The organism is Pseudomonas sp. FSL W7-0098 (genome assembly GCF_005930585.1).
Lineage (GTDB): Bacteria > Pseudomonadota > Gammaproteobacteria > Pseudomonadales > Pseudomonadaceae > Aquipseudomonas > Aquipseudomonas bubulae.
The window spans coordinates 1-113,260 of record NZ_RXHW01000004.1; the positions used below are offsets into that span (position 1 = coordinate 1).

Annotated in this window: 105 protein-coding genes (1 of these 105 cut by a window edge); 60 read left to right on the plus strand and 45 right to left on the minus strand. The window is 59.6% G+C overall.

The window, feature by feature from the left end; all coding sequences use genetic code 11:
• Nucleotides 1-339 precede the first annotated feature (339 nt).
• From FHL07_RS08075 to pilG, 6 genes are read right to left on the minus strand one after another with little or no spacing between them, the layout of a single operon-like run.
• Complete coding sequence (locus FHL07_RS08075) at nucleotides 340-792, minus strand: chemotaxis protein CheW (protein ID WP_094999869.1); 453 nt, start codon at nucleotides 790-792, stop codon at nucleotides 340-342.
• Nucleotides 785-6,661 carry an Hpt domain-containing protein gene (locus tag FHL07_RS08080; RefSeq protein ID WP_138738358.1) on the minus strand — a complete coding sequence of 1,959 codons (5,877 nt, stop codon included), beginning with the start codon at nucleotides 6,659-6,661 and terminating at the stop codon, nucleotides 785-787. The genes FHL07_RS08075 and FHL07_RS08080 overlap by 8 nt, the downstream gene beginning before the upstream one ends.
• Before the next feature lie 27 nt (nucleotides 6,662-6,688).
• Nucleotides 6,689-8,746 (minus strand): methyl-accepting chemotaxis protein, encoded by a 2,058-nt coding sequence (locus FHL07_RS08085; protein ID WP_094999867.1) that lies wholly within the window; start codon nucleotides 8,744-8,746, stop codon nucleotides 6,689-6,691.
• Nucleotides 8,747-8,787: 41 nt separating this feature from the next.
• Nucleotides 8,788-9,327 carry a chemotaxis protein CheW gene (locus tag FHL07_RS08090; protein WP_094999866.1) on the minus strand — a complete coding sequence of 180 codons (540 nt, stop codon included), beginning with the start codon at nucleotides 9,325-9,327 and terminating at the stop codon, nucleotides 8,788-8,790.
• Nucleotides 9,328-9,337: 10 nt separating this feature from the next.
• Nucleotides 9,338-9,715, minus strand: a complete 378-nt coding sequence (gene pilH / locus FHL07_RS08095) for a twitching motility response regulator PilH (RefSeq protein ID WP_094999865.1) — start codon at nucleotides 9,713-9,715, stop codon at nucleotides 9,338-9,340.
• A 41-nt stretch (nucleotides 9,716-9,756) separates the two neighbouring features.
• On the minus strand, nucleotides 9,757-10,164 hold the full coding sequence (gene pilG, locus FHL07_RS08100; protein ID WP_095019610.1) for a twitching motility response regulator PilG: 408 nt from the start codon (nucleotides 10,162-10,164) through the stop codon (nucleotides 9,757-9,759).
• 247 nt (nucleotides 10,165-10,411) lie between these two features.
• On the opposite strand from pilG, the gene gshB reads away from it, so the two are divergent.
• The 7 genes from gshB (at nucleotide 10,412) to FHL07_RS08135 (ending at nucleotide 16,383) form a co-directional block, all read left to right on the plus strand.
• Entirely contained in the window at nucleotides 10,412-11,365 is a 954-nt protein-coding gene (gene gshB, locus FHL07_RS08105; protein WP_138738359.1) for a glutathione synthase, read from the plus strand.
• A gap of 76 nt (nucleotides 11,366-11,441) precedes the next feature.
• On the plus strand, nucleotides 11,442-12,341 hold the full coding sequence (locus tag FHL07_RS08110) for an energy transducer TonB (RefSeq protein WP_133144071.1): 900 nt from the start codon (nucleotides 11,442-11,444) through the stop codon (nucleotides 12,339-12,341).
• Between the two features lie 154 nt (nucleotides 12,342-12,495).
• Entirely contained in the window at nucleotides 12,496-13,068 is a 573-nt protein-coding gene (locus tag FHL07_RS08115) for a YqgE/AlgH family protein (RefSeq protein WP_094999861.1), read from the plus strand.
• Entirely contained in the window at nucleotides 13,068-13,508 is a 441-nt protein-coding gene (ruvX, locus tag FHL07_RS08120) for a Holliday junction resolvase RuvX (RefSeq protein WP_088378774.1), read from the plus strand. The genes FHL07_RS08115 and ruvX overlap by 1 nt, the downstream gene beginning before the upstream one ends.
• 83 nt (nucleotides 13,509-13,591) lie before the next feature.
• The gene (gene pyrR, locus FHL07_RS08125) at nucleotides 13,592-14,098 is read left to right on the plus strand and encodes a bifunctional pyr operon transcriptional regulator/uracil phosphoribosyltransferase PyrR (protein WP_095023228.1); all 507 of its coding nucleotides are present in this window, start codon (nucleotides 13,592-13,594) and stop codon (nucleotides 14,096-14,098) included.
• Between the two features lie 12 nt (nucleotides 14,099-14,110).
• On the plus strand, nucleotides 14,111-15,115 hold the full coding sequence (locus FHL07_RS08130) for an aspartate carbamoyltransferase catalytic subunit (RefSeq protein WP_094999859.1): 1,005 nt from the start codon (nucleotides 14,111-14,113) through the stop codon (nucleotides 15,113-15,115).
• Nucleotides 15,112-16,383: a dihydroorotase gene (locus FHL07_RS08135; RefSeq protein WP_094999858.1), complete on the plus strand. Its 1,272-nt coding sequence runs from the start codon at nucleotides 15,112-15,114 to the stop codon at nucleotides 16,381-16,383. The genes FHL07_RS08130 and FHL07_RS08135 overlap by 4 nt, the downstream gene beginning before the upstream one ends.
• A 92-nt stretch (nucleotides 16,384-16,475) precedes the next feature.
• Here FHL07_RS08135 and FHL07_RS08140 read toward each other — a convergent pair whose 3' ends face one another.
• Nucleotides 16,476-16,892 carry an NINE protein gene (locus FHL07_RS08140; RefSeq protein ID WP_094999857.1) on the minus strand — a complete coding sequence of 139 codons (417 nt, stop codon included), beginning with the start codon at nucleotides 16,890-16,892 and terminating at the stop codon, nucleotides 16,476-16,478.
• A gap of 252 nt (nucleotides 16,893-17,144) precedes the next feature.
• Between FHL07_RS08140 and FHL07_RS08150 the strand changes: the two genes are divergently transcribed.
• The 11 genes from FHL07_RS08150 to FHL07_RS08200 all read left to right on the plus strand — a co-directional run bounded on the left by FHL07_RS08150 (nucleotide 17,145) and on the right by FHL07_RS08200 (nucleotide 24,895).
• On the plus strand, nucleotides 17,145-17,792 hold the full coding sequence (locus FHL07_RS08150) for a C40 family peptidase (protein ID WP_094999855.1): 648 nt from the start codon (nucleotides 17,145-17,147) through the stop codon (nucleotides 17,790-17,792).
• Between the two features lie 119 nt (nucleotides 17,793-17,911).
• Entirely contained in the window at nucleotides 17,912-18,598 is a 687-nt protein-coding gene (locus FHL07_RS08155; RefSeq protein WP_095019608.1) for a YggS family pyridoxal phosphate-dependent enzyme, read from the plus strand.
• Between the two features lie 33 nt (nucleotides 18,599-18,631).
• Nucleotides 18,632-19,450 (plus strand): pyrroline-5-carboxylate reductase, encoded by an 819-nt coding sequence (gene proC / locus FHL07_RS08160; protein ID WP_094999853.1) that lies wholly within the window; start codon nucleotides 18,632-18,634, stop codon nucleotides 19,448-19,450.
• 11 nt (nucleotides 19,451-19,461) lie between these two features.
• Nucleotides 19,462-20,049, plus strand: a complete 588-nt coding sequence (locus FHL07_RS08165; RefSeq protein WP_094999852.1) for a YggT family protein — start codon at nucleotides 19,462-19,464, stop codon at nucleotides 20,047-20,049.
• Nucleotides 20,049-20,339: a DUF167 domain-containing protein gene (locus FHL07_RS08170; RefSeq protein WP_095019607.1), complete on the plus strand. Its 291-nt coding sequence runs from the start codon at nucleotides 20,049-20,051 to the stop codon at nucleotides 20,337-20,339. Before FHL07_RS08165 ends, FHL07_RS08170 begins: the two co-directional genes overlap by 1 nt.
• A gap of 187 nt (nucleotides 20,340-20,526) precedes the next feature.
• Complete coding sequence (gene metX, locus FHL07_RS08175; protein ID WP_094999850.1) at nucleotides 20,527-21,666, plus strand: homoserine O-succinyltransferase MetX; 1,140 nt, start codon at nucleotides 20,527-20,529, stop codon at nucleotides 21,664-21,666.
• A 7-nt stretch (nucleotides 21,667-21,673) separates the two neighbouring features.
• Nucleotides 21,674-22,294 (plus strand): methionine biosynthesis protein MetW, encoded by a 621-nt coding sequence (gene metW, locus FHL07_RS08180; protein ID WP_016782543.1) that lies wholly within the window; start codon nucleotides 21,674-21,676, stop codon nucleotides 22,292-22,294.
• Nucleotides 22,295-22,320: 26 nt separating this feature from the next.
• Nucleotides 22,321-22,758, plus strand: a complete 438-nt coding sequence (locus FHL07_RS08185; protein WP_094999849.1) for a DUF4426 domain-containing protein — start codon at nucleotides 22,321-22,323, stop codon at nucleotides 22,756-22,758.
• The gene (rdgB, locus tag FHL07_RS08190) at nucleotides 22,755-23,351 is read left to right on the plus strand and encodes an RdgB/HAM1 family non-canonical purine NTP pyrophosphatase (protein WP_138738360.1); all 597 of its coding nucleotides are present in this window, start codon (nucleotides 22,755-22,757) and stop codon (nucleotides 23,349-23,351) included. Before FHL07_RS08185 ends, rdgB begins: the two co-directional genes overlap by 4 nt.
• Nucleotides 23,348-24,562 carry a radical SAM family heme chaperone HemW gene (gene hemW / locus FHL07_RS08195; protein WP_094999847.1) on the plus strand — a complete coding sequence of 405 codons (1,215 nt, stop codon included), beginning with the start codon at nucleotides 23,348-23,350 and terminating at the stop codon, nucleotides 24,560-24,562. Before rdgB ends, hemW begins: the two co-directional genes overlap by 4 nt.
• Nucleotides 24,563-24,571: 9 nt before the next feature.
• Entirely contained in the window at nucleotides 24,572-24,895 is a 324-nt protein-coding gene (locus tag FHL07_RS08200) for a DUF3392 domain-containing protein (protein ID WP_016782547.1), read from the plus strand.
• Between the two features lie 164 nt (nucleotides 24,896-25,059).
• On the opposite strand, the gene trmB is transcribed toward FHL07_RS08200, so the two are convergent.
• From trmB to FHL07_RS08225, 4 genes are all read right to left on the minus strand, one after another.
• Nucleotides 25,060-25,782, minus strand: coding sequence for a tRNA (guanosine(46)-N7)-methyltransferase TrmB (trmB, locus tag FHL07_RS08210; protein ID WP_094999846.1), 723 nt, complete (start codon nucleotides 25,780-25,782; stop codon nucleotides 25,060-25,062).
• A gap of 9 nt (nucleotides 25,783-25,791) precedes the next feature.
• On the minus strand, nucleotides 25,792-26,586 hold the full coding sequence (locus tag FHL07_RS08215; RefSeq protein WP_019828053.1) for a thiazole synthase: 795 nt from the start codon (nucleotides 26,584-26,586) through the stop codon (nucleotides 25,792-25,794).
• 59 nt (nucleotides 26,587-26,645) lie between these two features.
• Nucleotides 26,646-26,846, minus strand: coding sequence for a sulfur carrier protein ThiS (gene thiS, locus FHL07_RS08220; protein WP_016782550.1), 201 nt, complete (start codon nucleotides 26,844-26,846; stop codon nucleotides 26,646-26,648).
• Nucleotides 26,847-26,926: 80 nt separating this feature from the next.
• Nucleotides 26,927-27,298, minus strand: coding sequence for a DUF423 domain-containing protein (locus FHL07_RS08225; protein ID WP_094999845.1), 372 nt, complete (start codon nucleotides 27,296-27,298; stop codon nucleotides 26,927-26,929).
• A gap of 45 nt (nucleotides 27,299-27,343) precedes the next feature.
• Between FHL07_RS08225 and mtgA the strand changes: the two genes are divergently transcribed.
• A complete protein-coding gene (gene mtgA, locus FHL07_RS08230) occupies nucleotides 27,344-28,099 on the plus strand; it encodes a monofunctional biosynthetic peptidoglycan transglycosylase (protein ID WP_370688633.1) in 756 nt (251 codons plus the stop codon).
• A 122-nt stretch (nucleotides 28,100-28,221) separates the two neighbouring features.
• On the opposite strand, the gene rloA2 is transcribed toward mtgA, so the two are convergent.
• Nucleotides 28,222-28,722, minus strand: a complete 501-nt coding sequence (rloA2, locus tag FHL07_RS08235) for a retropepsin-like aspartic peptidase RloA2 (RefSeq protein WP_095019604.1) — start codon at nucleotides 28,720-28,722, stop codon at nucleotides 28,222-28,224.
• Nucleotides 28,723-28,885: 163 nt separating this feature from the next.
• Here rloA2 and FHL07_RS08240 point away from each other — a divergent pair, with 163 nt between their 5' ends.
• Complete coding sequence (locus FHL07_RS08240; protein ID WP_138738362.1) at nucleotides 28,886-29,773, plus strand: acyltransferase; 888 nt, start codon at nucleotides 28,886-28,888, stop codon at nucleotides 29,771-29,773.
• A gap of 3 nt (nucleotides 29,774-29,776) precedes the next feature.
• Here FHL07_RS08240 and FHL07_RS08245 read toward each other — a convergent pair whose 3' ends face one another.
• Nucleotides 29,777-30,334 (minus strand): DUF2780 domain-containing protein, encoded by a 558-nt coding sequence (locus tag FHL07_RS08245; protein WP_094999842.1) that lies wholly within the window; start codon nucleotides 30,332-30,334, stop codon nucleotides 29,777-29,779.
• A 182-nt stretch (nucleotides 30,335-30,516) separates the two neighbouring features.
• Here FHL07_RS08245 and FHL07_RS08250 point away from each other — a divergent pair, with 182 nt between their 5' ends.
• Together FHL07_RS08250 and FHL07_RS08255 are read left to right on the plus strand one after the other, a co-directional pair.
• A complete protein-coding gene (locus FHL07_RS08250) occupies nucleotides 30,517-31,149 on the plus strand; it encodes a sigma-70 family RNA polymerase sigma factor (protein WP_232527652.1) in 633 nt (210 codons plus the stop codon).
• Nucleotides 31,146-31,820, plus strand: coding sequence for an anti-sigma factor (locus FHL07_RS08255; RefSeq protein WP_095019602.1), 675 nt, complete (start codon nucleotides 31,146-31,148; stop codon nucleotides 31,818-31,820). Before FHL07_RS08250 ends, FHL07_RS08255 begins: the two co-directional genes overlap by 4 nt.
• Before the next feature lie 119 nt (nucleotides 31,821-31,939).
• Here FHL07_RS08255 and fdhA read toward each other — a convergent pair whose 3' ends face one another.
• The 7 genes from fdhA to glyA all read right to left on the minus strand — a co-directional run bounded on the left by fdhA (nucleotide 31,940) and on the right by glyA (nucleotide 40,742).
• A complete protein-coding gene (gene fdhA / locus FHL07_RS08260) occupies nucleotides 31,940-33,139 on the minus strand; it encodes a formaldehyde dehydrogenase, glutathione-independent (RefSeq protein WP_094999840.1) in 1,200 nt (399 codons plus the stop codon).
• A 67-nt stretch (nucleotides 33,140-33,206) separates the two neighbouring features.
• Nucleotides 33,207-34,064 (minus strand): formyltetrahydrofolate deformylase, encoded by an 858-nt coding sequence (gene purU / locus FHL07_RS08265; protein WP_016782559.1) that lies wholly within the window; start codon nucleotides 34,062-34,064, stop codon nucleotides 33,207-33,209.
• A gap of 145 nt (nucleotides 34,065-34,209) precedes the next feature.
• On the minus strand, nucleotides 34,210-34,842 hold the full coding sequence (locus FHL07_RS08275) for a sarcosine oxidase subunit gamma (protein WP_138738363.1): 633 nt from the start codon (nucleotides 34,840-34,842) through the stop codon (nucleotides 34,210-34,212).
• 12 nt (nucleotides 34,843-34,854) lie between these two features.
• Nucleotides 34,855-37,872: a sarcosine oxidase subunit alpha gene (locus tag FHL07_RS08280; protein WP_138738364.1), complete on the minus strand. Its 3,018-nt coding sequence runs from the start codon at nucleotides 37,870-37,872 to the stop codon at nucleotides 34,855-34,857.
• Nucleotides 37,869-38,201 carry a sarcosine oxidase subunit delta gene (locus FHL07_RS08285; RefSeq protein WP_094999838.1) on the minus strand — a complete coding sequence of 111 codons (333 nt, stop codon included), beginning with the start codon at nucleotides 38,199-38,201 and terminating at the stop codon, nucleotides 37,869-37,871. Before FHL07_RS08285 ends, FHL07_RS08280 begins: the two co-directional genes overlap by 4 nt.
• A 14-nt stretch (nucleotides 38,202-38,215) precedes the next feature.
• Nucleotides 38,216-39,466: a sarcosine oxidase subunit beta family protein gene (locus tag FHL07_RS08290; protein ID WP_016782563.1), complete on the minus strand. Its 1,251-nt coding sequence runs from the start codon at nucleotides 39,464-39,466 to the stop codon at nucleotides 38,216-38,218.
• A gap of 22 nt (nucleotides 39,467-39,488) precedes the next feature.
• Nucleotides 39,489-40,742, minus strand: coding sequence for a serine hydroxymethyltransferase (glyA, locus tag FHL07_RS08295; protein ID WP_094999837.1), 1,254 nt, complete (start codon nucleotides 40,740-40,742; stop codon nucleotides 39,489-39,491).
• A gap of 348 nt (nucleotides 40,743-41,090) precedes the next feature.
• Here glyA and FHL07_RS08300 point away from each other — a divergent pair, with 348 nt between their 5' ends.
• Nucleotides 41,091-42,131 carry a threonine aldolase family protein gene (locus FHL07_RS08300; protein ID WP_094999835.1) on the plus strand — a complete coding sequence of 347 codons (1,041 nt, stop codon included), beginning with the start codon at nucleotides 41,091-41,093 and terminating at the stop codon, nucleotides 42,129-42,131.
• A 133-nt stretch (nucleotides 42,132-42,264) separates the two neighbouring features.
• Here FHL07_RS08300 and FHL07_RS08305 read toward each other — a convergent pair whose 3' ends face one another.
• The 3 genes from FHL07_RS08305 to gbcB all read right to left on the minus strand — a co-directional run bounded on the left by FHL07_RS08305 (nucleotide 42,265) and on the right by gbcB (nucleotide 44,034).
• Nucleotides 42,265-42,567: a cell division protein ZapA gene (locus FHL07_RS08305; RefSeq protein ID WP_094999834.1), complete on the minus strand. Its 303-nt coding sequence runs from the start codon at nucleotides 42,565-42,567 to the stop codon at nucleotides 42,265-42,267.
• Nucleotides 42,564-42,788, minus strand: a complete 225-nt coding sequence (locus FHL07_RS08310) for a hypothetical protein (protein ID WP_138738365.1) — start codon at nucleotides 42,786-42,788, stop codon at nucleotides 42,564-42,566. Before FHL07_RS08310 ends, FHL07_RS08305 begins: the two co-directional genes overlap by 4 nt.
• Before the next feature lie 145 nt (nucleotides 42,789-42,933).
• Nucleotides 42,934-44,034 (minus strand): glycine-betaine demethylase subunit GbcB, encoded by a 1,101-nt coding sequence (gene gbcB, locus FHL07_RS08315; RefSeq protein ID WP_095020470.1) that lies wholly within the window; start codon nucleotides 44,032-44,034, stop codon nucleotides 42,934-42,936.
• A 281-nt stretch (nucleotides 44,035-44,315) separates the two neighbouring features.
• Here gbcB and gbcA point away from each other — a divergent pair, with 281 nt between their 5' ends.
• Nucleotides 44,316-45,608 (plus strand): glycine-betaine demethylase subunit GbcA, encoded by a 1,293-nt coding sequence (gene gbcA / locus FHL07_RS08320; RefSeq protein WP_094999832.1) that lies wholly within the window; start codon nucleotides 44,316-44,318, stop codon nucleotides 45,606-45,608.
• A 23-nt stretch (nucleotides 45,609-45,631) separates the two neighbouring features.
• Here gbcA and FHL07_RS08325 read toward each other — a convergent pair whose 3' ends face one another.
• Nucleotides 45,632-46,207: a GNAT family N-acetyltransferase gene (locus FHL07_RS08325; protein ID WP_094999831.1), complete on the minus strand. Its 576-nt coding sequence runs from the start codon at nucleotides 46,205-46,207 to the stop codon at nucleotides 45,632-45,634.
• Between the two features lie 1,092 nt (nucleotides 46,208-47,299).
• On the opposite strand from FHL07_RS08325, the gene FHL07_RS08330 reads away from it, so the two are divergent.
• Nucleotides 47,300-47,962 carry a transglycosylase SLT domain-containing protein gene (locus FHL07_RS08330; RefSeq protein WP_342354459.1) on the plus strand — a complete coding sequence of 221 codons (663 nt, stop codon included), beginning with the start codon at nucleotides 47,300-47,302 and terminating at the stop codon, nucleotides 47,960-47,962.
• Nucleotides 47,963-47,992: 30 nt separating this feature from the next.
• Here FHL07_RS08330 and etfB read toward each other — a convergent pair whose 3' ends face one another.
• From etfB to FHL07_RS08360, 6 genes are all read right to left on the minus strand, one after another.
• Complete coding sequence (etfB, locus tag FHL07_RS08335; RefSeq protein WP_138738366.1) at nucleotides 47,993-48,763, minus strand: electron transfer flavoprotein subunit beta; 771 nt, start codon at nucleotides 48,761-48,763, stop codon at nucleotides 47,993-47,995.
• A 69-nt stretch (nucleotides 48,764-48,832) separates the two neighbouring features.
• Nucleotides 48,833-50,074: an electron transfer flavoprotein subunit alpha gene (etfA, locus tag FHL07_RS08340; protein WP_138738367.1), complete on the minus strand. Its 1,242-nt coding sequence runs from the start codon at nucleotides 50,072-50,074 to the stop codon at nucleotides 48,833-48,835.
• Nucleotides 50,071-52,011: a dimethylglycine demethylation protein DgcB gene (gene dgcB, locus FHL07_RS08345; protein WP_094999827.1), complete on the minus strand. Its 1,941-nt coding sequence runs from the start codon at nucleotides 52,009-52,011 to the stop codon at nucleotides 50,071-50,073. The genes etfA and dgcB overlap by 4 nt, the downstream gene beginning before the upstream one ends.
• A gap of 135 nt (nucleotides 52,012-52,146) precedes the next feature.
• Nucleotides 52,147-54,207 carry a dimethylglycine demethylation protein DgcA gene (gene dgcA / locus FHL07_RS08350; RefSeq protein ID WP_138738368.1) on the minus strand — a complete coding sequence of 687 codons (2,061 nt, stop codon included), beginning with the start codon at nucleotides 54,205-54,207 and terminating at the stop codon, nucleotides 52,147-52,149.
• 15 nt (nucleotides 54,208-54,222) lie between these two features.
• Nucleotides 54,223-54,753 (minus strand): 4-vinyl reductase, encoded by a 531-nt coding sequence (locus FHL07_RS08355; RefSeq protein ID WP_138738369.1) that lies wholly within the window; start codon nucleotides 54,751-54,753, stop codon nucleotides 54,223-54,225.
• A 178-nt stretch (nucleotides 54,754-54,931) separates the two neighbouring features.
• A complete protein-coding gene (locus FHL07_RS08360; protein ID WP_094999824.1) occupies nucleotides 54,932-55,909 on the minus strand; it encodes a dipeptidase in 978 nt (325 codons plus the stop codon).
• A 220-nt stretch (nucleotides 55,910-56,129) separates the two neighbouring features.
• On the opposite strand from FHL07_RS08360, the gene FHL07_RS08370 reads away from it, so the two are divergent.
• Both FHL07_RS08370 and FHL07_RS08375 read left to right on the plus strand, forming a co-directional pair.
• Entirely contained in the window at nucleotides 56,130-56,531 is a 402-nt protein-coding gene (locus tag FHL07_RS08370; RefSeq protein ID WP_094999823.1) for a lysozyme inhibitor LprI family protein, read from the plus strand.
• A gap of 28 nt (nucleotides 56,532-56,559) precedes the next feature.
• Nucleotides 56,560-56,976, plus strand: a complete 417-nt coding sequence (locus FHL07_RS08375) for a DUF3010 family protein (protein WP_094999822.1) — start codon at nucleotides 56,560-56,562, stop codon at nucleotides 56,974-56,976.
• On the opposite strand, the gene FHL07_RS08380 is transcribed toward FHL07_RS08375, so the two are convergent.
• Nucleotides 56,966-57,913, minus strand: a complete 948-nt coding sequence (locus FHL07_RS08380; RefSeq protein ID WP_095026631.1) for a GlxA family transcriptional regulator — start codon at nucleotides 57,911-57,913, stop codon at nucleotides 56,966-56,968. The two genes, FHL07_RS08375 and FHL07_RS08380, sit on opposite strands and share 11 nt — an antisense overlap.
• A 165-nt stretch (nucleotides 57,914-58,078) precedes the next feature.
• Between FHL07_RS08380 and choX the strand changes: the two genes are divergently transcribed.
• The 5 genes from choX to FHL07_RS08405 all read left to right on the plus strand — a co-directional run bounded on the left by choX (nucleotide 58,079) and on the right by FHL07_RS08405 (nucleotide 61,946).
• Complete coding sequence (gene choX / locus FHL07_RS08385) at nucleotides 58,079-59,005, plus strand: choline ABC transporter substrate-binding protein (protein WP_094999820.1); 927 nt, start codon at nucleotides 58,079-58,081, stop codon at nucleotides 59,003-59,005.
• 73 nt (nucleotides 59,006-59,078) lie between these two features.
• Nucleotides 59,079-59,966 (plus strand): 3-keto-5-aminohexanoate cleavage protein, encoded by an 888-nt coding sequence (locus tag FHL07_RS08390; RefSeq protein ID WP_094999819.1) that lies wholly within the window; start codon nucleotides 59,079-59,081, stop codon nucleotides 59,964-59,966.
• A gap of 153 nt (nucleotides 59,967-60,119) precedes the next feature.
• On the plus strand, nucleotides 60,120-61,085 hold the full coding sequence (locus FHL07_RS08395) for an L-carnitine dehydrogenase (RefSeq protein ID WP_094999818.1): 966 nt from the start codon (nucleotides 60,120-60,122) through the stop codon (nucleotides 61,083-61,085).
• Nucleotides 61,086-61,104: 19 nt separating this feature from the next.
• Nucleotides 61,105-61,578, plus strand: a complete 474-nt coding sequence (locus FHL07_RS08400) for a thioesterase family protein (RefSeq protein ID WP_138738370.1) — start codon at nucleotides 61,105-61,107, stop codon at nucleotides 61,576-61,578.
• Between the two features lie 110 nt (nucleotides 61,579-61,688).
• Nucleotides 61,689-61,946, plus strand: coding sequence for a hypothetical protein (locus FHL07_RS08405; RefSeq protein ID WP_094999816.1), 258 nt, complete (start codon nucleotides 61,689-61,691; stop codon nucleotides 61,944-61,946).
• A 120-nt stretch (nucleotides 61,947-62,066) separates the two neighbouring features.
• Here the strand turns inward: FHL07_RS08405 and gbdR are convergent, their stop codons facing one another.
• Entirely contained in the window at nucleotides 62,067-63,170 is a 1,104-nt protein-coding gene (gene gbdR / locus FHL07_RS08410; protein ID WP_088378748.1) for a choline metabolism transcriptional regulator GbdR, read from the minus strand.
• Between the two features lie 363 nt (nucleotides 63,171-63,533).
• Nucleotides 63,534-64,910, minus strand: coding sequence for an L-serine ammonia-lyase (locus FHL07_RS08415; protein ID WP_095019591.1), 1,377 nt, complete (start codon nucleotides 64,908-64,910; stop codon nucleotides 63,534-63,536).
• 359 nt (nucleotides 64,911-65,269) lie between these two features.
• Here FHL07_RS08415 and FHL07_RS08420 point away from each other — a divergent pair, with 359 nt between their 5' ends.
• The 3 genes from FHL07_RS08420 (at nucleotide 65,270) to choV (ending at nucleotide 68,306) form a co-directional block, all read left to right on the plus strand.
• Entirely contained in the window at nucleotides 65,270-66,217 is a 948-nt protein-coding gene (locus tag FHL07_RS08420) for a choline ABC transporter substrate-binding protein (protein ID WP_095019590.1), read from the plus strand.
• Nucleotides 66,218-66,285: 68 nt separating this feature from the next.
• The gene (choW, locus tag FHL07_RS08425) at nucleotides 66,286-67,131 is read left to right on the plus strand and encodes a choline ABC transporter permease subunit (protein WP_094999813.1); all 846 of its coding nucleotides are present in this window, start codon (nucleotides 66,286-66,288) and stop codon (nucleotides 67,129-67,131) included.
• Nucleotides 67,128-68,306: a choline ABC transporter ATP-binding protein gene (gene choV / locus FHL07_RS08430; protein WP_094999812.1), complete on the plus strand. Its 1,179-nt coding sequence runs from the start codon at nucleotides 67,128-67,130 to the stop codon at nucleotides 68,304-68,306. The genes choW and choV overlap by 4 nt, the downstream gene beginning before the upstream one ends.
• Nucleotides 68,307-68,431: 125 nt before the next feature.
• On the opposite strand, the gene FHL07_RS08435 is transcribed toward choV, so the two are convergent.
• A complete protein-coding gene (locus FHL07_RS08435) occupies nucleotides 68,432-70,369 on the minus strand; it encodes a BCCT family transporter (protein WP_238705530.1) in 1,938 nt (645 codons plus the stop codon).
• Nucleotides 70,370-70,845: 476 nt separating this feature from the next.
• On the opposite strand from FHL07_RS08435, the gene betI reads away from it, so the two are divergent.
• The 11 genes from betI (at nucleotide 70,846) to FHL07_RS08490 (ending at nucleotide 85,940) form a co-directional block, all read left to right on the plus strand.
• A complete protein-coding gene (gene betI / locus FHL07_RS08440; RefSeq protein WP_094999810.1) occupies nucleotides 70,846-71,439 on the plus strand; it encodes a transcriptional regulator BetI in 594 nt (197 codons plus the stop codon).
• A gap of 109 nt (nucleotides 71,440-71,548) precedes the next feature.
• Nucleotides 71,549-73,021 carry a betaine-aldehyde dehydrogenase gene (gene betB / locus FHL07_RS08445; protein ID WP_094999809.1) on the plus strand — a complete coding sequence of 491 codons (1,473 nt, stop codon included), beginning with the start codon at nucleotides 71,549-71,551 and terminating at the stop codon, nucleotides 73,019-73,021.
• 141 nt (nucleotides 73,022-73,162) lie between these two features.
• Nucleotides 73,163-74,866 carry a choline dehydrogenase gene (gene betA, locus FHL07_RS08450; protein WP_094999808.1) on the plus strand — a complete coding sequence of 568 codons (1,704 nt, stop codon included), beginning with the start codon at nucleotides 73,163-73,165 and terminating at the stop codon, nucleotides 74,864-74,866.
• Between the two features lie 292 nt (nucleotides 74,867-75,158).
• Nucleotides 75,159-75,854 (plus strand): RraA family protein, encoded by a 696-nt coding sequence (locus FHL07_RS08455; protein WP_094999807.1) that lies wholly within the window; start codon nucleotides 75,159-75,161, stop codon nucleotides 75,852-75,854.
• Nucleotides 75,855-75,986: 132 nt separating this feature from the next.
• Nucleotides 75,987-77,429, plus strand: coding sequence for a TldD/PmbA family protein (locus FHL07_RS08460; RefSeq protein WP_138738371.1), 1,443 nt, complete (start codon nucleotides 75,987-75,989; stop codon nucleotides 77,427-77,429).
• Nucleotides 77,429-78,766 (plus strand): TldD/PmbA family protein, encoded by a 1,338-nt coding sequence (locus FHL07_RS08465; protein ID WP_138738372.1) that lies wholly within the window; start codon nucleotides 77,429-77,431, stop codon nucleotides 78,764-78,766. Before FHL07_RS08460 ends, FHL07_RS08465 begins: the two co-directional genes overlap by 1 nt.
• Before the next feature lie 125 nt (nucleotides 78,767-78,891).
• A complete protein-coding gene (gene mdtD / locus FHL07_RS08470) occupies nucleotides 78,892-80,322 on the plus strand; it encodes a multidrug transporter subunit MdtD (RefSeq protein ID WP_095017825.1) in 1,431 nt (476 codons plus the stop codon).
• A gap of 150 nt (nucleotides 80,323-80,472) precedes the next feature.
• Complete coding sequence (gene dbpA / locus FHL07_RS08475; RefSeq protein WP_228795946.1) at nucleotides 80,473-81,810, plus strand: ATP-dependent RNA helicase DbpA; 1,338 nt, start codon at nucleotides 80,473-80,475, stop codon at nucleotides 81,808-81,810.
• 144 nt (nucleotides 81,811-81,954) lie between these two features.
• Nucleotides 81,955-83,133, plus strand: coding sequence for an NAD(P)/FAD-dependent oxidoreductase (locus FHL07_RS08480; RefSeq protein WP_138738435.1), 1,179 nt, complete (start codon nucleotides 81,955-81,957; stop codon nucleotides 83,131-83,133).
• Between the two features lie 106 nt (nucleotides 83,134-83,239).
• A complete protein-coding gene (gene yccS / locus FHL07_RS08485; RefSeq protein WP_138738373.1) occupies nucleotides 83,240-85,414 on the plus strand; it encodes a YccS family putative transporter in 2,175 nt (724 codons plus the stop codon).
• 64 nt (nucleotides 85,415-85,478) lie between these two features.
• Nucleotides 85,479-85,940: a GNAT family N-acetyltransferase gene (locus FHL07_RS08490; RefSeq protein WP_094999802.1), complete on the plus strand. Its 462-nt coding sequence runs from the start codon at nucleotides 85,479-85,481 to the stop codon at nucleotides 85,938-85,940.
• Here FHL07_RS08490 and FHL07_RS08495 read toward each other — a convergent pair.
• Nucleotides 85,931-86,227 carry a winged helix-turn-helix domain-containing protein gene (locus tag FHL07_RS08495; RefSeq protein WP_094999801.1) on the minus strand — a complete coding sequence of 99 codons (297 nt, stop codon included), beginning with the start codon at nucleotides 86,225-86,227 and terminating at the stop codon, nucleotides 85,931-85,933. The genes FHL07_RS08490 and FHL07_RS08495 overlap by 10 nt on opposite strands.
• A 51-nt stretch (nucleotides 86,228-86,278) precedes the next feature.
• Entirely contained in the window at nucleotides 86,279-86,779 is a 501-nt protein-coding gene (locus tag FHL07_RS08500) for a YgjP-like metallopeptidase domain-containing protein (RefSeq protein WP_095017827.1), read from the minus strand.
• A gap of 189 nt (nucleotides 86,780-86,968) precedes the next feature.
• On the opposite strand from FHL07_RS08500, the gene FHL07_RS08505 reads away from it, so the two are divergent.
• Nucleotides 86,969-87,403 (plus strand): hypothetical protein, encoded by a 435-nt coding sequence (locus FHL07_RS08505; RefSeq protein ID WP_095032579.1) that lies wholly within the window; start codon nucleotides 86,969-86,971, stop codon nucleotides 87,401-87,403.
• Between the two features lie 54 nt (nucleotides 87,404-87,457).
• On the opposite strand, the gene rpoH is transcribed toward FHL07_RS08505, so the two are convergent.
• From rpoH to ftsY, 4 genes are all read right to left on the minus strand, one after another.
• The gene (gene rpoH / locus FHL07_RS08510) at nucleotides 87,458-88,312 is read right to left on the minus strand and encodes an RNA polymerase sigma factor RpoH (RefSeq protein ID WP_004419731.1); all 855 of its coding nucleotides are present in this window, start codon (nucleotides 88,310-88,312) and stop codon (nucleotides 87,458-87,460) included.
• Nucleotides 88,313-88,426: 114 nt separating this feature from the next.
• On the minus strand, nucleotides 88,427-89,449 hold the full coding sequence (ftsX, locus tag FHL07_RS08515) for a permease-like cell division protein FtsX (protein ID WP_094999798.1): 1,023 nt from the start codon (nucleotides 89,447-89,449) through the stop codon (nucleotides 88,427-88,429).
• Complete coding sequence (gene ftsE / locus FHL07_RS08520) at nucleotides 89,446-90,117, minus strand: cell division ATP-binding protein FtsE (RefSeq protein ID WP_016782600.1); 672 nt, start codon at nucleotides 90,115-90,117, stop codon at nucleotides 89,446-89,448. Before ftsE ends, ftsX begins: the two co-directional genes overlap by 4 nt.
• Nucleotides 90,114-91,553: a signal recognition particle-docking protein FtsY gene (gene ftsY, locus FHL07_RS08525; protein WP_138738374.1), complete on the minus strand. Its 1,440-nt coding sequence runs from the start codon at nucleotides 91,551-91,553 to the stop codon at nucleotides 90,114-90,116. The genes ftsE and ftsY overlap by 4 nt, the downstream gene beginning before the upstream one ends.
• A gap of 356 nt (nucleotides 91,554-91,909) precedes the next feature.
• Between ftsY and FHL07_RS08530 the strand changes: the two genes are divergently transcribed.
• The 7 genes from FHL07_RS08530 (at nucleotide 91,910) to FHL07_RS08560 (ending at nucleotide 100,285) form a co-directional block, all read left to right on the plus strand.
• Nucleotides 91,910-93,262: a M16 family metallopeptidase gene (locus tag FHL07_RS08530; protein ID WP_094999796.1), complete on the plus strand. Its 1,353-nt coding sequence runs from the start codon at nucleotides 91,910-91,912 to the stop codon at nucleotides 93,260-93,262.
• Nucleotides 93,255-94,745 (plus strand): M16 family metallopeptidase, encoded by a 1,491-nt coding sequence (locus FHL07_RS08535; RefSeq protein WP_095020482.1) that lies wholly within the window; start codon nucleotides 93,255-93,257, stop codon nucleotides 94,743-94,745. The genes FHL07_RS08530 and FHL07_RS08535 overlap by 8 nt, the downstream gene beginning before the upstream one ends.
• Entirely contained in the window at nucleotides 94,745-95,341 is a 597-nt protein-coding gene (gene rsmD, locus FHL07_RS08540) for a 16S rRNA (guanine(966)-N(2))-methyltransferase RsmD (protein WP_094999794.1), read from the plus strand. Before FHL07_RS08535 ends, rsmD begins: the two co-directional genes overlap by 1 nt.
• 194 nt (nucleotides 95,342-95,535) lie before the next feature.
• Entirely contained in the window at nucleotides 95,536-96,882 is a 1,347-nt protein-coding gene (locus tag FHL07_RS08545) for a M16 family metallopeptidase (protein ID WP_138738375.1), read from the plus strand.
• Nucleotides 96,875-98,329, plus strand: coding sequence for a M16 family metallopeptidase (locus FHL07_RS08550; protein WP_178084385.1), 1,455 nt, complete (start codon nucleotides 96,875-96,877; stop codon nucleotides 98,327-98,329). The genes FHL07_RS08545 and FHL07_RS08550 overlap by 8 nt, the downstream gene beginning before the upstream one ends.
• Nucleotides 98,330-98,405: 76 nt before the next feature.
• Nucleotides 98,406-99,449: a hydrolase gene (locus tag FHL07_RS08555; RefSeq protein ID WP_094999791.1), complete on the plus strand. Its 1,044-nt coding sequence runs from the start codon at nucleotides 98,406-98,408 to the stop codon at nucleotides 99,447-99,449.
• Nucleotides 99,449-100,285, plus strand: a complete 837-nt coding sequence (locus FHL07_RS08560; protein ID WP_095020485.1) for an AraC family transcriptional regulator — start codon at nucleotides 99,449-99,451, stop codon at nucleotides 100,283-100,285. Before FHL07_RS08555 ends, FHL07_RS08560 begins: the two co-directional genes overlap by 1 nt.
• A 10-nt stretch (nucleotides 100,286-100,295) precedes the next feature.
• Here the strand turns inward: FHL07_RS08560 and FHL07_RS08565 are convergent, their stop codons facing one another.
• Entirely contained in the window at nucleotides 100,296-101,150 is an 855-nt protein-coding gene (locus FHL07_RS08565) for a sulfurtransferase (RefSeq protein WP_095017833.1), read from the minus strand.
• Between the two features lie 30 nt (nucleotides 101,151-101,180).
• Nucleotides 101,181-101,849 carry a TetR/AcrR family transcriptional regulator gene (locus tag FHL07_RS08570; protein ID WP_094999788.1) on the minus strand — a complete coding sequence of 223 codons (669 nt, stop codon included), beginning with the start codon at nucleotides 101,847-101,849 and terminating at the stop codon, nucleotides 101,181-101,183.
• A gap of 158 nt (nucleotides 101,850-102,007) precedes the next feature.
• Here FHL07_RS08570 and FHL07_RS08575 point away from each other — a divergent pair, with 158 nt between their 5' ends.
• The 3 genes from FHL07_RS08575 (at nucleotide 102,008) to FHL07_RS08585 (ending at nucleotide 104,443) form a co-directional block, all read left to right on the plus strand.
• Nucleotides 102,008-103,438 carry a coniferyl aldehyde dehydrogenase gene (locus FHL07_RS08575; protein WP_138738377.1) on the plus strand — a complete coding sequence of 477 codons (1,431 nt, stop codon included), beginning with the start codon at nucleotides 102,008-102,010 and terminating at the stop codon, nucleotides 103,436-103,438.
• Between the two features lie 171 nt (nucleotides 103,439-103,609).
• Nucleotides 103,610-104,092: a pantetheine-phosphate adenylyltransferase gene (gene coaD, locus FHL07_RS08580; protein WP_004419754.1), complete on the plus strand. Its 483-nt coding sequence runs from the start codon at nucleotides 103,610-103,612 to the stop codon at nucleotides 104,090-104,092.
• 99 nt (nucleotides 104,093-104,191) lie between these two features.
• Nucleotides 104,192-104,443: a YfhL family 4Fe-4S dicluster ferredoxin gene (locus FHL07_RS08585; RefSeq protein ID WP_016782613.1), complete on the plus strand. Its 252-nt coding sequence runs from the start codon at nucleotides 104,192-104,194 to the stop codon at nucleotides 104,441-104,443.
• A gap of 130 nt (nucleotides 104,444-104,573) precedes the next feature.
• On the opposite strand, the gene mutM is transcribed toward FHL07_RS08585, so the two are convergent.
• Complete coding sequence (mutM, locus tag FHL07_RS08590; protein WP_095017834.1) at nucleotides 104,574-105,386, minus strand: bifunctional DNA-formamidopyrimidine glycosylase/DNA-(apurinic or apyrimidinic site) lyase; 813 nt, start codon at nucleotides 105,384-105,386, stop codon at nucleotides 104,574-104,576.
• A gap of 150 nt (nucleotides 105,387-105,536) precedes the next feature.
• On the opposite strand from mutM, the gene FHL07_RS08595 reads away from it, so the two are divergent.
• On the plus strand, nucleotides 105,537-106,733 hold the full coding sequence (locus FHL07_RS08595; protein ID WP_094999786.1) for a class I SAM-dependent rRNA methyltransferase: 1,197 nt from the start codon (nucleotides 105,537-105,539) through the stop codon (nucleotides 106,731-106,733).
• A 167-nt stretch (nucleotides 106,734-106,900) separates the two neighbouring features.
• On the opposite strand, the gene FHL07_RS08600 is transcribed toward FHL07_RS08595, so the two are convergent.
• Complete coding sequence (locus FHL07_RS08600; protein ID WP_094999785.1) at nucleotides 106,901-108,592, minus strand: DUF4153 domain-containing protein; 1,692 nt, start codon at nucleotides 108,590-108,592, stop codon at nucleotides 106,901-106,903.
• Nucleotides 108,593-108,973: 381 nt separating this feature from the next.
• On the opposite strand from FHL07_RS08600, the gene ilvD reads away from it, so the two are divergent.
• Nucleotides 108,974-110,821, plus strand: a complete 1,848-nt coding sequence (gene ilvD / locus FHL07_RS08605) for a dihydroxy-acid dehydratase (RefSeq protein WP_138738378.1) — start codon at nucleotides 108,974-108,976, stop codon at nucleotides 110,819-110,821.
• Nucleotides 110,822-111,032: 211 nt separating this feature from the next.
• Here ilvD and FHL07_RS08610 read toward each other — a convergent pair whose 3' ends face one another.
• Nucleotides 111,033-112,088, minus strand: coding sequence for a phosphorylcholine phosphatase (locus FHL07_RS08610; RefSeq protein ID WP_095017836.1), 1,056 nt, complete (start codon nucleotides 112,086-112,088; stop codon nucleotides 111,033-111,035).
• A 219-nt stretch (nucleotides 112,089-112,307) separates the two neighbouring features.
• On the opposite strand from FHL07_RS08610, the gene FHL07_RS08615 reads away from it, so the two are divergent.
• Nucleotides 112,308-113,260 carry the 5' portion of an L-cystine transporter gene (locus FHL07_RS08615; protein ID WP_083369724.1) on the plus strand. Its footprint extends 439 nt past the window's final position, so the window shows 953 of its 1,392 coding nt (coding positions 1-953); the start codon lies at nucleotides 112,308-112,310; its stop codon lies off the right edge, out of view.

Consider the following 113,260-nt stretch of genomic DNA (forward strand, 5'->3'; position numbering starts at 1 on the left):
GCTCGCGATAGCAGCACCGCGGTTTATCTGACTGAGCGCATCGCCTGCATCGCAGGCAAGCCAGCTCCCACAGGTTTTGCAGTGTTCCCAGAATTCGGGGCCTGCCACTGAACTCTGTGGGAGCGGGCTTGCTCGCGATAGCAGCACCGCGGTTTATCTGACTGAGCGCATCGCCTGCATCGCAGGCAAGCCAGCTCCCACAGGTTTTGCAGTGTTCACCGAATTCGGGGCCTGCCACGAAACTCTGTGGGAGCGAGCTTGCTCGCGATAGCAGCACCGCGGTTTATCTGACTGAGCGCATCGCCTGCTCGCGAGCAAGCCAGCTCCCACACGTGCTGCTTAATCCGCGCTGCCCCGCACCAACCGTTCCAGCGCCAGCAAGTCCGGGATTTTCGCCACATGATCGCCCACCTGTACCGCCGCGCGCTCCAGCGGGCACAGCGGCACGTCGACAAAGCTCAACTGGCTGTCGACCTTGTAGGAGCGCGGGATGCCCTGAATCACCATGGCCATGAATTTGAAATCCGGGTCACCACCCAGCGTGTTGAGGATGACGATCCGCGCCCGCTCACCGATCACCAGTGGCCCGCCGCATGCCGCTTCAAAGCTGATCAACGGCAGTTGGTGGTCGCGCCAGGTAATCTGGCGCAGGTGCCAGGGCGGGGAGTCGCTGCTGGGCTCGCCGCGCTGCCAGCCGATAAGCTCGGCAATGGCCACATTGGGCAGCAACAGATAGCGATCTGCTAGCGGCAGCAGCAAGCCGGTCAAGCTGCCCACGCGATGGTCAAGCATGGAAGTTGCTCCAGTAGGCAATGCGCTCCAGCAGCACGGACTCTTGATAAGGTTTGCCCAGGTAGTCGTTGACGCCAATGGCCATCGCCCGGTTCTGGTGTTTTTGCCCGGTGCGCGAAGTGATCATGATGATCGGCAGGTCCTTGAGGCGCGGGTCGTTACGCACGCGGGTAGCCACTTCGAAGCCGTCCATGCGCGGCATTTCAATGTCCAGCAGCATCAGGTCAGGGGTGTGCTCTTCCAGTACGCTCATGGCGTCGACCCCGTCCTTGGCCGTGATGACGTTCATGCCGTTGCGCTCCAGCAGGCGGCTGGTGACTTTGCGCACGGTGACCGAGTCGTCCACCACCAGTACCAGCGGCGGGCGCACGGCCGGGGTGAATTCCAGGGCGCCCACCGCCTCGTGCTGCGCCCGCTGCAACGGCTGACGCGCCTGATGGGCACGGATATAGGCCGGCAGGTCGAGGATCAGCACCACCCGCCCGTCCCCCAGAATGGTCGCGCCCGACAGGCCCTGTACCCCGGTAAATTGCGGGCCGAGGCTCTTGACCACAATCTCCCGCGAACCCAACAGCGCATCCACCTGCAACGCCACGCGCTGGTCCTGGCAATGCACCAGCAGCACCGGCAGCGAATGGCTTTCGCCCACCAGCTTGGGTTTGCCCACGGTTTGCAGCAACTCGCCCAGGTAACGCAGCTCGTAGGTTTGCCCACCGTAGTGATAAAGCGGCGGGTTGAGCTGGTAGTAGCCTTCCAGCTCGTTGGGCATGACGCGCACCACACCTTCAACGGTGTCGAGGGCAATGGCGTATTGTTCGTCTGCGCACTGCACCATCAAAGCCCGGTTGAGCGACACGCTGAAGGGCAGGCGAATCTGAAAATGCACGCCCTGGCCCGCCACCGAATCGATGGTCATGCTGCCGCCCAACTGGCGCACCTCTTCATGTACCACGTCCATGCCGACGCCACGCCCGGAGATCTGGGTGATTTTTTCGGCCGTGGAAAACCCGGGCTGCAGGATGAACTGCAGCACCTCACGGTCGCTGATGCTTGCTTCAGGGTTCAGCAAGCCACGCAGGATGGCTTTGCGGCGCACGGCTTCCAGCGGCACTCCCGCGCCATCGTCGTGCATGTCGAATACTACGTCGCCGCCTTCATAGGACAGTTCCAGGCTGATCAGCCCCTGCTCCGGCTTGCCGCTGGCATGGCGCACGTCGGCCGGTTCCAGGCCATGGTCGACGGCATTGCGCAGCATATGCTCCAGGGGCGCAACCATGCGTTCCAGAACGTTGCGATCGATCTCGGCTTCGGCATTGATCACGCTGAATTCAACCTGCTTGCCCAGCTCGCTGGCAACCTGGCGCACCACCCGCTTGAGGCGCGACAATACGCGCTCGAACGGCACCATGCGCGTGCCCATCAGGCCCTCTTGCAATTGCGTGTTCACCCGCGCCTGTTTTTGCAGCAGCCCGTGAGCGTCCTGGTAGCGGGCCGTCAGGGTCGCCTTGAGGTCGAGCAGATCGGAAGCTGATTCGAACAGGGCTCGGGACAGCTGCTGCAGCAGGGAATGGCGGTCCATTTCCAGCGGGTCGAATTCGTCGTAGGCCACGCCATCGGCTTCGGTGTGCGCGCGGTTGTGCAGGCGACCCTGGGTTTCGATGTCGAGGCGCCGCAGTTGATCCTGCATCCGCTCAAGGGTGGTCTGCATCTCGTTGAGGGCGACCTGACCGTCGTTGACCTGCTGTTCCACACGCCCCCGAATGATCGAGGCTTCACCCGCCAGGTTAACCAGGTCTTCGAGCAGCTCGGCCGGAACCTTGAGGGTGTCCAGCCCGGTGCGCTCACCTTCGGGCACCGGTGCAGGCGCAGGCTCGGGCTTGACCGGGGTGGCAGGTGTCGGCCGGGCGTTACGCTCAATCTGGCGGATTTTCTCGATCAGCACCTGGGGCGAAGGCAGCGCCTGACCACTGCGCAGCGCGTCAAGCATTTGCGCAAGCTGGTCGTGGCAACGCTGCAGCAACACAAAGAGCCCATCACTGGGCGTGATGGCACCTACCGAAATATCCTCGAAAAGGGTTTCAAGCTCATGGGAAAAATCGCCAATCGCGGCGACCTCCACCATCCGCGCCCCGCCCTTGAGGGTATGCAGGTCGCGCAGCAGGTTTTCCACTTCAAGGTGGCTTTGCGGCTCGGCTTGCCAACGCGCCAGGGCCGCACCCGAGCTTTCGAGAATATCGAAGGCTTCTTCGAGGAAGATTTCCTGTAACTGCGGATCTTCATTGCTCGGTGGCGCTTGCGGGGCAACGCTGCCAGCATCAGGCAGGGCTGCACTGTAAAGACGAAAGCCGCGAATCGCCTCGATCAGTTCATAAGGCTCGCTCAACGTTTGCTTGTGCAGCAATTTTTCAAGCATCAGCGCCAGTTGCTCGTGGCTGCGCTCCAGCAGGCGAGCCAGTGCCGGACTGTCACTCAGGCGCCGGTCCAGCAAGCCTTCATACAAGTGTTCAAGCTCATGGGCCAGTTCAGCGATCGGTTCAATACCGGCCATGCGCGCCCCACCCTTGAGGGTGTGCAAATCGCGCTGCAAGGACGACAGCGACGCCAGGCTGTCGGGTGCACTGAGCCAGCGCTGCAAGGCCTGCGCGGCACTCTCGAGGATGTCCACCGCCTCTTCGAGAAAAATCTCGACGATTTCATCATCGATGTCCTCGTCCTGGCCTCCACCCAATTGCCTGGTGGCGGCCCCCAGCTCGGTAACCCGCCCGCCATCACCGCGAATCAGCCCTGTGGCGTCAGGCGCGAGCCCTTCGTGCAGCAGCGCGTGCAGGGTCTGGACCAACTGCGGCTGCGGGGTGATTTCCTGCCCTGCCGCCAACTGGTCGAGCATGTTGATCAGGGCTTCCTGGGCATCATCGGCCGCTTCGAAAAAACGCTCGCTGGGTGCCAGGCTGCTTTCTTCGACCGCGCCATAGAGGTCAAGCAGGGCTTCGCACAGCGCATCCATGGGCTGCAAGTCCAGCAGGTGGGCAGACTCGCCCAGGGTGGTCAGCTGATCCAGCAGGCTGTCCAGGCCATCGCGTTCATGGGGGTTCTGGTGCCAGGTTTTAAGCAGCTCCTGGGCATCGAACAGAATGTCCATGCTCTCGGCCAGAAACTCGGCAATGCGCTGCGGGTCACGCCTGGCCACCCAACTGCTTGCAGGGCTATTGAGCAGGGTATCCAGGCGGCTGGCGATCAGTTGCTCGGTGCGCTCGATCAGTGAGCGCGCACCCTGGATCTCGGCCAGCGGGTCGCTATCCAGTTGCTTGAGCCCCGCATGCAGCAGGGTGTCAGCTTCCAGCAGCAGGTCGATTTCATCCTCTCCCAGGGCAAGCGTGTGCGCCTTGTATTCACGCACCAGATGGTCCAACGGCGCGGCCAGTTCAGCCATGGGCATCACGCCTGCCATATGTGCGCTGCCTTTGAGGGTGTGCACGGCCAGTTGCAAATCGTCACTGGCCTGCAGCGGCATGTGTGCACGGGCCTGGTCCAGAAAACGGTCAAGGCGCTCAAGGTGGGCTTGTGCTTCCTGACGGAAGATATCCAGCAACTGTGGATCGAAATTGCCGGCGTCCTGGGCAATCAACAGTGGTTGCGGCTCGCCTTGGGCCAGGTGCTGCGCGCGTGCGGCCAGTTGGTCGACGTCTTCGCGTTGACGCTGGCTTTGTTCGGCAAAGGCCTGAATCAGTTCGGGCAGCATGGCCATAACGTCTTCAAGCAGTTGGAAGATCTGCGCAGACGGCGCCACGCTACGCTCAATCACCCGGTTGAGCAGGTTTTCGACCGCCCACGCCAGCTCTGCCAGCACCAGCGCACGCACCATGCGCCCGCTGCCCTTGAGGGTATGGAAGCCGCGCCGCAACTCGGCCAGCGCAACACTGTCCGCCGGGTCGGCGACCCATTGCGGCAGGCTGTCGTGCAGGCTGATCAGGACTTCGTCCGTTTCTTCGAGAAAGACTTCCAGCAGTTCTTCGTCCAGCGGCGCTTCATCCACGGGTGGCGGTAGCAAACTGGCAGGCATGTGTTGCGCCGGAGGATTGAGCGCCGACAGCGGGCTGGCCAGTACATCGGCCAGGCCAGGCGCCTGCAGGTCCGGCATCAGCGATTGCTCTTGGCCGCCAGGCCTATCATCGGACAATGGCACGGGATGCGTCGCCGGCGCGTAACCCAGTGCAGCCAGGCTGTTTTCGGCTCGATCCAGCACCTGCTCGCTCGAAGCACCAGGGTCCTGGGCCAGGCGTTCCAGGTAATACTCAATGCTGATCAACGCATCGGCCAAGTGATCAAGTTGCTCGTGCGCGGGGTGATCAGACCCTTGCAGCACGCGCTCACGCAAATATTCATTGCAGGCTTGCAGCAAACTGGCCGCGCGATTCAGGGGAATCATCGCCAGCGCCCCGCGGATTTGCGTCAACAGCGCAGGCACGGACTGCAAGTGCTGGCGGTCGTACTCGGCCGCCAGATAATCGCCGATCAGGTCTTTGACTTCTTCAAGGCCGATGTGGGCTTCCTTGATCACCAACTGGTGAATCTGCATCAGGTCAGTGGTGGGCAACCGGCTTTCTTCACGCAGCGAGGGCTCGACGCTGCCGACCATACCGGCCAGGGTGGCCTCGACATAAAGCAGGGCCGAGGCCACATCCATCAACACCGCATCGGTGGGTTCGCGCTGGCCCTGGGCCAGGCTTTGCAACACCGCCAGTTGATCAATGATGACTTTACGCGGTTGCCCGAACCCCAGTACGGCCAGGGTGTCAGCGATCTGACGCAGTGGCGCCATCAGGCTGCTCAGTTCCGAGACATGCAGGCGATCACTGCGTACAAACAGGTCGAGGCGTTCCTTGACCCGCACCAGTTCTTCGCACAACGCCGCCACCACCGAGCGCATGGCATCCCGGTCAGGGCCGGCCAACCGCGCCCGCTCCTCGTCGACCATCGCCGCATCGGGCATGGCCTGATCCAGTTCGTAGTGGTTTTTCAGCGCGAGCATTTTCGTGGTCGGATGCTCGGCCTTGGCAATATAAAACAGCAGGCTGGTCAGCAGGTCTTCGGGGGCAGGATGGTTGATGGCCTCGATGCCCTGTGCCAGCAGGCGCTTGAGTTCCTTGTCGGATTTTTTCAGCAGGCTGCGCAGGGCCGGGCTGTTGGGTACCCGACCTTTAAGCATGCCGTCGATCAGTGCAGCGGCAATTTTCCACAAGGCGTTGAGCGGTGCTCCCTGGCAAATGCCTTGCAGTTGCGCGAACACCGCGGCCATTTTTTCCAGGTTGGCCTGCACCGCTTCACCGCGGCGCAAAGCCAGGAACGCGGCCTGCAGGGTGTGGCGCATCACGCGCAGCTGGCTCGGCAAGTCAGCAGGTGCCAGCCGGGCCAGGGCGGCCTCATCCAGGGCGGGCAACACCTGCAAGGGCGGGCTGAACAGGCTGGTTTCCGAGAGCAGGGCCTGGCCACGGGCGCTGCGCAAATCGTTGAGCAACGGCAACACCACCAGGGGCCAGTCGCGCCGGGCACTGTGGACGCGGTCCAGATACAACGGCAATTGGCTGAACGCTTGCTGCAGCAGGCGCAGGGCTTCATCGAGCTGGCTGACGCGGCCCTCCTGCAGGGCAATCACCAGTTGCTCCATCTCTTCGGCCAGCAAAGCCGCGCCATAGAATTCCACCATCAGCAAACTGCCATGCACCTGATGAATGCAATCCAGGCACTGTTCCAGCACGTCGGCGGCTGGCCGCTGGGCATAGGCGTCCAGCGCCACTCGGGCCTGTTTCAGGGTATGGGCAATTTCGCCTTTGACCCATTCAAGGGCCACATAGTCGTGCCGGTCAACCATAACGACTCCAGTCAGAATTGCAGCGCATTACTGTGGCTCATGGTCTTTGGACGGAGCAGGCAAAGTAAAACCGGACACCGAGCGCCGCAGCTGGCTGGCCATTTTGGCCAGATTGCCGATGCTTTCGGCGGTCGCCGTGGAGCCGGACGAGGTCTGATTGGTGATTTGCTGAATGACACTCATGGTCAGGGAAATCTGCGCCGCCGAAGTGGTCTGCTTTTGTGCGGCATTGGAGATACTTTGAATCAGGTCTGCCAGGTTTTGCGACACCCCTTCGATCTCTTCCAGCGCCACGCCAGCGTCATGGGCCAGACGGGCACCGCGCACCACTTCGGTAGTGGTTTGCTCCATCGAAATCACGGCCTCGTTGGTATCGGCCTGAATGGCCCGCACCAGGGTTTCGATTTGCCGCGTCGCCGCCGATGAGCGCTCGGCCAGGCGCTGCACTTCGTCGGCCACCACGGCAAAGCCGCGCCCGGCATCACCGGCCATCGAGGCCTGAATGGCAGCGTTGAGCGCCAAAATATTGGTCTGATCGGCAATATCATCAATCAGGCTGACGATATCGCCGATTTCCTGTGAGGACTCGCCAAGACGCTTGATTCGCTTGGCGGTGTCCTGGATCTGATCGCGAATATTGTCCATGCCGCGGATGGTGTTATGAACCACTTCATTGCCCTTGTTGGCAATCGCTACGGAACGCTCGGCAACCGCCGAAGATTCGGAAGCGTTGGCCGATACCTCGTCGATCGAATGGGCCATTTCCTGGATCGCCCCGGAGGCCTCGGCAATCTGCTGGGCCTGATGCTCGGAAGCTTCGGCCAGCTGCATGGCGGTGGCCTGGGTTTCCTGTACCGCTGCCGCGACCTGGCCTGCTGTCAGGTTGATGGTGGCCACCAGTTCACGCAGCTGGTCGATGGAGTAATTGATCGAGTCGGCGATGGCACCGGTGAAATCTTCGGTCACCGAGGCGGTCACCGTCAGGTCGCCGTCCGCCAGATCGGCAATCTCGTCAAGCAAGCGCATGATCGCGTTCTGGTTTCGCTCGTTCTTTTCCGCCGTCTCGCGCAATTGGCGATTGGTTTCGCGCACCATCACCAGGCCGATCAAGATAATCGATGCCAGTGCCAGCAAGCCCAGAACATAACCGCCGATGATATCCAGCGAGCGCCCGCTGGCGAGGTTTTCAAAACCATTGGCCAGGGTCGAGGCTTCATCGAGGAGGGTTTGCGACAGGCTGAAAATGTTGTTTGCCGCTTCGCGCACATGGAACAGTTGCGGCGAGGTTTCAAGGATTTCATCCACCGTACCGGACACAAACTGGAACAGCTCGGAAATCTCCTGCAAGCGGGCGCGGGCATCCTTGTCTTCAACCTGGGTAATTCTCATCCCTTCATTGCCTTCGAGCATGCCGTTGAGCACCAGCCCGAAGCGGTTGGCATCACGGCCAAAGGCACCGGCGGCCTGGGCAGCGTTTTCGTCACCGGCCAGCACGGTATTGACCGCACCCAGAATACGCTCGGCCAACAAGGACTGGCGCTGGGCCAGAGCTACCTGGCTGGCAGGGGCGCCTCGCTGCAAAAGGATTTCGACGACTTTTTCGTATTCAACCTGCAACTGCGGCACGGTCTCGGCCAGGGTTGCAGCCACCTGATGCAGCGACAGCACGGTTTGTTCGCTGGCCAGAATGGCGTTGACGTTGTTGAGCAGCAGCTCCCAGTCACGTTGCACCGCCTGCATTTCTTTATGTACGGCTGCAGGAGCAGGAGGCAGGCCGGTGGCCGGGTCGCCTTTTCTCAGATAACCCCAGCGCTGGCTGAAATCATTGCGCGCATCAATCAGCAACTTGAATGCGGCGGCTTTGCCGGCAGCGGCCTCGGTGGCGTTTTTGGCGATACGCTGGGACAGCACCCGCAACTCACCTGCGTGGCTGATGTACTGCTTGTCGTAGTTGGACTGGGTATTGAGGTAAGCAAAGTTGGCGAATAACAGCATGATGAACACGATCAGGGCGATAAAAAGCACGATGATCTGCGAACGACTGCGCGACCCTTCCAGTGGTTTAGCGGTATTGGCTGTGGTCATCGATCAGGTCCCGAAATCCCGTTTTAAAGCTGAAAGCCTGCTCATACGGCCACCGCCCAGAACTGTGGCGCCCGGGCCAGGGCAAACGGGCTGAACACCCACCACAGGTGCTCAGCGGCAAAGTGCCCTTGCACATAAGGTGCAAATACCGGGTGGGGCAAGGTTTGCGTATCCGTATTGAGGTCGGCATGGGCGAAGTGCTGCATGCCCTGCACTTCATCGACCTGCAAGCCGACAAACACGTCTTTGTATTCCAGCACCAATACACGGCGCTGTTTACGCAAGGGTGACAGCTCGACCCCGAAAAAACCGCACAAATCCATGATCGGCAGCAGTTGCCCACGCAAATTGGCCACGCCCTTGACCCAGGGTTTTACCCCGGGCAGCAGGGTGAACCGTGGTTCATGCAGGATCTCGGCAATTTCGCCCATCGGCGCCACAAAACAATGCTCGCCGATGCGAAAACCAATACCGCTCCAGGTGTCGAGCTGCGCCTGTGCAGGCGCCAGACCCGCCGCCAGCGAGCGACAACGCTGGTCGATCTCAAGCAGCAGTTCGAAGGCTGTCAGTGCGCCGGGCATAGGATGACCGTCATTTAGGAGGGTTTTCTTCCAGGATTTGTTTCACCTTGAGGATCAGTTGCTCTTCATCCACCGGTTTGGTCAGGTAGCCCTTGGCACCCTGGCGCTGGGCCCAGACCATGTCGGTTTCCTGATCCTTGGTCGTCACGACGATCACCGGGATCTTGCCGGTTTCCGGATCTTTTGTGAGCTGACGCGTCGCCTGAAAGCCGTTGAGGCCCGGCATCACAATGTCCATCAAGACCACATCGGGCTTTTCCTGACGCGCCAGGGCAACACCGTCTGCGCCGTTTTCGGCCTTGAGCACTACATGGCCGTGCTTTTCGAGCATGCCGGTCAATTTGTACATTTCAGTCGGCGAATCATCGACGATCAGAATGCGAGCCATGGTGTTCCCCATTTATCAGGTGGTTGGCCGGCTGGCCGGTGTTATTGGGCACTTTGGGTGATAGTGAAGGCTGGCACATGTGCCTTGATTGCGCTCAGCAGTTCGTCGCGACTGAAGGGCTTGGTCAAAAATTGATCAGAGCCAACAATCCGCCCCTTGGCCTTGTCGAACAGACCGTCCTTGGACGACAACATGATCACCGGGATCGACTTGAAAGCCCGGTTGCTCTTGATCAGGGCGCAGGTCTGATAGCCATCCAGGCGCGGCATCATGATGTCGACAAAGATAATGTGCGGGTGGTGGTCGACAATCTTGGCCAGCGCATCAAAGCCATCGATGGCGGTAATCACCTCGCAGCCCACGTTTTTCAAGAGTGTTTCGGCGGTGCGGCGAATGGTTTTCGAATCGTCGATCACCATCACCTTCAAGGCGCTGGAATGCTTTTCCATATCTGCTCTACCATCGCCAAGGCGACCCGTTTTGTTACAACTGTACGGCCTGAAACCCCAACTCCTTGATGGACAAGGGCTGCAAGCACTGTGCGAGCCTTTTTAGCACAGTCACGACCTTCAATCTATCGAAGGGCTGCGGGCTGACTGGAGCAGGCGGTTTTTCCTTGACCGGGGCCACACTCAGCGCCACTCTGGCGCCACTTTTCAAAGCCTTTGCGCCCACTATTTATTTGAGGAATTTGCCATGAGCGTTCGAGTCGGGATTGTCATGGACCCCATTGCGGGCATCTCCTATAAAAAGGACAGCTCGCTGGCCATGTTGCTGGCAGCCCAGGACCGTGGCTGGACCCTGTTCTACATGGAGCAGCAAGACCTTTACCTGAATGAAGGCAAGGCCCGGGCCCGCATGAAGCCGCTGAAGGTGTTCGCCAACCCGCAAAACTGGTTTGAGCTGGACGCCGAGACCGACACGGCCCTGAGCGATCTGGACGTGATCCTGATGCGCAAGGACCCGCCCTTCGACATGGAGTTTGTGTACTCCACCTACCTGCTGGAACAGGCCGAGCGCGATGGCGTACTGATCGTCAACAAACCGCAGAGCCTGCGCGACTGTAACGAAAAACTGTTCGCCACCCAGTTCACCCAATGCACGCCGCCAACCGTGGTCAGCCGCCGCGCCGACGTGCTGCGTGAATTTGCTGCCTTGCACGGTGACGTGATCCTCAAACCGCTGGACGGCATGGGCGGCACCTCGATTTTCCGCCACCGAGTGGGCGACCCGAACCTGTCGGTGATTCTCGAAACCCTGACCAACAACGGCACTCAGCAGATCATGGCGCAGGGCTATTTGCCGGCGATCAAGGATGGCGACAAACGCATCCTGATGATTGACGGCGAGCCGGTAGATTACTGCCTGGCGCGTATTCCGGCGCAAGGTGAGACCCGCGGCAACCTCGCCGCAGGCGGTCGTGGCGAAGCCCGCCCGTTGAGCGAAAAGGACCGCTGGATTGCAGCTCAGGTCGGCCCGACGCTGCGTGAAAAGGGTCTGCTATTTGTAGGTCTGGACGTAATCGGTGAGCACCTGACTGAAATCAACGTTACCAGCCCGACCTGCATCCGCGAGATCGATAATGCGTTCGGCACCAATATCGGCGCCCTGTTGATGGATGCGATCGAGCGCAAGCTCGCTGCACGCTGATCTGCAAGCCCTATAAAAGACCAACATTGCGCTATCATGGGCACCCCGTGAAACCCGCGATGTTGGTCTTTTTGCCATGACACTTCCCAACGACCTGCCCCCCGAGCTCGGCCATAAAGGCGTGCGTGCGGCCGATCGCCTCGGATTTACCCTGTTTGTCGCGGCACTGCTGCATATTGCAGTGATCGTCGGCGTGGGGTTCAACATGGAAGCGCCCAAACAGATCAGCAAAACCCTGGAAATCACCCTGTCCACGTTCAAAAGCGAAAAAGCGCCGGAAAAAGCCGACTTTTTAGCCCAGGACAACCAGCAGGGCAGCGGCACGCTGGACAAGAAAGCGGTGCCCAAGACGACGGAAATCGCCCCTTTCCAGGACAACAGCGTCAAGAAGGTCACCCCGCCGCCTGCCGCCAAACCCGAACAGACCCAGGCCGCACCCAAGGCCGCCGTGACTACCGTGGCGCCCACGGCAAAAAAAGCCCCGAGCCAGCCGCAGAAGGTCAAGACCGAAGCGGCACCCAAGGCCAGCATTCCAACGTTCGACAGTTCCCAGCTGTCCAGCGAGATTTCCAGCCTCGAAGCCGAACTGGCCAACGAGCAGCAGCTGTACGCCAAGCGCCCGAAGATCTACCGCATGAGCGCGGCTTCGACCATGCGCGACAAGGGCGCCTGGTATAAAGAAGACTGGCGCAAGAAGATTGAACGCATCGGCAACCTCAACTACCCCGAGCAGGCACGCCGGGAAAAGATCTACGGCAAACTGCGCCTGCTGGTGTCGATCAACCGCGACGGTTCGCTGCATGAAGTGCTGGTGCTTGAATCGTCGGGCCAGCCGCTGCTGGACCAGGCGGCACAACGCATCGTGCGCCTGGCGGCACCTTTTGCCCCCTTTACCGGTGATCTGGCGGACATCGACCGGCTGGAGATCATCCGCACCTGGAAATTCGCCGAAGGCGACCGCCTGTCCAGCAACTGAACTACTGTGGGAGCGGGCTTGCTCGCGATTGGATCGCTGCGTTTTAACGTTAAACCGCGCCGCCTGTATCGCGAGCAAGCCCGCTCCCACAAAGACCCAGGAATCTTGAGCTGCAAACTTGTCAGTTCACGCTGCCAGCGCCACACTAAGACTCATGAAAAAACACGCGCCGACTTACCTCAAGCATCAATTCCTGATCGCCATGCCCCATATGGCCGACCCGAACTTTGCCCACTCCTTGACCTACATCGTCGAGCACACGGCCAATGGTGCCATGGGGTTGATGATCAACCGTCCGCTGGAACTGAACCTGGCGGATGTTCTTGAGCAGTTGCGCCCGGAAAAACTTTCTTCACCCCTGTGCCAGCACGTGCCGGTCTTCGGTGGCGGGCCTGTCATGATCGACCGTGGCTTTGTCCTGCATCCGGCAAGCATGAACTTTGACGCGACCGTCGAACTCGACGACGGGCTGGCCCTGAGTACCTCTGCCGATGTGTTGTTCAGCATTGCCGACGGCCGCGGCCCGAACCGCAGCCTGATCTGCCTGGGCTATGCCGGCTGGGATGCTGGCCAGCTGGAGGCCGAATTGGCCGACAACGCCTGGCTGACCTGCCCCTATTCCGCTCATATCCTGTTTGATACCCCAAGCGAGCTGCGCCTCGACGCAGCCGCCAAACACCTCGGAGTGAACCTCAATTTGTTAAGCACCCAAGCAGGCCATTGCTGATGGCCAGCCTTCGTTTACTGCTGGGCTTCGACTACGGCACCCGCTCCATCGGCGTGGCTGTGGGCCAGATGATTACTGGCCAGGCCCGCGAACTGTGCAACCTGAAAGCCGAGAATGGCATCCCCAAGTGGGAAGAAATCGAAAAGCTGATCAAGGAGTGGCAGCCCGACGCAATGGTGGTCGGCATGCCCCTGAACATGGACGGCACCCCGAGCGACTTCTGCGCCCGGGCGCAGAAATTTGCCAATCGTCTGAATGGCCGCTTCAATTTGCCGGTTTTTACCCATGATGAACGCCTGACCACCTTCGAGGCCAAGGGCGAGCGCCGGGCCCAGGGCGGCCAGCGCGGCAGCTACCGCGACAACCCCGTTGATGCCATCGCCGCCAAACTGGTGCTGCAAGGCTGGCTCGACGAAAACCCGGCGCACTCTCAAGACTGACCCGGCGCTTGTACAATTGACCCGCCTCATTGTTTGCGCCCGCCGCCGCACGTTCTGCTGCGCGGGCCTTTTAAGGAGCCACCATGATCCTGCCTGTTCCCGCTGAACTGATCTCCCAGATGGCCCTTGATCTCAAGGCCCACCTGGCCCGTCGCGGTATCACCGAACCACGTTACATCGGTATCCGCACCGGCGGCATCTGGGTTGCCCAGGCGCTGCTCAAGGCGCTGAACAGCGACGCCCCGCTGGGCACGCTGGACGTGTCGTTCTACCGCGATGATTTCAGCCAGAACGGCCTGCACCCGCAAGTGCGGCCTTCCGAATTGCCATTCGAAATTGAAGGCCAGCACCTGGTGCTGATCGACGATGTGCTGATGAGCGGTCGGACCATTCGCGCAGCGCTGAACGAGCTGTTCGACTATGGTCGTCCGGCCAGCGTGACCCTGGTCAGCCTGCTGGACCTGGACGCCGCCGAGCTGCCGATCCGTCCGGATGTGGTGGGCGCGACCTTGTCGCTCAAGCCGAGCGAGCGGGTAAAATTGTCCGGCCCCGCGCCACTGACACTCGAACTTCAAGACCTAGCCCTCTAAGAGACCATTGCGATGACGCCTACAGACGCCAAGCGCCCGCTGCAGCTCAATGATCAGGGCCAGCTGCGCCACTTTCTGTCGCTCGACGGTTTGCCCCGTGAACTGCTGACAGAAATCCTCGACACCGCCGACTCGTTCCTTGAAGTCGGCGCCCGAGCCGTGAAAAAAGTCCCGTTGTTGCGCGGCAAGACCGTGTGCAACGTGTTCTTCGAAAACTCCACCCGCACCCGCACCACCTTTGAAATGGCCGCCCAGCGCCTGTCGGCCGACGTGATCACGCTGAACGTGTCGACCTCGTCGGCGAGCAAGGGCGAAACCCTGCTCGACACCCTGCGCAACCTAGAAGCCATGGCCGCCGACATGTTTGTGGTGCGCCACGGTGACTCCGGCGCCGCGCACTTCATTGCCGAGCACGTGTGCCCGCAGGTGGCAATCATCAACGGCGGCGACGGCCGCCATGCCCACCCGACCCAGGGCATGCTCGACATGCTGACCATCCGTCGGCACAAGGGCGGCTTCGAAAACCTGTCGGTGGCCATCGTCGGTGACATCCTGCACTCGCGGGTGGCACGTTCGAACATGATCGCCCTCAAGACCCTGGGTTGTAAGGACATTCGCGTTATCGCGCCGAAGACCCTGTTGCCGATCGGCATCGAGCAGTACGGCGTGAAGGTCTACACCGACATGACCGAAGGCCTGAAAGACGTGGATGTGGTGATCATGCTGCGCCTGCAGCGCGAGCGCATGTCCGGTGGCCTGCTGCCGAGCGAAGGCGAGTTCTACCGCCTGTTCGGCCTGACCACCGCCCGCCTGGCCGGGGCCAAGCCTGATTGCATCGTGATGCACCCGGGGCCGATCAACCGGGGGGTCGAGATTGAATCCGCGGTGGCCGATGGCCCGCACTCGGTGATCCTCAACCAGGTGACCTATGGCATTGCCGTGCGCATGGCGGTGTTGTCCATGACCATGAGCGGGCAAACCGCCCAGCGCCAATTCGAACAGGAGAACGCCCAGTGAAGCTCAGCATTCTCGGCGCCCGTGTAATTGATCCGACCAGCCAGCTGGATCAAGTGACTGACCTGCACCTGGAGGCCGGCAAGATCGTTGCCATTGGCGCAGCGCCAGCCGGTTTCACCCCGACGCAAACCATCGAAGCCAAAGGCCTGGTGGCCGCCCCCGGGCTGGTTGACCTCAACGTTGCCCTGCGTGAACCGGGCTACAGCCGCAAAGGCACCATCGCCAGCGAGACCCGCGCGGCTGCGGCCGGTGGCGTCACCAGCCTGTGCTGCCCACCGCACACCAAGCCGGTGCTGGACACCTCGGCCGTTGCCGAGCTGATCCTTGACCGCGCCCGCGAAGCCGGTAACTGCAAGGTGTTCCCGATCGGTGCATTGAGCAAAGGCCTGGACGGCGAGCAACTGGCCGAACTGATCGCCCTGCGTGACGCGGGCTGCGTGGCATTTGGCAACGGCCTCAACAGTTTCAGCAACACCCGCACCCTGTGCCGGGCACTGGAGTACGCCGCCACGTTCGACCTGACGGTGATCTTCCACTCCCAGGATCGTGATCTGGCCGAAGGCGGGATTGCCCACGACGGTGCAATGGCTGCGTTCCGAGGCTTGCCGGGCATTCCGGAAACCGCCGAAACCGTAGCCCTGGCCCGCGACCTGCTGCTGGTTGAACAAAGTGGCGTGCGCGCACACTTCAGCCAGCTGACCAGCGCCCGTGGCGTGGCCCTGATCGCTCAGGCCCAGGCTCGTGGCCTGAAAGTCACTGCGGATGTAGCCTTGTATCAGTTGATTCTGACTGACGAAGCGCTGGTGGATTTTTCCAGCGTTTACCATGTGCAACCGCCACTGCGCACCCGCGCCGACCGTGACGGCCTGCGCGAAGCTGTGAAGTCGGGCGTGGTGCAAGCCATCTCCAGCCATCACCAGCCCCACGAACGCGATGCCAAACTGGCACCATTCGGCGCGACCGAACCGGGCATGAGCAGTGTTGAAGTGCTGCTACCGCTGGCGATGACATTGGTGGAAGACGGCTTGCTCGACCTGCCGACGCTGCTCAACCGCCTGAGCGCTGGCCCGGCTGACGCCTTGCGCCTGCCAGCCGGCAAGCTGGCAGTGGGTTCGGCGGCGGACCTGGTGCTGTTTGACCCGGCGGCCTCGACCCTGGTCGGTGAACAATGGCACTCCAAAGGCGACAACTGCCCGTTCCTCGGCCATTGCCTGCCGAGTGCCGTGCGTTACACGCTGGTAGATGGGCGGATCAGTTACGAAGGCTAACGCGCTACCAATAACCTGTAGTCGTGGGAGCGAGCCTGCTCGCGAAGATCATTCGCGAGCAGGCTCGCTCCCACATAGGCAGGATTTGTGTCTTAACGACGCTCTGCGTTCTTGATCGAAATCTGATCGTTCAGAGTCCAGAAGTCATACAGGACGCCGATCAGGAAAAAACCGCCGGTGAACAGGTAAATGATCCCTGTGATCCATTTGCCCATGTACATCCGATGTACGCCCAAGACGCCCAGAAACGTCAGCAGAATCCAGGCCACGCTGTAGTCAGTATTACCTGCGGTAAACCGCAAGTCGGCTTCACGGTCCATGCTCGGGATCAGGAACAAGTCGATCAACCAGCCAATACCCAACAAGCCCAGGGTGAAAAACCAGATCGTCCCGGTTACCGGCTTGCCGTAATAAAAGCGGTGCGCGCCCAGGAAACCAAAAATCCACAGCAAATAGCCCAGCACTTTGCTGTGAGTATCGCGCTGAACATCGTCTCGATAGCCGCTCATAAATGCCCTCTTTGCTGCTGATAGAAAAATATTGTGAAGTTTTTTGTGACTTTTTTACTGTCGTGCAAAAGGTAAAAGTGTCTTACAGAAATTGGCGCAAAGCCTTGTGTTACCTGACCTGCACCCTCGCCATGCGACAATTTGCCATCATCGTTACGGAAATTGACCCTACAGTCCACCTGACAAATGGCCTGAGAAAGGACAAAAAAGCTGTTATAAAGTTTCGCGTTTATAACCATTGAGCCCTGCCGAATGCGTCCTATATTCAAGACATGGCTAACCATTTGCCTATTATTGCCACTGGCCGCCCACGCCACCAATCGTGAGCAACACCTTCCTTCGGGCTTCACCGGCTACACCGCAAAGTCATCTGCGAGTGCGCCTTATGTTGCCTCTACCAGCAAGACCGTAGCACGTCCTGCCTCCAGTAAAGCCCACCGCAAGGCCCCGGGCAAAATTGCGGCCGCTTCCCTGGCCGCCGCCAACAAGCAGAGCAGCACGGTGCTGAGCCGCGCCGTCAACGTGCTGGGCACCCCTTATCGTTGGGGCGGCAGCAGCCCAAGTAAAGGGTTCGACTGCAGCGGGCTGGTCAAATACGCCTTTAATGACGTGGCCGCCGTTGATTTGCCACGCACCTCCAGCGAAATGGCCAGCGGCCATGGCCAAAAGGTCGAGCGCAAGGACTTGAAGCCTGGCGACTTGCTGTTTTTCAACATCAAGAGCCGCAAGGTCAACCACGTTGCCATCTACCTGGGCAACGACCGCTTTATCCACGCTCCGCGTCGCGGCAAGTCGGTGACTATCGACACGCTGCAAAAGCCTTACTGGCAGAACCACTATGTGGTTGCCAAGCGTGTGCTGCCTAAAGAGAAAGGCGCGCTGCAGGTTGTGCAACGCTAAGCGCAGGCAAATCATGCAGCCGCTTCCAGCGGCTGCATGCCAACCAGGTCAGCGATATCCATCCCCCCTCCCAATTCCAGTAGAATGCCGCTGACTTTCACAACAGCGGGCTTACACGAATGTCCACGATAGCAGGCAACATTGCCCGGGTTGAGGCGCGCATCCGTGCAGCCGCACTGGCTGTGCAACGTGATGTAACGAGCATTCATCTACTCGCTGTCAGCAAGACCAAACCTGCTGGCGCGCTGCGTGAAGCCCATGCCGCGGGCATTCGCGACTTTGGCGAAAACTACCTGCAGGAAGCCCGCGCCAAACAGCTCGAATTAGCCGACCTGCCCTTGTGTTGGCACTTCATCGGCCCCATTCAATCGAACAAGACGCGCGACATCGCCGAGCATTTTGCGTGGGTGCATTCCGTTGACCGGCTCAAAATTGCCCAGCGCCTGTCTGAACAGCGCCCGGCAAACCTGCCGCCGCTCAATATCTGCATTCAGGTCAATGTCAGCGGTGAGGCCAGCAAGTCGGGCTGTACCCCGGCAGACCTTCCTGCGCTGGCGGCCGCCATCAGCGCCCTGCCACGCTTGAAACTGCGCGGCCTGATGGCGATACCCGAGCCCACGGAGGACCGCGCCGAGCAGGACGCAGCCTTTGCGACAGTACGCACATTGCAAGAAAGCCTGAACATGGGCCTTGATACGCTTTCAATGGGCATGAGCCATGACCTGGAGTCTGCGATTGCCCAAGGCGCCACCTGGGTACGCATCGGCACTGCATTATTTGGCGCCCGCGACTACGGCCAGGCCTGAAACGGCCTGTCTCATTTTTTATAAGGATCGGTTATGAGCAAAATGCGTATTGCCTTTATCGGCGCCGGCAACATGGCTTCCAGCTTGATCGGCGGCCTGTTGGCCAAAGGCCTGGATGCAGCACAGATCCGCGCCAGCGATCCGGGTGCCGAGACGCGGGCCAAAGTGGCCGCCGAGCATGGCATCGAACTGTTTGCCGATAACGCGCAAGCCATTCAGGACGCCGATGTGATTGTGATCGCGGTCAAGCCACAGGCCATGAAAGCCGTGTGCCAGGACCTGCGCCCGCACCTCAAGCCCCATCAATTGCTGGTATCCATTGCCGCCGGCATTACCTGCGCCAGCCTGCTTGACTGGCTGGGCAACCAGCCGCTGGTACGCTGCATGCCCAACACCCCGGCCCTGCTGGGCAAGGGCGTAAGTGGCCTGTTTGCCACCGCCGATGTTACCGCCGAGCAACGCCAGCAGGCTGAACAACTGCTAAGTGCCGTGGGCATTGTGGTGTGGGTGGACAGCGAAGCGCAGATCGATGCCGTGACTGCCGTGTCCGGCAGCGGCCCGGCGTACTTCTTCCTGTTGATCGAAGCCATGACCGATGCCGGCGTCAAGCTCGGCCTGCCCCGTGACGTGGCCAAGCAGCTTGCCGAGCAGACTGCACTGGGTGCCGCGCACATGGCCGTGGCCAGCGATGTCGATGCTGCCGAGCTGCGCCGCCGCGTGACCTCGCCTGCCGGTACTACTGAAGCAGCGATCAAGTCATTCCAGGCCGACGGCTTTGCCGCCACGGTCGAAAAAGCATTGAGTGCCGCCGCGCACCGCTCGGCCGAAATGGCCGAACAACTGGGTCAATAAAGGAGCACATGATGTCCGGACTTAATGGCGCTGCCATTTTCGTGATTCAAACCCTGGGTAGCCTCTACCTGCTGATCGTACTGCTGCGGTTTATCCTGCAACTGGTGCGGGCGAACTTCTACAACCCGCTGTGCCAGTTCATCGTCAAGGCCACCCAGCCGCTGCTCAAGCCGCTGCGCCGGGTGATCCCGAGCCTGTTCGGCCTGGACATGTCATCGCTGGTACTGGCGATCATCGTGCAGATGGTGATCTTCGCCGTGGTCCTGACGCTCAGCTACATGTCGTTCAACGTCTTTGGCCTGCTGCTCTGGGCGATCATTGGCGTGACTGCGCTGTTTTTGAAAGTGTTCTTCTTCGCCATGATCATCAGCGTGATCCTGTCGTGGGTGGCACCCGGCAGCACCAGCCCTGGCGCTGAACTGGTCAACCAGATCACCGAACCTGCCCTGGCCCCGTTCCGCCGCTTCCTGCCAAGCATGGGCGGCCTGGATATCTCGCCCATCCTGGCGTTTATGGTGATCCAGCTGATCCAGAGCTTCGTGATCCCGCCATTGGCCATGTACGTCGGCATGCCGGTCATCTTGTTCGGCCTGATCTGATGAGCTACTACCGTTGGGACGGCGAGGACCTGATTCTCGACTGTCACCTGCAACCCAAGGCCAGCAGCGACGAGTTCGCCGGCCTGCACGGTGACCGCCTGAAAATCCGTCTCACCGCCCCACCGGTAGAGGGCAAGGCCAACGCCCACCTGATGGCCTTTCTGGCCAAGGCGTTCGGCATAGCCAAAAGTCAGGTCAGCCTGGTGAGCGGCGAGCTTAACCGGCAGAAACGCGTGCGCTTGCATGCACCCAAAAAACTGCCGGACTTGCCGGGGCTGGCCAGGCCCTGAACCTGTGGGAGCGGGCTTGCTCGCGATACTGGCACCGCGCTCGGTCGACAAACTGCGGTGATGCAATCGCGAGCAAGCCCGCTCCCACAGAGTTTGGCTACAGGTCATAAAATCAGCCCAGACCATTGCTTGCTGCTACGCCCCCCGCTCATTAGACTTACGCCTCATTTAAATGAGAGCAGGGTCGATGCCAGCTGCCTTTCCCCCCGATTCCGTTGGTCTGGTCGTGCCGCAAACAGCGCACTTCAACGAGCCCCTGGCGCTAGCCTGCGGTCGCTCACTGCCTGCCTATGATCTGATCTACGAAACCTACGGCCAGCTCAATGCCTCGGCCAGCAACGCCGTACTCATCTGTCACGCACTGTCAGGGCACCATCACGCGGCGGGCTACCACAGCGCCGATGATCGCAAGCCCGGCTGGTGGGACAGTTGCATCGGTCCCGGCAAGCCAATCGACACCAACAAGTTCTTCGTCGTCAGCCTCAACAACCTGGGCGGCTGCAACGGTTCTACCGGCCCAAGCAGCATGAACCCTGAAACCGGCCGGCCGTTTGGCGCCGAGTTCCCGGTGTTGACCGTTGAAGATTGGGTCCACAGTCAGGCTCGCCTGGCTGACCGGCTGGGCATCAGCCAATGGGCTGCCGTGATCGGCGGCAGCCTGGGTGGCATGCAGGCGCTGCAGTGGAGCATCAGTTACCCTGATCGCCTGCGCCATTGCCTGGCGATTGCCTCGGCGCCCAAATTGTCCGCGCAAAATATCGCGTTCAACGAAGTCGCTCGTCAGGCCATCCTTACCGACCCCGAGTTCCACGGCGGTTCGTTCCAGGAAAAAGGCGTGATTCCCAAGCGCGGCCTGATGCTGGCACGCATGGTCGGGCATATCACCTACCTGTCCGATGACTCGATGGGCGAAAAATTCGGCCGTGGCCTGAAGAACGAAAACCTCAACTACGACTTCCACAGCGTCGAGTTCCAGGTCGAGAGCTACCTGCGTTATCAGGGCGAAGAGTTCTCCGGGCGTTTCGACGCCAACACTTACCTGTTGATGACCAAGGCGCTGGACTACTTCGACCCGGCGGCCAACTTTGACGACGACCTGGCCAAAACTTTTGCCGGGGCCAAGGCACGCTTCTGCGTGATGTCGTTCACCACCGACTGGCGCTTCTCGCCGGCCCGCTCGCGGGAGCTGGTGGATGCATTGATGGCCGCGAAAAAAGACGTCTGCTACCTGGAAATCGACGCTCCGCAAGGCCATGACGCCTTTCTGATCCCGATTCCGCGCTACCTGCAAGCCTTCAGCAATTACATGAACCGCATAGAACTGTGAGAACGCCATGAGAGCCGACCTGGAAATCATCCAAGACTGGATCCCCGCCGGCAGCCGCGTGCTCGACCTTGGTTGTGGTGATGGCGAACTGCTGAGCTGGCTGCGCGACAACAAGCAAGTCACCGGTTACGGCCTGGAAAACGACCCGGACAACATTGCCGAATGTGTGGCCAAGGGCATCAACGTCATCGAGCAGGACCTCGACAAGGGCCTGGGCAACTTCGCCAGCAACAGCTTTGATATCGTGGTCATGACCCAGGCGCTGCAAGCCGTGCACTACCCCGACCGGATCCTCGATGAAATGCTGCGCGTCGGTCGCCAGTGCATCATCACCTTTCCGAACTTCGGCCACTGGCGTTGCCGCTGGTACCTTGCCAGCAAGGGGCGGATGCCGGTCTCCGAATTCCTGCCTTACACCTGGTACAACACGCCGAACATTCACTTCTGCACTTTCGAAGACTTCGAGGCGCTGTGCCGCGAGCGCGAAGCACAAGTGATCAACCGCCTTGCCGTAGATCAACAACACCGACACGGGTGGGCGAGCAAGATATGGCCTAACCTGTTGGGCGAGATTGGCATTTATCGTGTCAGCAGTCCCGGCCTTCAGGATCATCAGGTCGCGGTCTAAACCAGCAAGTTCTACGGAGAGTGACAATGGGTCGTATTGGATTACTACTGCTTTCGATGTGTTTTGGCATGCAGGCTTTTGCCGGTGACGGCACATCTGCCCAGCGTCAACAGACGTTTGGCGACACAACGGTGTATTACAACGCGTTCCCGTCGACTTTCCTGACGCCGGAAATCGCCAACGAATTTGAAGTCACCCGCAGCAAAACCAATGCGGTGCTCAACATCACCCTGAACAAGGGCGGCAAGAACATTGCCGCCAACGTTCAAGGCACGGTCCGGACGGGCGATGCCAAGCCGATACCCTTGACCTTCCGTCAGGTGGGCAAGAACGGCGAAATCAATTATCTGGCCCAGTTCCCGGTGGCCGGGCCGCAGACCTTCACCTTCAAAGTGGATGTGAAGGCAGGCGGCGCTACCTCTGAAACCATCCAATTTTCTCAAATGGTCGCTCCAATCGAATGATGAACCTCACGCAACTGGTGCTGGCTAGCCACAACGCCGGCAAACTCAAAGAACTTCAGGCCATGCTCGGCGAGTCGGTGCAGTTGCGCTCGATTGGAGAATTCAGCAGCGTTGAGCCGGAAGAAACCGGCTTGTCGTTTGTTGAGAACGCAATTCTTAAAGCCCGCAATGCCGCACGCCTCTCGGGCTTGCCGGCACTGGCCGACGACTCGGGGCTGGCCGTGGACTTTCTCGGCGGCGCGCCGGGCATTTATTCGGCACGTTATGCAGACGGCAAAGGCGACGCGGCCAACAACGCCAAGCTGCTCGACGCCCTCAAAGACGTGCCCGAGGCAGAGCGCGGTGCACAGTTTGTCTGCGTGCTGGCACTGGTACGCCACGCCGACGACCCGCTGCCGATCATCTGTGAAGGCCTGTGGCACGGGTGCATCCTGCCTGCAGCCAGCGGCGAACACGGTTTCGGCTATGACCCGCTGTTCTGGGTACCGGAGCGCAACTGCTCCAGCGCCGAACTCAGCCCCACGGAGAAAAACCAGCTGAGCCACCGTGCGCGCGCCATGGTTTTGCTGCGTCAGCGTTTGGGCCTGAAATGACCCACGACACACCTCCACAGCCGCTCTATCTGGGCGCGGCTGGCTTTACCCAGCAGGCGCCGCGCGCGCCGCTGAGCCAATTGCCCCCTCTGTCGCTGTATATCCATATTCCGTGGTGCGTGCGCAAATGCCCGTATTGCGACTTCAACTCCCACACCGCCAGCCCGGTGCTGCCCGAAGACGAATACGTCGACGCGCTGCTGGCCGACCTCGATCAGGACCTGCACGCTGTTTATGGTCGCGAGCTCAGCTCGATCTTCTTCGGCGGCGGCACACCGAGCCTGTTCAGCGCACACGCTCTGGGGCGCCTGCTAAAAGGCGTTGAAGCGCGCATCCCGTTTGCCAGTGATATCGAAATCACCCTGGAAGCCAACCCGGGCACATTCGAGCAGGAAAAGTTCGTGGCTTACCGCAAGCTGGGCATCAATCGCCTGTCGATCGGTATCCAGAGCTTCCAGCAAGAGAAGCTGCAGGCCCTGGGTCGCATCCACAACGGCGATGAAGCTGTGCGTGCAGCCTCAATGGCGCGACTGGCGGGCTTTGACAACTTCAACCTGGACCTGATGCACGGCTTGCCCGATCAGTCCCTGGAGGACGCCCTGAGCGACCTGCGCCAGGCTATTGCGCTCAAGCCGACGCATCTGTCGTGGTATCAGCTGACCCTGGAGCCCAACACGGTGTTCTGGAACCAGCCCCCCGTGCTGCCGGAAGACGACACCCTGTGGGACATTCAGGAAGCCGGTCAAGCGCTGCTCGCCGAGCACGGCTACACCCAGTACGAAGTGTCGGCCTACGCCCAGCCCGGCCGGCCGGCGCGGCACAATCTCAATTACTGGAGTTTCGGCGACTTTATCGGCATCGGCGCTGGCGCCCACGGCAAACTGAGCCATCCTGATGGCCGTATCGTGCGCACCTGGAAAACTCGTCTGCCAAAGGACTACCTGAATCCAGCGAAATCCTTTCAAGCAGGAGAGAAAGCTCTTACAGCAGAAGAGCTGCCATTTGAGTTTCTAATGAACGCCTTGCGCCTGACCGACGGCGTTGACTCGGCGCTCTACCCTCAGCGCACGGGGTTACCACTGGACAGCTTGAGCACTGGACGCAAAGCAGCCGAACAAAGTGGCTTATTGCAGGTCGAACCGTCACGCCTGGCGGCAACTGCCCGGGGCCAGCTGTTTCTCAATGACCTGTTGCAGCACTTTTTGACCTAAGGAAATCGAATGGACTTGGTACTCGACCTGCTTGCCAACGTATCGCGCTGGAGCCGCAGTCACCTCTCGGAGATCGCTCTGGCCTTGATTGGCTGTGTACTGGTGCTGTTCGGTGCCGACTTCAAGGGCTGGGTCGAACAACGTCTGGGCAGCATTGCGGGCGCCCTGCGCGTGCCGCTGATGGCCCTGCTTTGCCTGATCGGCAGCGGTGCGGCCCTGATCTACGCCACGCCCTGGGTCGAACGCGGGTTGAGCCAGTTCAACAACTACAGCCTGGCACCGGTGCTGTTGGTGGTGCTGGTATTGATCGGGGTGGTGGCGGATCGGCGCTGAAGAACACCCAGGATATCGTGTGGGAGCGGGCTTGCTCGCGATACAGGCTACGCGGTGCATCTGATTCACCGCTGTGATGCCATCGCGAGCAAGCCCGCTCCCACAGATTTCGTACGAACTTCACCGACCCCAAAGCAGGGTGGGGCCGGTGATTGAAAAACCGCTTAAGCCAGTTTTTCGAACTTCAAATCCCACACGCCGTGCCCAAGACGTTCGCCGCGGCGTTCGAACTTGGTCACCGGGCGCTCAGGCGGACGTGGCACGCACTTGCCGTCTTCAGCCAGGTTGCGATAACCAGGCGCGACGTTCATCACTTCCAGCATGTATTCAGCATACGGTTCCCAGTCGGTAGCCATGTGCAACACGCCGCCAACCTTGAGCTTGGAGCGCACCAGTTCGGCGAAGGACGCTTGCACGATCCGGCGCTTGTGGTGACGGCTCTTGTGCCAAGGGTCCGGGAAGAACAGCAGCAGGCGATCAAGGCTGTTGTCTGCCACGCAACGGGTCAGGACTTCGATTGCATCGCAATCGTATACCCGCAAGTTGGTCAGGCCCTGGGTCAACACGCCGTTAAGCAGCGCGCCCACACCCGGACGGTGAACCTCTACGCCGATAAAGTCCTGCTCAGGCGAAGCCGCTGCCATTTCCAGCAGGGAATGGCCCATGCCAAAACCGATTTCCAGGGTGCGCGGCGCAGAGCGACCGAATACCTGGTCGAAATCGACCGGCGCGTCAGCCAGTGGCAGTACATACAGCGGCGTGCCTTGGTCGAGGCCGCGTTGCTGGCCTTCGGTCATGCGCCCGGCGCGCATCACAAAACTCTTGATGCGACGGTGTTGGCGATCGTCGCCTTCTTCCGGGATTGGGGTGTCTAGTGATTCAGTCATCAGTGGCTCTTACTTGATCAGACCATCCAGCGGCGAAGAGGCGCTGGCATAGAGTTTTTTCGGCATGCGCCCGGCCAGGTACGCCAGGCGGCCCGCCACAATGGCGTGTTTCATGGCTTCGGCCATGATGATCGGATGCTGGGCATTGGCGATGGCCGAGTTCATCAGCACCGCTTCGCAGCCCATTTCCATGGCGATGGTCGCGTCGGAGGCAGTGCCCACACCCGCATCGACCAGTACCGGAATTTTTGCTTCTTCAAGGATGATGCGCAGGTTGTAGGGATTGCAGATCCCCAGACCGGTGCCAATCAGGCCAGCCAGCGGCATCACGGCAATACAGCCCATGGCTTCCAGCTCGCGGGCAATGATCGGATCATCGCTGGTGTACACCATTACGTCGAAACCGTCCTTGACCAGAATCTCGGCGGCCTTGAGGGTTTCGATCACGTTGGGGAACAGGGTTTTCTGGTCGGCCAGCACTTCAAGCTTGACCAGCTTGTGGCCATCGAGCAGTTCACGGGCCAGGCGGCAGGTACGTACGGCTTCAACCGCGTCATAGCAGCCTGCAGTGTTGGGCAGGATGGTGTAGCGATCCGGCGGCAACACATCGAGCAGGTTCGGCTCGCCCGGGTTCTGACCGATGTTGGTGCGGCGTACGGCGACGGTGACGATCTCGGCACCCGAGGCTTCAATGGCCAGGCGGGTTTCTTCAAGGTCACGGTACTTGCCGGTGCCCACCAGCAGGCGCGACTGGTAAGTACGGCCGGCCAGGGTAAAAGGCTTGTCGCTGCGAACGTTGCTCATCGGGAATCCTCTTTAATTATGTGCACTTGCGGGTCGAGCATGTTGGGCAGGGCAAAAACCTAGCCGCCACCGATGGCATGCACCACTTCGACCTGGTCACCGGCTTTGAGTACCGTCTCGGCATGCTGGCTGCGCGGGACAATGTCCAGGTTCAGCTCGACCGCAACCCTGCGGCCGGTCAGTTCCTGACGGGCCAGCAAGTCGGCGACGGTCTCGCCGTCGGGTAGTTCAAAGGATTCACCGTTCAACTGAATGAGCATGCGCGACGCTGCCTTCATTTTAAGGGGCCAGCATTCTAGCCCGATCAGTCAGGCCGACCCAAGCCATTCATCTTGCAGGCTCAGCTCAGGCGCCAGGCGGCCAGCCCTAAACACAGCCAGCCGGCCAGAAATGCCAGGCCGCCGAAGGGCGTGATGATCCCCAGCTTGCTGATGCCGGTCATGGTCAGCACATACAGGCTGCCGGAAAACAGCACAATGCCGACAGCAAAACAGACACCTGCCCAGGTCACCAGGCGCCCGGGCAGATGAGTGGCCAGCAAGGCCACGCCAAACAGGGCCAGGGTGTGGACCAACTGGTAGGTCACGCCTGTATGAAAAATAGCCAGATACTGTTCAGTCAGGCGGCCTTTAAGGCCATGGGCCGCGAAAGCACCCAAAGCAACACCGGTAAAGCCGAAGAATGCGGCCAGCATCAAAAAAACGCGCAGCATGGGGTTACTCCAGTCAGGATCATGGAATGGCGCAGGGTCTGTATAATGGCCCGCTCAACGGGTTCGGCCAAGTCATCCATGCTGCGTTTTCTTGTTCATCGCTTTCTCAAGGTCCTGCTCTGGTTCGCAGTGGGCAGCGCATTGCTGGTGCTGGTTTTTCGCTGGGTGCCGCTTCCCGGCACGGCGCTGATGGTCGAACGCAAGGTCGAGTCATGGCTTGACGGCCAGCCGATTGACCTGCAGCGCAGTTGGCGGCCGTGGGATGAAATATCCGACGAACTGAAAGTTGCGGTCATGGCAGGTGAGGATCAGAAATTCCCCGAGCACTGGGGTTTTGACTTCGGGGCGATCAGGGCTGCGCTGATCCACAACGAACAAGGCGGAACGCTGCGCGGTGCCAGTACGCTGAGCCAGCAAGTGTCGAAGAACCTGTTTTTGTGGTCCGGTCGCAGCTGGCTGCGCAAAGGCCTGGAAGCCTGGTTTACCGCGTTGATCGAGGTGTTGTGGCCCAAGCAGCGGATTCTTGAGGTGTACCTCAATAGTGCGGAGTGGGATGAAGGCGTGTTCGGCGCCGAGGCCGCAGCGCAGCATCACTTTGGCGTGAGTGCCAAAAACCTTACGCGCCAGCAGGCCAGTTATCTGGCGGCCGTGCTGCCCAGCCCGCTGAACTGGAGTGCAAGCCACCCCAGCACCTATGTCAGCCGCCGCGCCGGGTGGATTCGTCAGCAGATGAGCCAGTTGGGGGGCGACAGCTATCTCACCACACTGAACAACTCACGCAAGGCGCCTTGGGCGGGCTAACCTGAAAATCTGAATACCCCTCACCCCAGCCCTCTCCCAAAGGCAGAGGGGGCCGATCTCCAGCGAATTCAAAATCCGCGTCAACCCCGATCAAGCGGCTGGGGTGAGGGCCAAGGACTCACTCAGCAATCCGGTTTGTCCGCTGTATAGCGCCGCGCCGGGTTTACCGCCGCACCAAACTCACGCAGTGCCTTGGCGCCAATCAACAGCGGGTAGTTGAAGCTGCTCCGGTCGGTGAGGTTGACCTCCACCGTGCGTTTGACATCACCCAGGCACATTTCCAGATCGACCACCGGGCGCTTGGCGCTTTCGGGGGTTTCCCGGTCTTCATCTTCATCGGCGCGGCTTTTGATCTTGCTGATGCGCGCCACCTTATGTTCATACACTTTGCTGCTGGCACCTTCGGTGGCCAGCTGGAAGCGCACCCACTCTTCACCGTCACGGGTAAAGGTCTGGATATTTTTGGCCGACAGCGACGCGGTCAAGGCACCCGTGTCCATCTTGGCTTTAAGGGTCTCGCCGATTTCCGGCAATTTGATGTACTCGTAACGCCCGTAAAGGGTCGGCTCGGCGGCCATCACCGGCAGCGCCAATACAGACAGCAACGCAAGAACAGACTTCATGCAGGCATTTCCTTTGAAAAAGTAAGAGTTAGACCACTTATCCACAGTAGGTTCACACTGGGTGTGTGGGAGCGAGCAGGCTCGCTCCCACAAGGTCCATGGATTTGGCGTTCTACGCCAGTCTGCTTATCATGGCCAGTCCTTAAACGTTCAAGAGTTGCTTATGCGCCGCCTGCTCACCGGCTGTCTGGTTACCCTGCTGTTGCTGTGCAACACCCTGATCCTGTTCGGGCCGTTGATGCTGTTTGCCCTGCTCAAACTGGCATCGTCGGGGCGCCTGCGCGATTACAATTCGCGGGCGGTGATGTGGATTGCCGAAACCTGGTCCGAAATCGACAAACGCATTTTTGCCCTGTGCCTGCCCACCCAATGGGATATTCGCGGCGCCGAAGGTCTGAGCCGCGATACCTCGTATCTGGTGATCAGCAACCACCAGTCGTGGGTCGATATCCCCGCGTTAATGCAGGGCCTGAACCGGCGCACGCCATTCTTCAAATTCTTCCTGAAAAAAGAACTGATCTGGGTCCCCTTTCTGGGCCTGGCATGGTGGGCGCTCGACTACCCGTTCATGAAGCGCTATTCCAAGGCCTTTCTGGCCAAACATCCGCAGCTCAAAGGCGAAGACCTGAAGATCACCCGGGCTGCCTGCGAACTGTTCAAGCGCCAGCCGGTGACGATCGTCAATTACCTCGAGGGCACGCGCTTTACCCCGGCCAAACACGCGCAACAACATTCACCCTATACCTGGCTGCTCAAGCCCAAGGCAGGCGGGGTGGCGTTTGTGCTGGCGGCGATGGGCGAACAGCTGGATGCCGTGCTCGACGTGACTGTGGTGTATCCACAGGCAAAGATTCCGGGCTTTTGGCAGTTGATCAGCGGGCAGGTGCCCAAGGTGATTGTCGATATACAGACCCGCGAACTGGATCCGGCATTGTGGCAGGGGGATTACGAAAACGACCCGGTGTTTCGTGAGCAGGTCCAGAGCTGGGTCAACCAGCTCTGGACCCTGAAAGTCCAGCGTATCAGCACCTTGCGTGCCGAGCGCGGCTAGCCTTTAAACGCCCCAGGCGCTGCCCAGCTTGCTCAGCAGCGAAGTGCTGACGTTCTGGCCCTTGAAGTAGTCCAGCAGTACCGGAGCAAACTTGGCAACCATACCGTCCTGCATGCCCAGCGCCGTGAATGCGGCGTTCAGCTGGTCAGTGTTGGCCACGTTGCTGACAGCGCTGGTCGCGGTCTCGGAAACACCGCTGGATTTGCCCAGCAGGCCGCCCAACTGGCTCAACTGACCCAGGGCACCGGCGCCAGCCAGCTTGTTCACGCCCGGCACTTGCTGAGTCAGTTCGGAGTAGTCGCTGGAGGTCAGCTGGTTTTTCGCCAGGCTCAACATCGCGCCAATACCGCCCGCTGCCTGCTCAGGCTTGACGCCCAGCTCGTTGACCTTGGTCAGCATCTGCACGGCCTGGGCCGATTTGTCCGTGGTGGCGCCATTACCGTTGCCACCCTGAACCTGCGCGGCCACGTTGGCTACGTCGCTCAGGCTGAAACCTGCGAACACCGGGCTCGCTGCCACGGTCATCAATGTTGCCAGTGCCACGCCGCTCAACTTTTTCATCGCTTCAACCTCTAGAACCAAAAAGCCGCCCGCCAGGGAGCGGTAAAACTATGGGTAAGACCCAAAAACCGGGCAGATGTTCCCAAGTGCCACTATCGGGTCAAACGGTCTGTAATCTTAATTGAAAACGAGTGCATCCGCTGAGCCCTTGCCTGCGTATACAGAGCAGCGAGGTAACTCACATGATTGGAACAACCCTATACCCTGAACTACCCTCAACCGACAACTGGTCTGAAGTCCTGGCTTTTTTTGAGGGGAGAACAGCTATTTTAACCGCCAATACCGATTACCTTGAAAAGCTGTTGGCCCAATGTTCATTGGGTAATCGACGCGCCTTTGAAACCCTCTACCGCAGCGTGGCCCCGCGCTTGTACAGCGTGGCCTTGCGCTGCATGGGCCGACGCGACCTGGCAGAGGATGTGGTGCAGGAAAGTTTTGTGCGTATCTGGCACAGCGCCTCACGTTACGAAGCCCATTTGTCGGCACCGCTGACCTGGATGATCACCATCACCCGCAACCAGGCCATCGACCAGTTGCGCAAACACCGTGAATTGCCCTTGAGTGACCAGCAGCAAGACAACGTGGCCGATGACAGTCCCAGCGCCCTCGACCAACTGGGCAGCGCCCGTGAAGCCTGCGCCCTCAACCAGTGCCTGGAACAACTCGAAGGCATGCAACTCCAGAGCATCACCAGCGCTTACTTCCATGGGCTGAGCGCCAGCGAGCTGGCACAGCAACTGGCTGCACCCCTCGGTTCGGTCAAATCCTGGATTCGCCGGGGTATGCAGCGACTGCGCAGGTGCCTCGAATCATGAACTATCAAACACCCGAGTTACGCCGTGCGCTGACCGCCGATTACGCCATCGGGCTGATGCCGCCCACGGCCCGCAGGCGTTTTGAGCACCTGCTGCAGGGCGACGCGCTCCTGCGCGCCGAACTGGCCCGCTGGCTGGAACACCTCAACCTGCTGACCGAGCCACTGATCGAGCAACCCGTACCGGATCGCGTGTGGCGGGCCATCGTGGCCCGTATCGAGCCGCAAACCCTGCATGTGCCGGCAAAGCGTCCGTTCTGGAACTGGCTGCGTTTGAGTGCACTTGCCTGCTCATTGCTGATCGTCGTGACTGCCGGCCTGCTCTACAATCGCGACAGCGTGCAATACAAAGCCACCCTGCTCAGCGGCACTGCGCAGCCCGGCCTGAGCATCGAGGCCCACAGCGATTATCTGAAAGTAAAACCGCTGGAGCTGTCGGCGGTGGATGGGGGCAGCAGCCTGGAACTGTGGGCGATACCGGTTGAAGGCAAACCGGTGTCCCTTGGACTGATCCCCCGCGATGGCGATGGCCGCATAACCCTTAGCCAAAGTCAGCAGCAACTCATCAGGGTGCCGGTGGTGCTCGCCGTGAGCCTGGAACCGCAAGGCGGCTCGCCAACCGGTCAGCCGACGGGCCCCGTGCTGTATCAGGGGCCGCTGGCCAGCCTGTAAAAACAATCCACGCAGTTGTGGGAGCGGGCTTGCTCGCGATGCAGACAACTCGGTACATCTCAATAACCGAGGTGCTGCAATCGCGGGCAAGCCCGCTCCCACAGGGTTGGCGCTGGTGTTTATGCCTTGCTGAACATCCGGTGCGGGTCGATCACGAACTTCTTCGGCACACCGGCATCGAACTCGCCATAGCCCCGCGGCGCGTCGTCCAGGCTGATCACTTCAACACCTACGATGTCAGCGATCTTGATTCGGTCCCACATGATCGCCTGCATCAGCTGGCGGTTGTATTTCATCACTGGCGTCTGCCCGGTGTGGAAGCTGTGGGACTTGGCCCAGCCCAACCCGAAGCGGATGCTCAGGCTGCCCTTCTTCGCCGCCGCGTCTACCGCACCCGGGTCTTCGGTCACATACAGGCCCGGAATGCCGATCTTGCCCGCCACCCGCACCACGCCCATCAGCGAGTTGAGCACCGTGGCCGGTGCTTCATGCTTGACCCCGTCATGGCCGTGCCCGCGAGCTTCAAAACCCACTGCATCCACCGCACAATCCACTTCCGGCTCGCCCAGCAGTTCGGCGATCTGTTCGTGCAGGGGCGTATCTTTGGACAGGTCGGCAATTTCAAACCCCTGCGCCTTGGCGTGGGCCAGACGAATCGGATTAACATCACCGACAATCACCACCGCCGCACCCAGCAAGCGCGCCGAAGCCGCAGCCGCCAGCCCCACCGGGCCAGCACCGGCGATATACACCGTGCTGCCAGGGCCAACACCTGCAGTGACGGCGCCGTGATAGCCGGTGGGCAGGATGTCGGAGAGGCAGGTCAGGTCGCGGATTTTTTCCATCGCCGCATCGCGATTCGGCAGCTTGAGCAGGTTGAAATCGGCGTAAGGCACCAATACATATTCAGCCTGACCGCCAACCCAGTCGCCCATGTCCACGTAACCATATGCGCCGCCGGGACGGGCCGGGTTGACGGTCAGGCACACGCCGGTGTTCTGTTCCTTGCAGCTGCGGCAGCGGCCGCACGCCACGTTGAACGGCACCGAAACCAGGTCGCCGACTTTCAGGTGTTCCACATCACGCCCGGCCTCGATCACCTCGCCGGTGATCTCATGACCCAGCACCAGCCCGGTTTGCGCCGTGGTGCGGCCACGCACCATATGCTGGTCGGAGCCGCAGATATTGGTCGACACTACCCGCAGGATTACGCCGTGGTGGATGGGCTTGCCCTGAGGGTTCTGCATCTTGGGGAAAGGAATGCTTTGCACTTCAACCTGGCCGTTGCCCAGGTACACCACACCGCGATTGTCAGCCATCGTATTCACCCTTAGTTGTTATTGGCGGGATTAACTTTCTGCTTGCAGCTTAGAAGGTGGCGCGGGCTCACAGCACCACGGTACGACCTCCATTTAGGAAAACGCGCCGCTCAATGTGATAGCCCACGCCTCGCGCCAGGGTTTGCGCTTCGATGTCACGGCCCTTGGCGATCAGGTCTTCGGGGTAGTGGCTGTGGTCTACCACCTCGACGCCCTGGGCAATGATCGGGCCTTCGTCGAGGTCGTTGTTGATGTAATGGGCGGTAGCACCGACCAGTTTGACGCCCTTCTCGTAGGCCTGATGATAGGGCTTGGCGCCCTTGAAGCCGGGCAGCAGGGAGTGGTGAATGTTGATCGCCTTGCCGTCGAGCTTGCGACACAGCTCGGGGGACAGCACTTGCATATAGCGGGCGAGGATCACCAGCTCGGCGCCGGTGTCTTCGATCACCTGCCAAACCTTGGCCTCCTGCGCGGGCTTGTTGGCCGGGTCGAGGGCGAAGTGGTGGTAGGGGATGCCGTGCCACTGCGCCAGAGGCTCCAGATCGGGGTGATTGGAGACCACGGCCACCACGTCCATCGACAACTGGCCAATGCGCTGGCGATAGAGCAGGTCGTTGAGGCAGTGGTCAGCCTTGGACACCATAATCAGCACTTTGGGCCGATGGTGTGGCGGCGTCAGTTCGAACGTCATGCCAAAGGCCTGGCCGCGCTCGGCCAGGCCGGCGCGAAATTCATGTTCATCGAAGCCGTCGGGCTGGCGGAACTCAACGCGGATAAAAAAACGCGCCGAACGCTGATCGTCGAAGGAATGGTGTTCGGTGACGTAGCAGCGGTGCTCAAACAGATAACGCGTCACCGCGTCGACGGTGCCCAGCAGGCTCGGGCAGTCGGCGGTCAGGATCCAGGTGTCGGGGGCGCGGCTCATGGCGGGAGTCCTTGGTTGTTGTTGGAATGCGCACGTACAGGTGTGGGAGCGGGCTTGCCCGCGATGCAAACAACTCGGTGCATCCGGTTGACCGAGGGGCTGCCATCGCGAGCAAGCCCGCTCCCACAGGGGACAGCAGGCGGGTTTACGCCTCCACGCTCAACCCGTATTCAGCCGCCGCATCCTGCAACCATAACCACCAGTAATCCGAAAAACTGCGGCGGATCAGCAGTTCCCAGGTGTCTTCGCCGGTATGACGAATCACCAGCTGCGACTTGGCGAAGACCGTGCCCACCGCCTTGCCCACCGGGAAATTGTCGGGGTGTACGTCATAACTGGTGGACTTCATCAGCACCTCGCGCACCTTCGGCCCGCTAAGCTCCAGCAACTGCTGCCCGCCACTGACGTTGACCACCGAAATATGCAGCCCCGCCAGCGCCGCCCGCAGGGCTTGCTCCACGGCGAACTCCTGGCCACCGGGGACGATCAGCAGCCACTCATCCGGCCCCATCCATTGCAGCGAGGTATCAGCGTTGGCCACCAGGCTCAGGGCCACGGGCAGTTCCAGGCCCAGGGCCTTGTGCACGCCTTCGGCAAAGGCCGGGGCTTTGGCGTCACCGCGCAGGGTCAGGTGGCCCAGCAGTTTTTTCTCGCGTACGGTCACGCCAGGGTTTTTCCGGCCCTTGCCGATCAGGCCGGCCAGGCTGGCATGGTGCAGCGAGGATTCGGCTTTGGCGCCCGACTCCGGGCGCTGTTGGTATACGTTGGCTGTGGTCATGAGATCACCCATTCAAATATTCTGCCGGTCGCCTTTCGGGTCGAAGAACACCGAAGACACAATTTCAGCCTCGATCACGCTGCCGTCGACCTGGGGCGAGAACACCCGTTCGCCGATACGCTTCAAGCCGCCCTTGACCACACCCATGGCAAATGAATAACCCAGTGAGTTGTGGGCATAACTCGACGTCACGTGGCCGACCATGGTCATCGGGATCGACTGCTTGGCATCGAACACCAGTTGCGCGCCTTCGGGCAGCCATTGGGTCGGGTTGATGGGCTTGAGCCCCACCAGTTGCTTGCGCTGGTCACGTACGCAGTCTTCACGGTTCATGCCGCGCCAGCCGATCCACGAGAATGGTTTGGTGCGGCCCACGCACCAGCCCATGTTCAGGTCGTCGGGGGTCATGGAACCGTCAGTGTCCTGACCAACGATGATGAAGCCCTTCTCGGCCCGCAACACGTGCATGGTCTCGGTGCCATAAGGGGTGAGGTTGTACTGCTTGCCCGCCTCGACGATTTTTTCCAGCACGCCCATGGCGTAGTCAGCCTGGATATTGACCTCGTAGGACAGCTCGCCGGTAAACGAGATACGGAACACCCGCGCCGGCACACCGCCCACCAGGCCTTCTTTCCAGGTCATGAACGGGAACGCCTCGCGATCCAGATCAATGTCGGTCACTTCGCTCAGCAACTTGCGGCTATTGGGGCCGGACAAGGTCAGGGTCGCGTAGTGGTCGGTGACCGAGGTGAAGTAGACCTTCAATTCGGGCCATTCGGTCTGCTGGTAAATTTCCAGCCACTGCAACACACGGGCCGCGCCGCCGGTAGTGGTGGTCATGACGAAATGATTGTCGGCCAGGCAGGCCGTCACGCCGTCGTCGAAGACCATGCCGTCTTCCTTGCACATCAGCCCGTAGCGGGCCTTGCCCACATCAAGTTTGGTCCAGGCATTGGTGTAGATACGGTTGAGAAACTCGCGGGCATCCGGGCCCTGAATGTCGATCTTGCCCAGGGTAGAGGCATCGAGAATGCCGACGCTGTCACGCACCGCTTTGCATTCGCGCTTGACCGCTGCATGCATGTCTTCGCCGTTACGCGGGAAGTACCACGGCCGTTTCCACTGGCCGACGTCTTCAAATTCAGCGCCTTGCTTGACGTGCCAGGCTTGCAGCGCGGTGTAGCGCACCGGCTCGAAAATATGCCCGCAATGGCGCCCCGCCACCGCGCCGAAGGTCACCGGCGTGTAGTTGGGGCGGAACATGGTGGTGCCCATCTGCGGGATGGTCACGTTCAGCGAGCGGGCGGCAATGGCCAGGCCGTTGACGTTGCCCAACTTGCCTTGATCCGTGCCGAAGCCCAGCGCGGTATAGCGTTTGACGTGCTCAACCGACTCGAACCCTTCACGGGTCGCCAGTTCGATGGCCGCAGCAGTGACGTCGTTTTGCAGGTCGACAAATTGCTTCGGTGCCCGCGCCGTACCTTTTTCGTGGGGCACATGGAACAGCGCCAGGGTCGGTTCCTGAAGCTGATTCAGGGCTTTGGGCAACACCCCTTCCACGGCCTTGAAACCGGCTTCGCTGGCCGCACGTGCGCCGCCCTCAAAACCATCGGCCAGGCTGTCGCCCAGCGGGTAGACACCATTGATACCGCCCACACATACGCGCTTTTGCGGTGCTTCGCCGGGGACGAAACCGAGAATATCTTCACGCCAGGTCGGCTTGCCGCCCAGGTGCGAGGCCAAGTGAACTACCGGGCTGTAGCCGCCCGAAGTGGCCAGCAAATCGCACTCCAGCCACTCGCCGGGGCTGGCAACGCTGAGAGCCTTGACGTCGATCGCCGCCACTCGTGCACCCGTTACATGCTTGCTGCCACGGGCTTCGATCACCGCACTCCCGGTGAGGATGCGAATGCCTTTGGCCCGAGCTTCTTCGACCAGCGCACCACGGGGGTTGCTGCGTGCATCGGCAACAGCAACCACTTGCTGGCCGGCGTCGAGCCAGTCCAGGGCTACGCGGTAGGCATGATCGTTGTTGGTACTGAGCACCAGTTTTTTGCCCGGTGCCACGCCATAGCGGCGCACATAGGTGGACACGGCTCCGGCGAGCATATTGCCCGGTACGTCGTTGTTACCGTACACCAACGGCCGCTCGCAGGCACCGGTGGCCAATACCACGCGCTTGGCCCGGACCCGGTGAATACGCTGGCGTACCTGACCGATAGGGGCGCGATCGCCGAGGTGGTCGGTGATACGTTCGTGAATAGTCAGGAAGTTGTGGTCGTGATAGCCGTTCACCGTCGCGCGGGGCAACAGGATCACGTCGGGTAGCGTCTTGAGTTCGGCGATCACCTTGGCCACCCACTCCATGGCCGGTTTGCCGTCCAGGCTTTCGCGGCTGTCGAGCAGGCTGCCGCCGAATTCTTCCTGTTCATCGGCGATGATCACCCGCGCACCGCTGCGCGCTGCTGCCAGTGCCGCGGCCAGACCTGCAGGGCCTGCGCCGACAATCAGCACGTCGCAGTGGTGGTTCATATAGTCGTAGGTGTCGTGATCGTTCTGGGTCGGCGAGCGACCCAGGCCTGCGGCTTTGCGGATGTACTTCTCGTAAGTCATCCAGAACGACTGCGGGTACATAAAAGTTTTGTAGTAAAAGCCCGGCGGCATCAGCTTGCCGCCGACCTTGCCGAGGATGCCCATCACATCATTGTTGACGTTGGGCCAGCCGTTGGTGCTGGTGGCCACCAGGCCCTGGTACAAAGCCTGCTGCGTGGCGCGCACGTTGGGGATTTGCGTGGCCTCGGTGGCACCGATCTGCAACACCGCGTTGGGCTCTTCAGCACCGGCGGCGTAAATGCCTCGGGGCCGGGAATATTTGAAACTGCGGCCAATCACGTCAACGCCGTTGGCCAGCAAAGCGGCCGCCAGGCTGTCGCCCTCGTAGCCTTTGTATTGTTGACCGTTGAATGTGAAGCTCAGCACCTTGGTGCGGTCAACGCGGCCGCCATTGGGCAAGCGATGGGTCTGGCTCATACTTTTTCTCCCAGCTCGCGGGTGGCCGTGGTGGCCGCAGGTACTGCCTGCTCAGTGAACTGCGGCTTGCTGCCGATCAGGTAGGTTTCAAGAATTTCGTAGGTCACGGTATTGCGCGTGGCATTGAAAAACTGCCGGCAACCGGCGACGTGGTTCCACAGTTCGTGGTGCAGGCCACGGGGGTTGTCGCGAAAGAACAGGTAGTCGCCCCATTCTGCGTCGGTGCAACTGCCAGGGTCGAGCGGGCGCGGGATATGCGCCTGGCCGCTGGCGTGGAATTCCTCTTCGGAGCGAAGCTCGCCGCAATGGGGACAGAAGATATGCAACATGGGTATTTCTCCTGTTAGTGGGCGACAGCGGCAGCGCCGTGTTCGTCGATCAGGGCACCGGTGTGGAACCGGTCAATGGAAAACGGCGCGGCCAGCGGGTGCATCTCGCCCTTGGCCAGGCTGGCAGCAAACACGTTGCCCGAACCCGGCGTGGCCTTGAATCCACCCGTGCCCCAGCCGCAGTTAAAGAACAGATTGGGCACCGGGGTTTTCGAGATGATCGGGCAGGCGTCGGGTGTGGTGTCGACGATGCCGCCCCACTGACGGTTCATGCGCACGCGGGACAACACAGGGAACATTTCCACAATCGCCTGGATCGTGTGCTCGATCACCGGGTACGAACCGCGCTGGCCGTAGCCGACCCAGCCGTCGATACCCGCGCCGATCACCAGGTCGCCCTTGTCGGACTGGCTGATATAGCCGTGTACGGCGTTGGACATGATCACGCTGTCGATAATCGGCTTGATCGGCTCCGACACCAGCGCTTGCAGCGGGTGGGATTCGATCGGCAGGCGAAAGCCGGCCTGACGCGCCATATGCCCCGAGTTGCCAGCCGTGACCACACCGACGCGCTTGGCGCCGATAAAGCCCTTGCTGGTTTCGACGCCGATGCACACGCCGTTTTCCTTGCGAAAGCCGAGCACTTCGGTTTGCTGGATCAGGTCTACGCCCAGAGCATCGGCGGCACGGGCAAAGCCCCAGGCCACGGCATCATGGCGGGCCACGCCGCCACGCCGTTGTACGGTGGCGCCGATGATCGGGTAGCGGGTGTTCTTCGAGCAATCGAGGTAGGGAATCTCGTCCGCTACTTGTTTGCCGTTGAGCAGTTCACCGTCCACACCATTGAGGCGGTTGGCGCTGACCCGACGCTCGGAGTCACGCATGTCCTGCAGGGTGTGGCACAGGTTATAGACGCCGCGCTGGGAGAACATCACGTTGTAGTTCAAGTCCTGGGACAAACCTTCCCATAGCTTCATCGCGTGTTCGTACAGGTGCGCCGACTCGTCCCACAAATAGTTGGAGCGCACGATGGTGGTGTTGCGTGCCGTGTTGCCGCCACCCAACCAGCCTTTTTCAACCACGGCCACGTTGGTGATGCCGTGTTCCTTGGCCAGATAGTAAGCAGTTGCCAGACCATGGCCGCCGCCGCCGACGATGACCACGTCATAGACCTTTTTCGGGGTCGGCGTGCGCCACATCTTCTGCCAGTTTTCGTGGTGGCTGAGGGAGTGCTTGAAGAGGCCGAAGCCTGAATACCGTTGCATAGGATCTACTCCAAAAACGCGCTCAGCGATAAACCGGGAAGTCTTGGCACAGCGAAGTCACCTGGCGGGCCACATCGGCCTCGATATCGGCATCGCCGAGGTGATCGAGAACGTCGCAGATCCAGCCTGCCAGCTCCGTGCATTGCGCCACTTTGAAACCACGGGTGGTCACCGCCGGGGTGCCGATACGCAGGCCCGAGGTCACAAACGGTGATTGCGGGTCGTTAGGCACGGCATTCTTGTTGACCGTGATATGGGCGCGGCCCAGGGCGGCGTCGGCGTCCTTGCCGGTCAGGCCCTGGCGGATCAGGCTGAGCAGGAACAGATGATTGTCGGTACCACCCGAGACCACGTCATAGCCACGCTTGATAAACACCTCGGCCATGGCTTGGGCGTTGTCGATGACCTGCTTTTGATAGGTTTTGAAACCCGGTTCAAGCGCTTCCTTGAAGCACACTGCCTTGGCCGCGATCACGTGCATCAAGGGCCCGCCCTGACCGCCGGGGAACACCGCCGAATTGAGTTTCTTTTCCAGGGCTTCGTTGGCCTTGGCCAGAATCAGGCCGCCACGGGGGCCGCGCAGGGTTTTGTGGGTGGTGGTGGTCACCACATCGGCATACGGCAGCGGGTTGGGGTACAACCCGGCAGCGACCAGACCGGCAACGTGGGCCATGTCGACAAACAGGTAGGCTCCCACCTTGTCTGCAATCTGACGAAAGCGTGGGAAGTCGAGGAATTTTGAGTAGGCCGAGAACCCGGCAATGATCATTTTGGGTTGATGTTCAACAGCCAGACGCTCGACTTCGTCGTAGTCGATCAAGCCGGTGCTGGTGTCGATGCCGTACTGCACGGCGTTGTACAGCTTGCCAGAAAAACTGACGCTGGCCCCATGGGTCAAGTGACCGCCATGGGCCAGGCTCATGCCCAGCACGGTGTCACCGGCGTTGAGCAATGCCAGGTAGACGGCTGCGTTGGCCTGGCTGCCGGAATGCGGCTGCACGTTGGCGTAATCGGCGCCGAACAACTGTTTGGCGCGGTCGATGGCCAACTGCTCAACTTTGTCCACATGTTCGCAGCCGCCGTAATAGCGTTTGCCTGGGTAGCCTTCGGCGTACTTGTTGGTCAGACCGCTGCCCTGGGCTTCCATCACCCGCTGGCTGGTGTAGTTTTCGGAGGCGATCAGTTCGATGTGATCTTCCTGGCGCTGATCTTCAGCATTCATGGCCGCCAACAAGGCGTCATCGTAACCCTGGATCTGATCCTGCTTGCTGAACATCGCGTTCTCCCAGCGCCAGCGCGCCTTTTGGTCTCGGTGGGGCTAATGCCCTTTGAGCCAGATGGTAGAGCTGGCGCAGGCAGACCAAATGCCCATGGACGCCACGCAATGGTGCGTTTACGACATGGTTTCCCATAACTCTGTGGGAGCGGGCTTGCTCGCGATACTGGCTGCGAGGTTTGTCTGGCGAAACCGGGAGATGCCATCGCGGGCAAGCCCGCTCCCACATTTTGTTACAGGCCTTTGGGTTATTCTTTTGTAGGGCATTTCCGCACTTTAAGTCGCGCCTGTGCACCTGCCAGATTCTTGGATAAAGTGCACAACACTATTCGACCATGGAACCGGGAAATGACTGACAAGAGCCAACAATTCGCCAGCGACAACTACTCCGGTATCTGCCCTGAAGTCTGGTCCGCCATGGAAAAAGCCAACCACGGCCACCAGCGCTCTTACGGCGACGACGAATGGACGCTGCGCGCCTCGAACGATTTTCGCAAACTGTTCGAAACCGACTGCGAAGTGTATTTCGCCTTTAACGGCACGGCGGCCAACTCCCTGGCGCTGTCGTCCCTGTGCCAGAGCTTTCACAGCGTGATCTGCTCCGAGACCGCCCACGTCGAGACGGACGAATGTGGCGCTCCGGAATTTTTTTCCAACGGCTCCAAGCTGCTGATCGCCCGCACTGAAAACGGCAAGATCACCCCCGAGTCAATCCGCGAGATCGCCCTCAAGCGCAAAGATATCCACTATCCAAAACCGCGGGTGGTCACCATCACCCAGGCCACTGAAGTCGGCAGCGTGTACCGCCCTGAAGAAATCCGCGCGATCAGCGACACCTGCAAGGAGTTGGGCCTGTTGTTGCACATGGACGGCGCGCGGTTCTCCAATGCCTGCGCATTTCTGGGCTGCACGCCCGCCGAACTGAGCTGGAAAGCCGGGGTGGATGTGCTGTGCTTTGGCGGCACCAAGAACGGTATGGCGGTGGGCGAGGCGATTCTGTTTTTCGACCATGCCTTGTCAGTGGATTTTGACTACCGCTGCAAACAGGCCGGGCAACTGGCTTCGAAAATGCGTTTTTTATCGGCGCCGTGGGTGGGCCTGCTGGAAAACGACGCCTGGCTCAAACACTCGCGCCATGCCAACCACTGCGCGCAGTTGTTGAGTCAGCTGGTGAGTGACATCCCGGGGGTCGAGCTGATGTTTCCGGTGGAAGCCAATGGCGTGTTCCTGCAACTGTCGGAACCGGCCGTAGCGGCACTGACCGCCAGGGGCTGGCGCTTCTATACCTTTATCGGCAAGGGCGGGGCACGCTTCATGTGCTCGTGGGATACCGAGGAAGCACGGGTGCGGGAACTTGCGGCGGATATTCGCGAAGTGATGTCCGCTTAAAGCGCACGTAACATCAATAACACTGTGGGAGCGGGCTTGCTCGCGACTCAGGCAACGCGGTTAGTCTGAACGACTGCGCTGATGCCATCGCGGGCAAGCCCGCTCCTACAGAGGGTGACTGATTTACGAATACTCAGGATTGCCCCAGGGTTCGCTCAATCACATCGACCGTGGCGCTGACTTGCTCTTGATAACGGTCGAGTTCCTGTTTGTGGCTCAGTTGCAACTCAATCTGCTTTGAACACAGATTCAGTGCTGCCAGCACCAGCAGCTTGTCCCCGATCAGGCTCGGGTACTTTCTTTTCGTTTCGGCCAGGGCGGCTTTCAACATGACCGTGGCCGCCATCAGGGTTTTCTGCTCCCCCTCCGGCGCCTTGATCGTGTAGTCGTTACCCAAAATCGAGACGACATTTACTCCGTCTCTGTCAAGGCTCATGCGCTGACAGGGCTCGCGCGCTCAACCAGTGCCTGGATGCGGGCTGCGGTCGCGCCTTGCTTTTCTTCCTGTTCCATCAGGGTCAGTTGCAGGCTTTCGTTCTCGTCACGGGCCTGGGCCAGTTCGGTGCTCAGTTGCTCGTTGGCATCCAGCAGTTCTTGTTTTTGCTGTACCAGGTCGCTGACCAGTTGTTCCAGTTTGCTAAGGGATGACTCAATCATGGTGATGTTCTCAAGCAGTTTCGAAGGGCGCGTACGATAAAGAAAAGTCAGCGGCTAAGCTAGCGGCAACCTTGCTTTCAGACCCCTAAAGACTGTGGTTTGCAACCTTTGTTCCCTGCCAGGGTTCTGGAGCCACGAAAGCCCGTCAAAACTCAATCCGCACATCCCCTTTCGGTACGCTGCAGCACGACAGGATATAACCCTCGGCCACATCTTCGTCGGTAATGCCGCCGTTGTGCTCCATGTCCACCTCCCCCCCCAGTTTCAACACCTTGCATGTCCCGCAAATGCCCATGCCGCAAGCCTTGGGGATCATCAGTCCGAGTTTGGCCGCTGCCGCATGCACGGTCTCGGCCGGTCCCACACGAATGCTCTTGCCGGACGCGGTGAATTCCACCTGGTTCAAATCCGCCAGGTCCGGCTCCGGTGCATCTGCCGCCTGCTCGGCCTGTTCTACCGCTTCAGCCCGCACTTCAGGCGGCGTCGCGCCAAAGGATTCTTCGTGGTAACGGCTCATGTCAAAACCGTTGCTTTCCAGCAGGCGCTTGACCGCGTTCATGTAAGGCGTCGGCCCGCAGCAAAACACCTCGCGCTCCATGAAGTCGGGGGCCATCAGGTCGAGCATCTTATGGTTCAGATAACCGCGATACCCGGCCCAGGGTTCACCCAGCCCGTGCTTCTCGCAGATCAGGTGCAGGCTGAAGTTGTCGATACGCGAGGCCATATGCTCCAGCTCGCGGTGATAAATAATGTCCTTGGGCGAGCGGGCGCTGTGGATAAACACCATGTCGACATTGGCGTTGGTGTCGTAAAACCAGCGTGCCATCGACATTACCGGGGTTATACCGACACCGCCGCTCAGATAGAGCACTTTGGGGCTCGGCGCGTCGATGGCGTTAAACAGTCCCACCGGCCCGTGCACGGCCAGTTCCTGGCCTTCGCTCAAGGTGTCGTGCAGCCAGTTGGAGACCCGGCCACCGGGCACCCGCTTGATGGTCACCGAAAAGCTGTACGGCACCGAGGGTGAGCTGGAAATAGTGTACGAGCGCATCACCGGGTCACCGTCGATTTCCAGCTCCAGGGTCACGAATTGCCCCGGTTTGAAAAAGAACAGGATCGGCTGGTCGGCCATAAAACAGAAGGTGCGCACATCCCAGGTTTCCTGAATCACTTTGACGCATCGCACGATGTGTCGGCCATTGGCCCAGGTCTGGGTGGTTACCGGGTTCAGAAAGCTATTGGACATGCGCTTCTCCACGGCCGACAGCCGGCCTCTTGCTGGCGATTCTGCGCATGCCCCGAAGCGGCCATTTATCCATTCGCGACATCCACATACTTATCGCGACCAGCCCCTGAAAACAGCACCTTCAGCGTCGGGAACAGATTGGGCCATGTCGCCCGTAGATATGGCTGCGGCGCACTTCGAACGCACACTCAGCGCCACTACCACTTGTATTGCTTTGCCTTGCGTCGAACCCCTGATCAGCCATTTTTAGGCCACATCCGATGGCCATGAGGACTACAACGATGGACGTCACCGCAAACTTGAGCCTGGGCGATCCACTGGAACCCGCACGCAAGGCCACCGCCGAGATGCTGCAGAACCGCGAGCGGACATTTTCGCTGCCACAGCCGTTTTATAACGACGAGCGCCTGTTCGAAATCGATATGCAGGAGATCTTCCAGAAGGAGTGGCTGATTGCAGGCATGACTTGCGAGATACCGGCCAAGGGCAACTTCCTGACCCTGCAGGTGGGCAAGAACCCGATTATCGTGATTCGCGGCGCAGAAGGTCAGGTGCATGCCTTTCATAACGTGTGCCGCCATCGTGGTTCGCGACTGTGCACCAGCGAAAAAGGCAAGGTCGCCAAACTGGTGTGTCATTACCACCAGTGGACCTATGAGCTGGACGGGCGCCTGCTGTTTGCCGGCACCGAGATGGGTGCGGACTTCGACATGAAGCAATACGGCCTCAAGCCGGTGAACGTCAAAACCGCGGGCGGCTATATCTTTATCAGCCTGGCCGAGAACCCTCCCGCCATCGACGAGTTCCTCGCCACACTGAACCACTATATGGAACCTTACGACATGGAAAACACCAAGGTGGCGATTCAAACCACCCTGGTGGAAAAGGCCAACTGGAAACTGGTGCTGGAAAACAACCGCGAGTGCTACCACTGCAACGCGTCGCACCCCGAGTTGCTCAAGACCCTGCTTGAATGGGACGACGTCACCGACCCGCGCGCCGACCAGGCATTCAAGGATCACGTCGCCGCCTCAGCAGCCGCCTGGGACGCCGAGAAAATTCCTTATGCCCACGCCAGCTTCGGCCTGCGTAACCGCATCGTGCGCATGCCACTGCTCAAGGGCACGGTCTCGATGACCCTGGACGGCAAGCAAGGCTGTGCAAAACTGATGGGGCGCATCAAAAACCCGGACCTGGGCTCAATGCGCATCCTGCACTTGCCGCATTCGTGGAACCACTGCATGGGCGACCATATCATCGTATTTACCGTATGGCCGATCAGCGCGCAGGAAACCGTGGTCAGCACCAAATGGCTGGTGCACAAGGATGCGGTAGAAGGCGTGGACTACGACGTGGAGCGCATGCGCAAGGTCTGGGACGCCACCAACGACCAGGATCGCCGGCTAGCTGAAGAAAACCAGCGCGGCATCAACTCGGTCGCCTACCAGCCAGGGCCGTACTCGCAAACCTACGAGTTTGGCGTGGTCAACTTTGTCGACTGGTACAGCGAGCGGCTGCTGAACAATCTGGGAGCGGCGCCTGCGGCGTATCTCAAGGGTGTGGTTGCCCAGTAAACCTGCATCTGCGCAGGGGGCGATTAACTGGGAAGTGGACAATGCATCAAATACGCCTCACCCGTTACGCGGATCAGCGGGTGGGGCGTTATCTGGCAGGTTTTGACGATCTCAAAACCATGGCGCTCATAAAATCGACGGGCACCTGTGTTCGCCGCATAGTCGATCAGGCTCAAACCGGTCAGCCCCAGTTCGCCGCAACGCGCCTTGGCATGCAGCAAGAACCTGGCGCCCAACCCGAGGTTTCGCCAGCCCTTATGCAAAGCCAGGCTTGAGATATACAGCGTGTCCGGGATTTCCATATCCGCATAAGGTGCCAGCACCGGGTCAGTCTCAGGCTGGGCATCCGGGTCGTCGCGCATCACAAAGCTGTGCATCATGCCGATCACCAGGCCCTCGGCCTCGGCAATCCAGCAGTTTTCATACGAAAATATGACCCCCGCACGGGCATAACGCATCTCCCCGACGTCCAGTAGTTGCTGACCCGGCTGCGCCATCTGACTCCAGATGTAATCGGCGCAGCCTTCGGACGATATCTGAAAAAGACGTGCAATTTCGCGTGCATCGGCACGCACTGCTGGACGAAATGAAACGCTCATTCGTTTTACTCCACGGGGGCACAGGACTCTTTTTAGCTCAAACCGATTCAAGTCAACAACACACAACCCTGGCCTCATTTATGTCCATGTATTGCATGCTAATGATCGTTTTTTAACCACTCCCCTCTAGCCCATGCAATCAAAGGGCTACAGCCCTTCACCAACATCTTGTCCACAGGCACACCCACAGCAACTGTGGGGAAGTCATGGATCACTACCGGGGCAGACATCTGTACATTTTTTGTGCAAACCTGCACAAGCCACGGTTTTAAAGGCCTGCAGATAACCACACCCACCTTATCCACAGTTTGACCAACTGAATATGTGCGCAACTTTATCCACCCTGTTGAAAACTCCCTTAGCCCTTGTATTGGCTGGTTTTATCCCATCAAAAGACGATGGCAACGTGGATTGAACATTTTTTGATCAGCACCTTGGAGCCCTTTAATATAAAGGCCTGCAGGATAGAGCGAACAACTTATCCACACCTTCACCAACAGAGTTTGTGGGTAAACAGAGCAAGCGCTCTGCAAGTGTGATTTCCTGGCAGCGATCATTTTTTGTACAAACCTGCAGGAGCCACGTCAGCCGGGCCCTGCAAGCAAATACAGACAGGTTACCCACAGGCAGGCACACAGAAACCCGGGGTAACTTTGCGCAGATGCCTGGCAGCACCTTGCCTCCTAAAATGCTGTCCGCAAACTCGCTCGCGAAGGCAGTGATATCAGACGTTAAAAACAATGGATCGATCACCATCATCTGCCACGTTTCTTAGACTTTTTAGAGATTTGGCATCACGCCAAACATTATATCAATTTCAGCCTGCAAGGCCCCTTCCCCTTATTAAACAACTCTAAACACTCACAAAATGAACAATCCAACAAAAAGATAACCAACTCACTATTAGCTGGTTCATTTCAATGGATCCAATTTTGATTGAAGGATAATTGCCATCAATCGAATAAGTCCTATATTTATTTTTATGCAGCCTGTTCGCCACCCTGTTTATACAGGCACTCAACCACCTACAAAAACTGCAGGTAACACGCCCCTAAAACCCGCCAATACTTATAGTTTAAACGTGAAAATTTTGTGATCTTGCGCGCCACACTTAACACTGCGGATTCCTTATTAATTATCAACAAAACCGTGCAGATTCAACAGGATAAAACAATCTATCGATTAGATTGGCACCCCTGCTTTATCCGTTATCTGAAACGGCGAGGTCTTTATATGAAACATTCATTTTTGATTATACTTGTCATATGTGCCGGACTAACACCGACCTTCGCTCATGCCAATTGCTGGCAGGATGCAGGCAACCGCTATGACATTGATCCGTTGCTGTTACATGCCATTGCCCAAGTTGAATCGAAAATGAATCCGGCCGCACGCAACGTCAATAAAGACGGGACTTACGATATAGGTTTGATGCAAGTCAACAGTCGCCATATAAAACACCTTGCCACTTTTGGCATTAGTGAATATCAACTACAGACTCAACTCTGCACCAGTGTCATGGCCGGTGCCTGGATCCTAGCCAAATTTGTCAAACAACTGGGTTACAGCTGGGACGCCGTGGGCGCCTATAACGCCGGAACAAAGCCAAATCGTGAACATCTGCGCAATCGCTACGCCCTTCGCGTCAAGGGGTACTACGGGCAGTTAGTCAGCCAGCGCGAGCAAAGACTCCAGGCTGACGCCCGTAAATCTCAGGCCATATTTGCATCTGGCGGCGAGCGCAAATACAAATGATGTCGCTGGCTCAGGTTCCGGCCGCAAACGCTAGCGCACAACGCCTTCTTCGATCAGGAGCTTGAGAATCACCTCGGCTCCCGCTTGAGCACTGAGCCCTTTGTGAACTTGCCCGGAACCCCCAGCCGCCTTGGCGGTAGCTGCTTTCATGCGATCTGCGCCACTTTTGGCCCTTATCACCTTCAAGCGCTTGGGCCGTGGTCGGGCAGGTTGCAATACGCCGGTTGTGGATAACTCATCGGCAACGATTTCAACCACTTCGGCACTGACCAGCCCCCTTGTAGCCGGGCCGTAGGCGCTTTGGCGCGCCTTGGGAGCAGCGTTATCCACAGTAACCATAAATGGCAGGCGAACCTGCAGCCGACGTCGCTGCCCCCGGGGCAAGGCTTGCAGCACCTGGGCCACGCCATTTTGGATAGATTCGATCTGCGCCACACCTACCAGCAGTGGCCAGCCCAGCTCTTCGGCCAACAGGTACGGCAGCATGCCCGAACCCTCACCGGTTTCGGCCTGGCTGCCGGTGAGTACCAGTTGCACGCCCGCTTCACGGATGTAATCGCGCAACGCTGGCACGGCATCGGCGCCGTCGGGTTGCTCCAGCACATGAAGCTCCTCCAGTCCCATGCCCAGATAGGCGCGCAAGGCCGGTTCATGGGGGTTGCCCGCGTGCAGCACATGCAGGCTGTCACCGGCCAGCTCCAGGCCCAGTTCGACGGCACGGGCGTCCTGTTCGGCGCGACGGGCGCGGCCTGAAGCAGGATGGGCGCCGATTGAAACCAGTGCAACGGTGGCGATGGTCATTTGCAAATCTCCAGACTGAACTCAATCCTGTGGGAGCGGGCTTGCTCGCGATGGAATCACTGCGGTGTATCAGGCTGACCGGGTCGCCCGAATCGCGGGCAAGCCCACTCCCACAGAGGTTGCGCTGCGCCAGTTATCCACAGCCTCGATCAGTGCCTCAAGCACCGCCGTACCGTCACCAATCACCGACACATCCGCGCGTTTGACCATGTCGCAGCCAGGGTCAAGGTTGATCGCCACCACCTTGTCACAGGCACCAATCCCTTGCAGATGCTGGATCGCCCCGCTGATCCCGACCGCCACATACACCCGCGCCGTGACCCATACCCCGCTGGCCCCCACCTGACGCTCGCGACCCATAAAGCCATCGTCCACCGCCACTCGTGATGCACCTTCGGTGGCGCCAAGGGCAGTGGCAGCCCTGTGGAAAAGTCCCCAGTCCTTGATCCCGTTACCACCGCTGAGGATAAATTCGGCTTCAGCCATGGGAATCGCAGCAGGGTCAACTTCAACCGCGCCCAGATCCTCAATACGCGGCAAACAGCTGGCAGCTGCTGTGGATAACTGCACCTCCAGCGCTTCATGCCGGGTTTCACTGACCGGCTCGGCACACTCGGCCGCTGCCAGAATCAACCGCCGCAACGGCTGGACGACATCTTGTTGACCTGCCCCGGCACGGCCGATGCAAACGCCATCCTTGAGTTGCCACACCCGCGTGGCCGGGCGTTCTCCCAAGCTGGCGGCAAAGCGCCGGCCCAATTCACCGCCACCACTGCGGCTGTCAGGCAATAGCCAGTGGCGTGGCGTGAACTGGTTATCCACAGCCCGTAAACCCAGCACCTGGTGCTCCGGTGCATAACCTTCACTGTCGAGCATCAACAGCCGATCAACCCCGGCCGTGGCAAAGGCGGTCTCCCTGGACTCGCCGAATACCACCGCCAGCACCGCTCCATCGCTGCCCGCCAATTGATGGGCCAGCCCCAGCAGATCGCGGTCGTGGCTGCTCAGGCGGCCCCCGACCATATCCGGCACCACGGCGATATAAAACGCCGGGGCCGCGACCTGATGCAGCGGTAATTGCACCTCGACGCTGGCCGCGCGCCTGCTGGTCCCGCCCTGCTGCGCGCCGCTGCGGTCTATGCGCTTGATGCCGTTGGGCCCGATAAAACCTGCACCATGGACATTTTTGCGCACTACGCCATTGGGCCCCATCCAGCTCTGCTGCACGGGTTGCATGGCCGCGTGCAACGGATGCAGACGGTTACGGGCGATCCACTCGGCCCGTGGGTCGCGGCGGATAATGTCACTCATGCGATCACCTCCGATTCTGGCCGTCGGACAGGTTTGGCCACGACGTCTTCAATCAGCGCATCGGCCACCAGTTCGGCAATGTCCTTGATTTGCGGACGGGGTTCGACCACCCCTTCGAGCATCGCCGTGCACTGCGGGCAACCCACCGCCACACGCTCGGCGCCCGTCTCACGGATATCGTCCATGCGCATGTCGGGGATCCTCTGCTTGCCGGGGATGTCGGTAATCGGCGCGCCGCCACCGCCACCACAGCAACGGGAACGAAAGCCCGAACGCTGCATCTCCTTGACCTCGATACCCAAGGCGCGCAGTACCGCACGCGGCGCCTCGTATTCGCCGTTATAGCGGCCCAGGTAGCAGGGGTCGTGATAGGTCACGCTGCCGCCCGCATCCGCGGCAAGATTGAGCAGGCCGGCATCGATCAACTCGGCCATATAAGTGCTGTGATGTTGCACAAGGTAGTCGCCGCCAAAGGCGCCGTATTCGTTTTTCAGCACATGAAAACTGTGCGGATCGCAGGTGACGATGCGCTGGAAGCTGTACTGCGCCAGGGTCTGGATATTGCGCTTAGCCAGCGCCTGAAAGGTCGCTTCATCCCCAAGACGCCGGGCCACGTCGCCACTGTCGCGCTCTTCCAGGCCCAGCACGGCAAAGTTGACCCGGGCGGCCTTGAGCACTTTGACAAAGGCACGCAAGGTGCGCTGGTTACGCATGTCGAAAGCCCCGTCACCGACCCAGAACAACACGTCCACGGCGGGCTTGTCGCGCATCAGGTCGAGGTTCAGGTCCGCTGCCCAGTTCATCCGCCCGCCGGGGGCAAAACCCCCGGGGTTATCGGTGGCGATCAGGTTGTCCAGCACCTGCGCGCCATTGTTCGGTGTCGCACCTTTTTCCAGGGTCAGGAAACGGCGCATATCGACGATGGCGTCCACATGCTCGATCATCATCGGGCACTCTTCAACGCAGGCGCGGCAAGTGGTGCAGGACCACAGCGTGTCGGCATCGACCAGCCCGTTGACGATCGGCTGATGCGGGTTGCCGCCATGCTCACCAATAGGTTTGCCGGGATAGGGACTGCCAGCAAAGTGAGCATCGGTGCCGCCCGCGAGGCCGACCACCATGTCCTGAATCAGTTTCTTTGGATTGAGCGGCTGGCCGGCGGCGAAAGCCGGGCAGGCGGCTTCGCATTTGCCGCATTGCACGCAGGCGTCAAACCCCAGCAATTGGTTCCAGGTGAAATCCTTGGGTTTTTCCACGCCCAGGGGCGCACTGCGATCGTTTAAATCCAGCGGTTTTAGCCCTGTTGAACGGCCGCCGCCAAAGCGCTCGGCGCGGCGGTGCCAGGCCAGATGCAATGCGCCCGCGAAGGCGTGCTTCATCGGCCCGCCCCAGGTCATGCCGAAAAATAATTCCGACACACCCCACGCCACACCCACGCTTAAAACCGCCGCCAGCAACCAACCGCCGAAGCCTTCGGGCAACAGCCCTGCAACCGGCAAGGTGAGGATGAAAAAACTGGCGGAAAACACCAGCAAGCTTTTCGGCAGGCGCATCCACGGGCCTTTGGACAGGCGCGAGGGTGGGTTCAGGCGACGCTTGAACACGAACAGCGCGCCCACAAACATCAGCGCCGTGGCCAACAGCAAGGCATAGCCGAGGATGCGGTTATGCAGGCCCAGGCCATGCACCAGGATCGCCAGCACGGCCGCCAGCACAAAGCCGCCAGCAGTGGCGACGTGGGTGTTGGCCATGTATTTGTCGCGGGCGACCACGTGGTGCAGATCGACCATGTAGCGCCGGGGCATGGCCAGCAGCCCGCCAAGCAGATCGACCTTGGCCGGGCGACCACGGCGCCACATGTTCATGCGCCGAATGGCGCCCGCAATCGCCAGGACGAGGGCGGCGAACAGCAGGATGGGGAGAACGATATTGAGCATGGTGAAGCTCCCAAAGACCACGCAGGTCTGATGTGAGAGCGGGCTTGCTCGCGATTCAGGCGACGCGGTGCATCAGCAACACCGCGTGATCGTTTATCGCGAGCAAGCCCGCTCCCACATTGGTTCGGTGTCGGGTCAAAAATCCTTGCACAACCGCAGCGCGTCATAGATCGCTGCATGCACGTTGCGCTGGGCCACACAGTCACCGATACGAAACAGCAGGTAGCCGTCCCCCGCCTCGCTCAAGCACGGTTGCGGCTTGATCGCGAACAGGGCTTCGACGTCGATCTGGCCCTTGTTGCGCGAATCCGGCTTGAGCCCGTAATACAGCTCTTCATCCGGTCGCACACCGTTTTCGATGATTACCTGATCGACCACCCGCTCTTCTTTGACACCGGTGTATTCGTTCTCCAGCACAGCAATCACCTTGTCACCCTCGCGGTAGACCTTCTCCAGCATCATGTCGCCGGTCATGACCACTTCCTTGGGATACAGGCTGCGGTAATACGTGGGGAATGACGTGCCGCCAATGGCCACACCGGGCTTGGTGTCGTCGGTCACGATCTCGACCTGCGCTCCCTTGTCCGCCGCAAAATCGGCCACCGACATACCGGTAAATTCGCAAATGGTGTCGTACACCAGCACGTTTTTACCGGGCGCCACTTTGCCGTCGAGTACATCCCAGCTGCTGACCACCAGCCCTTCGGCCGCGCCCCAGTGTTCGTTCTGCTCCACAAACGGGTGCCCGCCCACCGCCAGCACCACAATGTCCGGACGCAAGTCCATGATCGTCGCCGCATCCGCTGCGGTGCCCAGGCGCAGGTCAACTTTCATGCGCGCCAGTTCCAGTTGAAACCAGCGGGTGATGCCTGCCATCTGGTCACGCTGGGGCGCTTTGGAGGCGGTGGTGATCTGCCCGCCGATGGCGTCCTTTTTCTCGAACAGGGTCACGTCATGACCGCGCTCGGCAGCTACCCGTGCCGCCTCCATCCCTGCTGGCCCGGCGCCGACAATCACCACCTTGCGTTTGGCCCCGATGGATTTTTCGATGATATGCGGCACGCCCATATATTCCCGGGAGGTGGCCGCGTTCTGGATGCACAGCACATCCAGCCCCTGGTACTGACGGTCGATGCAGTAGTTGGCACCCACGCATTGTTTAATCTGGTCGACCTGGCCCATCTTGATCTTGGCGATCAGGTGCGGATCGGCGATATGGGCACGGGTCATGCCCACCATGTCGACATAACCCCCTTCCAGAATCCGCGTGGCCTGGTTCGGGTCCTTGATGTTCTGCGCATGCAGCACCGGGGCCTTGACCACTTCCTTGATCCCGGCGGCCAGGTGCAAAAACGGCTCCGGCGGAAAGCTCATGTTGGGGATTACGTTGGCCAGGGTGTTGTGGGTGTCACATCCCGAGCCGACCACGCCGATAAAGTCGAGCATGCCGGTGTCGTCGTAGTACTTGGCGATTTGTTTCATGTCCTCATGGCTCAGGCCATCAGGGTGAAACTCATCCCCGCACAGGCGGATGCCCACGCAGAAATCCGGGCCGACTTCAGCGCGCACGGCCTTGAGCACTTCGAGGCCGAAACGCATGCGGTTTTCAAAACTGCCGCCCCATTCATCGGTGCGTTTGTTGACACGCGGGCTCCAGAACTGGTCGATCATGTGCTGGTGCACCGCCGACAGCTCAACCCCGTCCAGTCCACCGGCTTTGGCCCGGCCTGCGGCACTGGCGTAGTTACCGATGATCCGCCAGATTTCTTCAGGCTCGATGGTTTTGCATGTGGCCCGGTGCACCGGCTCACGTACACCGGAAGGTGACATCAGGGTCGGCCAGTTGAAGCCGTCCCAGCGCGATCGGCGGCCCATGTGGGTAATCTGGATCATGATCTTGGCGCCATGCTTGTGCATGGCATCGGCCAGGTTCTGGAAGTGCGGGATAATGCGATCGGTGCTCAGGTTGACCGAACTCCACCACTCTTGTGGACTGTCGATGGCCACCACCGAAGAGCCGCCGCAAATCGCCAGGCCGATACCGCCCTTGGCCTTTTCTTCGTAGTACTGCACATAACGCTCGGTGGTCATGCCGCCATCGGTGGCATACACCTCGGCATGGGCGGTGCTCAGCACACGGTTGCGGATGGTCAGCTTGCCGATTTGAATCGGCTCAAACATTGCTTCGAACGCCATATCCCGATCCTCGACTTACAACGGCTTGACGATAAACAGGCCGTGGTCGTGGCCTTCTTCCGATCCGCTATAAACCTGTTCTGCCACGGTGCGGATGTTGCTGCCACGGGCGTGCAGAATCTGGTCCATGGCGCCGGCAAACCAGCCGGTGAACATGTAGTCGACCTTGCGCCCGACCTTGCCGTACACGTACACAAAGCAGGAGTGTTCCAGCTTGATGGTGGCAGTGCCTTTGTCGAGATCGATGTCCTGGATCTTGAACAGGCCCCAGCCGCGCTGGGACAGGCGTTTCATGTAGTGTTCGAACACCGCGACGCCTGCGATGCCGTGGCATTCGGCTTCTTTTTCGCACCAGTGCCAGGCGGATTTGTAGCCGGCCTTGTAAAGAATGTCGGCGTAGGTATCAGCGCCAAGGACTTCTTCAATGCCCATGTGGTTGTTGACGAAAAAGTGGCGCGGCACATAGAGCATCGGCAAAGCGTCGGAAGTCCAGACGCCGGTTTCGCTGTCGACTTCGATGGGTAATTGCGGGGCGATTTTGGCCATGGGTAGCGCTCCAAAAGATGATGAAGTCCCGTGCAGCTGTCGAAGGCTGCGTTCGAGCGCGAAGCGGTCGCAAAACCGCTCACTGCGCCCTGACAGGAAAAATGTGCAATATGGGTTTACGACTGCTTCGCAGCCGGAAGCAGCCTTCGGCAGCTGCTACGCAACAAATACGGTGCGGTTACTCGCCCCAGACATCCTTGAGCACGTTGACCCAGTTCTCGCCCATGATCTTGCGCACCACGCGCTCGTTGTGGCCGCGCTTGAGCAGGGTTTCGGTCAGGTTGGGGAACTCGCCCACGGTGCGGATGCCCAGCGGGTTGATGATCTTGCCGAAGCTGGTCAGGCGGCGGGCGTAGCCCTTGTCGTGGGTCAGCATTTCGAAAAAGTCCTGACCGTGGCCCTGGGTAAAGTCAGTGCCGATACCGATCGAATCTTCGCCGACAATATTCATGGTGTATTCGATCGCTTCGGCGTAGTCGTCGATGGTCGAATCAATACCCTTGGCCAGAAACGGCGCGAACATGGTCACCCCGACAAAACCGCCATGGTCGGCAATGAACTTGAGCTCGGCGTCGGATTTGTTGCGTGGATGTTCCTTGAGGCCGGAAGGCAGGCAGTGGGAATAGCAGACCGGTTTTTTCGATTCCAGAATCACCTCTTCCGAGGTTTTCGAACCCACGTGGGACAGGTCGCACATGATCCCGACACGGTTCATTTCAGCCACTACTTCACGGCCAAACCCCGAGAGCCCGCCATCGCGTTCATAGCAGCCGGTGCCCACCAGGTTCTGGGTGTTGTAGCACATCTGCACCACGCCAACGCCGAGCTGCTTGAAGATCTCGATATAGCCCAGCTGGTCTTCAAAGGCATGGGCATTCTGGAAGCCGAAGATGATCCCGGTCTTGCCCTGTTCCTTGGCGCGACGGATATCGGCAGTGGTCTTGACCGCAAGCACCAGGTCGCTGTTGTCGCGGATCAGGGTCTGGCTGGCGACGATGTTGTTGATCGTGGCCTGGAAGCCCTCCCATACCGACACAGTGCAGTTGGCAGCGGTGAGGCCGCCCTTGCGCATGTCTTCAAACAGTTCGCGGTTCCATTTGGCAATGATCAGCCCGTCGATAACGATACTGTCTGCGTGCAACTCGGTTGGGCTCATCAGGCGTCCCCTTATTGGCGTTTGCTGCGCCGAATCGTCTGCCGGCGCTATTGGGGCCAGCATAGGCCCGGGGTCAAAACCAGCCGGGTGCAAAAGCGACAGCGCAATTGCCGAAAGCGTCAACACGCGACAAAGCCGCCGACAGCAATGTCATGAGCTATCTGTTCTTTGGCTCACGCATAAGCCAGAATCGGCCCCAACTATGGATTAGGAAGCGGCAATGAAATCGATTCTCCTGGCCTTGGCATTGTTCACCGGCGGCGCTCATGCAGCTGAAAATGCCGACTACAACCCGTGCGACGCGGTAGAAAACGACCGCCAAACCCTGGCGTGCTCGGTGTTCAGCAAGAATGCTGCCGAACAATTGCTGAGCGAAAACTACGAAGCCCTGCAGGAACGCATGACTTCGCTGTACGGCAGTAACGCGACGCAACTCAATAACATCCTGAGCAAGATAAAGACCGCCCAGGCCCTGTGGTTGCACCAGCGCGACGCCGATTGCGCAATTGCCGTGTTCCCCGCCACCGCCGGCACCGAAGCGTTCAACATTGCCCAGAACGATTGCATGGCGCGTATCAGCGATGACCGTTCAGAGTTTCTGGAATCGATCGGGCAGGACTGATCTTCATATTGAATAAACCAGGGTTTTTATGACTATTTGCGGTATCGAGATCAAAGGCAGCGAAGCCATTTTTGCAATGGCAGCCCAAGGCGCCAATGGCCTTGAACACAGGGCCAATGCCACCAAGAAAATCGCCCTGGACGACGATGACGAGAGCGTCAACGTCAAAGCCTTCGCCATGCAAATAGCGGCCTTTGTGAAAGCCAACGGCATCACCCGCATTGCAATCAAGAAGCGCAGCAAAAAGGGTGAATTTGCCGGTGGCCCGACTACCTTCAAGATCGAGGGCATCATCCAGTTGCTGGACGATTGCGAGGTGCAGTTGCTGTCGCCACAGACCCTCAATGCGCAATACAAGAAACACGCCTTCGACTTGCCCGCCTCGCTGAACAAGTATCAGCATGAGGCCTACAAGGCGGCGTGTGCGGCGTTGCTCAAGGGTTAGTAGCGGCAACCCGATCCTGCCTCGGCGCACAGGTAAACCGCGCCCGGTAGCTGCGGGTGAAATACGACGGTGACTCAAAGCCGCAGGCAATGCTGATGTCCAGCACGCTCATGTCGGTCTGACGCAGCAGTTGCCGGGCCTTTTCCAGGCGCAGGCCCAGATAGAAGTTGCGCGGGGTGTCGTTCAGGTGCAAACGGAACAGACGCTCCAGCTGGCGCCGCGTAACGTTGATGCCAAGCGCCAGTTGCGCAGTGCTCAGTGGCGGCTCGCTGTGCTGTTCCATCTCGCCAATCACCTGCACCAATTTCTTGTTATGAATGCCATAACGGCTGGCGACCTGCATGCGCTGGTGGTCTTTGCGCTGACGGATACGGCCCAGCACGAATTGCTCGGACACCTGAATCGCCAACTCAGGCCCATAAGCCTGGGCTATCAGGTCGAGCATCAGGTCGATGGAGGCTGTACCGCCCGCACAGGTGATGCGCTGGCGGTCAATCTCAAACAGCTCTTGAGTCACATGCAGCTTGGGGTATGACTCCTTGAACGCTTCCAGCGCCTCCCAATGCAAGGTCAGGCGATAGCCGTCGAGCAAACCTGCCTGCGCCAGTACCACGCTACCCGTGTCGATGCCACCCAAGGTGACGCCGTCGTTGTCCAGACGACGCAGCCACTGAATCAGCGCCGGGGTCACGTGGGTCAGCGGATCAAAGCCGGCCACCACCAACAACGTCGCCCCGGCTTCAAGTGCCTCAAACCCGCCTTCGGCATTGACCGACATACCGTTGCTCGCCAACACGGCGCCACCCCCGCAACTGAGCACATGCCAGCGGTACAGCTCACCGCGAAAACGGTTGGCCACCCGCAGCGGCTCGATGGCCGAAATAAAGCCCATTGAGGAAAAGCCGGGCAGCAGAAGGAAGTAGAAATCCTGGGCCATAGGGGGCGCTCTCACGTCGGTTCAGCGGATTGAACCACAGTCAGGTCGCTGCAGTGCAAATCCACGTCGCCCCAGTGCGGTTGCGCAGCACGCCGCCTGCGTACCTTGGTATCACGGTGCACAAAGACGCCGATCCCCCAATAACAACCTGCCGAGGCCCTCCCCATGAAACGACTGATCAGCTGTTGCCTGCTGGTACTGAGCCCCTACGCGTTGGCGGCTGAAGATGCTTCGTGCAAGAACGTACGCATGGGCGTGGTCAATTGGACCGATGTAATCGCCACCAGCGCCATGGCGCAAACCCTGCTCGACGGTCTGGGCTATAAAACCAAACAGACCAGTGCCTCACAGCAAATTATTTTCGCCGGCCTGCGTGACAAGCGGCTGGACATGTTTCTGGGTTACTGGAACCCGATCATGAACCAGAGCATTACCCCGTTTGTGGACGCCAAACAGGTCACGGTACTGGCCGAACCGAGCCTTAAAGACGCCAAGGCCATGCTTGCCGTTCCAACCTATATGGCTGACAAGGGGCTCAAAAGCTTTGCTGACATTGCCACATTCGAGAAAGAACTGGGCGGCAGGATTTACGGGATCGAACCGGGCTCCGGCGCCAATACCCAGATCAAGGCCATGATCGAGAAAAACCAGTTTGGCCTGGGCAAGTTCCAGTTGGTGGAGTCCAGTGAAGCCGGCATGCTCTCGGCGGTGACCCGCGCAGTAAAACGCAATGAGCCGATTGTGTTCTTCGGCTGGACCCCGCACCCGATGAATATTAATCAGGACATGACCTACCTGACGGGCAGTGAAGATGCCCTTGGCCCTGATGAAGGCCGGGCCACGGTGTGGACGGTCACTGCCCCGGACTACGCCAGCCGCTGCCCGAACGTCAGCCGTTTGCTCAGCAACCTGACCTTCAGCGCCGAAGACGAGAGCCGCATGATGCAGCCGCTGCTTGATCACAAGGATGCTCAAGCCTCCGCCCGGCAGTGGCTCAAGGACCACCCGCAAGACCAGCAGCGCTGGCTTGAAGGGGTGACCACGGTAGACGGCAAACCCGCTGCCGGGAACCTGAAACTCAGCGCTAAATAATTCAACACCGAGCCCGCCCTGCGCAGCCTGCAATGGCTGCGGTGTGGCGCTCTACGCCCCAAGGAAATGCCCCATGAACCACGACGTCATCATCACCTGCGCACTCACCGGTGCCGGCGACACCAGCGGCCGCAGCCCTTTGGTACCGGTCACCCCCAAGCAAATTGCCGAAGCTGCCGTGGAAGCGGCCAAGGCCGGAGCCACAGTAGTGCATTGCCATGTACGCGACCCGAAAACCGGGCAGTTCAGCCGCGATGTAGCGCTGTACCGCGAACTGATGGAGCGCATCCGCGAGGCGGACATCGACATCATCGTCAACCTCACGGCCGGGATGGGAGGGGACTTGCATATCGGCCCGGGTGAGAACCCGATGGAGTTTGGTCCCAACACCGACCTGGTCGGCCCGCTGACCCGTCTGGCTCACGTCGAGGAGCTGTTGCCGGAAATTTGCACCCTGGACTGCGGCACCCTGAACTTTGGCGACGGCGACACGATTTACGTGTCCACCCCGGCACAGCTGCGAGCGGGCGCCAAGCGCATCCAGGAACTTGGCGTTAAAGCCGAACTGGAAATTTTCGACACCGGCCATTTGTGGTTCGCCAAACAGATGATCAAGGAAGGCCTGCTGGATGACCCGCTGTTTCAACTATGCCTGGGTATCCCGTGGGGCGCTCCGGCAGACACCACCAGCATGAAAGCCATGGTCGACAATTTGCCGCCTGATGCGGTGTGGGCCGGTTTCGGCATTGGTCGCATGCAAATGCCGATGGCCGCGCAGGCGGTGCTGCTGGGCGGCAACGTGCGGGTCGGGCTTGAGGACAATTTATGGCTGGACCGAGGAGTGCTGGCCACCAACGGGCAACTGGTGGAGCGCGCCACAGAGATCCTCAGCCGCCTGGGTGCACGGGTGCTGAGCCCGGCAGAAGGCCGGGTGAAGATGGGCCTTAAAGAACGCCGCTAAGCAACTACGCAGCAGCATTGCCTGTGGGAGCGAGCCTGCTCGCGAAGGTCGTCAACGATAACGCCTGTTGACTGAGTTATCGCGGTGCCCTTGGAGCCTTCGCGAGCAGGCTCGCTCCCACGCACTCTCATTATTGTTATCCAGGAGCACGCCATGACCTTTATCACCGAGATTAAAACCTTCGCCGCCCTGGGCAGCGGTGTCATTGGCAGCGGCTGGGTTGCTCGCGCCCTCGCCCACGGCCTGGACGTAGTGGCCTGGGATCCGGCCCCCGGTGCCGAAGCGGCCCTGCGCAAACGCGTCGCCAAAGCCTGGCCCGCACTGGAAAAAAGCGGCCTTGCTGAAGGCGCATCCCAACACCGGCTGCGCTTTGTCAGCACCATTGATGAATGCGTGCGCGATGCCGATTTTATTCAGGAAAGCGCCCCGGAGCGGCTCGACCTGAAGCTTGAACTGCACAGCAAAATCAGCGCCGCCGCGAAACCCGATGCATTGATCGGCTCCAGCACCTCGGGCCTGCTGCCCAGCGAATTTTATGAAACCTCCACACACCCCGAGCGCTGCATTGTCGGGCACCCGTTCAACCCGGTTTACCTGTTGCCATTGGTCGAGGTGGTGGGCGGGCAAAAAACCGCTCCCGAGGCCATTCAGGCGGCAATCAAGGTTTATCAATCCCTGGGCATGCGCCCTCTACATGTGCGTAAGGAAGTGCCCGGGTTTATTGCCGACCGTCTGCTCGAAGCCTTGTGGCGCGAGGCGCTGCACCTGGTCAATGACGGGGTGGCCAGCACCGGTGAAATTGACGACGCCATTCGCTTTGGCGCAGGGTTGCGCTGGTCGTTCATGGGTACCTTTTTGACCTACACCCTGGCCGGTGGCGATGCCGGAATGCGACATTTCATGAACCAGTTCGGCCCGGCGCTGCAACTGCCGTGGACGTATTTGCCCGCTCCGGAACTGAGCGAAAAACTGATCGACGATGTGGTGGAAGGCACCACTGAACAACTCGGCCAGCACAGCATTGCCGCGCTGGAAAGCTATCGGGATGACTGCCTGCTGGCGGTGATGGAAGCGGTGAACGCAACCAGACTCAAACATGGCATGACCATCAACGACTGATCGAACCGCGAGGTACAGCATGCCCACCCTCACCACCTACACCACGCCCATTCTTGAAGAATGGGTCGATTACAACGGCCACTTGCGCGACGCCTTTTATCTGCTGATTTTCAGCTACGCCACGGATGCCCTGATGGACCGCCTGGGGCTGGACAGCCAGGGCCGCGAAGCCAGCGGTCATTCACTGTTCACCCTGGAGGTGCATCTTAATTACCTGCACGAGGTGAAGCTCGGCGCCCACGTTGAAGTGCGTACCCAACTCATCGGCCACGACAAAAAACGCCTGCATGTCTATCACAGCCTGCACCTGGCAGGTGATGGGCGAGCCCTCGCGGGCAATGAGCAAATGCTGCTGCACGTTGACTTGGCAGGCCCGCGTTCCGCTCCCTTTGGCGAGCACACGCTGGCCGTATTGCAGGCCATCGGGGAGCAACAGCGTGATCTGCCGAGACCCGAGTATGTGAGTCGGTTGATTGCCTTGCCTGTGCCTTAAAACGACCTGTTCTTAGGCATATCAGACATATCACCAAACCGCCCTTGCCCACTGGCTAAAGCCCTACCAGAATCAGACTTCGATCGCGCTTTGTAGAAGGATAAAAAGTCATGATGCACGCGGATTTGATTGATGAGCAGGATCTGGTTGGCCAACTGCGCTCGCTGGGCTTTGAAGTGTCAGGTACGGCGGAGCAGGCCTGCACAACGGCAGTCTGTGGGCTGAACGAGACCAATGCCCGCGCCCTCAAGGGGTTGGTCGAAAAGCTCTACACCGGCAGCGCAACCATTTTGCCTGCAGTGCGCGAGGCCATTGACCGGCAGTTGCTGCCGGGCTTGGCGCAGTTCAAGCAGAGCAAGGTCGGGTAAGGCAAAAGCGTCCTCACCCTAGCCCTCTCCCGAAGGGAGGGGGACTAAAAGAAAAAGCAGTTTTGCGCCTCGATACAGATCAAGCGCCCTCCCCACCCCGGGTGAGGGCGCTTTTGATTGTTAAATCCTCACACTGGCAAACGTCGACTCATTGCGCGCCTGATTCAACGCCGACATCGGCCCGGCCAGCGGCGCCAGCAACAGGGACTGCGGGATCTGCACCAGGGTGGTCTGCTGCGCAGTGTTGGAACCCACCCGCTCATCCCGTGGCGGAATGCCGAAGTATTCGCGGTAGCACTTGGAAAAATGCGGCGTGGACACAAAGCCGCACACCGCCGCCACTTCAATAATCGACATCGGTGTTTGCTTGAGCAACTGCCGCGCCCGCACCAGCCGCAACTTCAGGTAATAGCGCGACGGCGAACAATGCAGGTACTTCTGGAACAAGCGCTCGAGCTGGCGCCGCGACACAGTCACATACACCGCCAGCTCATCAAGGTCGATGGGCTCTTCGAGGTTGGCTTCCATCAACGCGACGATTTCCTGCAGCTTGGGCTGGTTGGTGCCGAGCATGTGCTTGAGCGGCACGCGCTGGTGGTCCTGCTCGTTGCGGATACGTTCATACACAAACATTTCCGAAATCGCCGCCGACAGTTCACGGCCATGATCGCGGCTGATCAGGTGCAGCATCATGTCCAGCGGTGCCGTGCCGCCCGAGCTGGTAAAACGGCTGCGGTCGAGGGTAAACAGCCGCGTGCTCATGGCCACGCGCGGGAAGGCTTCCTGCATCGAGGCCAGGCATTCCCAGTGCACACTGCAATCAAAACCGTCGAGCAAGCCGGCATAGGCCAGGGCCCAGCTGCCGGTGCACACGGCACCCAGGCGACGGGACTGGCGCGCCTGACTCTGCAACCAGGACACATGCTCACGGGTCACGGTGCGCTGAATGCCGATACCACCACACACGATGACCATGTCCAGCGCCGGAGCCTTGTGCATGCTGGCGTCGGGGGTCACCTGCAGACCGTCACTGGCCCAGACCTGACTGCCATCGGCGCTGAGGGTGCTCCAGCGATACAACTCACGGCCCGACAACTGGTTGGCCATGCGCAAAGGTTCTATCGCGGAAGCCAGGGAAATGAGCGTGAAATTGTCCAGCAGCAGAAAGCCGATGGATTGAGGCGTACGGTTCTGGGGTTGGACCCCGGAGTTGAACGACGTCATCGCGGTATCTCCTCACACAAAGCGGGTGATGGCCTCAGGCACAGGCTCTTGTTATTACCCTCGTTTCACGGGGCTTTGAAATGACAACGCAAATGCCATGCCTAAACTTGAATGGCTATTCAACAAAGTCTGAAAACGACGTCGCAATGTGTCTGGCAGGGTGATGGGAAATGACGGTTAAACACGGATACACAGGTGCTGACCGAGGCTGTTGAGCACATCGGTAGCACTTGTGGGAAGGGTGTAGGAGCTGCTCGGTTACAGAATGTCACCGAAAGTACGAGTGCGCCAAAACGGGTCGGTGTGCGCTGAAAAAGCGCCGAGGCTGTAGGAGCAAGCCCGCTCCCAGAGGTGTTTGGGGGCTCAACATTCCACCGCACTGACCGCCAGGCCGCCGCGCGAGGTTTCCTTGTATTTGTCGTGCATGTCGGCACCGGTGTCGCGCATGGTGCGGATCACCCGGTCCAGGGAAATAAAGTGCTGGCCGTCACCGCGCAAGGCCATCTGCGCCGCATTGATCGCCTTGACTGCGGCAATCGCGTTGCGCTCGATGCAGGGTACTTGAACCAACCCGCCCACCGGGTCACAGGTCAGGCCCAGGTTATGCTCCAGACCAATTTCAGCGGCGTTGCACAGTTGCTCCGGGGTGGCGCCGAGGATTTGCGCCAGCCCGGCAGCCGCCATCGCGCAGGCCGAGCCGACTTCGCCCTGGCAGCCCACTTCAGCCCCGGAAATCGACGCATTCTTTTTGCACAAAATGCCGATCGCCGCGGCGCTCAGCAGGTAGTCGACCACATGCGCTTCGCTGACTTCATCGCTGAATTTCATAAAGTAGTGCAACACTGCCGGGATGATCCCTGCCGCACCATTGGTGGGCGCCGTGACCATGCGCCCGCCGGCTGCGTTTTCTTCGTTGACCGCCAGGGCGAACAGGTTGACCCATTCCATCGCGCTCAGGGTCGAGCCGATCACATTGGGCTTGCCCAGTTCCAGCAGGCTGCGGTGCAGGCGCGCAGCACGCCGACGTACATTGAGGCCGCCGGGCAGGATGCCTTCATGTTTCAGGCCTTGCTCCACGCAGTCCTGCATGGCGCGCCAAAGTTTGATCAGACCGCAGCGGATTTCATCTTCGCTGCGCCAGATGCGTTCGTTGGCCATCATCAATGCCGCCACGCTCAGGTGATGTGTGCGGCACAGGTCCAGCAGTTCGACGGCACTATTAAAATCGTAAGGCAGCTCGGTGCGATCCATGTCCAATACGCCACTGGCCGCTTGCGCCGCATCCACTACAAAGCCACCGCCAACCGAGTAATAAGTATCGCCATGCAATATGCCGTGCCCGCTGTGCGCTACCAGGGTCATGGCATTGGGATGAAATGCCAGGTTCTCGTCTATCAGGCGCATATCCTGCGCCCAGTCGAACGGAATCGGTACATGGCCGTCGAGTAACAGGGTGCGGCTTTCGCGCAGCTGCGCGATACGCGAACCAATGCAGGACGGATCAATCGCATCCGGCCATTCCCCCATCAAACCCATGATGACCGCGTTGTCACTGCCATGACCGATACCGGTGGCCGACAGCGAGCCATAGAGCTGCACTTCGATACGGCTTACCTGTTGCAGTTGATCGCGTTCACGCAAGCCCTGCACAAACAGCGCCGCCGCCCGCATCGGGCCCACGGTGTGGGAACTGGAAGGGCCGATACCGATCTTGAACAGGTCAAACACGCTGATAGCCATGAGCACGAACCTCGGGGGTGAATGCCTTGCATCATGGGGTGTTTGCAGTCGGCAAAAACGTCCAGCTACGACCCGCCTTTGCCTGCCAGCGCCCCCGACGTTTTATAGGGCGCAGAGGTATGAAAAAGACAGTTTTCAAGCCTCATTCGTCCAGATACGACCTCGCAGGTACTAGATACGACCCTGCCTGTACTGGATGCGACGCCCCCTGTAGGCGTTTGATTTTCGCTGTTACATGATCGGTTCTGACTCGATTGCAAGATGCGCTGGCAACACGCCTGCCAGGCATCGCCCGACCGCAACTGATATGTGCGGCTTTTCGATCGAAAACCGCAACCCGGACACACAGGAGTCGCTCCATGACACATTCCTCATCGTTGTTGCTGGCTGCATTGCTGAGTCTGCCCGTCATCGCCCAGGCAGCAGAACCGGCGCAATGCAGTACCGTCAATTTTTCGGATGTCGGCTGGACCGACATCACCGTCACCACCGCCGTTACCAGCGAAGTGCTCAAGGGCCTGGGCTACAAAACCAAAACCACCATGATTTCCGTGCCGGTTACCTACAAGTCGCTGGCCGATGGCAAGAACATGGACGTGTTTCTCGGCAACTGGATGCCGACCATGGAAAACGACATCAAGGCCTACCGCGACGCGGGCACCGTCGAGACAGTGCGCGCCAACCTGGAGAACGCCAAATACACCCTCGCCGTACCCGAAGCCCTCTATGAGAAGGGCCTCAAGGACTTCTCCGATCTGCCCAAATTCAGCAAGGAACTGGACGGCAAGATCTACGGCATCGAGCCGGGCAACGACGGCAACCGCATGATCCAGACCATGATCGACAAAAACGCCTTCGGCCTGAAGGACGCCGGCTTCAAAGTGGTGGAATCCAGCGAAGCGGGGATGCTGTCGCAGGTTGACCGCGCCCAGCGTCGTGGCACCGAGGTGGTGTTCCTGGGCTGGGAACCCCACCCGATGAACACTCGCTTCAAAATGAAATACCTCACCGGTGGCGATGAGTTCTTCGGCCCCAACTATGGTCAGGCGACCATCTACACCAACACCCGCAAGGGCTACACCGAAGAATGCAGCAACGTGGGTCAGTTACTGAAGAATCTGGTGTTTACCCTGGACATGGAAAGCACCCTGATGGGCAAGGTGCTGGACGACAAGATCAAACCCGACGCGGCCGCCAAAGCCTGGCTCAAACAAAACCCGCAAGTGCTTGAAAGCTGGCTCGCGGGTGTTACCACGGTGGATGGCAAGCCCGGGCTTGAGGCCGTTAAAGCCAGCCTTGCGAAGTAATCGCGGGCGTCGGGCGGCAACTGCGCCCGGCTCCGTTTCAATTCCCCTGCATGCGGACGTTCACTACCATGCTGATTGATCAAAAAATCCCTCTGGGCGATTACATTGCAAACTTCGTCGACTGGCTGACCCAGCACGGCGCCAGCACCTTCGATGCCATCGCCAGCACGCTGGAAGCCATGATCCACGCCGTGACCTTTGCCCTGACCTGGTTCAATCCCTTTGTGTTTATCGGGCTGATTGCACTGTTTGCCCACTTTATCCAGCGCAAGTGGGGGCTCACGGTTTTTGTGGCGCTGTCGTTTCTGCTGATCCTTAACCTGGGGTATTGGCAAGAAACCATGGAAACCCTGGCCCAGGTGCTGTTCGCTACATTTGTATGCGTGATCATCGGCGTGCCGCTAGGAATTCTCGCGGCGCACAAACCTATGTTCTACACCTTTATGCGTCCTGTTCTCGACCTGATGCAGACCGTTCCTACCTTCGTTTACCTGATCCCGACCCTGACCTTGTTCGGGCTGGGCGTGGTGCCGGGGCTGATTTCCACAGTGGTATTTGCCATTGCCGCGCCGATCCGCCTGACTTACCTGGGCATCCGCGATGTCCCCCATGAGTTGCTTGATGCGGGCAAGGCCTTTGGCTGCTCCCGTCGCCAGTTGCTCACCCGTATCGAGCTTCCCCACGCCATGCCGAGCATCGCCGCCGGGATTACCCAATGCATCATGCTGTCATTGTCGATGGTGGTGATCGCCGCCCTGGTGGGTGCCGATGGTCTGGGCAAACCGGTGGTCAATGCCCTCAACACTGCCGATATCGCCTTGGGCTTTGAAGCCGGGCTGGCGATCGTGCTGCTGGCCATCATGCTCGACCGTATCTGCAAGCAGCCGGACGCCAAAGCAGGAGCCGACGCATGAGTATTATCCGTTTCGATAATGTTGACGTGATCTTCGCCAAAGACCCCCGCGCAGCACTCGGCCTTCTGGACCAGGGCTTGTCGCGGGATCAGATCCTGAAAAAAACCGGGCAGATTGTTGGCGTCGAAAAGGCCAGCCTGGACATCGAAAAAGGTGAAATCTGCGTACTGATGGGTTTGTCAGGCTCGGGGAAATCCAGCTTGCTGCGCTGCATCAACGGGCTCAATACGGTCAGTCGCGGCCAGTTGTATGTAGAGCACGAAGGCAAGCAGATAGACATTGCCTCGTGCACCCCTGCCGAACTGAAGATGATGCGCACCAAGCGCATCGCCATGGTGTTTCAGAAGTTCGCCCTGATGCCCTGGCTGACGGTGCGCGAAAACATCAGCTTCGGGCTGGAGATGCAGGGCCGTCCCGAAAAGGAACGCCGCACCCTGGTGGATGAAAAACTTGAGCTGGTGGGTCTGACTCAATGGCGCAATAAAAAGCCCGATGAGTTGAGCGGCGGCATGCAGCAGCGGGTTGGCCTGGCGCGGGCACTGGCGATGGACGCCGATATCCTGCTGATGGACGAACCCTTTTCGGCACTTGACCCGTTGATCCGCCAGGGCTTGCAGGATGAGCTGCTGGAACTGCAACACAAGCTGAACAAGACCATTGTGTTTGTCAGCCATGACCTGGACGAAGCACTCAAGCTGGGCAGCCGCATTGCGATCATGAAAGACGGCAAGATCGTGCAGTACAGCAAGCCTGAAGAAATCGTGCTCAACCCCGCCGATGACTATGTACGCACCTTTGTTGCCCATACCAACCCGCTCAACGTGCTGTGCGGACGCAGCCTGATGCGCACACTGGACAACTGCAAACGCATCAATGGCTCGGTGTGCATCGACCCGGGGGATGACTCGTGGATTGATCTGGCGGAGGGCAACACCATAAAAGGCGTGCGCCAGGGTGCTGCTGTGGTGGACCTGCAACACTGGAAAAGCGGTCAGGCAGTAGAAGGCCTGGGGCGTGGGCCAACCCTGGTGGACAGTGGCATCGGCATGCGCGATGCACTACAGATCCGTTACCAGACCGGCAACAAACTGGTGCTGCACGACGATCACAAAGTGGTAGGGATACTGGGGGATACAGAGCTGTATCACGCGCTGCTGGGCAAGAATCTGGGGTAGGCATTACCCTCACCCCAACCCTCTCCCGGAGGGAGAGGGAGCTGACTTGTGGAGATAGTGAGTCAGCATGCAGTCAGTCCCCTCTCCCTCCGGGAGAGGGTTAGGGTGAGGGGCTTTTGCAGTTCTTAGCTATATACGCGGCCAAGGAGTTGGCGATGGCTTTCAAACTGATCGAGCACGTCACGGCTGATCTGCTCCTGGGTGAAGCCCATCAAGTCGTACTCCTGGTTACCGTTGTGCAAGTACACCTCAGCGCGGTAATAACGGCTGCGCACTTCGTCTTCACCCGACTCGCTCGGTGCGGCCAGGTAGCCATCCAGGCTGACTTCGTAGACAAACGGGTTGCCTTCTTCCATTTCAACCCGCACGCCCATGCAACGCTTGGCGCTGCCCAGCAGGGTCTGCACATCAAGCCCCTGACTACGCAATTGTACCGCCGCATCTTCCAGTGCCGGGGTCACGTGTTTGTCCATAAAACGCTGCACCACGGCTTGAGTCGGTTGCAGGTCCTGTGCAGTCAGCCGCTCGCTGAAACCACGACGGCCACGGGCAGCCAGCTCGGCTTGTTCCTGTTCAACCAGAGTGTCCTGGCGCATCGCCTTGTGCAGGCCAAACATAAACAGGATCAATACCACCGAAAACGGCAAACCGGCCAGTACCACCATGGTTTGCATCGCCGCAAAGTTACCGGCAAACAGCAGGCCGATAGTCACCAGCGTGATTACCGCCGACCAGAAGATCCGCAGCCAGTGCGGCGCATCTTCGTCCACATCACCGCCTTTGCACGACAGGTTGGCCATCATCACCGCGCCGGAGTCGGCCGGGGTCAGGAACAGCACAAAGCCGACAAAGATCGAGACACCGATAACAATTTTCGACGCAGGGTAATGCTCAAGCAGTTGATAAATCGCCATCGACGGCTGCTCAAGCGCCGTTTTACCCAGCTCCACGGCACCGTGGTTAACCACCAGGTCCAGCGCCGAGTTACCGAAGATCGACAACCAGGCCAAGGTGAAGCCCAGCGGAATCAACAGCACGCCCGCCACCAGTTCACGCACCGTGCGACCACGGGAAATACGCGCGATAAACATCCCGACAAATGGGGCCCAGGAAATCCACCAGGCCCAGTAGAACAGAGTCCACAGGCCCAGCCAGCCTTCGGTTTTCCTGCTGTCGCCTTCGTACACGTACAGGTCGAAGGTTTTCATCACGATACCGTTGAGGTAATCGCCGGTGTTTTGCACAAAACCGTTGAGCAGGTGCAGGGTCGGACCGAACAGCAGCACGAAAATCAGCAGGCCACTGAACAGGATAATGTTCAGGTTGGACAGTCGGCGGATGCCGTTTTCAACGCCCGAGACTGCAGCAATGGTCGCCACGGTGCTCATCACGATGATCACGATCAACAGGTTGGTGTTGCTGTGCTCCATGCCGAACAGGTTCTCAAGCCCCGACGACACTTGCATCGAACCAATGCCCAGGTTGGTCACCAGGCCCAGCAGTGTCACGAACATACCGAAGCCATCCACCGCATGGCCCGCAGCACCTTTGACCCAGCGCTCGCCCATCAACGGATACAGCGCCGAACGCAACGCCAGCGGCTGGTTGTGACGGTAGGCAAAATAGGCCACGGCCAGACCGACCAGCGCGTAAATCGCCCAGCCATGCAGACCCCAGTGCAGGAAAGTCAGTTGCAACGCCTGGCGCGCTGCTTCATGGCTGCCCGACACGCCTTCAGGCGGGTTGAAGTAGTGATCCAGCGGCTCGGATGCGCCGAAGTACAGCAGCGAAATACCGATACCGGACGAGAACAGCATCCCGGCCCAGGCGCCATAGCTGAAATCCGGGGTGTCCTGTTTCGTTCCCAGTTTCAATTTTCCGTAGGACGAAAACGCCAACCCGACCACAAAGATCAGATAAGCAGCGATGACTACCATGTAGTACCAGCCGAAGCTGCGCGACAGCCATTCCTGGGCCACACCCAGGATACGGCCCGCTTCTTCGGGAGCAATGATCAGGATGGCAGTCAGCAAAAGTATCAAGGCAGTGGAGGTGTAAAACACCCAACCGTTGACCGTCACCTTTTGCGGTGGGGTCTTTATAAGAGAGGCAGAACTCATTGCACGGATGCTCCAGGGAGTGCGAGACAAGGACTTAAGGCAACGCACCACACGACCATTCGCCTAGATAGCGACCAACGGTCGAGTGATATAAAGACACCGCTAAAAAACCGGACCCGCCCAGACCGCGTTCAAATCCTGTGTGCGTCCCCTTGAAATCAAGGGCTGCCCCGCGTGGTCTGATGCGTTGTGCCTGTTTGGATCTCCCGTCAGCGCCTGCGAAAGCCTGCTTCTGCTTGGGTTCCATGGGAATTTACCGTGTCGATTTGCGCCATTCATGCGTAGGAAAACGACATAAATCGCGACGATTTGTCGCAGAGCTTATTCTTTGTTGATTGAACGTTCAATCAAAACAAAATAGACTGGCTGCCGTTCAGTGATGTTTTTGCACTGACCGCCGGCCCAAGGAGATTTGCGAAATGCCCAAGGTCGGTATGCAACCCATACGCCGCCAGCAGTTGATCGAAGCCACATTGACGGCTGTCGATCAGGTCGGGATGGCAGATGCCAGCATTGCGCTGATTGCCCGTCTGGCCGGTGTGTCCAACGGCATCATCAGTCACTACTTCAAAGACAAGAACGGTCTGATTGCCGCCACCATGCGGTACTTGATGAACGTCTTGATCGACAACGTCACCGAGCGCCGCCAGGCGTTGGGCGACGACAGCCCGCGGGCTCATTTACAGGTCATCGTCGAGGGCAACTTCGACGCCAGCCAGGTCAATGGCCCGGCAATGAAAACCTGGCTGGCCTTTTGGGCGGCCAGCATGCACCAACCGTCGTTGCACAGATTGCAGCGGATCAACGACCACCGCTTGTACTCCAATCTGTGCTGCCAGTTCCGCCGGGTGTTGCCCCAGGCCCAGGCCCGCAATGCAGCACGAGGCCTGGCAGCGCTCATCGATGGTCTATGGTTGCGGGGTGCCCTTTCCGGTGACGGCTTCGACACCGACCAGGCACAACGCATCTGCTACGAATATATGGATCTACAACTGGCGAAACAGGTGAGTTAGGCCCAATTAACGCTTAACCCCTGAACTGTCGTGAATCTGCGGTGCCACAGCTAGAGGGCACCCGACTCACGATTAACGCCCACCACTTGTCTGCACTTGCGAGGATTTTATGGCCCGTTTCGAACTGCAAAAACTCTACATCGACGGCGGCTACACCGACGCCGGTAGCGACGCTACTTTCGATGCCATCAACCCGGCTAACGGCGAAGTCCTCGCGCAAGTGCAACGCGCTACCAAAGAAGACGTCGAGCGCGCTGTAGTCAGCGCCGAAAAAGGCCAGAAAATCTGGGCCGCCATGACGTCCATGGAGCGTTCGCGAATCCTGCGGCGCGCCGTGGAAATCCTGCGCGAGCGCAACGATGAACTGGCCGCCCTGGAAACCCTGGACACCGGCAAGTCGTACTCCGAAACCCGTTATGTCGACATCGTCACCGGCGCCGACGTACTGGAGTACTACGCTGGCCTGGCGCCCGCCATCGAAGGCGAGCAAATCCCGCTGCGCGACACTTCGTTCGTGTACACCCGTCGCGAGCCGTTGGGCGTTGTGGCCGGTATCGGCGCGTGGAACTACCCGATCCAGATCGCCCTGTGGAAATCCGCACCGGCCCTGGCTGCCGGCAACGCAATGATCTTCAAGCCAAGTGAAGTCACTTCCCTGACTACCCTGAAGCTCGCCGAAGTCTTCACCGCAGCGGGCCTGCCGGACGGCGTGTTCAACGTTCTAACTGGCAGCGGCCGTGAAGTGGGCACCTGGCTGACCGAGCACCCGCGCATCGCGAAAATCTCGTTCACCGGCGGCACCGATACCGGCAAGAAAGTCACCGCCAGTGCTACCCAGTCGTCGCTCAAAGACGTGACCATGGAACTGGGCGGCAAATCACCGCTGATCATTTTCGACGACGCCGACCTGGATCGCGCCGCGGATACCGCGATGATGGCTAACTTCTACAGCTCGGGCCAGGTGTGCACCAACGGCACCCGCGTATTTATCCCGACGGCCATGAAAGCGGCGTTTGAAGCCAAGATTCTGGAGCGCGTAGCGCGCATCCGTATCGGCAACCCGCAAGACGAAAACACCAACTTCGGCCCGCTGGTCAGCTTTGCTCACATGGAAAGCGTGCTGGGCTACATTGCCAAGGGCAAAGAAGAAGGCGCCCGCCTGCTGTGCGGCGGTGAACGCCTGACCGAAGGTGATCTGGCCAAAGGCGCATTCGTGGCACCGACCGTGTTCACCGACTGCACCGATGACATGACCATCGTCAAAGAAGAAATCTTCGGCCCGGTCATGAGCATCCTCACCTACGACAGCGAAGAAGAAGTGATCCGCCGCGCCAACGACACCGAGTTCGGCCTGGCTGCCGGCGTCGTGACCAAGGACCTGAACCGCGCTCACCGCGTGATTCATCAGCTGGAAGCGGGCATTTGCTGGATCAACGCCTGGGGTGAGTCCGACGCAAAAATGCCGGTGGGCGGCTACAAGCAATCGGGCATTGGCCGTGAAAACGGTATCAGCTCGCTGGCTCAGTACACCCAGATCAAATCGGTACAGGTAGAGCTGGGCGACTACGTTTCGGTGTTCTAAACCGACAGGCCCGCATAAACCCTGTGGGAGCGGGCTTGCTCGCGATACAGGCGACGCGGTGCATCAGTTGCACCGCGCTGATGCAATCGCGAGCAGGCTCGCTCCCACAAGCTCTGCCACAACTTCAAAGAGGGTGCATTTATGTCCCAAGAATTCGATTACATCATCATTGGTGCCGGCTCTGCCGGTAACACCCTGGCGACCCGTCTGACTGAAGACCAAGGCGTCACCGTGCTGCTGCTTGAAGCAGGCGGCCCGGACTACCGTTTCGACTTCCGCACGCAGATGCCTGCGGCGCTGGCATTCCCGCTGCAAGGGCGTCGCTACAACTGGGCCTTCGAGACCGATCCAGAGCCACACATGGATAACCGTCGCATGGAATGTGGCCGCGGCAAGGGCCTGGGCGGTTCGTCCCTGATCAACGGCATGTGCTACATCCGCGGTAACGCGATGGACTACGACGGCTGGGCGAAATACCCGGGCCTCGAAGACTGGTCGTACCTGGACTGCCTGCCGTACTTCCGCAAAGCCGAAACCCGCGATATCGGCCCCAACGACTACCACGGTGGCGATGGTCCGGTCAGCGTGACCACGCCCAAAGCCGGGAACAACGTGTTGTTCCACGCCATGGTTGAAGCCGGTGTACAGGCCGGTTACCCGCGCACCGAAGACCTGAACGGCTATCAGCAGGAAGGTTTCGGCCCGATGGACCGTACCGTGACGCCGAACGGCCGTCGCGCCAGTACCGCCCGCGGCTACCTGGACACGGCCAAGCAGCGTTCGACCCTGAAAATCGTCACCCACGCCCTGACCGACAAGATCCTGTTTGAAGGTAAACGCGCCGTTGGCGTTTCCTATATGGTCGGCGACAGCGACACCCGCATCCAGGCCAAGGCCCGCAAGGAAGTGCTGCTGTGCAGCGGCGCAATCGGCTCGCCAACCGTGCTGCAACGCTCCGGCGTCGGCCCGGCCGAACTGCTCAACAGCCTCGATATCCCGGTGGTGCACGACCTCCCGGGCGTTGGCCAGAACCTGCAGGATCACCTTGAGTTGTACCTGCAATACGCCTGCACCCAGCCGGTGTCGCTGTACCCGTCGCTGCTTTGGTACAACCAGCCGGCCATTGGTGCCGAGTGGCTGTTCCTGGGCAAAGGCATCGGTGCCAGCAACCAGTTTGAAGCCGGTGGTTTTATCCGCACCCGCGAAGAATTCGAATGGCCGAACATCCAGTACCACTTCCTGCCGGTAGCGATTAACTACAACGGCAGCAACGGGGTGAAAGAACACGGTTTCCAGGCGCACATGGGCTCCATGCGTTCGCCGAGCCGTGGCCGGATCAATGTGAAGTCCAAGGACCCGCGCGAGTATCCGAGCATCCTGTTCAACTACATGGCCAGCGAGCAGGACTGGCAGGAATTCCGCGACGGCATCCGCCTGACCCGTGAAATCATGCAGCAGCCAGCACTGGATGCATTTCGTGGCCGTGAAATCAGCCCGGGCATCGACAAGCAGACCGACGAAGAGCTGGATACCTTTATCCGCGAACACGCCGAGACCGCGTTCCACCCGTCCTGCTCGTGCAAAATGGGCACCGACGAAATGGCTGTGGTCGACGGCGAAGGCCGTGTGCATGGCATGCAGGGCCTGCGTGTGGTCGATGCCTCGATCATGCCGCTGATCACCACCGGCAACCTCAATGCACCGACGATCATGATCGCCGAGAAAATTGCCGACAAGATCCGTGGCCGCCAGCCGGAGCCGCGCAGCACTGCCGACTACTACGTCGCAGGCGACGCGCCGGTACGCGGCAAGCCGCTGCGTGAAGTGAGCCGTACTGCGCAGTAAGCACTATCCGTAGCAGTTGACGAGCGGAGCGAGGCTACGTCCGGCGGCACAGCCGTCGTAAATTCAGGTGATGCGGTTCTTCTGATGAATCGCGTCATCTGGTTTCACGGTCGCTTCGCAACCGGACGCAGCCTCCTTCCTTCGGCAGCTGCTACGAATTTTGTGTAACTCTTGAGTTTCATCTTGCCCCGCTTGCCCCCGCTTCAGCGCAGGCCTAATCTAGTGCCTCGCTTCGCGCCACACCCCCCCGCCCCACCCGACATGCCAGCCTTGCCTGGCCAAGAGGTTTTCTATGTTTGATGTTGTCTCTTCGAGCAAATGGCCGACCGGCTTCCTGATTAATCCAAACGCAGAACCTCTCGACCCAAAATGGCTCACCGAATTCAGCAAGATCCCCGCAGCCGCAGTCAGTGACTGTCTGGGCCGCAACGTGGGTGGTCTGGGCCTCAAGCCGTTCCACGGTACCCGCCCGATGCTGGGCAGCGCGCTGACCGTCCGTGTACGCCCGGGCGACAACCTGATGATCCTCAAAGCCATGCAAATGGCCCGCCCCGGCGATGTACTGGTGATCGACGGCAGTGCCGACCTGACCCGTGCCGTGTTCGGCGGCATCATGCGTGCCATGGCCCTCAAGGCCGGGATTGTCGGCGTGGTGATCAACGGCGCCCTGCGCGACCTCGACGAGTGGCAGACCGGTGAACTGCCCGCCTATGCCATCGGCGGCGTACATCGCGGTCCGAGCACTGACGGCGGCGGCGAAATCAACGTCCCCATCTCGTGTGCCGGTATGCTGGTAATGCCAGGCGACCTGATGATCGGCGACGGTGACGGCGTGGTTGCGGCTTCGCGCAGTGAACTGCCGGAATTGCTGATCCGTTGCCACGATCTGCTGGCCCGTGAACAGGCAACGCTCAAGGCAATCAAAGAAGGCACCCTGGACCCGGACCGTTTTGACGCCATCCTGCGCGCCAAGGGTTGCCCGGTTTAACACGCTACGCGCGCCCCTGTGGGAGCGGGCTTGCTCGCGATGGCATCACCGCGGTCCAGCGGGTTAACCGCACTGCCTGCATCGTGAACAAGCCCGCTCCCACAGACCCACCAAGTCCAAGGAGGTCTGTGCATGTTCGATTTCTACCCTCAGCTCAAGCAGCGCTTTGCCGCGCTGCGCACCCGGGCCGAGTTCTTTTCGTTACGCTATGTACGCGAGTCCGGGCAATACCTGTCGGTACGCAAGAACGTCGCAGAGCCTCCCTCATTCAGTCACGACCAGGGCGCCATGCTCACCGTGCGGTTGCGCGGTATCGAAGCCTACGCCGCCACCAACGACCTGTCCCAGGCCGGCCTGCAGGCGGCCCTCGACCGCGCCGAAGCCCAGGCCCAGCTGATCGCCGGGCATGCGCTGCTCAACCTGAGCCAGGAACCGGTGTGCCATGAGCGCGCCGACTTTTTCTCACCCGATCTTGACCAGGCTTTCCCCTCACTCAGCGAGTGCTTTGCCCTGCTGGGCGCCGAATCAGCCGCCGTACCCAAAGACGAGCGGCTGGTGAGCTGGGTGGTTTCACTGGGCCTCAATCACGTCGAGCAAATTTACCTGAACAGCGCCGGCGCCGAGCTGCGCCGGGCGCAGCGCTTTGTTTACCCGGGCATGGGCGTCACTGCCTATGACGGCAACGACAGTCAAAGCCGCAGCCTGGGTCGCGAAAACTTCGGCCAGCAAGGTGGCGCCGATGTGATCAGCCGCTGCGGGCTGATCGGTGCCGCACCCCAGGTCGCCGATCAGGCCCTGCAATTGCTGCTGGCACCCAATGCTCCGGTCGGCAAACGCGATCTGCTGCTGATGCCCGACCAGATGATCCTGCAAATCCATGAGTCCATCGGACACCCGCTGGAACTGGATCGCATTCTCGGTGACGAGCGCAATTACGCCGGTACCAGCTTCGTCAAGACCAGCGACTTCGGCAGCCTGCAATATGGCTCAAAGCTGCTGAACGTGACCTTCGACCCAACCATCCCCGAGGAGCTCGCCAGCTACCGCTTCGACGACGACGGCACCCCGGCCTACAAGGAGTTCCTGATCCGCGAAGGCTTGCTGCTACGCCCGCTGGGTGGCGCACTGTCACAGTTCCGCTCGGGCCTCGAAGGCGTGGCCAACAGCCGCGCCTGCGGCTGGAACCGGCCACCGATTGACCGTATGGCCAACCTCAATATCGAGCCAGGCGATCAGTCGCTTGAGCAAATGATCGGCGGTATCGAAAGCGGCATTCTGATGGCCACCAACCGGTCCTGGTCGATCGACGACGCGCGCAACAAGTTCCAGTTCGGTTGCGAGTGGGGCCAGTTGATCGAGGACGGTGAACTCAAGGGCGTGGTCAAGAACCCCAACTACCGGGGCATTTCCGATCAGTTCTGGCGCAACCTCAGCGCCGTGGGCGACGCCAGCACCTTCAAGGTGCTGGGCACCCCGAACTGCGGCAAGGGCGAACCCAACCAGGTGATCCGCGTGGGCCATGCGTCCCCCGCCTGCGTGTTCAGTCAAATCGATGTGTTTGGAGGTGATGCCTGATGAGTACCCCATTGAGTCAGGCCGAGCAGTTCAAGGGGTTGGTCGAGTGGTTGGGCAAAGCGATCCTTGCGCCTGAGCAGTTCACCCTGGGCTATAACGGCGAAGCATCGGAATTTATCCGTTTCAACAAGGGCAAGGTGCGTCAGGCCGGGCAGGTGCAACAGGCCAGCCTGAGCCTGAAGCTGATCCACGACGGCCGCCACGCCGATGTGAACCTCACCCTGGCTGGCGAGCCTAATGTCGACAAACAGCGCCTGGCCGATGCCCTGCGGCAACTGCGCGACACCTTGCCATTGTTGCCCGCCGATCCGTATTTACTGCTCAACCCGCAGCCGTGGAAGAGCCATAACGTGCAGAACCAGCCCCTGCCGGACACGGCCCGGGTTCTGGAAGAAATCCGCAGTGCATCCAAAGGCGTAGATCTGGTCGGATTTTATGCCAGCGGCCCGATCAGCTACGGCTATGCCAGCTCCGAGGGCGCGTTTGGCTGGCATCAGGCCAATAGCTTCAATTTCGACTGGAGTTTGTTCCACAGCAACGGTCAGGCGGTCAAGGCCAGCTACGCCGGCGCCGACTGGGACAGCGAACGTTTCGCCCGGCGCATGCAACTGGCCCGCGAGCAACTGAGTTTCCTCGATCGCCCGCTGCATGCCCTGGCGCCCGGTGAGTACCGAGCCTACCTGGCGCCGGCGGCGCTGGAAGAAGTGATGAGCATGCTGTGCTGGGGCGGTTTTTCGGCCCAGGCACTGGCCAGCAAATCCAGCCCGCTGCAAAAGCTCTACGCGGGCGATGCCCAACTGAGCCCGCTGGTGTCGTTTGACGAGCAGGTCAGCCAGTCCCTGAGCCCGGCGTTTTCCGGCGAGGGGTATCCGCGTCAGGACTTGTCGCTGGTCAAACACGGCAAGGCCGAGCAGCAACTGGTGAGCTCGCGCAGTGCTGCTGAATATGGCCTTGAGGTCAACGGTGCTCCGGAGTACGAGGCCCCGAGTGCGCTGGCAATGGCGGCAGGCTCCCTCGAACAGGCCGACATCCTCAAGCAGTTGGGCACCGGGTTGTATATCAGCAACCTGTGGTACCTGAACTACTCGGACCAACCGGCCGCCCGCCTGACCGGCATGACCCGCTTTGCCACTTTCTGGGTGGAAAACGGCGAGATAAAGGCCCCGGTCAACACCATGCGCTTTGATGACAGCGTCTATAGTCTGCTGGGTTCACAACTGGAAGCGCTGACAGCCGAGCGTGAGTTGTTGCTGTCGGCCAGCACCTACGACCAACGCCAGACGGCGTCAAATCTGCTGCCGGGGGCATTGGTCAAAAAGCTCACGCTGACGCTGTAACACCTGTGGGAGCGGGCTTGCTCGCGATTGCGTCGCTGCGGTTTACCTGAAAAAACCCGGGCCTCTGCATCGCGAGCAAGCCCGCTCCCACAGAGGATTATCGACAGTCCATAAAAAGAGGTCCTATGCCCGTACGCCCGGTTCTAAGCCCTGAAACCCTGCGCTGGTTGCCGTGGGTGGTGGCCATCGCGTTTTTCATGCAGTCGCTCGATGGCACCATCCTCAACACCGCCCTGCCCGACATGGCCCGCGACCTCGACGAAAACCCGCTGCGCATGCAGGGTGTAATCGTTGCCTACATGCTCACCGTCGCCTTGCTGATCCCGGCCTCGGGGTGGATCGCCGACCGCTTCGGCACCAAAAAAATCTTTTTCAGCGCCATCCTGCTGTTCAGTTTCGGCTCGTTGCTCTGCGCCCTGTCCGGCACTCTCAACGAGCTGATCGGCGCACGGATCGTCCAGGGCCTGGGTGGTGCCCTGATGTTGCCCATCGGCCGGCTGGTGGTGCTCAAGGCCTATCCGCGCTCGGAGCTGGTGCGGATCATGGGTTTTATCACCATTCCCGGCCTGCTCGGCCCGCTGATCGGCCCCACGATGGGCGGCTGGATGGTGCAGTACCTGAGCTGGCACTGGATTTTCCTGATCAACCTGCCCGTGGGCGTTCTCGGTTGCTGGGCCGTCTGGCACTTCATTCCGGATTTGCGCGGCAGCGAGCGCACCCGTTTTGACGGGTTGGGTTTTGTGCTGTTTGGCGCGGCGATGGTGTTTATCACCATCGCCATGGAAGGCCTGGGCGAGCTGCATATGCCGCACCTGCGGGTGATGTTGCTGCTGTTTGCGGGCATGGCCTGTCTGGCAGCGTACTGGTTACGCGCGGGCAATATCAGCAACCCGCTGTTCTCCCCGGTACTGTTTAAAACCAAGACCTTCGCAGTGGGCATCCTCGGTAACCTGTTCGCCCGCCTGGGCAGCGGCGCCCTGCCGTTTCTGGTGCCCTTGCTGTTGCAGGTCGCGCTGGGCTATTCCCCGTCACAGGCCGGGATGAGCATGCTGCCACTGGCCGCGGCCGCCATGCTGGCCAAATGGGTGGCCAGGCCATTGATCGAGCGCGTGGGATACCGCACCGTGCTGACGGCCAACACCTTCGCCCTGGGCCTGATGCTGGCCAGCATGGGGCTGGTTACCGAACACACGCCATACCCGTTGTTGCTGTCAATGCTGGCCGTTTTGGGAGCGATCAACTCATTGCAGTTCACCGCCATGAACACCGTCACCCTGATTGACCTCGACGACGCCAGTGCCAGCAGCGGCAACAGTTTGCTGTCGGTGGTGGCGCAACTGTCCCTGAGCCTGGGCGTGGCTTGCGCCGGGGCATTGCTTGGCGGCTTTACCGGGGATGGCGGCAACGATGGGGTGGACACGGTGCTGGGCGCGTTCCAGCTGACCTTCCTCACAGTAGGGATCATGGCGATGCTTGCAGCGGCGATATTCCTGCAACTGTCACCCCAGGATGGCCGCAAACCCAAGGCCAACTCGGAACATGAGCTGGAACATTAAGCTACTTTTCGCCAAGAACTGGATGACATCTCGTCCAGAATGTTCAGGCAAAGGGCATGGGACTGGTACACTGCGCGACATTTTGTTTTGCAGGCCAGTCCCGTGACCACCATTGCCACCGCTTTTAACACTCTGCCTCTGTCCGCCGCCATGCTGGCTAACCTCGACTCCCTCGGTTATGCCCAGATGACGCCGATTCAGGCGCAGAGCTTGCCGGTGATCCTCAAAGGCATGGACCTGATCGCCCAGGCCAAGACCGGTAGTGGCAAAACTGCCGCCTTCGGCATCGGCCTGCTGAACCCGATCAACCCGCGCTTCTTCGGCTGCCAGGCCCTTGTGATCTGCCCGACCCGCGAACTGGCTGACCAGGTCGCCAAGGAAATCCGCCGCCTGGCCCGCGCCGAAGACAACATCAAGGTGCTGACCCTGTGTGGCGGCGTGTCGTTCGGCCCGCAGATCGGTTCGCTGGAGCACGGCGCGCACATCATCGTCGGCACTCCGGGGCGTATCCAGCAACACTTGCGCAAAGGCTCGCTGGTACTGGACGGTCTGAACACCCTGGTACTGGACGAAGCTGACCGCATGCTGGACATGGGCTTCTATGACGCCATCGAAGACATCATTGTCAAAACCCCGGAGCGTCGCCAGACCTTGCTGTTCTCGGCCACTTACCCGGCCGGTATCAAGCAGCTGTCGTCCAAGTTCATGCGCAACCCTCAGCAGGTAAAAGCAGAGGCACTGCACACTGACAGCCAAATCGAGCAGCGTTTCTACGAAATCTCGCCTGAAGAGCGCATGAGCGCCGTGACCAAGGTACTGGGCCACTTCCGCCCGCAGTCTTGCGTGGCGTTCTGCTTCACCAAGCAGCAGGTGCAGGAAACCGTTGATCACCTGACCTCCAAGGGCATTTCGGCCGTCGGCCTGCACGGCGACCTGGAGCAGCGCGACCGTGACCAGGTACTGGCCATGTTTGCCAACCGTTCGACTTCGGTACTGGTTGCCACCGACGTAGCCGCCCGTGGTCTGGACATCGACGCGCTGGACATGGTGCTCAACGTTGAGCTGGCCCGCGATTCGGAAATCCATATTCACCGTGTTGGCCGTACCGGCCGTGCGGGCGAAAAAGGCGTGGCCATCAGCCTGGTTGCCCCGTCCGAAGCGCACCGCGCCCAGGCCATCGAGCAGTTGCAGAAAGCTCCGCTGAACTGGGAAACCCTGGACACCCTCACCTCTCAGGGCGGCGCACCGTTGCTGCCGGCCATGAGCACACTGGTGATCGGCGCAGGTCGTAAAGACAAGGTTCGCCCAGGCGATATCCTTGGCGCACTGACCGGCGACGCAGGCATCCCGGGGGCCCAGGTTGGCAAGATCGCCATCTTTGACTTCCAGGCCTACGTGGCGGTTGACCGCACCATTGCCAAGCAGGCTGCACAGCGCCTGAGCGAAGGCAAAATCAAAGGCCGCGTATTGCGCGTGCGGGTTTTGTAAGACGCTTCAAGAGCCCCCTCACCCCAACCCTCTCCCGGAGGGAGAGGGGGCAGATTTGCATAGAATTCGAAATCACCCTGGTCCAGCTCCCTCTCCCTCAGGGAGAGGGCTGGGGTGAGGGCTGCTTTTACCGAGGACACCGCTTTGCGCTCTACCGACGTTGTGATTATTGGCGCTGGCGCCGCAGGCCTGATGTGCGCACTGACCGCCGCCAACCGTGGGCGCAAGGTGATGCTGATCGACCACGCCAACAAGGCAGGCAAAAAGATCCTGATGTCGGGCGGTGGCCGCTGCAACTTCACCAACATGTACACCGAGCCCAACAATTTCCTGTCGCAGAACCCGCACTTTTGCAAGTCGGCCCTGGCCCGCTACACCCAGTGGGACTTTATCGAGATGGTCGCCAAACACGGCGTACCCTACCACGAGAAAAAACTCGGCCAGCTGTTTTGCGACAACAAATCCAGCGACATCCTCGAAATGCTCCTCGACGAGTGCAAACAGGCCGGCGTCAGCCTGCACCTGGACACTTCAGTCGAACAGATCGAAAAAACCGACAACGGCTACAGCCTCAATACAACGCTGGGGCCGGTTGACTGCCAGTCTCTGGTGGTCGCCACCGGCGGGCTGTCGATCCCGACCCTGGGCGCCACAGGCTTCGGCTATCAAATCGCCAAACAGTTCGGCCACACCTTGCTGCCAACCCGCGCAGGCCTGGTGCCGTTCACCATCACCGATCAGCTCAAAGAGATCTGCACCGAGCTGTCGGGCACGTCGGTGGATTGCCTGGTGAGCTGCAACGACCAGAGCTTTCGCGAAAATATCCTGTTCACCCACCGTGGTTTGAGCGGGCCGGCGATCTTGCAGATTTCCTCGTTCTGGAACCCCGGCGACACGGTTGAGATCAATCTGCTGCCCGATCTCGACGCCCTGAGCTGGCTGCAAACACAGCAGGCTGAACGCCCCAACAGCGAGTTGAAAACCCTGCTGGGTGAAATCTTCACCAAGAAGATGGCCAATCTGCTGGCCGAGCACTGGTTCGAGTCCAAACCAATGAAGCAGTACACCCCGGCGGAGCTGGCGCAGGTGGCGGACAAACTGGCGTGCTGGAAGGTGGTCCCCGCGGGCACCGAAGGTTATCGCACCGCTGAAGTGACCCTGGGTGGGGTCGATACCCGCGAAGTGTCGTCCAAGACCATGGAATCGCTGAAAAGCCCCGGTCTGTATTTTGTCGGCGAAGTGCTGGATGTCAGCGGCCATCTGGGCGGTTTCAACTTCCAGTGGGCATGGGCATCGGGGTATGCGGCGGCGCAGTTCGTCTGACCCGCCCCCTGCATAAAAAATATTTTTGGTTCGATGTGACAGCCCCATTGCGCTGTCGTCTTATCTGGCTCAAGTTAGCGAATCACGAGCCAGGCACCGCCACTTCATGTCATCGAAAAGCTTTCAGCATTCCCTGCGTCGCCTGTGGGCACTGGACAAGTTCAGTTACAGCGTGCGGGTATTTGTCGCCCTGACCGGCAGCATGGCTTTTTGCTGGTATCAGGATGAGATGTCGCTGCTGATCCCGCTGTTTCTGGGGATTATCGCCAGCGCCCTGTCTGAAACCGATGACAGCTGGCAAGGCCGTCTCAACGCCTTGCTGGTGACGCTGGTGTGTTTCACCGCCTCGGCCCTGAGTGTCGAGTTGCTTTTCCCCTACCCCTGGCTGATGGTCTGCGCGCTGGCCCTGGCCAGTTTCGGCCTGACCATGCTCGGCGCGCTGGGCGAGCGCTACGGGGCGATTGCTTCAGCCACACTGATTCTGGCCGTGTACACCATGATCGGCGTGGATCAACGCGGCGGCGAAGTCACCAACTTCTGGCATGAACCCTTGCTGCTGGTGGCCGGTGCCGCCTGGTACGGGATACTGTCGGTGCTGTGGCAGGCGCTGTTTTCCAATCAGCCGGTGCAACAGAGCCTGGCCCGGTTGTTCTGGGAACTTGGCCTGTACCTGAAAATCAAGTCGGCGCTGTTCGAGCCCATCCGCAAACTGGACGTGGAAGCGGGCCGGCTGGAACTGGCCCGGCAAAACGGCAGGGTGGTGGCGGCGCTGAACACCGCCAAGGAAATCATCCTGCACCGGGTCGGCAATACTCGGCCAGGCTCCAAACTCAGCCGCTACCTCAAGCTGTATTTCCTCGCGCAGGACATCCACGAGCGAGCCAGCTCATCGCACTACCCGTACAACGCCCTGGCCGATGCCTTCTTCCACAGTGATGTGATGTTCCGCTGCCAGCGCCTGCTGCGTCAGCAAGGCGTGGCCTGCCAGCGCCTGTCGGAGTCGATCAAGCTGCGCCAGCCATTTGTCTATGACGACAGCTTTGCCGAGGCTCTTGGAGACCTGCATGCCTCCCTCGAACACTTGCGCATCCAGAGCAACCCGGCCTGGCGCGGACTGTTGCGTTCATTGCGGGCACTGGCCGCCAACCTCGGCACCCTCGACCGCCTGCTGAGCGATGCAAGCAACCCCGACACCCTGGCCGATGCCACCGATAGCAGCCTGCTCGACCGTTCGCCACGCAACCTCAAGGATGTCTGGTCACGCCTGCGCCAGCATCTGACACCCACCTCGCTGATCTTCCGCCACGCCTTGCGCCTGCCCCTGGCCCTGAGTATCGGTTTTGCGATGGTGCACTGGATTCACCCAAGCCAGGGCTACTGGATCATCCTCACCACGCTGTTCGTGTGCCAGCCAAGCTACGGCGCCACGCGGCGCAAGTTCAGCCAGCGGATTATCGGCACAGCCATCGGCCTGGCCGTGGGCTGGGCGTTGTTCGATCTGTTCCCCAACCCGCTGGTGCAGTCGATGTTTGCCGTCGTGGCCGGGGTGGTGTTCTTTATCAACCGCACCACGCGCTACACCCTGAGCACGGCGGCCATCACCCTGATGATTCTGTTCTGCTTCAATCAGGTGGGCGATGGTTACGGACTGTTCCTGCCGCGCCTGTTCGATACCCTGGTGGGTAGCGTGATCGCGGCAGCGGCGGTGTTCCTGTTCTTGCCTGACTGGCAGGGTCGTCGCCTGAACCAGGTGCTGGCCAATACCCTGAGCTGCAACAGCCAGTACCTGCGCCAGATCATGCAGCAATATGCCCAGGGTAAAAGCGACAGCCTGGCCTATCGGTTGGCACGGCGTAACGCACATAACGCCGATGCGGCGCTGTCGACCACCCTGGCCAATATGCTGATGGAACCCGGGCATTTCCGTAAGGATGCAGACATGGGCTTCCGCTTTTTGGTGCTGTCCCACACTTTGCTCAGTTACCTCTCTGGCCTGGGCGCCCACCGCGACACCCAATTGCCTGCCGAAGTGCGCGAGCAGTTGATTGAAGGGGCCGGGAGCAAGATTGCCGACAGCATCGACCAGATTGCCCAGGGCCTGGCCACCAAGCAGGCCGTTGCAGTGCAAAGTGATGAGGAAGAGGCCCTGGCCGGCGAACTTGAACAAATGCCCGATGAAATAGATGAAAACCAGAGGCTGGTACAAACCCAACTGGCGCTGATTTGCCGCCAGCTCGGGCCACTGCGCACCCTGGCCGCGCATTTGGTCAAGGCACCTTAGGCCTTGGCGCCAGTCGGCATCACGCCTACTATCGAGACATGAACTCGCCAACAAGGACAAGATCGTGACCACCGACTGGCTCTGCAAACACCACAACGACCTGGGCAAGGAACAGCTCTACGCAATCCTCGAATTGCGCTCAAAAGTATTTGTCGCCGAGCAGAAATGCGCCTATCAGGACGTCGACGGGCAAGACCTGACGGGCGATACGCTGCATGTGATGGGCTGGCAAGACGACCAGCTGGTGGCCTACGCCCGCATCCTCGACCCCGAGTCCCAGGGAGGTGACGTAGTGATCGGCCGCGTAATCGTTGCCGTCGAAGGCCGCGGGCAAAAGCTTGGGCATACCCTGCTTGAACAGGCCCTGAAAAATATCGAAGAGTACTGGGCGGGGCAGCCCGTATTCCTGTCCGCCCAAGCGCACCTGCAACCCTTTTACGAGCAACACGGGTTCAACACCCAGGGCGAGATCTACCTAGAAGACAACATCCCGCACATCGGCATGCGCCTGACATCTCAGGGGTAACCCAGCACCTGCTTGATCTGCACCAGATGCCCAGCGACCCAGTTTTTGTCCACCGGCCCCCAGTTGCGGATCAGGTAGCGTCCGGCATGGTTGCGGGCGCCATCCTGCTGTTCAAATTCGCAGATGATGTCCAGATCGGCCAGGGCAGCAATGGTGTCCTGGGCGGTACGACGCGGCATGCCGGTGACTTCGGTCAAGGCAGGCACGCTGCTGGCGATCTGGCTATCGATCAACCAGGCCACATACAAGCGCCGGTAAAAGCTGCTTTTGGTTTTGCTGACTTCCATTCAGAACTCCTGCCCGTCTTTACGGGTCCGCTCCCACACATAAAGTAAGTGTCAGGTTTTGCCCTGCATATCCCGCCACGTGAGGTACACCCGCAGGTCGAACTCCAGCTGGTGATAACCCGGCAACATGTGCTCACACAGCTTGTAGAACGCCTTGTTGTGGTCTGACTCTTTCAAGTGGGCCAGCTCGTGGACCACGATCATCTTCAAAAACTCGGGCGCCGCTTCCTTGAACAGCGAGGCCACGCGCAGTTCCTTTTTAGCCTTGAGCTTGCCGCCCTGAACCCGTGAAATAGCAGTATGCAAACCCAGCGCACGGTGGGTCAGGTCGAGCCTGTTATCAAACAGCACCTTGTCAAAGGATGGCGCATTGCGCAGGTATTCCTGTTTGAGCTCCTGAGCGTAGGCATACAGGGCCTTGTCGCTTTGCACGGCATGACGCTGTGGATAACGCTCGCTCAGGTAACTGCCCAGCTGGTTGCGCTCGATCAATTGGCGCACCTGCTCTTGCAAGGTCTGGGGGTAAGCCTGGAGGTATTTGAGCACAGTCATGGGGCGCCAACGCACAGCGTAAAAGTGCGCCAGTGTAGCGAATTCGATCCCCGGGCGCCCACGTCAGACTTTTACGCTGCCAAAAGGCAGACGCTTCCGAGAAAACACGATGCACACAAGCGCTGCTTGCGACCCGCAAACTCACAGGGCTATCTTCACCAGTCGCCGATGCTCCCCCGTGGAAGAAACATGAAAAAGCCGACGCCCGACGATCACAAAGCCATTCACACTCCCCGGGATGATCATCAGCACGATGAAACCACCCGGCTTATTCTCGACGCCCTGCTTCAGGCCCCGCCCGTTTGCCTGGAAAACCTCAAACCCACCCGTGCACTAAGGGCAGGCAAGCAATCACCCTTTGCCGTGCTGCCTGATATCCGTGCAATCGAAGCGCTGTCCCATGTGTCGCTGATGCTCAAAAGCGCAGAAGAGGTCTCGGATGAAATCACCGCATACGCCAGCGGCATAGAGCGTGGGCTGGTGTGGTCGCTGGTGCATTCGGTGGAGATGTCCCGATCACTGGTGGACTCACTGCTCAGGGCCAATGGTGTTGATCCAGAGTTGCTAAAGGCACAACCGTCAAACTGGCCCTGCGCGAAGCAGGCTGGCAAGGGGGGGCTTTAATTCCTCCAAAAAAAAACGCCCCGATCAGATCGAGGCGTTTTTTGGTCGGGCCGGTCAGGCGGCAATCGACAGTTTGAGCTTGTTCATCGCGCTTTTTTCCAGCTGACGAATCCGCTCGGCTGACACGTTGTACTTCTGCGCCAGGTCGTGCAGCGTGGCTTTTTCTTCAGCCAGCCAGCGCTGATACAGAATGTCACGGCTGCGGTCGTCCAGCACTTCCAGCGCTTCGTGAAGGTTGCTGGTGGAGTTGTCGGTCCAGTCAGCATCTTCCAGTTGGCGTGCCGGGTCATACCGGTGGTCTTCCAGGTAGTTGGCTGGCGACTGGAACGCACTGTCGTCGTCAGCTTCGGCTGCCGGGTCGAACGCCATATCATGACCGGTCAGGCGGCTTTCCATCTCGCGCACTTCGCGAGGCTCTACGCCGAGGCTTTCAGCCACACGATGCACTTCATCGTTGTTCAACCAGGCCAGACGTTTTTTCTGGCTGCGCAGGTTGAAGAACAATTTGCGCTGAGCCTTGGTGGTCGCAACTTTCACGATCCGCCAGTTGCGCAGGATAAATTCGTGGATCTCTGCCTTGATCCAGTGCACCGCAAAAGACACCAGACGCACACCCATTTCAGGGTTGAAGCGTTTGACCGCCTTCATCAGGCCGACGTTGCCTTCCTGGATCAGGTCAGCCTGAGCCAGGCCATAGCCCGAATAACTACGGGCAATGTGTACAACAAAACGCAGGTGGGCGAGCACCATCTGCCGAGCCGCCCCCAAATCCTGCTCATAATAGAGACTCTCGGCCAGTTCACGCTCCTGCTCCGGTGTCAGCAATGGAATGCTGTTCACCGTATTGACATAGGCCTCGAGGTTCGCACCAGGGACCAACGCATACGCAGGTTGCAAAGAAGTGGTCATACGAAAAAACCTCCGTCTCACATAACTCGTGCAGTTCAGCACTGCGAAAGTTGACCGGAAACCTGGAAAAAAGTTCCCAAAAAAAGCTGAAAAGGTCAACAGGCAAAAAGAAAACTATTTAGGCGAAAGCTCACGTAAGTGACGCGCAACTGCAATCCATGCACCGATATACCCTAACAGCACCGCGCCAAGCAAGAGAGACAGACCATCGGCTACCGGCACACCCGCCAAGGCAAAATTGCTGCCGTACAAGCCAGCCAGCCCCACCACCGCGTCGTTAAGCCAGTTCAGGCCGAATGCCAAAACGCCCCAGGATAAAACACCCGCACCAAAGCCATAGAGCGCACCCATATAAAGAAAGGGCCTGCGCACATAGCTGTCAGTACCGCCGACCAGCTTGATGACTTCGATTTCGATGCGACGATTCTCGATATGCAAACGAATCGTATTACCGATAACCAGCAGCAAAGCTGAAACCAGCAACACCGTCAAGCCAAACACAAAACGGTCACCCAATTTCAGGATTGCCGCCAGACGTTCGACCCAGACCAGATCAAGTTGCGCCTGTTGCACCTTCGGCAACTGCGCAAGGCGTTCGCGAAGGGCTTCAAGCGTCGCTTTATCGACTTCTGCCGGGGTTACCAGGACCACACCGGGCAACGGGTTATCGGGTAACTCTTTAAGCGCTTCGCCCAGCCCTGACTGCTGCTGGAACTCTTCGAGTGCCTTTTCGCGGCTGATAAATTCCGCGTCAGCCACCCCTGCCATACCTTTTATCTGATCGCTGAGATTTTCACCCTGCTGGCTGCTGGCATCCATCTGCAGATACAGCGAAATCTGTGCTGCACGCTGCCAGGAACCACCCAGGCGCTCGACGTTGTTAAGCAACAACGACAGGCCCATCGGCAGACTCAAGGCAACCGCCATCACCAGGCAGGTAAAAAAGCTACCAATCGGCTGCTTGCCAAGGCGCTTCAGGCTGTCGAGCAGACTGGCCCGGTGAGCCTCAACCCAGGCGTGAAACAACATGGCGAAGGTCGGGCCATCGTCATCATCGTGTTTTTTCTTCGGCGGCTGCGGGTCGGCAGCCTTTGGAGCTACGCGCTCGGATACTTTGGAACTGCGGGTGGCACTCATTGCGCGGCCTCCCCGTCACCGATCAGGCGTCCGCGCTGCAAGGTCAGCATGCGATGGCGCATGCGTGCGATCAGCGCCAGGTCATGACTGGCAATCAGTACGCTGGTGCCCAAGCGGTTGATGTCTTCAAATACGCCCATGATTTCCGCCGCCAGGCGCGGGTCGAGGTTACCGGTGGGTTCATCGGCCAGCAGCAAGGCCGGGCGATGCACGATGGCGCGGGCAATGCCTACACGCTGTTGCTGACCCGTGGATAAGTCACCCGGGTACAGGTCGGTCTTGTCCGACAGCGCTACGCGCTCCAGCGCCGAGTCGACACGCTTGGCGACTTCAGCCTTGGACAGGCCGAGAATTTGCAGCGGCAGGGCGACGTTGTTGAACACTGTGCGGTCAAACAGCAACTGGTGGTTCTGGAAAACCACACCGATCTGGCGACGTAAAAAAGGGATCTGCGCGTTGCTGATTTGCCCCAAGTCCTGCCCCGCCAGTAGCAATTTGCCGCTGGTCGGGCGTTCCATCGCCAGCAACAGGCGCAACAGCGTGCTTTTACCTGCGCCGGAGTGGCCGGTCACAAAAAGGAATTCGCCTCGACGGACCCGAAAGCTCAGCTCGTGCAGGCCCACGTGTCCATTTGGATAGCGCTTACCGACCTGCTCGAAACGAATCATGGACGCTCCCGCTCCGCAAACAGAGCCTGGACAAAGGGTTCGGACTCAAAATCACGCAAATCATCAATGCCTTCACCCACACCGATAAAGCGGATAGGAATATTGAATTGCTTGGCCAGGGCGAAAATCACCCCGCCTTTGGCCGTGCCATCGAGCTTGGTCAGTGCCAGACCCGTGAGGGCAACGGTCTGATCAAACTGCTTGGTCTGGTTGATAGCGTTCTGCCCGGTACCGGCATCGAGCACCAACAGCACTTCGTGGGGAGCGTCTTCGTCAAGCTTGCCCATGACCCGGCGAACTTTCTTGAGTTCTTCCATCAGGTTGTCTTTGGTATGCAGGCGACCAGCGGTATCGGCGATCAATACGTCGATGCCACGGGCCTTGGCAGCTTGCACAGCGTCAAAAATCACCGACGCCGAATCCGCGCCAGTGTGCTGGGCAATCACCGGGATATGGTTGCGCTCGCCCCACACTTGCAGCTGTTCGACGGCGGCCGCACGGAAGGTATCACCGGCAGCCAGCATGACTTTCTTGCCTTCAAGCTGCAGTTTTTTCGCCAGTTTGCCGATGGTGGTGGTTTTACCCGCGCCGTTGACGCCTACCACCAGAATCACGAATGGCTTGTTTTGCGATTCGATTTTCAGCGGTTGCTCCACCGGCTTGAGCATGGCCGCCAGCTCGTCCTGCAGCGACTTGTAGAGTGCATCGGCATCGGTCAGTTGCTTGCGCGCGACCTTCTGCGTCAGGTTCTTGATGATCACCGAGGTTGCTTCAACACCCACGTCGGCGGTCAACAGTCGGGTTTCGATCTCTTCGAGCAGATCGTCATCAATGGCTTTTTTGCCCAGAAACAGGCTGGCCATGCCTTCACCAATGCTGGCGCTGGTCTTGGACAAGCCTTGCTTGAGACGAGCGAAAAAGCCTGTTTTTTGCTCGGGGGGCGCAACTGGCGCGGGGGCCGGGGCCTCGACCAACGGGGCTGGGGCAGCCACCACAGGCGCAGGTGCAGGTGCAGGAGCGACTACAGGCGCGACGACGGCAACTGGCTCTGGCTCTGGCTCTGGCTCTGGCTCAACAACAGTCTCGACCACCGCAAGCGCTTCAACAACAGGCTCGGGCTCGGGGATCGGCGGCACGATATGCGGTGCCTGCACATCCTCGACAAGCGCCACCGGTTCTTCGGCGACAGGCAAGTGCGGCCACGGTGCCGGCTCGGGGGCCAATTCAATCGCAGGCTCGGCGGCAACCACGACCACTTCGGGCGCGGCCTCGACCTCCACCGGAGTGGCCTCAACCAGCGTCTCAGGGATGATTTCGGGCGCAGGCGCGGGTTGTTCCACGACGGTTTCCTGCGGCTTTCTGCGCAGCCATCCGAACAGGCCTTTTTTCTCGCCAGCCGCAGCTGGGGTCTTCTTGTCGTCGTTGGAACCAAACATGGAGGACGGCTATCTCATCGTAGCGACGCGCCACTGTGGCGCCCCGGCAAATAATATTCGGTGTGAAACAGACTGTAATTTTGTCAGCTTGTTCGCACGCAACTGTATTCAGAGGGTAAAACACACCTCGTAAACTTCGTCTTAACTCGGGTCTGTCACGGGAAAGTCGGCAAAAATGCGAAATTTACCGGTATACATCCACACTTCCAAGCGGGCTCCTATACTGCCCGATCAAACGTCGTCTGATCGTCAAAGGCCTGATAGGCGTGGCCGCCAGTAAAACGGATCAGTATCCTAGCACCTCCTCACCCGCAGACGCTAAGGCCGAGCGGGTAGCCCAACAGGTTAAAAAACGAATGAATCTAGCCCGCCGCGCTGCTGGCCTGTTGCTCAGCACAGTTTTATTACCGCTTTCGGCCCTGGCGGCCGAACCGCAGCCCACCCACGAGTTCCGCCTGGACAACGGCCTCAAGGTCATCGTGCGCGAAGACCATCGCGCCCCGGTGGTGGTCTCCCAGGTCTGGTACAAAGTGGGCTCCAGCTACGAAACCCCTGGCAAGACCGGCCTGTCCCACGCGCTTGAGCACATGATGTTCAAGGGCAGCAACAAGGTCGGTCCCGGCGAAGCCTCGTTGATCCTGCGCGACCTTGGCGCCCAGGAAAACGCCTTCACCAGCGACGACTACACCGCCTACTACCAGGTACTGGCCCGTGACCGCCTGGGCGTGGCCTTTGAGCTTGAGGCCGACCGCATGGCCAGCCTTCGCTTGCCGCCCGAAGAATTCAAGCGCGAGATCGAAGTCATCAAGGAAGAGCGCCGCCTGCGCACCGACGACCAGCCCATGAGCAAAGCCTACGAGCTGTTCAGCGCCATGGCCTTCCCTTCCAGCGGCTACCACACCCCGACCATCGGCTGGATGGTCGACCTGGAGCGCATGAGCGTTGGCGAACTGCGCGCATGGTATGAAGAGTGGTATGCCCCCAACAACGCCACTTTAGTGGTGGTCGGTGACGTCACCCCGGATGAAGTCAAAGCCCTGGCCCAGCGTTACTTTGGCAAGGTGCAAAAACGCGAGATACCTGTCGCCAAAATCCCGCTGGAACTGCCGACCCCTGGCGAACGCCTGCTCAAGATCCACGTCCAGACCCAACTGCCAAGCTTGATGCTGGGCTTTAACGTGCCCAGCGTTGCCACGGCCAAGGACCCGATCACCGCCAATGCCCTGCGCCTGATTTCCGCGCTGCTGGACGGCGGCTACAGCGCACGCATGCCGACGCAGCTTGAGCGGGGCGAAGAACTGGTCTCCGGTGCATCGTCCAGCTACAACGCCTTCACCCGTGGTGACAGCCTGTTCATGCTTTCGGCGATGCCCAACAGCCAGAAGAAAGTCACCATGGCCCAGGCCGAGGCAGGCTTGTGGCGCTTGCTCGATGACCTGAAAAAGACCCCGCCGACCACTGAAGAGCTTGAACGTGTGCGTGCCCAGGTAATTGCCGGACTGGTCTACGAGCGCGACTCGATCACCAGCCAGGCCACTTCGATCGGCCAGCTGGAAACCGTCGGCCTGTCGTGGAAGCTGATGGACTCAGAACTGGCCGACCTGCAAAAGGTCACCCCGGCCGATATCCAGCAGGCTGCCCGCACCTATTTCACTCGCGACCGTCTCAGCGTTGCCCATGTACTGCCCGAGGAGAAAACCCATGAGTGAGCGTAAAGGCCCCCGCTACGCCCTGCTTGGTCTGAGCGCCGCCATACTGGTGGGTGCACTCGGCTACTTTTTTACCAACCCGCAGCAATCGGTCGCCAGCCAGGCACTGGACCAGGCCAAGAGCGAGCACAAGCTCGAATCCCTGGCCGAGCTGGACGGCAAGGCGCCCAGCCACCGTGCGCTGAACGTGCAAACCTGGAAAACCGCCGAAGGCTCCAAAGTGCTGTTCGTCGAAGCACGGCAATTGCCGATGTTCGACCTGCGCCTGACCTTCGCCGCTGGCAGCAGCCAGGACGAAAACACCCCGGGCCTGGCCCTGCTGACCAACGCCATGCTCAACGAAGGTGTAGCGGGTAAAGATGTGGGCGCCATCGCCCAGGGCTTTGAAGGCCTGGGCGCGGACTTCGGCAATGGCGCATATCGCGACATGGCCGTGGCCTCGCTGCGCAGCCTGAGCGATGTAGATAAACGCACACCTGCGCTCAACCTGTTCGCCGAGGTGGTGGGCAAACCCACCTTCCCGGCCGACTCCCTGGCGCGGATCAAGAACCAGTTGCTCGCCAGCTTCGAGTTTCAGAAACAAAACCCCGGCAAACTGGCCAGCGACGAACTGTTCAAGCGCCTGTACGGTAACCACCCGTATGCCCACGCCAGTGATGGCAATGCCCAAAGCATCGCCGCGATCACCATTGACCAGCTCAAGGCCTTTCACAACAAGGCCTACACCGCAGGCAACGCCGTGATTGCGATTGTTGGCGACCTGTCGCGTGCCGAAGCCGAAGCCATTGCAGCCCAGGTATCTGCCGCACTGCCCAAAGGCCCTGCAGTGGCCAAGACCGTGCAACCAAGCGAGCCCAAGGCTGGCCAAACCCATATCGAGTTCCCGTCCAAACAAACCCACCTGCTGCTGTCGCAGCTGGGCATTGACCGTGACGATCCCGACTATGCCGCACTGGCATTGGGCAACAGCATTCTGGGCGGTGGCGGTTTCGGTACGCGCCTGATGACCGAAGTGCGTGAAAAGCGCGGCCTGACCTACGGCGTGTACTCCGGCTTCAGCCCGATGCAGGCTCGCGGCCCGTTCATGATCAACCTGCAAACCCGCGCCGAACTGAGCGAAGGTACGCTCAAACTGGTGCAAGACATTTTGGCCGACTACCTGAAAAATGGTCCGACGCAAAAAGAACTCGACGATGCCAAGCGTGAACTGGCTGGCAGCTTCCCGCTGTCCACGGCCAGCAACGCCGCCATCGTCGGCCAACTTGGCGCAATGGGCTTTTATGATTTGCCCCTGGATTACCTGGAAACCTTCATGCAGAAGTCCCAGGACCTGACCACCGAACAGGTCAAGGACGCCATGAACAAGCACCTGAGCGCCGACAAAATGGTCGTAGTGACCGCCGGCCCGACCGTGCCGCAAAAACCACTGCCACCTCCTACCGACAAACCTTCAGAGCAACCTCTTGGGGTTCCGGAGCATTAATGGCAAAGCCAAAAAACACATCGCACTCAGGTGCTGGTCAGTTACGCATCATTGGCGGGGAATGGCGCAGCCGCAAGCTGGACTTCCCCCATGTAGAGGGCCTGCGCCCGACGCCAGATCGCGTGCGTGAAACCCTGTTCAACTGGTTGGCCCCCTATATCGGCGGCGCCAGGGTACTGGACGTTTTCGCCGGCAGCGGCGCACTGTTCCTTGAAGCCATGTCCCGCGGCGCAGCCAAGGGCGTGGCACTGGACAGCAACCGCGATGCGATCTCCAACATCCGCGAGAACATGGGCATTCTGCGCTGCACTGTCGGCGAAGTTCAGCAGACTGACGCCCTGCGTTATCTGGACACCACGCCAAGCACAACCTTTGATGTGGTATTCCTCGACCCGCCGTTCAACAAGGACCTGCTCAAACCTGCTTGTGATCTGCTCGAGCAACGCGGCTGGCTGGCTGAAGACGCCTGGGTTTACACCGAAAGCGAGTTGCGCCCGTCAGAGCTGGGCTTGCCTGCCAACTGGCGCCTGCACCGCGAGCAAAAAGCCGGCGGCGTGAACTACGCCCTGTGGCAACGCGAAGCCACTCAAGCCTGATGAACCTGTAGTCGCTGCCGCAGGCTGCGATCAAGCCCGGAGGGGTCGCTTTTTCAAAAGCGAAGGCCCTTCGGTCCTTATCGCAGCCTACGGCAGCGGCTACAGATTTTTGCGGTACAAGGTATCTATGTACCGCCCGCCTCTCCCCTCTCAAGCCCAATCTGTTCTGACGATAAACAGTCAGGACACCCACCATGAAACACCCCCTTGCCGGGCTGGCTCTCGGCTTTATGTTGCAACCGCTGATGGCCCTGGCCAGCAGCCAACCCTCCACTCAACATTTCACCCTGGATAACGGCCTCAAGGTTATCGTTCACGAAGACCACCGTGCAGCCGTGGTTCACTCACAGCTCTGGTATAGGGTCGGCTCAAGCTATGAGCCCCCAGGCCAATCCGGGTTGTCCCACGCCCTTGAACACATGATTTTCAAAGGCAGCAGCAAACTATGTCCGGCCGAGTCAGACCACATCTTTCAAAGCCTGGGCGCAACGGACAATGCGGCGACGCAAAATGACGCCACCACTTTCTTTCAAACCCTGCCCCCCCATGCCCTGGCAGTCGCACTTGAAGTGATGGCAGACCAGATGAGCACTGCACAGCTGTCCGCTGCTCATTGGGCCGGTGAGCGCGAAGTCATCAAAAGCGAACGCAGCGAAAGCGTCGACAACGACCCCCATCAGCGCGCACTTGAACTGCCACGCCGCCTGGCATTCCTGACCAGCGCTTCCGGCAGCCCGGTCATCGGCTGGATGCACGACCTCGAACGCATGCACATCGATGAACTCAAGCACTGGTATAGAAGCTGGTATGCGCCCAATAACGCCACCCTGATCATCGTCGGCGATATCGACACCGAGCAGGTCAAGGCCCTGGCCACACGCTACTTCGGCCCGATTGCCTCACGCAAGCTACCTGTGATCAAGGCCCCGCTCGAACTGGCAGCTCCCGGTGAGCGCACCATGACTCAGTACATCGATCATCAAATCCCGAACCTGAGCATGACGTTCAACGTGCCAAGCCTGCACACCCAGACCGACCCACGTTCAGCTCCAGCACTGGAGCTGCTCAGCGAGTTGCTCGGTGGCGGCGACAGTTCAGAACTCAAAAGCAGATTGTGGCGCGGCGAGGAATTGCTGATCAGCGTCGGCTCACATTACAGCAGCATCAGCCGCGGTGATGAGCTGTTCAGCATCGACGCCACCCTCAACCTTAAAAAGATGAAACCGCTGAGCGAGGTTCAAGAACGGATTTGGGCCGTGATCGACTCAGTGAAAAAAACACCCCCCTCCGGCAGTGACCTTGAACGCGCCCGTACGCGGATCATTGCACGGCATGTTTTCAGCCGTGATGACCTGCAAAGCCTGGCTCTGTATCTCGGTGAACTGGACATTGCGGGCTTGTCGCCAGAGGACGACGAAAAGCGCATGCAGATATTGGTGAAAATCACCCCTGAAGATATCCAGCTCGCCGCTCAAACGTTCCTGACCCACGACCGCTTGACCCTCAGCTATGTACTGCCCAAGGAGGCGCGCCATGAATAAGCCTCACGCAATCGCAGCCAGCCGCGCCTTGCGCGTCGCTACGCTGCTGTTCACCCTTGCCTGTGTCTGCGTGCAAGCCCGAGCACAAGAACCACAAGCACGACTGCAATCGCTGCTTGAGTTGAGCACTGCCGTGCCTGCCACCCGCCTGCCGACAATCAAGGCCTGGAAACTGAGCCAAAACACCAAAGTCCTGTTTGTCGAAAGCCACACCTTGCCCATGATCGATGTGCAAATCACCTTTGCCGCGGGCAGCAATCAGGATGGCGATACACCCGGCCTGGCTGCGACTGTACTGAGCCTGTTTAACGAAGGCTCGACGCTCAAGGACGCCAACGCACTGGCCAAGGGGTTTGATAGCCTGGGCGTGGATCTGGGTAACGGTATCGATAAAGAGCGGAGTTTCTTCACCCTGCGCAGCTTGAGCGCCCCGCACATCCGCGAACCCGCCATGCAGTTGTTCACCGAGATGCTCGCCCAACCGGGCTTTACCGTCGAAGGCCAGCGACGGGTCAAAAACGAACTGTTCACCAAACTCAAAATAAACCACGAAGACCCACACGCTCTTGCCCGGATGCAGATCTACAACGAACTCTATCCGGGGCAACCTTACACCCGCTCCGACTACGGCTCGGTCGAGAGCCTGGAGCGCATAGATGAATCACACCTAAGGGCCTTTTACCGTCGCGCCTACACTGCTGCCAATGCACAGATCGTGATCGTCGGCGACCTGACCCTGCAACAGGCGCAGAGCCTCAGCCGCTCACTGGCCAATGCCTTGCCCGCCGGACCAGCACTCGCTGAAAGACACTCGGTGCCTGCCCCGCTGCCCCATGGCAAAACCCTGCATATCGAAGATGAAGCAACCCATACCGTACTGATGCTGGCACAGAATGCCTTGCCCAATCAGCACCCTGACGGGGTAGCGATCCGGGCCGGGCATATTATTTTCAGCCATATCCTCAACAGGCAGTTAAGGGAGGAGCGCAGCATCACCTATGGCGTGCTATCGCAAATTCCCCATGCGCAGGGACCAACCCCCTGGATCATCAGCCTCAATACCCCCTCGCGCTACAGCCAAAGCGCCCTGGTTCATATCAAAGCCCTGTTTGCCCAGTACCTGCAGGACGGACCCAGCGAAACCGAACTGGACGACATCAAGCAGTTCCTGCTGCGGGCGCTGCCACAGCTCACGGCCAGCAACCTGGATATGCGCAACGAACTGTCCATCATCAACCGCTTTAACCAGCCCCTGGCCTTCAACTACAAGATCCAACAGATTCAAGCCTTGACCAGTGAGCAGATCAAAGCGGCGATGAACCGTCACTTCACGGCTGACGGCTGGGTCGGCGTAACCGTCGGCCCCAGTGTTGCTCAACTGCCCCTGCCCAAGGTGATGGTGCCAGAAACGACGATGGCACAAAGTTGTATGCCTGCCATCAGATAACCCCGGCACCCGCACGCAACACTTGGGTGTCGGGCCCTGATGTGGCAATTTAGACATCCGCCGTACCTGTTACTCGATGAGAACCTCCGTGCCTTTTCCAGCCAGTCATGCTTCACCCCTCAAGCCTTTTACTCCGGCTACGGGTCTGGGCAACCCCCATGTCCAGACGCTATGGGGGCCGTTGTGGCGTACCAAGCCTGCCATTGAACATCGACGTGAACGTATCTGGCTAAAGGATGGCGATTTTCTCGATCTGGACTGGCACGGCACACCCTCAGACCATGCGCCGGTGGTACTGGTGCTGCACGGCCTGACCGGCTCGTCGGGCTCTCACTATGTACTGGGGCTGCAAACCGCCCTCGCCGCACGCGGCTGGACCAGCGCCGCACTGAACTGGCGAGGGTGCTCCGGCGAACCCAATTTACTGGCCCGCAGTTATCACTCAGGGGCCAGCGAAGACCTGGCCGAGGCAGTGGCCCATTTACGTGCCGCACATCCGCTGACCCCCTTGTATGCCGTAGGCTATTCGCTGGGGGGCAATGTGCTGCTCAAGTATCTGGGCGAAAGCGGCAGCGACAGCGGGTTGCAAGGCGCTGTCGCGGTATCGGTGCCGTTCCGGCTTGACCAGTGTGCCGACCGGATCGGTATGGGATTTTCCAGGGTCTATCAAGCTCACTTCATGCGCGAGATGCTGGCTTACGTCAAAGACAAAAAACATCGATTCCAGCTCGATGCCCAACACGAAGGTCTGGCCAGCCTGACCAGGCTTGGCTCGGTCGAAGCCCTGAGCAAAATGCGCACCTTCTGGGAGTTCGATGACCGCGTAACGGCACCTCTTAACGGCTATCTGAATGTCGATGACTACTACCGTCGCGCCTCCAGCCGCTACTTCCTCGGCGCCATCCACACACCGACGCTGATTATCCAGGCCATGGACGATCCGTTCGTGTTCAAGCACAGCATCCCCGACACCAGCGAGCTGTCAGCCTGCACGCAACTGGAGTTGCACACCAGGGGCGGGCATGTCGGATTTCTGGAGGGCTCCCCAAGAAAACCGGGCTATTACCTTGAACGAAGAATTCCGCAATGGCTGGCCGCACTGCGGCTTGAATCTGCGTAATGGACGTAGAACAGGGTGAGTCGATCCGTTTCTGGCAAACACCCCCCCTGACGGGTGTCGAACTGCTGACGGCACGTTATATCGAACATCGCTTTGTGCCCCATGTGCATGATGGTTTTGTGATCGGCATGATCCTCGAAGGCGCCCAGCGCTATCGCTATCGCGGCGCCGAGCATCTGGCTGCCACCGGTACGCTGGTGCTGATCAACCCGGACGAAGTCCATAACGGTCACAAAGGTCATGATGCGGGCTGGCGTTACCGGGCTTTTTACCCGGACAACGTGCAAATTCAGCAGTTGCTGGAAGAACTGGAACTGCCCGCCACCCACTTGCCGACCTTCAATGACACATTGCTGTACGACTGCGACCTGTTTCGCGGGTTATTCCAGCTACATCAATTGCTCGAAGGGCCGGAGACTGCGCTGCAGCAGCAAACCGCATGGCGTCAGATGATGCTTGCCCTGCTCAACCGCCATGCCCGCCTGCCACTACCAGCCAAGCCCGGGGTCGAACACCGCGCTGTAAGCCGTGCCAAGGAAGTACTGCAAGCCCGGCTGGCAGAGCCACCATCACTGGAAGAACTCGCCGCCGCAGTCAATCTGTCGCCATTCCACTTTGCCCGCGTATTTCAGCGCGCCACCGGCATGCCACCGCACACCTGGTTGATGCAACAGCGTATCGCCCATGCCAGAGCCTTGCTGCAACAAGGCTGTTTGCCACTCCAGGTGGCGACGCAACTGGGCTTTGCCGACCAGAGCCACCTGAACCGGCAATTCAAGAAAGTCTATGGTGTTGGCCCCGGTGCATACCGGTTGGCCAGTGTCGGCACCCCTTAAGCCAACTGGCTCAATCGCCAGTAGCAATGCCCCGCGCAGGATCATTGATCCACTCGCTCCACGAACCCGCATAAAGCTTGCCTAGCGGATAACCCGCCAAGCCCAATGCAAAAAGGTTGTGACACGCCGTCACCCCGGAGCCGCAATAGGCAACCAGCTCCTCGGGAGAGCGGCCGGCAAGTTTTTCGGCAAAGCGCTGTTTGAGCTGCGCCGCAGGCAAAAAGCGCCCCGTAGGATCCAGGTTTTCGCTGAAGGCGGCACATTGCGCGCCCGGAATATGCCCGGCGATCGGGTCAATCGGCTCGACCTCACCTCGAAAACGCGGCTGGGCACGGGCATCGATCAAGGTCAGTCCCGGCTTGGTCAGGCGCTTTTGCAATTGTTCGGCGCTCAGCAGCATATGGCTGTCGGGTTTGCCTTCGAAAGTGCCACGCAAGGTCGGTGACGCATCCAGGCTCAGCGGGAAGCCCGCGGCATGCCAGGCCTTGAGACCACCATCAAGGATAAATACACCCTCGCGCTTGCCCAGCCAGGTCAGCAACCACCATGCCCGGGCCGCAAAAGCACCCGGGCCGTCGTCATACAACACCACATCGCTGTCGGCATTAATGCCCCAGGCCTGCAGACGTTCAACCAGAGTACGTGGATCGGGCAATGGATGACGACCGGTCACACCTTTGATTACAGGCCCGCTCAAGTCTCGTTCGAGATCGGCAAATTGCGCGCCGGCAATATGCCCCTCGGCATAACTGCAACGGCCGTAGTCCGGGTCTTCGAGGGCAAAGCGGCAATCCAGGATAACCAGGCCGGGCTGCGCCTGACGTTCATTCAGGGCATGAGGGCTGATCAGTTGCGCAACGGGCATAGTGAACTCCTGTGAGGGGGTGAAATGCAGTTATTGAACGTACAACGCGTGTTCCAGAGGGACGTAGTATTCCTTGATCAACTCATCGATGGCTTCACGTGCCTGGTCGGTAACAAAACCTGATTCCAGCACCAGCAATTGGTACACACCGCGCTTGATGGCCTGCTCGCTGAGCTGGTCACTGTTTTCACGGGTGGCGCATAAAAAACCTACCCATGAGGTGAGAATAATCCATGCATTCAGGCTCAGGGATTCAATTTGCCGGGGGCTCATGCACAAGATTTCGGCCTCGACAAAGCCGGCGTATATGGCCTGGGCCTGTGTGAGGCAGTGCTGGGAAAAACGTCGATAGCGGATGGCCAGTTCCGTGTCGCTGTGCAATAAATGCTCGATATCTCGATACAAAAAACGGTAGCGCCACATGGCATCCAGCAGTTGCTGCAGGTAGTGGTGCTTGTCGGCAACGGTTGGCAAACGCCCTTGGGGTGGGTGCAAAAAGCTCAATACCAGCGCTTCGTACTCGCTGAACAAGACCGCGATAATCGCCTGTTTGTTGGGGAAGTGGTAGTACAGATTACCGGGCGAAATTTCCATATGGGCCGCAATGTGATTAGTGCTCACACTGCGTTCGCCCAACTGGTTGAAAAGCTCCAGGCTGCTGTTGGCGATGCGCTGACTGGTTTTTAGTCGTATGGCCATGGGCTTGCGCTTAAATTAAAAACGAAAGGCATCTTACGGCCTAACCTTGAATCGATAAACAACACGGGGCAGGCCTTCAATTGACAGGTTAGAGCACAAGCTCTAAAAACATAGTGCTCTTCTACGATAAATACCGATAAAAACTGCCTGGAGCCATCATGCCTGTCGACAGCACTCACACTCACGACGCCCCGGTTCAACCGGACGCTCTCCAGTCCCTGCTCGACAAGCAGCGCCAGGCCTATGCCGCTCATCCATTCCCGCCACTTGCGCAGCGCCAGCAATGGCTCAAAAGCCTGCGCCAGCTGTTGAGCCGCGAGCGCGAGGTGCTGATCGATGCCATCAGCCAGGATTTCAGCCATCGCAGCCCGGACGAGACCCTGTTTGCCGAATTGATGCCGTGCTTGCACAGCATTGATTATGCCCTCAAACACCTTAAGCGCTGGATGAAACCTTCCTCACGCAGCGTAGGCATGATGTTCGCGCCCGCCAGTGCCAAAGTGATGTATCAGCCGCTGGGGGTTGTGGGAATTATTGTGCCGTGGAACTACCCGCTGTATCTGGCCATCGGCCCGTTGGTTGGCGCATTGGCTGCCGGCAACCGGGTCATGCTCAAGCTCAGCGAGTTCACCCCGGTCACCGGGCACTGGCTCAAGGATTTGCTGGGGCGGATCTTCCCCGAAGACATGGTTGCGGTGGTACTGGGCGAGGCAGATGTGGCGGTGGCGTTCTCCGGGCTGGCGTTCGATCACTTGCTGTTCACCGGTTCCACCCATGTGGGCAAACGGGTGATGCGTGCAGCTTCTGAAAACCTGACGCCCGTAACACTGGAGCTGGGTGGTAAATCTCCCGCTATCGTGTCGGCCGATGTACCGCTCAAAGACGCTGCCCAGCGCATCGCCTGGGGCAAAACACTCAACGCCGGGCAAACCTGTATCGCTCCGGATTATGTGCTGGTACCCCAGGATCGGGTTGAAGGTTTCGTCGATGCCTACCGCCAGGCCGTTCACAGCTTTTATCCGACCCTCATCGACAACCCGGACTACACCGCAATTATCAATGACCGGCAGCTGGCGCGCCTTGAACGGCTGCAAACCGACGCCACCCTCAAGGGCGCACGGTTGATCCCGCTGTATGAACAGGGCCAGGGGCGGCGCATGCCCCATACGCTGGTGCTGGATGTAAACGACGAGATGCACGTCATGCAGGACGAAATCTTCGGCCCTCTACTACCCGTTGTGCCCTACTCCAATCTGGATCAGGCAATGGCCTACATCAACCGTAGACCCCGCCCTCTGGCACTGTATTACTTCGGCTACAACAAAGCCGAGCAACAGAGGGTTATCCACACCACTCACTCGGGCGGGGTCAGCATCAACGAAACGTTGTTGCATGTGGCTATCGACGACCTGCCTTTTGGCGGCGTCGGGCATTCAGGCATGGGGCATTACCACGGCCACGAAGGTTTCCTGACCTTCAGCAAAGCCAAGGGCGTGCTGTGCAAACAGCGCCTGAACAGCTCGCCGATGATCTATCCGCCTTATGACCGGCAACTGGTACGCATGATCCAGAAGCTGTTTATCCGCTAACGGGCTTTATCGAAAAACTGGCGAGCCTACTGGGCCAACGCCTGAAAAAATCATGAAAAAGCAGTAAATTCGTCGCGTCTATAGTGCTTTCTTCTGCGAATGGCGACTTGGCCGACCGGGAATGCTGCGATACCATCCGACTCCCCAACGGATTCCCGCCAGGACGACGCGATGAACCGAGTGTTGTACCCAGGTACATTCGACCCTATTACCAAGGGCCATGGCGATCTGGTCGAACGCGCTTCGCGCCTGTTTGACCACGTGATCATTGCTGTCGCTGCCAGCACCAAGAAAAACCCGCTATTCCCTCTGGAACAGCGGGTGGAGCTGGCTCGTGAAGTCACCAAACACCTGCCCAATGTTGAGGTGGTCGGTTTCTCGACGCTGCTCGCGCACTTTGCCAAAGAACAGAATGCCAATGTGTTCCTGCGTGGCCTGCGTGCCGTGTCGGACTTCGAATACGAGTTCCAGCTGGCGAACATGAATCGCCAACTGGCCCCCGATGTCGAGAGCCTGTTCCTCACGCCGTCAGAACGTTATTCGTTTATATCCTCGACGTTGGTGCGCGAAATCGCAGCATTAGGCGGTGATATCAACAAATTCGTACACCCGGCCGTGGCTGATGCCCTGACCGAGCGTTTTCGCAAGAAATAACCACTGAAGCGGCGTCCGCGTGCACTGCGGGCGCCAATGCGGCACAATTGGCGCATTCGATTTCAGTTGCCCGGGCCGAGCGCCCCGGCCGGAGTACCCATGTCCCTGATCATCACCGACGATTGCATTAACTGCGACGTCTGCGAACCCGAGTGTCCGAACGCCGCCATTTCCCAGGGTGAAGAGATCTACGTGATCGACCCCAACCTGTGCACCCAGTGCGTTGGCCATTACGATGAGCCGCAATGCCAGCAGGTGTGCCCGGTTGACTGCATCCCGCTGGATGAAGCCCACCCGGAAACCGAAGAACAGCTGATGGAAAAGTACCGGGCAATTACCGGGAAGGCCTGATTCATCGTCTATGCGATGTGTGTGGGAGCGGGCTTGCTCGCGATAGATTCACTGCGATCGACCCGTTCGACCGAGGTGGTTGCATCGCGAGCAAGCCGGCTCCCACAAGAGTTCAGCGCAGGACTGGTGGCTACGTCTGGCAACGCGGGCAAAACACGCTCGCACGCTGACCCAGTTTGACGTCACGCAGTTCCGTGCCGCAAATCTTGCACGGTTCATAACCACGCCCGTATACAAACAGCTCCTGCTGAAAATAACCGGGCTGGCCATCGCCACCAATAAAGTCGCGCAATGTGGTGCCGCCCCGCTCGATAGCGGCCGCCAGAATCCGCTTGATCTCAATCGCCAGCTTCAAATAGCGTGCCCGGGAAATACTCCCGGCAGCGCGACGCGGGTCAATACCTGCGGCAAACAGCGCTTCGGTCGCATAAATATTGCCGACCCCCACCACCACCGCGTTGTCCATGATGAAGGGTTTGACCGCCATCGAACGCTTGCGCGACAGCTGAAACAGCCGCTCACCATCAAACAGGTCGGTCAGCGGCTCCGGCCCCAGGCGCACCAGCAGCTCATGGTTCAGCGGGTCAAGGCTCCAGAGCATCGCCCCGAACCGGCGCGGGTCGGTATAACGCAGGGCCAGCCCGGATTCCAGCTCGATATCCACATGCTCATGCTTGGCCGCAGGTAACCCGGCCTCCACCAGCCGCAGGTTGCCCGACATGCCCAAGTGGCTGATCAATGTCCCAACCTCGGCATTGATCAGCAAATACTTGGCCCGGCGCTCGACCAGCACAATACGCTGCCCCGACAACCGCACATCGAGATCCTCAGGGATCGGCCAGCGCAAACGACGCTCGCGCACAATCACCCGACTGACCCGCTGCCCTTCAAGGTGCGGGGCTATGCCGCGGCGGGTGGTTTCGACTTCAGGTAATTCAGGCATGGGGGCTCCGCACTCTGGAATAGCTGGCGATTCTAGCGGAAATTTCAGCGCCACTGAGCCCGTGATCCGACGCAATGCGGTGAATCAGCCAAGCCTCAGGGTTGCGTCTAAGGCTATAATCGCGCCCTTTTCAATACCCGGAGCGACGTCATGTCCCTGCCAAGCCTGCGCCTTAAAGCCAATGCCGATCGACGCCTGCGCGCCGGCCACCTGTGGGTCTACAGCAACGAAATCGATGTAGCTGCCACACCACTGAACGGTTTTAAGGCCGGCGACCAAGCGGTACTCGAAACCGCCGGCGGCAAGCCGCTGGGCATCGTTGCCATGAGCCCCAACAACCTGATCTGTGCACGCCTGCTGTCGCGCGACATCAAGCTGCCACTGGACAAGTCGCTGCTGGTACACCGCCTGAACGTGGCCCTGTCCCTGCGTGAGCGTCTGTTCGACAAGCCTTACTACCGCCTGGTCTACGGCGACTCCGATTTGTTGCCGGGCCTGGTGGTTGACCGTTTCGGCGACATTCTGGTGGTTCAACTGGCCTCGGCCACAATGGAACACCACAAAGAAGACGTGATCGCAGCCCTGGTGCAAGTCATCAAGCCAAGCGGCATCCTGTTCAAGAACGACTCGGCTGCCCGTGATGCCGAAGGCCTTGAACGCTATGTTGAAACCGTCTTCGGCCTGGTACCGGAGTGGGTTGCCCTGGAAGAAAACGGCGTGAAGTTCGAAGCACCGGTGATCGCCGGGCAAAAAACCGGCTGGTTCTATGACCACCGCATGAACCGTGCGCGTCTGGCCCCGTACGTCAAAGGTAAACGCGTACTGGATCTGTACAGCTACATCGGCGGCTGGGGTATTCAAGCCGGTGCGTTTGGCGCCAGCGAAGTGTTCTGCGTTGACGCCTCGTCCTTCGCCCTTGACGGTGTTGAGCGCAACGCTGCGCTGAACGGCTTTGCCGAGAAAGTCACCTGCATGGAAGGCGACGTGTTTGAAGCTCTCAAGGAGCTTAAAGCCAACGAAGAGCGTTTCGACGTGATCGTGGCCGACCCACCGGCGTTCATCAAACGCAAAAAAGACCTGAAAAATGGCGAAGGCGCTTACCGCCGCCTGAACGAGCAAGCCATGCGCCTGCTCAACAAGGACGGCATTCTGGTCAGCGCATCGTGCTCGATGCACCTGCCCGAAGACGACCTGCAAAACATCCTGCTGACCAGCGCCCGCCATCTGGACCGCAACATGCAGCTGCTGGAGCGCGGCGGCCAGGGCCCGGACCACCCGGTGCACCCGGCCATCCCGGAAACACGCTACATCAAGAGCATCACCTGCCGTTTGCTGCCTAACAGCTAAGACGCACATCACCTCGTAGTAGCTGCCGAAGGAACGAGGCTGCGTTCGATTGCGAAGCAATCGTAAAACCTGAACTCCCGGTCTGTTAGTTAAACCGCGGGCTCAGGTTTTACGACGGCTGCGCCGCCGAACGCAGCCTTCGTTCCTCGGCAGCTGCTACGGGGGGCTCAAGGCTTGCGAAGCTTCTCCAGCTTCGGCGTCAGCTCAACCTCGCCAATCTGCAACGATTGATAAGTCGGCTTCACCACCTTCACATTGCCCTGGCGGATCTTCTCGATCAGCTCCAGCGCACTCTCATCCCCCAGGTAAGTGCCGGCTCGCCGCCATTTGCCCTGAGCATCACGCTTGAAGAAGTGCAACGGTTCGGACCACTTGTTCTTGGGTAATTGCAGGACCTCCGGCTGCCCGTCCTGATCCAGATCCACGGCCCACAGGGCGCAACCTGGCGCCAGGCACAACTGCCCGTCAAACCCCTTGTCCTCAAACTGCTCACTGCCCTCGACCTTGGGCCCGATCCATTCCAGCAACCGCTCCGACCCTCTGGGGCCATTGCCCGAACCTGCTTCCTTGAGGCGTTTCAGCAAGACTTGCCGCTGCGGCCCGGTCAGTACCAGCCCTTGCTCGACTTGCACCAACAACGCGTCATACGCCTGCTTGCCCTGAGGCCCCAGACGATTGCGCAAGGTATCTGCATCAAAGGTATCCACCGCAGTCTTGCCGCTGAGCAAGCGCTGCACCTGATTGTTCGCACTCAACTTGAGCGGGCTGAACCACGGCGTATGCAACCCCAGCAGCACCACCACGCACAGCAGCGCAATTAGCGGATTGCTGGCGCGCAAGCTGCCCAGCCAGACGGCCCTTGAAGCAAACACGGCCCAAACCGCCGCCAGGCTGTGAACAAAAATAACCAGCACCAGCACCATGGCGAGGATCCGTGACGGGGTCAGGCCGTACTGCTCGATACGCAGCCAGGTCGAATACCCTGCCAACACCACCAGCACCGGTAAACACAGCAGGCACAGGTCGATCACCCGCACCAGCCAGACCGGGTACCCGCTGCCCTGGGTGCCATCCTGAAACACGCCATTGAGCAAAAACAAACTGACCGCCACCAGCCACAGCATGATCGGCGTCGAATAACCGGTATCCCAGATCGGCTCCAGCCCGGTAAAGGGCAAAGCGAAGGTGAACACAATGACAATCAACGCACTCAACGGCAGCAAAAAGCGGCATAGCGCCAGCAGAATCCCGCGCAGCAGCCCGATCACCCGGTCCTTTTCACGCCCCATATGAACGCCCAGGGCAAACACCATCGCCGAACTGACATACATAAACCCGTCAGTTGAGAACAGCTTGTTGAGCGCCACGATGCCGAGCATCTTGAACAGCCCGCCCCACAACAGCAGCAATGCCCAGAACACGCCATTCAACAGCAACCCCAGAAGCACGATAAACACCGTGTCCCAAGCATGGCGAAACAGGTCCTGGTAGCGTGGGTAGCGCCCTTCACGGGTCGGCCAGCTCAGAATAAAAACCGTACACACATAGGTAACGACTACGGCAAAGAAGGTCCAGCTGCCCACCAGCCAACTGCCTGAGCGCCAATACTCATCGCCGTCCCAAAATACCCAGGCACTGATTGACGTCATGACTGCCGTGAGTCCGAGCACCCGCCATACCGTGCCACGCTGGCGGATATTCTCATCCAGCAGCAACAGGTTGATGCCACCCACCAGCACTGCCGTCATCAGGCCATAACGGACTCCCGGCTCGTCTATGGCGGTGCTCAGCCACAGCAACAGCCCTTGCACCAGGCCGATGACCAGATACGTTTTGACAGATCGCTCAAGCGTCAGCATTTGGAACCCTCACTACAAAACCAATCGCACACTATTACTTGATTGCCGTTAAATGGTCGTGCCACTTATTAAAAATAGTTCTTTCCCACACAAAAGCAGGCCAGGCCTTACTAGAGCTGATTGCCTCATGCAGTATCCCAAGTCGCTCATTTGTACCCTGGCGCAACCCTCGGGCCCATTCCCTCCCGCCGCCAGCCGTGTAGAATCGACGCATTCATCGCCAATCATCCCCGGCGGGTTTATGAGCTCAAGCCCAGACGCGCGGCGATCCCGCAGCGTTTACGGCAACTCGCGGATACGTGGTCATTTTCTGTGTGATCCGCCTGTCATTAGAAGCTCACTTCCCTGTTTGTTACCTGATTAGCCGCCCGGAGTTGCTCCATGCCTGACTATCGTTCGAAAACCTCCACCCATGGCCGCAACATGGCCGGTGCCCGCGCTTTGTGGCGCGCCACGGGGATGAAAGATGCCGACTTTAAAAAGCCGATCATCGCCATTGCCAACTCCTTCACCCAGTTCGTACCCGGCCACGTCCACCTCAAGGACATGGGCCAGCTGGTAGCCCGCGAGATCGAGCGCGCAGGCGGCGTTGCCAAAGAATTCAACACCATTGCCGTCGACGACGGCATCGCCATGGGCCATGACGGCATGCTGTACTCGCTGCCTAGCCGCGAGATCATCGCCGACTCCGTGGAATACATGGTCAACGCCCACTGCGCCGACGCCATTGTGTGCATCTCCAACTGCGACAAGATCACCCCTGGCATGCTGATGGCCTCCTTGCGCCTCAACATCCCGGTGATTTTCGTTTCTGGCGGGCCGATGGAAGCAGGCAAGACCAAGCTCGCCAGCCACGGTCTGGATCTGGTAGACGCCATGGTGATCGCCGCCGACTCCAGCGCTTCTGACGAGAAGGTTGCCGAGTACGAGCGCAGCGCTTGCCCGACGTGCGGTTCGTGCTCCGGCATGTTCACTGCCAACTCTATGAACTGCCTGACCGAAGCCCTGGGCCTGGCCTTGCCGGGCAACGGCTCGGCACTGGCTACCCACAGCGACCGCGAACAATTGTTCCTGCAAGCCGGCCGCACCATCGTTGATCTGTGCCGCCAGTACTACGTCGAGAACGACGAGTCGGTATTGCCGCGCAATATCGCCAACTTCAAGGCGTTCGAAAACGCCATGACGCTGGACATCGCCATGGGCGGTTCGACCAACACCATCCTGCACTTGCTGGCTGCGGCCCAAGAAGCCGAAATCGACTTCGACCTTAAAGACATCGACCGCCTTTCACGTCATGTGCCGCAGCTGTGCAAAGTGGCGCCGAACATTCAGAAGTACCATATGGAAGACGTGCACCGCGCCGGTGGTATTTTTTCCATCCTTGGCTCGTTGGCCCGCGGCGGCCTGCTGCACACCGATTTGCCGACCGTACACAGCAAGACCATGGCCGAAGGCATCGCCAAATGGGACATCACCCAGACTGACGACGAAGCCGTGCACACGTTCTTCCGTGCAGGCCCGGCCGGTATTCCGACGCAGACTGCATTCAGCCAGTCGACCCGCTGGGACACCCTCGACGACGATCGTGAAAACGGCTGCATCCGCAGTGTCGAGCATGCCTACTCGCAAGAAGGCGGCCTGGCCGTGCTGTACGGCAACATCGCTCTGGATGGTTGCGTGGTTAAAACCGCGGGCGTCGACGAGTCGATCCACGTGTTCGAAGGCAACGCCAAGATCTTTGAAAGCCAGGACAGCGCCGTGCGCGGCATTCTGGCGGACGAAGTACAGGCCGGCGACATCGTGATCATCCGTTACGAAGGCCCTAAAGGCGGCCCGGGCATGCAAGAGATGCTCTACCCGACCTCGTACCTGAAATCCAAATGCCTGGGCAAAGCCTGTGCGCTGCTCACCGACGGTCGTTTCTCGGGCGGTACTTCGGGCCTGTCCATCGGTCATGCTTCACCGGAAGCAGCCGCTGGTGGCGCGATTGGCCTGGTGCAGGACGGCGACAAAGTGCTGATCGACATCCCGAACCGTTCGATCAACCTGTTGATCAGCGACGAAGAGATGGCAGCCCGTCGTGCCGAGCAAGACAAGAAAGGCTGGAAGCCGGTGGAAGTGCGTCCGCGCAAAGTCACCACGGCCCTCAAGGCCTACGCGTTGCTGGCCACCAGCGCCGACAAGGGCGCGGTGCGTGATAAAGCGCTGTTGGACAAATTGGTGCCATAAGCCAATACGTTGAACAAAAATCCCGGCCATGTGCCGGGATTTTTGGTTCATACACCAACTCTGTAGCAGTTGCCGTAGGAACGAGGCTGCGTTCGGCGGCAAAGCCGTCGTGAAATCAGACACTTCGGTACATCAGAAATATTGAAGACTCAGGTTTTACGACGACTACGTCGCCGAACGCAGCCTTCGTCCCTCGGCAGCTGCTACGTCACTACTGGATCTGGTCCGGCTTGACGATTACCCAGTTTTTATCCGCCGTTACCGGCAACCCCTCTTTGGCTTGCGCCGCCGCATTCTTGGCCATCATGCCTTCCAGTTGCGCCATGTATTTGTCTTTGCGGTTGATCCACAAGTGCACCCCGCCCTTGGCCACGTCCACGCCGTGAAATAGCATGTAGCCATCACTGGACGGCGTGTCGCCGCCCACCAGCACCGGCTTTTTCCACTGGTCGATATAGGTCAGGATCGCCGCCTGCTTGCCCGCCATCCATGTCGCCGGAGTCCACAGATAAGGGGTCAACTCCAGCCCCAGGTTGGCTTTCTCGTTGTATGTACCGGCGCTGATCTGTTTGCGGGCAGTGGTCAGCTCACCAGTTTTGCGGTCCTTGAGCAGCGTACTCACGCCAATCACGTTTTGCGGTTTGACGTTGTAACCGTACTTGGGATCGGCCGCGACCATGCGCACCAGCTCTTCCGAAGCCGCGGTCATGACATAGACCTCAATGCCGTTTTCCATCAGTTTGTTGAACAGTTCGACCTGTCCGGTAAACACCTTGGGCGGCTGAACCTCGGAGGTCTTGACCACATCCCCCTCGAAGTAAGTCACTGGCACCGGTTTGCCCGAGGCCATCAGCTCATCCACGTAACCCTTGAGCTGTTGCAGGGTAAAGCCGGAAAACACCTGGGCCACCCACGGGTAACACACCATGTCGTCCACTTCGCACAAGCGATAGTAGTAACTGAACAGGCTTTCTTTATGTTCGGCAGTGTCTTTGAACGGGATCAGTTTGAGCGACGGGTCGAGACTGTCACGGGTGATCAGGCCCTTGTTTTCCATAAACGGCAGCAGCGCTTCTTCCAGATCGTTGCGGTAGCTGGTGTTATCCATGTCAAAGACCGCGAAATTACCCTTGTTCGCGTTGGCCGCAATCATGGCGTCCAGTTGCCTGGCCTGATCGGCGGGCCAGTGTTTGAGTTCTGTGGCCAACACCTGGCCCGCAAGCCCCATACACAGAGTTAACGCTGTCAGCTTGGCGGTCAGGTTCATCAGCTATGCTCCTAGTCAAAAGCACAGACGCTAACAAACCTGTATGACAGTTTTTGGCTTGGGCACGACTATCATCGTCCTGTCTGCGTCACCTGCTTATTCCAAAAACCTTGGTTGTCATTCCACATCGGTATATTTGTAGATATATCAACCTGTTACGATTTCCGGTTCGCAATAGTTACATCCAAGACTGGTACAAGTCGTCCCCTCGGAGCTTTCATGAATTTCCCGCTGATCCTCAATCTGCTGGTGTTCCTCGCGTTGCTGTTCGGCTTGTCGCTGACCCGCCACACTGCGTGGAGCCTGGCGAAAAAAGTCTTGCTGGCACTGGTTATAGGCGTGGTCTTCGGCCTGTGCCTGCACCTGACCTACGGTACAGACAGCCCGACACTGAAAGCCTCCATTGGCTGGTTCGACCTGGTCGGCAGTGGCTACGTGCAATTGCTGCAAATGATCGTGATACCGCTGGTATTCGCCTCGATCCTCAGCGCCGTAGCCCGTCTGCATAACGCTTCGTCCCTCGGCAAGATCAGCTTCCTGACCATCGGCACATTGCTGTTTACCACCATGATCGCGGCACTGATCGGTATCGGCCTGACCAACCTGTTCGGCCTCACCGCCGATGGCCTGGTGGCCGGTGCTGCAGAAATGAGCCGCCTGCAAGTGATCCAGAGCGACTACGCGGGCAAGGTGTCGGACCTGAACGTGCCACAACTGCTGCTGTCGTTTATCCCGCAAAACCCGTTTGCCGACCTGGCCCGTGCCAAGCCGACCTCGATCATCAGCGTGGTGATTTTCGCGGCATTCCTGGGCATCGCCGCGTTGCAGCTGTTCAAGGACGAGCCGGAAAAAGGCGGCAAGATCCTCAGCGCCATCGATACCCTGCAAGCCTGGGTGATGCGCCTGGTGCGCCTGGTGATGAAACTGACCCCCTACGGCGTACTGGCCTTGATGACCAAAGTGGTCGCCATGTCCAACGTGCAGGACATCATCAAACTCGGCAGCTTTGTGGTGGTGTCCTACATCGCCCTGGCGCTGATGTTTGTGATTCACGGCGTGATCGTGTCGTTTTCCGGGGTTAACCCGCTGCGCTTCTTCCGCAAGGTATGGCCGGTTCTGACCTTTGCTTTCACCAGCCGTTCGAGCGCGGCCAGCATCCCGTTGAGCATCGA

Excerpts from the sequence above, each read along its gene's own strand:
- FHL07_RS08420 (WP_095019590.1), top strand. The coding sequence starts at position 65,270 with ATGACACATTCCTCATCGTTGTTGCTGGCTGCATTGCTGAGTCTGCCC.
- FHL07_RS08140 (WP_094999857.1), bottom strand. The coding sequence starts at position 16,892 with ATGAGCGGCTATCGAGACGATGTTCAGCGCGATACTCACAGCAAAGTG.
- FHL07_RS08415 (WP_095019591.1), bottom strand. The coding sequence starts at position 64,910 with ATGGCTATCAGCGTGTTTGACCTGTTCAAGATCGGTATCGGCCCTTCC.
- FHL07_RS08370 (WP_094999823.1), top strand. The coding sequence starts at position 56,130 with ATGAAATCGATTCTCCTGGCCTTGGCATTGTTCACCGGCGGCGCTCAT.
- FHL07_RS08130 (WP_094999859.1), top strand. The coding sequence starts at position 14,111 with ATGACGCCTACAGACGCCAAGCGCCCGCTGCAGCTCAATGATCAGGGC.
- FHL07_RS08090 (WP_094999866.1), bottom strand. The coding sequence starts at position 9,327 with ATGCCCGGCGCACTGACAGCCTTCGAACTGCTGCTTGAGATCGACCAG.
- FHL07_RS08155 (WP_095019608.1), top strand. The coding sequence starts at position 17,912 with ATGTCCACGATAGCAGGCAACATTGCCCGGGTTGAGGCGCGCATCCGT.
- FHL07_RS08275 (WP_138738363.1), bottom strand. The coding sequence starts at position 34,842 with ATGACCACAGCCAACGTATACCAACAGCGCCCGGAGTCGGGCGCCAAA.
- ftsE (WP_016782600.1), bottom strand. The coding sequence starts at position 90,117 with ATGATTCGTTTCGAGCAGGTCGGTAAGCGCTATCCAAATGGACACGTG.
- ftsY (WP_138738374.1), bottom strand. The coding sequence starts at position 91,553 with ATGTTTGGTTCCAACGACGACAAGAAGACCCCAGCTGCGGCTGGCGAG.
- FHL07_RS08530 (WP_094999796.1), top strand. The coding sequence starts at position 91,910 with ATGAATCTAGCCCGCCGCGCTGCTGGCCTGTTGCTCAGCACAGTTTTA.
- FHL07_RS08460 (WP_138738371.1), top strand. The coding sequence starts at position 75,987 with ATGTTCGATTTCTACCCTCAGCTCAAGCAGCGCTTTGCCGCGCTGCGC.
- FHL07_RS08595 (WP_094999786.1), top strand. The coding sequence starts at position 105,537 with ATGTCCCTGCCAAGCCTGCGCCTTAAAGCCAATGCCGATCGACGCCTG.
- FHL07_RS08165 (WP_094999852.1), top strand. The coding sequence starts at position 19,462 with ATGTCCGGACTTAATGGCGCTGCCATTTTCGTGATTCAAACCCTGGGT.
- FHL07_RS08550 (WP_178084385.1), top strand. The coding sequence starts at position 96,875 with ATGAATAAGCCTCACGCAATCGCAGCCAGCCGCGCCTTGCGCGTCGCT.
- FHL07_RS08150 (WP_094999855.1), top strand. The coding sequence starts at position 17,145 with ATGCGTCCTATATTCAAGACATGGCTAACCATTTGCCTATTATTGCCA.
- choW (WP_094999813.1), top strand. The coding sequence starts at position 66,286 with ATGCTGATTGATCAAAAAATCCCTCTGGGCGATTACATTGCAAACTTC.
- FHL07_RS08560 (WP_095020485.1), top strand. The coding sequence starts at position 99,449 with ATGGACGTAGAACAGGGTGAGTCGATCCGTTTCTGGCAAACACCCCCC.
- trmB (WP_094999846.1), bottom strand. The coding sequence starts at position 25,782 with ATGACTGAATCACTAGACACCCCAATCCCGGAAGAAGGCGACGATCGC.
- FHL07_RS08280 (WP_138738364.1), bottom strand. The coding sequence starts at position 37,872 with ATGAGCCAGACCCATCGCTTGCCCAATGGCGGCCGCGTTGACCGCACC.
- FHL07_RS08080 (WP_138738358.1), bottom strand. The coding sequence starts at position 6,661 with ATGGTTGACCGGCACGACTATGTGGCCCTTGAATGGGTCAAAGGCGAA.
- hemW (WP_094999847.1), top strand. The coding sequence starts at position 23,348 with ATGACCCACGACACACCTCCACAGCCGCTCTATCTGGGCGCGGCTGGC.
- FHL07_RS08225 (WP_094999845.1), bottom strand. The coding sequence starts at position 27,298 with ATGCTGCGCGTTTTTTTGATGCTGGCCGCATTCTTCGGCTTTACCGGT.
- dgcB (WP_094999827.1), bottom strand. The coding sequence starts at position 52,011 with ATGCTCAATATCGTTCTCCCCATCCTGCTGTTCGCCGCCCTCGTCCTG.
- dbpA (WP_228795946.1), top strand. The coding sequence starts at position 80,473 with ATGCTGGCTAACCTCGACTCCCTCGGTTATGCCCAGATGACGCCGATT.
- FHL07_RS08575 (WP_138738377.1), top strand. The coding sequence starts at position 102,008 with ATGCCTGTCGACAGCACTCACACTCACGACGCCCCGGTTCAACCGGAC.
- FHL07_RS08610 (WP_095017836.1), bottom strand. The coding sequence starts at position 112,088 with ATGAACCTGACCGCCAAGCTGACAGCGTTAACTCTGTGTATGGGGCTT.
- gbcB (WP_095020470.1), bottom strand. The coding sequence starts at position 44,034 with ATGTCCAATAGCTTTCTGAACCCGGTAACCACCCAGACCTGGGCCAAT.
- choX (WP_094999820.1), top strand. The coding sequence starts at position 58,079 with ATGAAACGACTGATCAGCTGTTGCCTGCTGGTACTGAGCCCCTACGCG.
- FHL07_RS08325 (WP_094999831.1), bottom strand. The coding sequence starts at position 46,207 with ATGAGCGTTTCATTTCGTCCAGCAGTGCGTGCCGATGCACGCGAAATT.
- gbcA (WP_094999832.1), top strand. The coding sequence starts at position 44,316 with ATGGACGTCACCGCAAACTTGAGCCTGGGCGATCCACTGGAACCCGCA.
- FHL07_RS08250 (WP_232527652.1), top strand. The coding sequence starts at position 30,517 with ATGATTGGAACAACCCTATACCCTGAACTACCCTCAACCGACAACTGG.
- FHL07_RS08110 (WP_133144071.1), top strand. The coding sequence starts at position 11,442 with ATGACACTTCCCAACGACCTGCCCCCCGAGCTCGGCCATAAAGGCGTG.
- ilvD (WP_138738378.1), top strand. The coding sequence starts at position 108,974 with ATGCCTGACTATCGTTCGAAAACCTCCACCCATGGCCGCAACATGGCC.
- FHL07_RS08390 (WP_094999819.1), top strand. The coding sequence starts at position 59,079 with ATGAACCACGACGTCATCATCACCTGCGCACTCACCGGTGCCGGCGAC.
- FHL07_RS08185 (WP_094999849.1), top strand. The coding sequence starts at position 22,321 with ATGGGTCGTATTGGATTACTACTGCTTTCGATGTGTTTTGGCATGCAG.
- pyrR (WP_095023228.1), top strand. The coding sequence starts at position 13,592 with ATGATCCTGCCTGTTCCCGCTGAACTGATCTCCCAGATGGCCCTTGAT.
- coaD (WP_004419754.1), top strand. The coding sequence starts at position 103,610 with ATGAACCGAGTGTTGTACCCAGGTACATTCGACCCTATTACCAAGGGC.
- FHL07_RS08455 (WP_094999807.1), top strand. The coding sequence starts at position 75,159 with ATGTTTGATGTTGTCTCTTCGAGCAAATGGCCGACCGGCTTCCTGATT.
- FHL07_RS08245 (WP_094999842.1), bottom strand. The coding sequence starts at position 30,334 with ATGAAAAAGTTGAGCGGCGTGGCACTGGCAACATTGATGACCGTGGCA.
- FHL07_RS08305 (WP_094999834.1), bottom strand. The coding sequence starts at position 42,567 with ATGAGCCTTGACAGAGACGGAGTAAATGTCGTCTCGATTTTGGGTAAC.
- rpoH (WP_004419731.1), bottom strand. The coding sequence starts at position 88,312 with ATGACCACTTCTTTGCAACCTGCGTATGCGTTGGTCCCTGGTGCGAAC.
- ruvX (WP_088378774.1), top strand. The coding sequence starts at position 13,068 with ATGGCCAGCCTTCGTTTACTGCTGGGCTTCGACTACGGCACCCGCTCC.
- proC (WP_094999853.1), top strand. The coding sequence starts at position 18,632 with ATGAGCAAAATGCGTATTGCCTTTATCGGCGCCGGCAACATGGCTTCC.
- rsmD (WP_094999794.1), top strand. The coding sequence starts at position 94,745 with ATGGCAAAGCCAAAAAACACATCGCACTCAGGTGCTGGTCAGTTACGC.
- FHL07_RS08405 (WP_094999816.1), top strand. The coding sequence starts at position 61,689 with ATGATGCACGCGGATTTGATTGATGAGCAGGATCTGGTTGGCCAACTG.
- FHL07_RS08555 (WP_094999791.1), top strand. The coding sequence starts at position 98,406 with ATGAGAACCTCCGTGCCTTTTCCAGCCAGTCATGCTTCACCCCTCAAG.
- FHL07_RS08215 (WP_019828053.1), bottom strand. The coding sequence starts at position 26,586 with ATGAGCAACGTTCGCAGCGACAAGCCTTTTACCCTGGCCGGCCGTACT.
- FHL07_RS08255 (WP_095019602.1), top strand. The coding sequence starts at position 31,146 with ATGAACTATCAAACACCCGAGTTACGCCGTGCGCTGACCGCCGATTAC.
- FHL07_RS08495 (WP_094999801.1), bottom strand. The coding sequence starts at position 86,227 with ATGGAAGTCAGCAAAACCAAAAGCAGCTTTTACCGGCGCTTGTATGTG.
- betI (WP_094999810.1), top strand. The coding sequence starts at position 70,846 with ATGCCCAAGGTCGGTATGCAACCCATACGCCGCCAGCAGTTGATCGAA.
- FHL07_RS08535 (WP_095020482.1), top strand. The coding sequence starts at position 93,255 with ATGAGTGAGCGTAAAGGCCCCCGCTACGCCCTGCTTGGTCTGAGCGCC.
- FHL07_RS08380 (WP_095026631.1), bottom strand. The coding sequence starts at position 57,913 with ATGGCCCAGGATTTCTACTTCCTTCTGCTGCCCGGCTTTTCCTCAATG.
- FHL07_RS08570 (WP_094999788.1), bottom strand. The coding sequence starts at position 101,849 with ATGGCCATACGACTAAAAACCAGTCAGCGCATCGCCAACAGCAGCCTG.
- gshB (WP_138738359.1), top strand. The coding sequence starts at position 10,412 with ATGAGCGTTCGAGTCGGGATTGTCATGGACCCCATTGCGGGCATCTCC.
- FHL07_RS08240 (WP_138738362.1), top strand. The coding sequence starts at position 28,886 with ATGCGCCGCCTGCTCACCGGCTGTCTGGTTACCCTGCTGTTGCTGTGC.
- FHL07_RS08500 (WP_095017827.1), bottom strand. The coding sequence starts at position 86,779 with ATGACTGTGCTCAAATACCTCCAGGCTTACCCCCAGACCTTGCAAGAG.
- mutM (WP_095017834.1), bottom strand. The coding sequence starts at position 105,386 with ATGCCTGAATTACCTGAAGTCGAAACCACCCGCCGCGGCATAGCCCCG.
- FHL07_RS08115 (WP_094999861.1), top strand. The coding sequence starts at position 12,496 with ATGAAAAAACACGCGCCGACTTACCTCAAGCATCAATTCCTGATCGCC.
- fdhA (WP_094999840.1), bottom strand. The coding sequence starts at position 33,139 with ATGGCTGACAATCGCGGTGTGGTGTACCTGGGCAACGGCCAGGTTGAA.
- FHL07_RS08400 (WP_138738370.1), top strand. The coding sequence starts at position 61,105 with ATGCCCACCCTCACCACCTACACCACGCCCATTCTTGAAGAATGGGTC.
- mdtD (WP_095017825.1), top strand. The coding sequence starts at position 78,892 with ATGCCCGTACGCCCGGTTCTAAGCCCTGAAACCCTGCGCTGGTTGCCG.
- metW (WP_016782543.1), top strand. The coding sequence starts at position 21,674 with ATGAGAGCCGACCTGGAAATCATCCAAGACTGGATCCCCGCCGGCAGC.
- dgcA (WP_138738368.1), bottom strand. The coding sequence starts at position 54,207 with ATGGCGTTCGAAGCAATGTTTGAGCCGATTCAAATCGGCAAGCTGACC.
- FHL07_RS08375 (WP_094999822.1), top strand. The coding sequence starts at position 56,560 with ATGACTATTTGCGGTATCGAGATCAAAGGCAGCGAAGCCATTTTTGCA.
- FHL07_RS08170 (WP_095019607.1), top strand. The coding sequence starts at position 20,049 with ATGAGCTACTACCGTTGGGACGGCGAGGACCTGATTCTCGACTGTCAC.
- FHL07_RS08600 (WP_094999785.1), bottom strand. The coding sequence starts at position 108,592 with ATGCTGACGCTTGAGCGATCTGTCAAAACGTATCTGGTCATCGGCCTG.
- pilG (WP_095019610.1), bottom strand. The coding sequence starts at position 10,164 with ATGGAAAAGCATTCCAGCGCCTTGAAGGTGATGGTGATCGACGATTCG.
- rdgB (WP_138738360.1), top strand. The coding sequence starts at position 22,755 with ATGATGAACCTCACGCAACTGGTGCTGGCTAGCCACAACGCCGGCAAA.
- FHL07_RS08310 (WP_138738365.1), bottom strand. The coding sequence starts at position 42,788 with ATGATTGAGTCATCCCTTAGCAAACTGGAACAACTGGTCAGCGACCTG.
- FHL07_RS08545 (WP_138738375.1), top strand. The coding sequence starts at position 95,536 with ATGAAACACCCCCTTGCCGGGCTGGCTCTCGGCTTTATGTTGCAACCG.
- metX (WP_094999850.1), top strand. The coding sequence starts at position 20,527 with ATGCCAGCTGCCTTTCCCCCCGATTCCGTTGGTCTGGTCGTGCCGCAA.
- FHL07_RS08360 (WP_094999824.1), bottom strand. The coding sequence starts at position 55,909 with ATGAGCCCAACCGAGTTGCACGCAGACAGTATCGTTATCGACGGGCTG.
- gbdR (WP_088378748.1), bottom strand. The coding sequence starts at position 63,170 with ATGACGTCGTTCAACTCCGGGGTCCAACCCCAGAACCGTACGCCTCAA.
- FHL07_RS08465 (WP_138738372.1), top strand. The coding sequence starts at position 77,429 with ATGAGTACCCCATTGAGTCAGGCCGAGCAGTTCAAGGGGTTGGTCGAG.
- FHL07_RS08085 (WP_094999867.1), bottom strand. The coding sequence starts at position 8,746 with ATGACCACAGCCAATACCGCTAAACCACTGGAAGGGTCGCGCAGTCGT.
- yccS (WP_138738373.1), top strand. The coding sequence starts at position 83,240 with ATGTCATCGAAAAGCTTTCAGCATTCCCTGCGTCGCCTGTGGGCACTG.
- FHL07_RS08355 (WP_138738369.1), bottom strand. The coding sequence starts at position 54,753 with ATGGCCAAAATCGCCCCGCAATTACCCATCGAAGTCGACAGCGAAACC.
- purU (WP_016782559.1), bottom strand. The coding sequence starts at position 34,064 with ATGAGCCGCGCCCCCGACACCTGGATCCTGACCGCCGACTGCCCGAGC.
- pilH (WP_094999865.1), bottom strand. The coding sequence starts at position 9,715 with ATGGCTCGCATTCTGATCGTCGATGATTCGCCGACTGAAATGTACAAA.
- FHL07_RS08565 (WP_095017833.1), bottom strand. The coding sequence starts at position 101,150 with ATGCCCGTTGCGCAACTGATCAGCCCTCATGCCCTGAATGAACGTCAG.
- ftsX (WP_094999798.1), bottom strand. The coding sequence starts at position 89,449 with ATGAGTGCCACCCGCAGTTCCAAAGTATCCGAGCGCGTAGCTCCAAAG.
- FHL07_RS08505 (WP_095032579.1), top strand. The coding sequence starts at position 86,969 with ATGAAAAAGCCGACGCCCGACGATCACAAAGCCATTCACACTCCCCGG.
- FHL07_RS08290 (WP_016782563.1), bottom strand. The coding sequence starts at position 39,466 with ATGCAACGGTATTCAGGCTTCGGCCTCTTCAAGCACTCCCTCAGCCAC.
- choV (WP_094999812.1), top strand. The coding sequence starts at position 67,128 with ATGAGTATTATCCGTTTCGATAATGTTGACGTGATCTTCGCCAAAGAC.
- FHL07_RS08585 (WP_016782613.1), top strand. The coding sequence starts at position 104,192 with ATGTCCCTGATCATCACCGACGATTGCATTAACTGCGACGTCTGCGAA.
- glyA (WP_094999837.1), bottom strand. The coding sequence starts at position 40,742 with ATGTTCAGCAAGCAGGATCAGATCCAGGGTTACGATGACGCCTTGTTG.
- etfB (WP_138738366.1), bottom strand. The coding sequence starts at position 48,763 with ATGACCATCGCCACCGTTGCACTGGTTTCAATCGGCGCCCATCCTGCT.
- rloA2 (WP_095019604.1), bottom strand. The coding sequence starts at position 28,722 with ATGAAGTCTGTTCTTGCGTTGCTGTCTGTATTGGCGCTGCCGGTGATG.
- betB (WP_094999809.1), top strand. The coding sequence starts at position 71,549 with ATGGCCCGTTTCGAACTGCAAAAACTCTACATCGACGGCGGCTACACC.
- thiS (WP_016782550.1), bottom strand. The coding sequence starts at position 26,846 with ATGCTCATTCAGTTGAACGGTGAATCCTTTGAACTACCCGACGGCGAG.
- FHL07_RS08300 (WP_094999835.1), top strand. The coding sequence starts at position 41,091 with ATGACTGACAAGAGCCAACAATTCGCCAGCGACAACTACTCCGGTATC.
- FHL07_RS08395 (WP_094999818.1), top strand. The coding sequence starts at position 60,120 with ATGACCTTTATCACCGAGATTAAAACCTTCGCCGCCCTGGGCAGCGGT.
- FHL07_RS08075 (WP_094999869.1), bottom strand. The coding sequence starts at position 792 with ATGCTTGACCATCGCGTGGGCAGCTTGACCGGCTTGCTGCTGCCGCTA.
- betA (WP_094999808.1), top strand. The coding sequence starts at position 73,163 with ATGTCCCAAGAATTCGATTACATCATCATTGGTGCCGGCTCTGCCGGT.
- FHL07_RS08285 (WP_094999838.1), bottom strand. The coding sequence starts at position 38,201 with ATGTTGCATATCTTCTGTCCCCATTGCGGCGAGCTTCGCTCCGAAGAG.
- FHL07_RS08200 (WP_016782547.1), top strand. The coding sequence starts at position 24,572 with ATGGACTTGGTACTCGACCTGCTTGCCAACGTATCGCGCTGGAGCCGC.
- etfA (WP_138738367.1), bottom strand. The coding sequence starts at position 50,074 with ATGAGTGACATTATCCGCCGCGACCCACGGGCCGAGTGGATCGCCCGT.
- mtgA (WP_370688633.1), top strand. The coding sequence starts at position 27,344 with ATGGCCCGCTCAACGGGTTCGGCCAAGTCATCCATGCTGCGTTTTCTT.